The 103,944-nt window shown below is 39.5% G+C and carries 91 protein-coding genes, 1 pseudogene, 2 riboswitches and 1 other annotated feature (1 of these 95 only partly in view); of the genes and pseudogenes, 55 read left to right on the forward strand and 37 right to left on the reverse strand.

Annotation, left to right across the window (positions count from 1 at the left end):
* The 4 genes from BW724_RS03780 to thiC all read right to left on the reverse strand — a co-directional run.
* On the reverse strand, positions 1-482 hold the 5' portion of the coding sequence (locus BW724_RS03780) for a response regulator transcription factor (RefSeq protein WP_088073748.1). Its footprint begins 211 nt before the window's first position; the window shows 482 of its 693 coding nt (coding positions 1-482); it begins with the start codon at positions 480-482; its stop codon lies off the left edge, out of view.
* 263 nt (positions 483-745) lie between these two features.
* Positions 746-913, reverse strand: coding sequence for a hypothetical protein (locus BW724_RS23465; RefSeq protein WP_176371282.1), 168 nt, complete (start codon positions 911-913; stop codon positions 746-748).
* Positions 914-1,149: 236 nt separating this feature from the next.
* Positions 1,150-1,341 (reverse strand): hypothetical protein, encoded by a 192-nt coding sequence (locus BW724_RS03785; protein WP_088073749.1) that lies wholly within the window; start codon positions 1,339-1,341, stop codon positions 1,150-1,152.
* On the reverse strand, positions 1,319-3,091 hold the full coding sequence (thiC, locus tag BW724_RS03790) for a phosphomethylpyrimidine synthase ThiC (protein WP_088073750.1): 1,773 nt from the start codon (positions 3,089-3,091) through the stop codon (positions 1,319-1,321). The genes BW724_RS03785 and thiC overlap by 23 nt, the downstream gene beginning before the upstream one ends.
* A 322-nt stretch (positions 3,092-3,413) precedes the next feature.
* A riboswitch (TPP riboswitch) is annotated at positions 3,414-3,530 on the reverse strand.
* A gap of 180 nt (positions 3,531-3,710) precedes the next feature.
* Between thiC and BW724_RS03795 the strand changes: the two genes are divergently transcribed.
* On the forward strand, positions 3,711-4,901 hold the full coding sequence (locus BW724_RS03795; RefSeq protein WP_088073752.1) for a M50 family metallopeptidase: 1,191 nt from the start codon (positions 3,711-3,713) through the stop codon (positions 4,899-4,901).
* A gap of 179 nt (positions 4,902-5,080) precedes the next feature.
* A complete protein-coding gene (locus tag BW724_RS03800; RefSeq protein ID WP_088073754.1) occupies positions 5,081-6,754 on the forward strand; it encodes a transposase in 1,674 nt (557 codons plus the stop codon).
* A 1,269-nt stretch (positions 6,755-8,023) separates the two neighbouring features.
* Here BW724_RS03800 and BW724_RS03805 read toward each other — a convergent pair.
* Together BW724_RS03805 and BW724_RS23470 are read right to left on the reverse strand one after the other, a co-directional pair.
* Entirely contained in the window at positions 8,024-8,218 is a 195-nt protein-coding gene (locus BW724_RS03805) for a hypothetical protein (RefSeq protein WP_088073756.1), read from the reverse strand.
* 64 nt (positions 8,219-8,282) lie between these two features.
* Complete coding sequence (locus tag BW724_RS23470; protein ID WP_088073757.1) at positions 8,283-9,137, reverse strand: hypothetical protein; 855 nt, start codon at positions 9,135-9,137, stop codon at positions 8,283-8,285.
* A 170-nt stretch (positions 9,138-9,307) separates the two neighbouring features.
* Between BW724_RS23470 and hemH the strand changes: the two genes are divergently transcribed.
* The 6 genes from hemH to BW724_RS03840 all read left to right on the forward strand — a co-directional run bounded on the left by hemH (position 9,308) and on the right by BW724_RS03840 (position 15,994).
* Positions 9,308-10,270 (forward strand): ferrochelatase, encoded by a 963-nt coding sequence (gene hemH / locus BW724_RS03815; protein WP_088073758.1) that lies wholly within the window; start codon positions 9,308-9,310, stop codon positions 10,268-10,270.
* 194 nt (positions 10,271-10,464) lie between these two features.
* Entirely contained in the window at positions 10,465-11,256 is a 792-nt protein-coding gene (locus BW724_RS03820; RefSeq protein WP_088073760.1) for a hypothetical protein, read from the forward strand.
* Positions 11,257-11,405: 149 nt separating this feature from the next.
* Positions 11,406-11,936: an RNA polymerase sigma factor gene (locus tag BW724_RS03825; protein WP_235848886.1), complete on the forward strand. Its 531-nt coding sequence runs from the start codon at positions 11,406-11,408 to the stop codon at positions 11,934-11,936.
* Positions 11,923-12,696, forward strand: coding sequence for a hypothetical protein (locus tag BW724_RS03830; protein ID WP_088073761.1), 774 nt, complete (start codon positions 11,923-11,925; stop codon positions 12,694-12,696). Before BW724_RS03825 ends, BW724_RS03830 begins: the two co-directional genes overlap by 14 nt.
* Before the next feature lie 339 nt (positions 12,697-13,035).
* A complete protein-coding gene (gene glnA / locus BW724_RS03835; RefSeq protein ID WP_088073763.1) occupies positions 13,036-14,406 on the forward strand; it encodes a type I glutamate--ammonia ligase in 1,371 nt (456 codons plus the stop codon).
* 382 nt (positions 14,407-14,788) lie between these two features.
* On the forward strand, positions 14,789-15,994 hold the full coding sequence (locus BW724_RS03840; RefSeq protein ID WP_088073764.1) for a DUF5050 domain-containing protein: 1,206 nt from the start codon (positions 14,789-14,791) through the stop codon (positions 15,992-15,994).
* Positions 15,995-16,281: 287 nt separating this feature from the next.
* Here the strand turns inward: BW724_RS03840 and BW724_RS03845 are convergent, their stop codons facing one another.
* Positions 16,282-16,845: a hypothetical protein gene (locus tag BW724_RS03845; RefSeq protein ID WP_088073765.1), complete on the reverse strand. Its 564-nt coding sequence runs from the start codon at positions 16,843-16,845 to the stop codon at positions 16,282-16,284.
* 308 nt (positions 16,846-17,153) lie between these two features.
* Here BW724_RS03845 and BW724_RS03850 point away from each other — a divergent pair, with 308 nt between their 5' ends.
* A complete protein-coding gene (locus BW724_RS03850; RefSeq protein ID WP_088073766.1) occupies positions 17,154-17,786 on the forward strand; it encodes a hypothetical protein in 633 nt (210 codons plus the stop codon).
* A 191-nt stretch (positions 17,787-17,977) separates the two neighbouring features.
* Positions 17,978-18,673, forward strand: coding sequence for an AIM24 family protein (locus tag BW724_RS03855; protein ID WP_088073768.1), 696 nt, complete (start codon positions 17,978-17,980; stop codon positions 18,671-18,673).
* Between the two features lie 229 nt (positions 18,674-18,902).
* Here the strand turns inward: BW724_RS03855 and BW724_RS03860 are convergent, their stop codons facing one another.
* From BW724_RS03860 to BW724_RS03885, 5 genes are all read right to left on the reverse strand, one after another.
* Positions 18,903-19,709: a YihY/virulence factor BrkB family protein gene (locus BW724_RS03860; protein ID WP_088073770.1), complete on the reverse strand. Its 807-nt coding sequence runs from the start codon at positions 19,707-19,709 to the stop codon at positions 18,903-18,905.
* A 249-nt stretch (positions 19,710-19,958) separates the two neighbouring features.
* Entirely contained in the window at positions 19,959-20,726 is a 768-nt protein-coding gene (locus BW724_RS03865) for a coiled-coil domain-containing protein (RefSeq protein WP_088073771.1), read from the reverse strand.
* A gap of 128 nt (positions 20,727-20,854) precedes the next feature.
* Positions 20,855-20,962, reverse strand: a complete 108-nt coding sequence (locus BW724_RS03870; protein ID WP_088073773.1) for a sporulation protein YjcZ — start codon at positions 20,960-20,962, stop codon at positions 20,855-20,857.
* A gap of 455 nt (positions 20,963-21,417) precedes the next feature.
* Complete coding sequence (locus BW724_RS03880) at positions 21,418-23,322, reverse strand: ABC transporter ATP-binding protein (protein WP_417891418.1); 1,905 nt, start codon at positions 23,320-23,322, stop codon at positions 21,418-21,420.
* Complete coding sequence (locus BW724_RS03885; protein WP_088073774.1) at positions 23,319-25,046, reverse strand: ABC transporter ATP-binding protein; 1,728 nt, start codon at positions 25,044-25,046, stop codon at positions 23,319-23,321. The genes BW724_RS03880 and BW724_RS03885 overlap by 4 nt, the downstream gene beginning before the upstream one ends.
* A 466-nt stretch (positions 25,047-25,512) precedes the next feature.
* Here BW724_RS03885 and BW724_RS03890 point away from each other — a divergent pair, with 466 nt between their 5' ends.
* The 5 genes from BW724_RS03890 (at position 25,513) to BW724_RS03915 (ending at position 30,660) form a co-directional block, all read left to right on the forward strand.
* On the forward strand, positions 25,513-25,710 hold the full coding sequence (locus tag BW724_RS03890) for a hypothetical protein (protein ID WP_088073776.1): 198 nt from the start codon (positions 25,513-25,515) through the stop codon (positions 25,708-25,710).
* A 392-nt stretch (positions 25,711-26,102) separates the two neighbouring features.
* Positions 26,103-27,206: a D-alanine--D-alanine ligase gene (locus BW724_RS03895; protein WP_088073777.1), complete on the forward strand. Its 1,104-nt coding sequence runs from the start codon at positions 26,103-26,105 to the stop codon at positions 27,204-27,206.
* Positions 27,207-27,427: 221 nt separating this feature from the next.
* The gene (locus BW724_RS03900; protein WP_088073779.1) at positions 27,428-28,801 is read left to right on the forward strand and encodes a UDP-N-acetylmuramoyl-tripeptide--D-alanyl-D-alanine ligase; all 1,374 of its coding nucleotides are present in this window, start codon (positions 27,428-27,430) and stop codon (positions 28,799-28,801) included.
* 675 nt (positions 28,802-29,476) lie between these two features.
* Positions 29,477-29,773 (forward strand): transposase, encoded by a 297-nt coding sequence (locus tag BW724_RS03910; protein WP_235848887.1) that lies wholly within the window; start codon positions 29,477-29,479, stop codon positions 29,771-29,773.
* A gap of 11 nt (positions 29,774-29,784) precedes the next feature.
* Positions 29,785-30,660: an IS3 family transposase gene (locus tag BW724_RS03915; protein WP_235849063.1), complete on the forward strand. Its 876-nt coding sequence runs from the start codon at positions 29,785-29,787 to the stop codon at positions 30,658-30,660.
* 1,660 nt (positions 30,661-32,320) lie between these two features.
* On the opposite strand, the gene BW724_RS03920 is transcribed toward BW724_RS03915, so the two are convergent.
* The 6 genes from BW724_RS03920 to BW724_RS03945 all read right to left on the reverse strand — a co-directional run bounded on the left by BW724_RS03920 (position 32,321) and on the right by BW724_RS03945 (position 37,460).
* A complete protein-coding gene (locus BW724_RS03920; protein WP_088073786.1) occupies positions 32,321-33,109 on the reverse strand; it encodes an ICP22 family protein in 789 nt (262 codons plus the stop codon).
* 175 nt (positions 33,110-33,284) lie between these two features.
* On the reverse strand, positions 33,285-34,064 hold the full coding sequence (locus BW724_RS03925) for a hypothetical protein (RefSeq protein WP_088073788.1): 780 nt from the start codon (positions 34,062-34,064) through the stop codon (positions 33,285-33,287).
* A gap of 18 nt (positions 34,065-34,082) precedes the next feature.
* Positions 34,083-34,685 (reverse strand): response regulator transcription factor, encoded by a 603-nt coding sequence (locus BW724_RS03930; protein ID WP_088073790.1) that lies wholly within the window; start codon positions 34,683-34,685, stop codon positions 34,083-34,085.
* A complete protein-coding gene (locus BW724_RS03935) occupies positions 34,682-35,821 on the reverse strand; it encodes a sensor histidine kinase (RefSeq protein WP_088073791.1) in 1,140 nt (379 codons plus the stop codon). Before BW724_RS03935 ends, BW724_RS03930 begins: the two co-directional genes overlap by 4 nt.
* Positions 35,822-35,825: 4 nt before the next feature.
* Positions 35,826-36,566, reverse strand: a complete 741-nt coding sequence (locus tag BW724_RS03940) for an ABC transporter permease (protein ID WP_088073793.1) — start codon at positions 36,564-36,566, stop codon at positions 35,826-35,828.
* Entirely contained in the window at positions 36,567-37,460 is an 894-nt protein-coding gene (locus BW724_RS03945; protein WP_088077667.1) for an ABC transporter ATP-binding protein, read from the reverse strand. It abuts the gene before it with no gap.
* 1,540 nt (positions 37,461-39,000) lie between these two features.
* On the opposite strand from BW724_RS03945, the gene BW724_RS24240 reads away from it, so the two are divergent.
* Positions 39,001-39,135 carry a hypothetical protein gene (locus BW724_RS24240; protein ID WP_268876140.1) on the forward strand — a complete coding sequence of 45 codons (135 nt, stop codon included), beginning with the start codon at positions 39,001-39,003 and terminating at the stop codon, positions 39,133-39,135.
* Between the two features lie 34 nt (positions 39,136-39,169).
* Here the strand turns inward: BW724_RS24240 and BW724_RS03950 are convergent, their stop codons facing one another.
* A complete protein-coding gene (locus tag BW724_RS03950; RefSeq protein ID WP_088073794.1) occupies positions 39,170-40,519 on the reverse strand; it encodes a uracil-xanthine permease family protein in 1,350 nt (449 codons plus the stop codon).
* A gap of 256 nt (positions 40,520-40,775) precedes the next feature.
* On the opposite strand from BW724_RS03950, the gene BW724_RS03955 reads away from it, so the two are divergent.
* From BW724_RS03955 to BW724_RS04000, 11 genes are all read left to right on the forward strand, one after another.
* On the forward strand, positions 40,776-41,753 hold the full coding sequence (locus tag BW724_RS03955; protein ID WP_088073796.1) for an aromatic ring-hydroxylating oxygenase subunit alpha: 978 nt from the start codon (positions 40,776-40,778) through the stop codon (positions 41,751-41,753).
* Between the two features lie 67 nt (positions 41,754-41,820).
* A complete protein-coding gene (locus tag BW724_RS03960; protein WP_088073798.1) occupies positions 41,821-43,149 on the forward strand; it encodes an amidohydrolase in 1,329 nt (442 codons plus the stop codon).
* Positions 43,150-43,705: 556 nt separating this feature from the next.
* Positions 43,706-45,061, forward strand: a complete 1,356-nt coding sequence (locus BW724_RS03965; protein ID WP_088073799.1) for a hypothetical protein — start codon at positions 43,706-43,708, stop codon at positions 45,059-45,061.
* Positions 45,062-45,307: 246 nt separating this feature from the next.
* Positions 45,308-45,634: an ArsR/SmtB family transcription factor gene (locus tag BW724_RS03970; RefSeq protein WP_235849064.1), complete on the forward strand. Its 327-nt coding sequence runs from the start codon at positions 45,308-45,310 to the stop codon at positions 45,632-45,634.
* Positions 45,621-46,319 (forward strand): SRPBCC domain-containing protein, encoded by a 699-nt coding sequence (locus BW724_RS03975; protein ID WP_088073801.1) that lies wholly within the window; start codon positions 45,621-45,623, stop codon positions 46,317-46,319. The genes BW724_RS03970 and BW724_RS03975 overlap by 14 nt, the downstream gene beginning before the upstream one ends.
* A 315-nt stretch (positions 46,320-46,634) precedes the next feature.
* Positions 46,635-47,153, forward strand: coding sequence for an RNA polymerase sigma factor (locus tag BW724_RS03980; protein ID WP_088073802.1), 519 nt, complete (start codon positions 46,635-46,637; stop codon positions 47,151-47,153).
* Positions 47,143-48,348 carry a hypothetical protein gene (locus BW724_RS03985; RefSeq protein WP_088073803.1) on the forward strand — a complete coding sequence of 402 codons (1,206 nt, stop codon included), beginning with the start codon at positions 47,143-47,145 and terminating at the stop codon, positions 48,346-48,348. Before BW724_RS03980 ends, BW724_RS03985 begins: the two co-directional genes overlap by 11 nt.
* Positions 48,329-48,568 carry a hypothetical protein gene (locus BW724_RS23155; protein WP_140354902.1) on the forward strand — a complete coding sequence of 80 codons (240 nt, stop codon included), beginning with the start codon at positions 48,329-48,331 and terminating at the stop codon, positions 48,566-48,568. The genes BW724_RS03985 and BW724_RS23155 overlap by 20 nt, the downstream gene beginning before the upstream one ends.
* Before the next feature lie 715 nt (positions 48,569-49,283).
* Complete coding sequence (locus BW724_RS03990; protein WP_088073805.1) at positions 49,284-49,712, forward strand: hypothetical protein; 429 nt, start codon at positions 49,284-49,286, stop codon at positions 49,710-49,712.
* A 237-nt stretch (positions 49,713-49,949) separates the two neighbouring features.
* Positions 49,950-53,060 (forward strand): PD-(D/E)XK nuclease family protein, encoded by a 3,111-nt coding sequence (locus tag BW724_RS03995; protein ID WP_088073807.1) that lies wholly within the window; start codon positions 49,950-49,952, stop codon positions 53,058-53,060.
* Complete coding sequence (locus tag BW724_RS04000; RefSeq protein WP_088073809.1) at positions 53,053-56,775, forward strand: UvrD-helicase domain-containing protein; 3,723 nt, start codon at positions 53,053-53,055, stop codon at positions 56,773-56,775. Before BW724_RS03995 ends, BW724_RS04000 begins: the two co-directional genes overlap by 8 nt.
* Before the next feature lie 80 nt (positions 56,776-56,855).
* On the opposite strand, the gene BW724_RS04005 is transcribed toward BW724_RS04000, so the two are convergent.
* Entirely contained in the window at positions 56,856-57,317 is a 462-nt protein-coding gene (locus BW724_RS04005; RefSeq protein WP_088073811.1) for a hypothetical protein, read from the reverse strand.
* Between the two features lie 281 nt (positions 57,318-57,598).
* Between BW724_RS04005 and BW724_RS04010 the strand changes: the two genes are divergently transcribed.
* The 3 genes from BW724_RS04010 (at position 57,599) to tyrS (ending at position 60,862) form a co-directional block, all read left to right on the forward strand.
* Complete coding sequence (locus BW724_RS04010) at positions 57,599-58,555, forward strand: helix-turn-helix transcriptional regulator (protein ID WP_088073812.1); 957 nt, start codon at positions 57,599-57,601, stop codon at positions 58,553-58,555.
* Positions 58,556-58,817: 262 nt separating this feature from the next.
* Complete coding sequence (locus BW724_RS04015) at positions 58,818-59,261, forward strand: MarR family transcriptional regulator (RefSeq protein ID WP_088077669.1); 444 nt, start codon at positions 58,818-58,820, stop codon at positions 59,259-59,261.
* 21 nt (positions 59,262-59,282) lie between these two features.
* Positions 59,283-59,575, forward strand: a binding site (T-box leader).
* A gap of 42 nt (positions 59,576-59,617) precedes the next feature.
* A complete protein-coding gene (gene tyrS / locus BW724_RS04020; protein ID WP_088073814.1) occupies positions 59,618-60,862 on the forward strand; it encodes a tyrosine--tRNA ligase in 1,245 nt (414 codons plus the stop codon).
* Positions 60,863-60,918: 56 nt separating this feature from the next.
* On the opposite strand, the gene BW724_RS23475 is transcribed toward tyrS, so the two are convergent.
* Positions 60,919-61,089, reverse strand: coding sequence for a hypothetical protein (locus BW724_RS23475; protein ID WP_176371284.1), 171 nt, complete (start codon positions 61,087-61,089; stop codon positions 60,919-60,921).
* Positions 61,090-61,295: 206 nt separating this feature from the next.
* A riboswitch (cyclic di-AMP (ydaO/yuaA leader) is annotated at positions 61,296-61,445 on the forward strand.
* A 55-nt stretch (positions 61,446-61,500) separates the two neighbouring features.
* Here BW724_RS23475 and BW724_RS04025 point away from each other — a divergent pair.
* The 3 genes from BW724_RS04025 (at position 61,501) to BW724_RS04035 (ending at position 64,205) form a co-directional block, all read left to right on the forward strand.
* On the forward strand, positions 61,501-62,172 hold the full coding sequence (locus tag BW724_RS04025) for a potassium channel family protein (RefSeq protein WP_088077671.1): 672 nt from the start codon (positions 61,501-61,503) through the stop codon (positions 62,170-62,172).
* The gene (locus tag BW724_RS04030) at positions 62,173-63,504 is read left to right on the forward strand and encodes a TrkH family potassium uptake protein (protein ID WP_088073816.1); all 1,332 of its coding nucleotides are present in this window, start codon (positions 62,173-62,175) and stop codon (positions 63,502-63,504) included. It abuts the gene before it with no gap.
* A 419-nt stretch (positions 63,505-63,923) separates the two neighbouring features.
* Positions 63,924-64,205, forward strand: coding sequence for a hypothetical protein (locus BW724_RS04035; protein ID WP_140354903.1), 282 nt, complete (start codon positions 63,924-63,926; stop codon positions 64,203-64,205).
* A gap of 43 nt (positions 64,206-64,248) precedes the next feature.
* Here BW724_RS04035 and BW724_RS04040 read toward each other — a convergent pair whose 3' ends face one another.
* From BW724_RS04040 to BW724_RS04050, 3 genes are all read right to left on the reverse strand, one after another.
* Positions 64,249-64,938, reverse strand: coding sequence for a hypothetical protein (locus BW724_RS04040; protein ID WP_088073819.1), 690 nt, complete (start codon positions 64,936-64,938; stop codon positions 64,249-64,251).
* Positions 64,939-65,345: 407 nt separating this feature from the next.
* Positions 65,346-66,269 (reverse strand): aldo/keto reductase, encoded by a 924-nt coding sequence (locus tag BW724_RS04045; RefSeq protein WP_088073820.1) that lies wholly within the window; start codon positions 66,267-66,269, stop codon positions 65,346-65,348.
* A gap of 214 nt (positions 66,270-66,483) precedes the next feature.
* Complete coding sequence (locus tag BW724_RS04050; RefSeq protein ID WP_088073822.1) at positions 66,484-68,010, reverse strand: DUF5667 domain-containing protein; 1,527 nt, start codon at positions 68,008-68,010, stop codon at positions 66,484-66,486.
* A gap of 580 nt (positions 68,011-68,590) precedes the next feature.
* On the opposite strand from BW724_RS04050, the gene BW724_RS04055 reads away from it, so the two are divergent.
* The 4 genes from BW724_RS04055 to BW724_RS04070 all read left to right on the forward strand — a co-directional run bounded on the left by BW724_RS04055 (position 68,591) and on the right by BW724_RS04070 (position 71,540).
* Positions 68,591-69,496: an AraC family transcriptional regulator gene (locus BW724_RS04055; RefSeq protein ID WP_176371285.1), complete on the forward strand. Its 906-nt coding sequence runs from the start codon at positions 68,591-68,593 to the stop codon at positions 69,494-69,496.
* A 75-nt stretch (positions 69,497-69,571) separates the two neighbouring features.
* The gene (locus BW724_RS04060; protein ID WP_176371286.1) at positions 69,572-70,627 is read left to right on the forward strand and encodes a linear amide C-N hydrolase; all 1,056 of its coding nucleotides are present in this window, start codon (positions 69,572-69,574) and stop codon (positions 70,625-70,627) included.
* A gap of 215 nt (positions 70,628-70,842) precedes the next feature.
* On the forward strand, positions 70,843-71,166 hold the full coding sequence (locus BW724_RS04065; protein ID WP_088073828.1) for a nucleotidyltransferase family protein: 324 nt from the start codon (positions 70,843-70,845) through the stop codon (positions 71,164-71,166).
* Entirely contained in the window at positions 71,142-71,540 is a 399-nt protein-coding gene (locus BW724_RS04070) for an HI0074 family nucleotidyltransferase substrate-binding subunit (protein ID WP_088073830.1), read from the forward strand. Before BW724_RS04065 ends, BW724_RS04070 begins: the two co-directional genes overlap by 25 nt.
* 100 nt (positions 71,541-71,640) lie before the next feature.
* On the opposite strand, the gene BW724_RS04075 is transcribed toward BW724_RS04070, so the two are convergent.
* The 5 genes from BW724_RS04075 to BW724_RS04095 form a co-directional block, all read right to left on the reverse strand.
* On the reverse strand, positions 71,641-72,516 hold the full coding sequence (locus BW724_RS04075; protein WP_088073831.1) for an ABC transporter ATP-binding protein: 876 nt from the start codon (positions 72,514-72,516) through the stop codon (positions 71,641-71,643).
* A 2-nt stretch (positions 72,517-72,518) separates the two neighbouring features.
* The gene (locus tag BW724_RS04080; RefSeq protein WP_088073833.1) at positions 72,519-72,920 is read right to left on the reverse strand and encodes a GntR family transcriptional regulator; all 402 of its coding nucleotides are present in this window, start codon (positions 72,918-72,920) and stop codon (positions 72,519-72,521) included.
* Positions 72,921-72,934: 14 nt separating this feature from the next.
* Positions 72,935-73,675, reverse strand: coding sequence for a hypothetical protein (locus BW724_RS04085; RefSeq protein ID WP_088073834.1), 741 nt, complete (start codon positions 73,673-73,675; stop codon positions 72,935-72,937).
* Between the two features lie 24 nt (positions 73,676-73,699).
* Entirely contained in the window at positions 73,700-74,197 is a 498-nt protein-coding gene (locus tag BW724_RS04090) for a small multi-drug export protein (RefSeq protein WP_088073835.1), read from the reverse strand.
* A gap of 241 nt (positions 74,198-74,438) precedes the next feature.
* Complete coding sequence (locus BW724_RS04095; RefSeq protein WP_088077672.1) at positions 74,439-75,368, reverse strand: YitT family protein; 930 nt, start codon at positions 75,366-75,368, stop codon at positions 74,439-74,441.
* Positions 75,369-75,770: 402 nt separating this feature from the next.
* Here BW724_RS04095 and BW724_RS04100 point away from each other — a divergent pair, with 402 nt between their 5' ends.
* The 6 genes from BW724_RS04100 to BW724_RS04125 all read left to right on the forward strand — a co-directional run bounded on the left by BW724_RS04100 (position 75,771) and on the right by BW724_RS04125 (position 79,408).
* On the forward strand, positions 75,771-76,091 hold the full coding sequence (locus tag BW724_RS04100; protein ID WP_088073837.1) for a hypothetical protein: 321 nt from the start codon (positions 75,771-75,773) through the stop codon (positions 76,089-76,091).
* A 29-nt stretch (positions 76,092-76,120) separates the two neighbouring features.
* The gene (locus BW724_RS04105) at positions 76,121-77,329 is read left to right on the forward strand and encodes a DUF2804 domain-containing protein (RefSeq protein ID WP_235848888.1); all 1,209 of its coding nucleotides are present in this window, start codon (positions 76,121-76,123) and stop codon (positions 77,327-77,329) included.
* Positions 77,330-77,333: 4 nt separating this feature from the next.
* A complete protein-coding gene (locus BW724_RS04110) occupies positions 77,334-78,071 on the forward strand; it encodes an NAD-dependent deacylase (protein WP_235848889.1) in 738 nt (245 codons plus the stop codon).
* 144 nt (positions 78,072-78,215) lie between these two features.
* Entirely contained in the window at positions 78,216-78,467 is a 252-nt protein-coding gene (locus BW724_RS04115) for a hypothetical protein (RefSeq protein ID WP_088073838.1), read from the forward strand.
* The gene (locus tag BW724_RS04120; RefSeq protein ID WP_088073840.1) at positions 78,467-78,739 is read left to right on the forward strand and encodes a type II toxin-antitoxin system RelE/ParE family toxin; all 273 of its coding nucleotides are present in this window, start codon (positions 78,467-78,469) and stop codon (positions 78,737-78,739) included. Before BW724_RS04115 ends, BW724_RS04120 begins: the two co-directional genes overlap by 1 nt.
* Before the next feature lie 219 nt (positions 78,740-78,958).
* Positions 78,959-79,408, forward strand: coding sequence for a DoxX family protein (locus BW724_RS04125; RefSeq protein ID WP_088073842.1), 450 nt, complete (start codon positions 78,959-78,961; stop codon positions 79,406-79,408).
* A gap of 85 nt (positions 79,409-79,493) precedes the next feature.
* Here BW724_RS04125 and BW724_RS04130 read toward each other — a convergent pair whose 3' ends face one another.
* The 4 genes from BW724_RS04130 to BW724_RS04145 all read right to left on the reverse strand — a co-directional run bounded on the left by BW724_RS04130 (position 79,494) and on the right by BW724_RS04145 (position 83,731).
* Entirely contained in the window at positions 79,494-80,162 is a 669-nt protein-coding gene (locus tag BW724_RS04130) for a YesL family protein (protein WP_088073844.1), read from the reverse strand.
* A gap of 247 nt (positions 80,163-80,409) precedes the next feature.
* On the reverse strand, positions 80,410-81,246 hold the full coding sequence (locus BW724_RS04135) for a carbohydrate ABC transporter permease (protein ID WP_088073846.1): 837 nt from the start codon (positions 81,244-81,246) through the stop codon (positions 80,410-80,412).
* A complete protein-coding gene (locus BW724_RS04140) occupies positions 81,246-82,172 on the reverse strand; it encodes a carbohydrate ABC transporter permease (RefSeq protein WP_088073847.1) in 927 nt (308 codons plus the stop codon). The genes BW724_RS04135 and BW724_RS04140 overlap by 1 nt, the downstream gene beginning before the upstream one ends.
* Positions 82,173-82,396: 224 nt before the next feature.
* Positions 82,397-83,731, reverse strand: a complete 1,335-nt coding sequence (locus BW724_RS04145) for an ABC transporter substrate-binding protein (RefSeq protein WP_088073848.1) — start codon at positions 83,729-83,731, stop codon at positions 82,397-82,399.
* A gap of 578 nt (positions 83,732-84,309) precedes the next feature.
* Here BW724_RS04145 and BW724_RS04150 point away from each other — a divergent pair.
* The 5 genes from BW724_RS04150 (at position 84,310) to BW724_RS04170 (ending at position 91,078) form a co-directional block, all read left to right on the forward strand.
* Complete coding sequence (locus tag BW724_RS04150; protein WP_088073849.1) at positions 84,310-85,029, forward strand: hypothetical protein; 720 nt, start codon at positions 84,310-84,312, stop codon at positions 85,027-85,029.
* Positions 85,030-85,252: 223 nt separating this feature from the next.
* A complete protein-coding gene (locus BW724_RS04155; protein WP_088073851.1) occupies positions 85,253-87,529 on the forward strand; it encodes an McrB family protein in 2,277 nt (758 codons plus the stop codon).
* On the forward strand, positions 87,504-88,982 hold the full coding sequence (locus BW724_RS04160) for a DUF2357 domain-containing protein (protein WP_088073853.1): 1,479 nt from the start codon (positions 87,504-87,506) through the stop codon (positions 88,980-88,982). The genes BW724_RS04155 and BW724_RS04160 overlap by 26 nt, the downstream gene beginning before the upstream one ends.
* Positions 88,983-89,168: 186 nt before the next feature.
* Positions 89,169-90,359 (forward strand): hypothetical protein, encoded by a 1,191-nt coding sequence (locus tag BW724_RS23935; protein ID WP_205160358.1) that lies wholly within the window; start codon positions 89,169-89,171, stop codon positions 90,357-90,359.
* Between the two features lie 47 nt (positions 90,360-90,406).
* The gene (locus BW724_RS04170; RefSeq protein ID WP_088073854.1) at positions 90,407-91,078 is read left to right on the forward strand and encodes a DUF6946 family protein; all 672 of its coding nucleotides are present in this window, start codon (positions 90,407-90,409) and stop codon (positions 91,076-91,078) included.
* Positions 91,079-91,255: 177 nt separating this feature from the next.
* Here BW724_RS04170 and BW724_RS04175 read toward each other — a convergent pair whose 3' ends face one another.
* A complete protein-coding gene (locus BW724_RS04175) occupies positions 91,256-91,477 on the reverse strand; it encodes a hypothetical protein (protein ID WP_088073856.1) in 222 nt (73 codons plus the stop codon).
* A 300-nt stretch (positions 91,478-91,777) separates the two neighbouring features.
* Between BW724_RS04175 and BW724_RS04180 the strand changes: the two genes are divergently transcribed.
* The 7 genes from BW724_RS04180 to BW724_RS04210 all read left to right on the forward strand — a co-directional run bounded on the left by BW724_RS04180 (position 91,778) and on the right by BW724_RS04210 (position 100,057).
* Positions 91,778-94,108 (forward strand): hypothetical protein, encoded by a 2,331-nt coding sequence (locus BW724_RS04180; RefSeq protein WP_088073857.1) that lies wholly within the window; start codon positions 91,778-91,780, stop codon positions 94,106-94,108.
* A 222-nt stretch (positions 94,109-94,330) separates the two neighbouring features.
* Positions 94,331-95,125 (forward strand): nuclease-related domain-containing protein, encoded by a 795-nt coding sequence (locus BW724_RS04185; protein ID WP_235848890.1) that lies wholly within the window; start codon positions 94,331-94,333, stop codon positions 95,123-95,125.
* A gap of 49 nt (positions 95,126-95,174) precedes the next feature.
* On the forward strand, positions 95,175-95,849 hold the full coding sequence (locus tag BW724_RS04190) for a restriction endonuclease (RefSeq protein ID WP_088073861.1): 675 nt from the start codon (positions 95,175-95,177) through the stop codon (positions 95,847-95,849).
* Positions 95,850-95,945: 96 nt separating this feature from the next.
* Positions 95,946-96,770: a hypothetical protein gene (locus BW724_RS04195; RefSeq protein ID WP_088073862.1), complete on the forward strand. Its 825-nt coding sequence runs from the start codon at positions 95,946-95,948 to the stop codon at positions 96,768-96,770.
* Between the two features lie 32 nt (positions 96,771-96,802).
* Positions 96,803-97,171 (forward strand): HIT family protein, encoded by a 369-nt coding sequence (locus BW724_RS04200; RefSeq protein ID WP_088073863.1) that lies wholly within the window; start codon positions 96,803-96,805, stop codon positions 97,169-97,171.
* 123 nt (positions 97,172-97,294) lie between these two features.
* The gene (locus BW724_RS04205; RefSeq protein WP_088073864.1) at positions 97,295-99,721 is read left to right on the forward strand and encodes a DEAD/DEAH box helicase family protein; all 2,427 of its coding nucleotides are present in this window, start codon (positions 97,295-97,297) and stop codon (positions 99,719-99,721) included.
* 27 nt (positions 99,722-99,748) lie between these two features.
* On the forward strand, positions 99,749-100,057 hold the full coding sequence (locus BW724_RS04210; RefSeq protein WP_088073866.1) for a hypothetical protein: 309 nt from the start codon (positions 99,749-99,751) through the stop codon (positions 100,055-100,057).
* Positions 100,058-100,089: 32 nt separating this feature from the next.
* On the opposite strand, the gene BW724_RS04215 is transcribed toward BW724_RS04210, so the two are convergent.
* The 3 genes and pseudogenes from BW724_RS04215 to BW724_RS04225 all read right to left on the reverse strand — a co-directional run.
* The gene (locus BW724_RS04215) at positions 100,090-101,271 is read right to left on the reverse strand and encodes an MspI family type II restriction endonuclease (protein WP_176371287.1); all 1,182 of its coding nucleotides are present in this window, start codon (positions 101,269-101,271) and stop codon (positions 100,090-100,092) included.
* A 109-nt stretch (positions 101,272-101,380) separates the two neighbouring features.
* Positions 101,381-102,748, reverse strand: a complete 1,368-nt coding sequence (locus tag BW724_RS04220; RefSeq protein WP_235848891.1) for a DNA cytosine methyltransferase — start codon at positions 102,746-102,748, stop codon at positions 101,381-101,383.
* Between the two features lie 437 nt (positions 102,749-103,185).
* Positions 103,186-103,944, reverse strand: a pseudogene (locus BW724_RS04225) (transposase); the annotation flags it as partial.

Raw genomic sequence — 103,944 nt, forward strand, 5'->3', positions numbered from 1 at the left:
TATTCTAAGGCTGTAACGATGATTTCTTGATTGTTCTTATAGACCTTTCCCTCCAATGTATTAACAAGAATGTTTTCTGGTAGAGTTATGGTGGCGGAGGCGTTCGTCTTTGATTCTTTATTGTAGCGCCTCAACACTGACTTGATCCGTGATAAGAGTTCTCGGATTCTAAATGGCTTTGTGATGTAGTCATCAGCTCCCATATCAAGACCCATAACGACGTTAACTTCTTCATCCATGACTGTTAAAAATATGACGGGAATATCCTTTTCCTGTTTCACAAGCTTACAAAGCTCGTACCCTGTTCCATCAGGTAAAGACAAATCAAATAAGCATAGGTCTATGCTAGATTTTTCTCTTGCCCAAGTCGCTTTTGCTGATGCAATATCATGACAAAGAATCGTGTTATATTGTTCCTGCTCGAGTGAGTATTCTAATCCTGAAGCAATTGTTTTATCATCTTCCACAAGGAGTATGTTCATGTTTATCCCCCAAACTGATCATTTAATTACGAACTAGCAAAGCTTAATGTTGAACTAGTTAAATTTATAATCTTATCATATTGGATAATGGACCAATTCTCTAGCCTTGCGGGAAAATAGTTTTGTATTTGGAGTTAACAGGATTGCTATAGGGGTGGGGGACGGGGAAATCTAGACGGATTGGTATGCAATATTCATTGTATAAGCACTTCGCGGATATATATCTTTATGAATTATCATCGTAAATAGATAGGGGGGAATTATTATTTTAGTTTTCTCTCCATATCTTCTACTTTTGTTTTTAATTCAGTCAATTGTTTAGCAATTTCTTCGAGCCTTTTCTCTTGATACCTTTGAGAGCGCTCAAGAGACATCAGTCCTAAAAAGATAATTATAATAACAAATATAATAACACCTATAATAACGTTCACGTATAACAACCTTTCCTTATTTATTTCTTCTTCAATAATGTATTCTCAAAACCTTAGAATATCTGTAACTAAACTTGCATTTTTATATATGAAGGGAGGGCGGTGACGACATCGATAATTTGAAATGGACGATATATCGCCACCGACTTTGTCTCCCAGCATAAAGAAAATCTACGAATCTGAATCTGTAACAATATAAGCAGGGGTATACTTATTTAACAGTAACCAATATTAAGTCAATAGTACATACTCTCTGCATAACCACATTTGTAACACTCCCTTATTACATTGGTTTCACGAAAAGAGTGCTCACACCCCTTTTGGATCTCAGACAATTCTTCCTTCCGTTGATCCAGTTGCTCCTGAAGCTCCGAAATTTCCGTTTTTAATCTAGCAACCTTCTTATTATTTATAGATTTTTGATCCATGATCAACAAATTCCTTTGCTTTTTCTTTCATTCCCTCTTCAATAACTACTTCCTCACTGACACCCTTTTCTGCAGCCATGTTTTTAATGTCATGAGAAATTCTCATAGAACAGAATTTCGGACCACACATGGAACAGAAATGAGCAGTTTTTGCTCCTTCTGCTGGCAGAGTCTCATCATGGAATTCACGTGCTTTTTCCGGATCCAACGATAGGTTGAACTGATCGTTCCAGCGGAATTCAAAACGAGCCTTAGATAGTGCATTATCCCTGATCTGTGCACCGGGATGTCCTTTTGCTAAATCCGCTGCATGCGCGGCAATTTTATAAGTAATGACCCCTTCACGAACATCTTCACGATTAGGCAAACCTAGATGTTCCTTTGGAGTTACATAGCATAACATGGCAGTACCGTACCAACCGATCTGAGCAGCACCAATAGCAGAAGTGATATGGTCATATCCGGGAGCAATATCCGTCGTTAATGGCCCAAGAGTATAGAAAGGTGCTTCCTTACAAATCTCAAGCTGCTTTTCCATGTTTTCTTTGATCAAATGCATTGGAACGTGACCAGGACCTTCAATCATGACTTGAACATCATGCTTCCAAGCAATATCCGTTAACTCTCCGAGAACCTCTAACTCAGCAAACTGGGCTTCATCATTTGCGTCAGCGATGGATCCAGGACGTAGACCGTCACCTAATGAGACAGAAATATCATAGGCTTTTAAAATCTCACAAATCTCTTCAAAATGAGTGTATAAGAAGCTCTCCTGGTGGTGGGCTAAACACCATTGTGCCATGATGGATCCGCCCCGTGAGACAATTCCAGTCATACGATTTGCTGTTAATGGAACATGATGCAACAAGACCCCAGCATGAATTGTAAAATAATCCACTCCTTGCTCCGCCTGCTCAATTAATGTGTCACGGTAGACCTCCCAAGTTAGATCCTCGGCGATACCATTTACCTTCTCAAGCGCCTGATAAATAGGAACCGTACCAACAGGAACAGGAGAGTTACGAATGATCCACTCACGCGTCGTGTGAATATTTTTTCCTGTAGAAAGGTCCATGATTGTGTCCGCACCCCAACGAGTTGCCCAAGTCATCTTTTCCACTTCCTGCTCAATAGAAGAAGTGACTGCAGAGTTCCCGATATTTGCATTAATTTTCACATGAAAATTCCGTCCAATAATCATTGGCTCACACTCAGGATGATTGATGTTCGAAGGAATAATCGCACGACCACGAGCCACCTCGTCACGAACAAACTCAGGGTCAAGGTGCTCCCGAATCGCAATAAACTCCATTTCAGGCGTGATAATCCCTTGACGCGCATAGTGCATCTGCGTGACATTTTTACCCTTTTTAGCCCTTAAAGGCTTTGGGTTAACATGGGGATATGTTTCTAAATTGGCTCGAGGATCCCCTTGGTGGAAGCCGTTGTCCTCAGGCTTTATTTCCCTACCATCATAGGCTTCCACGTCCTTTCGTTCCAAGATCCAGTTTTCCCTAAGAGGAGGTAGCCCCTTTCTCACATCAACTACATAATCAGGATCCGTGTATGGCCCACTCGTGTCATAAACTCGCACTGGCGCATTCTCTTCTTCACCGAAAGTTCCTTGTGTTGGTTCTAAAGCAATTTCTCTCATTGGAACCTTAATGTCTGGACGTGACCCTTCCACATACACTTTGCTGCTGGCTGGAAATTGTGACTTCAACTCGATGTTCATTTCTGTTTTCGTCATTTTCTTTTCCTCCTTAGTCTTATTTTGTTTGCACTGTTGGAACTTAGTATTTTTTACTACCGGCACTCGCTTTCCGTGGAGAAGCCGGCAAGCCGCTTCGAGCATTCGCTCTGCAGGGTCTTGCCCTGCCTTCCTGTTCCACAGGAGTCTCGCACCTCTCGTAAAAAATTCACCTAAACATAATTCCATTAGAGCTTTTTGCATAAGAACTAAGTTACACCAATAAAAAAATCGGGTTCTGATTATCAGAACCCGATGGGATGTATACAAGTAAAAGGCTTGGAAATGTGCGTCATTCTTGGCTGTTAGGCCCGCACCCTTCGTGAAATGTATACTACTTCCCTACGCTGGTATAACCCAGATCAGGTTCGAAGGGTCAAAGAATTTCTTGCATTCCTTTCTCAGTCCAAGCAGAATTTGGACTCCCCCAGTAGAACTCACAACAATTATATTAAATTGTTACATAGAAAATACCAATTAAATCAATACCTGTCAATATTTATTTATTAGAAAATTAAAATTAGTGGTTTTATAGTGAAAAATCAATTAATGTGAAGCCTTTCACGTCCCTGTGAAGTATAATTAACAAATATATGTATTGGGAGGAGTTGTGTAGTAAGTGAAGAAAAAGAAATCAGAAATCATCACTTTAGTCATATTTTTGGTTGTGGGAGGTATTGTTGGATTTTTTGGAGCTGGATTTTTATTAGAACTAGATTTTCCGGAAGAGCTGACAGCACTGCCTGTTTACGTGAATTATTTAGTAATCATCTTTACATACTTGTTGGCATTAACAGTTCATGAATTAGGGCACGCAATTAGTTTTGCCCGAAACGGATTAAGTGTTAGGGCTGTAGCCATTACATTCTTCTTTTTTATCAAGCGAAATGGGAGATGGAAAATTGAATTTAACCCGAACAACGTTACTTTTATGGGAGGAATTGCTGTTCCTGACCTTAAATCGGTTAAAGGTGAAGAAGAGTTAATAAAGCATCAGAAGGGATATGCGCGAGCATTAATTGCAGGTCCGTTGGCATCACTTTATTTATGGGTAGTTGGGTCAGGGATTGCAGTACTAATTATTACAATTTCATCTAATGTGTATCTTCAATCAACCATGTTTACTTTTGGACTATCCTTATTATTTATTACATTGTTCTTTTTAGGAAGTAGCTTTATTAAATCGGAAAGTGCTATCGGAGACTTCCCAGCCTATAATTTAGCTAAGAAAAATCGTTTTTTTACAGGAATGCAATTATATCAATATGCAGCATTTTCAACAGACTATGAAAAAACAAGGCGTAGTAACACTTACTTGAAGAGGTACCTTATTAATGAGTTATCTCAAAAATTAAAGGAAGAAGACACCCATATATACACATTAGCCCTTTTAGAAACCTTTATCATGGAGTTTCTAGTGGGTAAAGAGAAGGAAATACCGAAAGTGGTGCTAGACTATGTGGAGTTCATAATAGCAGGTGAAAAGAGGTATTCTAAGTTGGGTCAAACGGAAATGGGACTTGCGATTATTTTTAGAATCATTCAGCTATTATATTCCATTGGTGATGAGGAAAAAGCAGAGAAAATGTACGAAGAATTAAAGGTTACCCATAAGCAAAAGACGGCAATGCGCAATTACTTTTATAAGCAAATTGCTCACATGTTTGGAATAGAAGATAATACGGAGTTTTTAAATGAGAAGAAAAATATAAACATTTCTCCTGCACATGGAATTTGGAAGGTTTTTGAAGGTTATTATGAAGATGAAATGCTATTTAATGAGAAAATTAGTTTGAAGAGAAGTAGCTGATTATGTCAGCCAGTTAACACGAGGAGAAGTGCTCACTCAATTGAATGAATAACCGTAGAAATGAGACTGTCGATTAACTCATAATAATCTCCTATTTCACATACTTTTTTCATTAACTCATCACTTTCCTCCATATCTAAGGTAAAATTAAGACAAATCTTATATATGGAGTGATCGTGATGGCTCATATTCAATATAAAACATTTGGTCAGTTGTCTTTCGCAGATTATGAAGTTTTCTCTTCAGTCCCTTCCCATCCTTTCTGGAGCCGAGTAGAACAAGTGATTGACTTTTCCTTTGCAGATGAACTCTGTGCATCCTTGTATTCCTCTAAAGGACAACGTCCTTATGCTCCTTCTCTTAAATTAAAGATTCATTTTGCTCAACGCTATCACAATTACTCTGATCGTGAAATGGAAGTGGCCATTCTTTATCATCTACATATAAAACGTTTTTTGGGAGTGCCCGTTGCTTTTAACGGTTTCGACCATAGTACCTTAGGGCTCGATCGAGATCGCATGGGTTCTGCCCTATTTGATGCGTGTCACCACCACATTCTTTCCCAAGCTTTAGACAAAGGGCTGTGGGGGAAAGAAGATGATCGTTGGCTTATTGATTCCTTTCATACGTATGCTAACATTGCCAAAGTAGGGTCGTATCGCTTAATCCAACAAGGAATCCTTCAAATTATTCATCACATCGAACGTACATATCCAAAGCTGTATACCTATCTTCAAAAGGATTGTGCACTCAAAAGCTTTATGAAGCCACTCTCGGATCAAATACCTGAAAAGCGACGATTGGTATTATTTAGTCGCCTGGTGGTGGAAGCCTATAGCCTGTTACATTGGCTAGAAAATGAAAAAGTAAAACCTATATTCTGGACATGGAAGAAATCAAAACAACAACTTCGTTGTTTGGAACTTCAAGCCATTCTCTATCAAATTTTACAGGAAAACACTAAATCAATTGATCAGGATAAGCACGAAGGGGCCGAACAGGGACAACCCCAGTACCAAGAATTATCAAAAAAAGAAAAACCAAAAGATCGAATTCGAAGTGCCTATGATCCAGAAATTCGGAGTGGATATAAATCGAAATCCTTGAAGTTTACCGGAGATAAAATCCAAGTCTTAGAGTCGAGGGAGAACGGATTAGTCTTGAATATTGAACCCATTCCAGGCAATGAGTGGGACGGAGAGCGTCTTGGTCCAATGGTGAAAGAAATGATAGGTAGTTACGGAATTGCACCGAAACAGCTCATAGGTGATACGGCCTATGGCACAGGTGAAAATCGTCAGAAAATACAAGGAATGAAAATTTTAATGACAGCTCCTATACAAAAATATAAAAATCCAACGGGGTTATTAGAAAGCGATTGGTTTGTTTATGATGCCAATTTGGATGAGGTCATCTGTCCTCAAGGGTATTCGACTTCTAAGAAAGTGCGAAATAACGTAAATCAAGGGAATCAATTCAAATTCGAAGCGAAAACTTGTCAAGTTTGTCCACTATTTGAACAATGTACAACCAATGAAAAAGGTCGTACCGTTTTTATCAGTGATTACTATGAAATAATGGAACAAGGAAAATCCTATAATTTAACTGAAGTTGGAAAAGATGCATTAAGGGATCGGTACGATGTGGAAAGAACGAATAATGAAGCAGCCAACCATCATGGACTCAGGAAACCAAGAACAAGAGGGAGAGAATCATTAAGGATAACATCTAAATTGACGGCAATGGTTATCAACTTGAAAATAATGGTGAAGAAATTAGCTGAACCTATAAAGCCTTTTTACCGTTATAAAAAATGCGAAAATCGGATAAAGGCCCCCGTCTGCCCAAATTAGGTAAATTAGGACAATATCGAAGGCCTTAAAAAGGGCAGAAAGCATTAAAATAGTGAAACTTTGTGAAAAAACTCAATAAAAGCCAAGAAGTTTGTGAAATAAGGGATAGAAGTGAAATAAACTACAATAAATCGACAGTCTCGAAATTCCTCTTATTCAATAAATAGCACAAAAAATAGTCATAATAGACGGAGAAATTCCGCTTATTGATTCAAATCAATTTAAAAAGGGGGAATTTCCTTTGTGTAGGCGGAAAAACTCCCCTTATTTTCCACAAAAGTAGGTGAATGTTGAATTTAAGCGGAAATTCTCCGCTTATTATTTTTCACAGGTAAGGATTAGAATACATGTACATGGCGATAATCCATGTTTATGTTATGAATTTCCAAGAGACCACAAATGGCACGAGGATTGTGATCCTTCATGCCATTGTAATAGGAGAGTTATACTGTGAATCGAGCTTAAGTGCTTACTTGCTACGGGGCACTTCCGCTTTTCTATGTCTAGCTCCAGCGCCTACTCGCTGCGGGGCACTTCGTAATGACAACTGAAGTCAAAAAAGCGCGACTTCTAGTTGTCATTCCTCCACTGCCCTACGCTCGTGATCATAGGCGCTTCCGCTTTTCTATGTCTAGCTCCAGCGCCTACTCGCTGCGGGGCACTTCGAAATGACAACTGAAGTCAAAAAAGCGCGACTTCTAGTTGTCATTCCTCCACTGCCCTACGCTCGTGATCATAGGCGCTTCCGCTTTTCTATGTCTAGCTCCAGCGCCTACTCGCTGCGGGGCACTTCGAAATGACAACTGAAGTCAAAAAAGCGCGACTTCTAGTTGTCATTCCTCCACTGCCCTACGCTCGTGATCATAGGCGCTTCCGCTTTTCTATGTCTAGCTCCAGCGCCTACTCGCTGCGGGGCACTTCGAAATGACAACTGAAGTCAAAAAAGCGCGACTTCTAGTTGTCATTCCTCCACTGCCCTACGCTCGTGATCATAGGCGCTTCCGCTTTTCTATGTCTAGCTCCAGCGCCTACTCGCTGCGGGGCACTTCGAAATGACAACTGAAGTCAAAAAAGCGCGACTTCTAGTTGTCATTCCTCCACTGCCCTACGCTCGTGATCATAGGCGCTTCCGCTTTTCTATGTCTAGCTCCAGCGCCTACTCGCTGCGGGGCACTTCGAAATGACAACTGAAGTCAAAAAAGCGCGACTTCTAGTTGTCATTCCTCCACTGCCCTACGCTCGTGATCATAGGCACTTCCGCTTTTCTTATTACCCGCCCATTTTTCTTCTAGTAGTCTGGGTTTTTCTTGCTTGTTGACTTTGCATCTTATTGTTGTTCTGCAAAGGGTTAGAGTTCGTTTTATTGTTCATTTGGTTCTTTTTCTTATTTGCAAGCTGCTGTTTAATTGCTTCCTGTAAACTAATTTTTTTCTTAGGTGCTTGTTCCTGTTGTTGCTCGTCCATTTTCATTCCTCCTGAAGGTTTATTTTAATAGTATAATCTATTTTTTCATTTATTTGTGAGTTTTTTAAGAGTTCGCTTCAGGCTTTTGCTCTTGATGCAATAACCCATGTACATATTTCCCAATCCATAAGCTAAAAAATTTTGTCAGGAATGTAGAGGGATAAAAAAGCATGCTAGTTATTTTTATTACTTTCAACTTATTGAAAAAAAATTCTATACTAAAAAAGGAGAAGGCGGTTAGTGCAGTGAGTCTCCAACTTTTCAAGTATATATTAATTGTGAATAGTATTGCGTTTAATACACTATAGATGGTTGATAGAAAAACATGACTTCGGTAACGATCAGAGAAGATTTTCACATTAAACATACAGGTTTTTAATAGGGATACATGGTAAAAATTTAGTGTAACCGAACAGACAAAAATAGCGAAAAATGTAGTTAATATTTCTATAACCTTTAGTTCTTTCTCAATAAGTAATTTCCTCCAATATGTTGCAATATTGAAAAAGGTCAGTAAGCCGATAAAGGTGAATGTCGTTTTCCACCAATAGTGCTTGAATATCTTGTTTTTAACAAAGATTCTCTCAACGGTGGAGAGGAAGAGAGCAACTAGTAGCTTCCACCAAATTGACTTGTTAAAAACGGAAATAAACAAGCTAGTCGTTGGGACGACAAAAAGCTGTGATACTGTTGATCCAAAAACATTATCGAAGTATCTATTTTTATACAATTTTGGCCTGTATGCATACGCTTTTGTTACTACTAATACGAAAAATTCAAACACGTAGTTAATGCCAGTAAAAGCTAGGAACAATGGAAGAAGGAAGCGCCTATTCTTTTGTGAAGTTTTAATAAATGTATAGAGAAGGAAAAGGACGCTTATAAAATTTAAGCTTAGATAGAGAACTCTATTCTTCATTTTGTGAATGCCACCTATAATCTAAATTTGTAGAGCTCTATTATAGCTTAACCAACCATTGAGAAAAGATGAGCAAATTTGAGGATTCCATGACCATTTAATAAGGGAAGATGACGAAGTTCGTCGAATATAATAAACTAGTAACATAACATGGGACTAGGAGATTGAATATGGAAAAAACTGCAGTATTGTTAGTGAATTTAGGAACTCCAAATGCGCCAGACACAAAATCAGTTAGAAAGTATTTAAAGGAATTTTTGAGTGATCAACGAGTGATAGATCTACCTCGTTGGAAATGGTTGCCAATATTACATGGTATCGTACTTCGTTTTCGACCAAAAAAGTCAGCCGAGCTCTATCAATCGATTTGGACGGAGGAAGGTTCGCCACTTTTGGTATATAGCGAGCTTCAAATGGACAAGCTTCAGCAACGTTTTATAGATGAAGGGGACATCAGAGTGAGGCTTGCCATGACTTATGGACAACCTTCGATTAGAGATGAAGTCGAAAAATTGCATCAGTGGGGTGTACGTAGATTAGTAGTTGTTCCCTTATATCCTCAATATTCTTCTACTACGACTGCTTCGGTTTGGGACGGTGTGCAGAAAGAGGTTTCTAAGTGGCGTGATATTCCGGAAGTATCCTTCATTAGAGATTATCCTGATCACCCGAAATATATTGAAGTTTTAAAGAAACGTGTAGAAAATGGTATTGCAGAAAATGGAAAACCAGATGCGCTTGTTGTGTCTTATCATGGGATTCCTACAAGATATGTGGAAACGGGCGATGACTATGTGGAGAGGTGCACGGTGACGACTGAAGCTTTACGTTCCCTTTTTCCAGATATAGAAATCATTCAAAGCTACCAGTCGAAATTTGGGAAAGAGCCTTGGATTGAGCCATCAACCACAGATACGCTTGTTCGTTTGGCGGAAAAAGGTAAGAGGCATGTTCATATTATGGCACCAGGTTTTGCAGCAGATTGCTTAGAAACACTAGAAGAGCTGGTGGAGGAAAACAAGGAAGCGTTTATGGAAGCTGGAGGATTGGAATACAGTTATTTACCTGCTCCAAATGATGACTCCTTGTTTATAGATTGTCTGGAGGATCTAGTTAGAAAAAGGTTAGTTTGAGTTTTGGCAGAAGAGCAATGGCCTGATGTAGGACATTGCTCTTTTTCAGGTTATGGTATTTCATTAACTATCACATTTGTTTAGAAAGAAGGTTTTTTTCGAAAAAGTGTAACCTTTATTGAACTCGCACGTCATTAGGGAAAATAAAAATCGAGAGATAGTCCACTGGTTTAAGGAAGGAGGGACACATAGCGATGTTTAAGAGCGAGGAAGAAGTCGAGCATAGTCTAAGGCGCTACAATAGCTTACAGTTACCGTTAACAGAAAAAGAAGAAGGGTTGGGAAAACTTATGTCTAGTATCGAAAAATCAGAGACTGCTATAAAACGGAGGACAGTCTTTAACAAGTTTAACCCTGTTTTATCTGGCGTACTGCTTGTTCTCATTTTCGTAGGGGCTTACTTGTTAATTTCCCAAGGCGGACTTTTTGATGGAGGACCAGGTGGTAGAGCTGCTGTACCAGACGGAATGATAGAGTACCGTGATGAACACTCAGGTATTATTACAATCAAAGGTGAAGATTGGCTTGTAATTGACAGTTCAAATGAGGAAGAAACAGTTCAATTTATGTTTATAGAAGGTAGCAATTCTGTAGGTGGAATCAGCATTAGACAGACTTATAATAGTTATAGTCCCGTTCAAAAAGATTATACAAATACACTGCAAGAAGCATATGACTTAAGTGACTCTTATTCTGAATTCATCGATTTATTTTTAGACTATCAAGAATATACAGCGTTGGATGATTTAAAGGAAATCGAAATCGACAATGTAAATGGGATACCAATTTTTTTATATGAAAGATACGAAGGTGACTGGTTTTTCATTGCAGTGATTGAATCGGAAAATACCCCTTTCTATACTACATTAAACTTATCTTCTGGAGATGGCGAAGACCCAACATTGGAAGAGGTAATGGAGAGGGAGTACTATGGCCAGTTCCTTGCACTGATACAAAATACAAAACCAATGAGTAATGGAGAATAGAATGGACTGAAAATAGACGAGATCATGCCGGGTGTTTTTTTGAGGAGGCTCGACGGTTTGTCCGCGGAAAGCGAGTAAATTGTTGTTTTAATTGCGCTATGAGAACTTATTTTAGGCTAGCTATGATGAAGATGGAAGGGGGAGAGGTTTTGGATAGAAATTATGAAATGGATAAAATACAGAAATGGTACCAGGAATACAGCGACGATATCTACCGATTTATTTTACTGATGATCGGGGATCACGAGCAGGCGAAGGACTTAACACACGATACATTTTTAAAAGCGTATGGGACAATGAGTCAATATCAGGGGATAACTAGTGAGAAAAATTGGCTTTATCATATTGCTAGGAACACAACAATTGACTATATGCGCAAGGGGAAACCAATTCAATACTTCCTTGAGACAGTTGGATCAATACCTGCCACCAACACCTCATGTCCAGAAACTATCGCAGAAATGGGCGAGCGGGAAGAACAACTTTATTTTTGCTTAAAAAAACTGAAGCGATCCTATCAGGAAGTGATTATCTTAAGGAAAGTAAAGGAGTTATCCACCAAGGAGGCGGCTGAAATTCTTGGCTGGTCAGAAGGGAAAGTAAAAACGACATTACATCGGGCCTTGGAGGCGTTAAAGAAGCAATTGGTCAAGGGGGGATATACCCATGAGATCATATAATGACCAACAGGATATAAATGAATCATTGAAAAAGTACAATAAGATAGAGTTTTCCCAGATAGATAAACAGGAGGGACTGCAAAAACTTATGAGAAACATGGAAAAGATGGAGAACAAAGAAAAACGACCATTCAGTTCTGTTCGGAAAATGTTCAATCCTGTATTATCTGCAGCAATGATTTTAGTGATAGTCATTGGAGGTTATTTATTGATATCTCAAGGTGTTCTAGATGGTGGTTCAAGCGAGGACGTCACTCCACCAGAGGGGATGGAAGTGTATCGTAATGAAGAAGCTGGGATAATTACAATTAAGGGAGATGAATGGGAGTTTATGGAAGATATTATTGATGATTATCATTCCATTTACTTTTTTGACGGTGGTGATCCACAGTTAGGATTTAGTGTTCACCAGTCGGCTATCATCATGACACACCTTCCACAGGAAGAAACGGATGTACTTCAAGAGTCCTACGAGGAAAGCAGTTCCTATCGTGAGTTTGTAGAAATGTTTTTTGATAGGAATGTGGCATATATGGGCATGGAATTAGACCAAGTAGATACTGTTAACAACATTCTGATTTTTTCACACACAGGATTTACAGGGGATAAAAGGGAGTTCTTAGCTTTGATTGAAGTAGATAATACGCCATTATTTTTCCGAATGTGGAAACCAAATGATGAAAGCTTGGAAGAGGCGATGGAAACAGACGCATATGAACAGTTCAAAGCTATGATTCAAAATACAAGGCCTTTGGATTAGTTTGGAAGTAAGTAGGTGGCTAATTCCATGTTTCCATGAGGTTGAGTAATGAAATTTGACTTTTGAAATTTAAATAATAGTGATTGGTGAAGTCTAATAATCATTGTTTTTAGCTCTAATAAACTTTGCTCTTTATTTCAATACAGGACTCTCCTTTGCCATGGGTATTGCTTCACTTAATACAGAAAACCCCGTCACAATAGGCTTTCAACCCCCTTCTTAAATTTCTCTGTCAGATTATCTAACGAAAATCATTTTTTGTATTCGAAACTGTCTTAATATTATAAACATAACAAACGGTGTTAACAAAGTTTACACAAAACGAAGGGGATGTTTAATATGACAACAGTAACAAGCACATTTGCAGGATTAGGGACGAAGGGCTTACCAGCGATCAAGGAGGAAATGGTAGCGAAGAGTGTTGAATTACTTCACTTACAATTTGTGGACCTAGAAGGGATTTTAAAGCATGTCACTGTAACTGCGGAACAATTAGATGATGTGGTTGATGGAAAAATCATGTTTGACGGGTCTTCCATTAAAGGATTTTCCCCAATCAATAAATCGGACTTATATTTAAAGCCAGACTTAAATAGTTTTACAGTTCTTCCTTGGACGGAGGAAGAAGGGTATTCAGAGGCAAGATTCATTTGTAGCGTGAAAAATCCAGATGGTACGGACTTTGAAGGAGACCCTCGTAATGTTTTAAAAAGAACGGTAGAACGGGCTGAAGAAAAGGGTTATGCAATCAATGTAGGGCCAGAGCTTGAGTTCTTCTTATTCGAAACAGACGAAACGGGTCGTCCAACGGAACAAACACAAGACTTCGCAGGCTACTTTGAGCCATCACCACATGATAATGGGGAAAAAGTTCGTCTAGAAATTTATAAAACGTTGAAAAAAATGGGCTTTACTATTGAAGCCTCTCACCATGAGGTAGCCCGTGGTCAGCACGAGATTAACTTTAAATATGCTGATGTTTTAACAACTGCAGACAATGCAATCACTTACAAATGGGTTGTAAAGACTGTTGCGAAAAAGTTCGGACTTCACGCAACGTTCATGCCAAAACCGATTGCTGGGGAAAACGGAAATGGAATGCATACGAATATTTCCCTATTCGATATCAAAAAAGGAGAGAATGCCTTCTTTGATGAAAAAGATGAAAATGAATTGTCTGAAACTGCATACCAATTTATCGCTGGACTTTTAACAAACGTAAAAAGCTTTGCAGCAGTAACGAATCCGTTAGTAAACTCATATAAGCGTTTAGTTCCAGGTTATGAGGCGCCTTGTTATATCGCTTGGTCTTCCTCCAACCGCTCGGCGCTCATCAGAATCCCAGCGATGCGCGGACCAGGAACTCGTGTAGAAATCCGTTGTCCAGATCCATCAGCCAACCCATATTTAGCATTTGCTATTGTTGCATCTGCAGGTCTTGATGGGGTGGAAAAAGAATTGAAAGCTCCTGACGCATTTGATGAGGATATCTTCAGCATGACAGCAGAAGAACTGTTTTTAAAGGAGATTGATAATCTTCCAACTAGCTTAGAGTTTGCAGTCATGGAATTTGAAAAAGGTGAAATTGGTAGAAAAACATTTGGCGAGCACGTATTCAGTGAATATGTGGGTGCCAAAAAAGAAGAATTAGATAGCTTCCGTACTACCGTTCACGGTTGGGAAATGGAAGAGTATCACACAAAGTTTTAAGTAGAGTTATTGGTGCATGGGGCTGCCCCTCTCGTTCAACCCCATGCTTCCTATACATTTATTTGGTTGCCAAAACGAAATATCTCCTTCCTTCACGCAAAAGAGGTCCTTTCTTTGAAAAGGGACCTCTTTTGTATTGCAAAGTTTCAGAGTTGTTTTCCCATACAAAACGATAGGAATCTTAATATTCTTGTTCAATATACTGAATAGTGTAACAAAACAGTTGTTGTTCTCTATAAAGTTATGTTATATTCTATATAAAGAACAGAACAGTGTGGGACGAAGTGTTTGCTACATGTGCGGACATAGAGGACAAGAAGTAGATGATTTCTTTGTAAGGGTAGAGACCTGATTTTTTCAAAGGGGAAGGAATGAAACAGGGATGAATTATTATGATATCCTGGGCGTAGACAACCATGCTTCTAGTGATGAAATAAAAAAGGCATACCGTCAGATGGCGAAAATCCACCACCCAGATGTTGGCGGTGATCCTGCATTTTTCCGAAAAGGGCAGACAGCATATAAGGTATTAATCGATTCTAAGTTAAGGAAGCAATACGATGCTTATTTTACTCCAGATAAAAAATCGGATCATGGTAAGAAAAGCCCGCGAACATATATGTGGAAAGATTTTAACCAAGCCAAAGCAAACCCAAAACAAAATACATCTCAAACTCAAGGCACTCGTGAGAAGGCTGATAATAGTGAAGGTTCCGTTATAAAGCAAGCTAGTGTGGGGGCTAACCTCCTTCAAGGCGGTTTTGCAGCAACGAATGGGAAATGGGTCTTTTATTCTGGGCGAAATGGTATTTATAAGATGCGAGAGAATGGAGACTCCCTGGGGAAAGTAATGGTCGGAGAAATTAGCTGCATTCAGTGTCATGGAGACGACGTGTTTTTTGTAAATCAAGCAAGTGGGAGAGCCGGTGTATATAAATATAATCTTACAAGTGGAGAAATCGTGAAAATCATAGATCGAGAGGTTAGCAATCTTGTTATTCATGGGAAAAGACTGTTTTTTATGCTACCGAAACAGTGGGGCGTAATTAGCACTGACTTAAATGGGAAGCAGTCTACGTTTATTCATTATGATGAGGTCCAGGCGATGGCACTTCATGAGCATTGGATTTATTATGTTCGTAATAGCTTTGGCATCGGAGGGCAACATCTGTACAAGATGCGTAAGGACGGAACTGATCAACATATTTTGGTAAAAAATGAAGTCGGGTCATTTCAAATTGTGGGGGAGTACATTTACTTTTCAAATCGTGGTACATTGGCTGGACATCTCGGGAATCTTTCTAAGGTACATATAAATGGAGGAGAAGTTGAGACGATTCTTCCTTTTTCCCCCCATCGCTTTCATGTTCTAGATGATAAGTTAATTTACTTTGACATGGGTGGAAAAGAGAGGGTAGCTGGCCTTTATCAATGCAGTTTAGATGGGGAAAATCGAGTGAAAATAGCCCGTCCTTACAGAGGAGACTTTAAGGGAATCAATGTCGTAGGGGATTGGATTTACTATCACGACGTGCACGGCTTATATAGAATTCATAAAGACAGTTTTACAAAGGAAAAAGTAGACTAGAGTTCTTCGAAGTTGAAGGAAGCGGAACAAACTACTTTGGTTTGATTGGTTTTTGTTGGTAGATGCAGTTTAAATGTGGTGCTGCGTTCACGGTTCAAGATCTAAACGCTTAATACGTTCATGGATTGACAGCTATATTCATAATATGTTCATGGTTCACCATCTATATTGATAATCCTTGTGAGGTTCAACATCTCATGTTCCAGGTGTTGAGCCTTGTTTCGTTGTTCGCCGTGGAGTTTGTTTAAAAGGACAAACACAAGTAGCGTATCGAAAATTAACGTCAATTATTGCTGTTGGTTGGCTAATCGTTCAATTTCAGTTTCCACTTTGAAAACTCTTTTGTTTAAAGCTTGTACCTCATGATCACGATTATCCAGTTTCTCGTTGATCACTCTTAGCATCGTGTTAGTATCTTCAACTTGGTTGCGCTCAATGCGATCAAGTTTTCCTTCGATGCTAGATAATCTGCTCTCAGTATTGTTCTTGAACTCAATCATTTCGCTCTTGAAATCTTTCATTTCGTTCTTGAACCCAGTCATTTCGTTTTTGAACCCAGTCATTTCGTTCTTGAACTCAGTCATTTCATTCTTGAACTCAGTCATTTCGTTCTTGAACCCAGTCATTTCATTTTTGAACCCAGTCATTTCGTTCTTGAACTCAGTCATTTCGTTCTTGAACTCAGTCATTTCGTTTTTGAACTCAGTCATTTCGTTTTTGAACCCAGTCATTTCGTTCTTGAACTCAGTCATTTCGTTCTTGAACTCAGTCATTTCGTTTTTGAACTCAGTCATTTCGTTTTTAAAATCCATAAATATATCAATCAGCTTGTCCAATTTTTCCTCACTCATGTTCTTCACCTCCTCTTTATTTTTTGGTAAATCCATTTTAGCACTCAAACAGCATTTTAAAAAGGTAAGAAAGTAGTGTTTGTCCTGTACTACTCAAAATAATAAAAGTATAGAATTATATGTGAGACTACTATTAACGTAAGCATCAACATAAACACCCCATTTATATTATTATATCATAGAACTAATGTTCGCAAAAGGTCAGTGATTAAAAATTCTAAAAATATTCACAAATAGATGTTACAATGGTTTTAATACAAAAATTTACAGTAACACCGATTGTGCTGTAAACGAGTAGGAGTGGTAATGTGGTCATTTTAGTAATCACGGTTTTGATTATAATTGTTGGTCTCTTCTTTATCGGCAAAGATTATATGAGAGCGAGGAACATGATCGAAAACGCAGAAGGAGCAATGTTCCCCTCAAATTACGATACGGAAAAAAATATTATGACGTACAGGGGAGAAGCACAGGCACCGAGTTTTCGTTCGAAGAATTGGAAATGGAAGCATTGGTTTGTAGTGGTGACCACTCTGTTTATTTTAGTTATCATGGGTGTTGTCATTAGCCAAGGCCCTCTTTTTGAATGGCACAATGTGGTTTTTTTGCCTGTTTTCTTTTTATTAACCCTATTTAATAATCAGATTCCTAGCTTCCTGGTCATGCCATCGGGAATTTATGTTGATGAGCGATTTTATCGGTGGAATACTCTTAGGAGTTTTGAAACAAGGCCACTCAAATTGGGAAGCAATGCATACGGTCTTTTTGAAAACTCTTCAAGCTATACAGAAATAGAAATAAAGAATGAGAAGGAAAAATCTCTGTTTGTTTATATTCTTAACGAACAAGATGTGGAAGAACTCCGCGAAATTTTGAGGCAGAAAGGTCTACGGGATGATACAGAGGGTCTTTCTGAGGAAAAAGTAAGTTTGGATAACTAAGTAGATGAAATAACAGTAAAATATGGAGTGACGTATCACAGTGGATTAACTGTGCAATGTGGATGAACTCTTCTATGATATAAGGAAACTAAGGAATAAATGACCAGGTGAAGTAGCTGTACAATGTAGAGTAACAGCATACAATTTTTTACAAAATAAATGTAGTGTCCGTAAAGAAGGGAGAAAGCAGAATGAGTAAGTATACAATTGATGAGTTTGTTGAAAAAACTGCGAAACGTGAGCGGGGAAACGACTTCTTCGAGCTAGAAACGCCGCGCATTCTAGAAGTGAATTTGAGCGATATGGTCTGGGCAAAACTAGGGTCAATGGTTTCCTATAACGGAAATATTAAGTTTGAGCGGGAGCGTGTCTTAGAGCATGGTGTTGGGCGCATGTTCAAAAAGGCCTTCACTGGTGAGGGAACTTCTCTTATGAAAGCGAAAGGACGTGGGCAGCTATATCTAGCTGATCAAGGGAAGATGATCACCATCCTTGAACTTAATAACGACGAAATCACCGTGAATGGTAATGATTTGCTGGCGTTTGAGCCAGGAATTGAATGGGATATTAAGCTGATGAAAAAAATAGCTGGCATGATGTCAGGTGGCTTGTTTAACGTCACGTTGAAAGGGCGTGGCTTGGTAGCTATTACCTCTCATTTCGAGCCGCTCACCTTGAAGGTTCGTCCTGGCATTCCAGTTATGACAGACCCTCAAACAACAGTTGCATGGTCTGGTCATCTGCAACCGGAAATCCGAACGGACATTAGCTTCAGGACTTTCTTGGGGAGGGGCAGTGGTGAGTCCTTCCAAATGGAATTCTCCGGCGACGGCTTCGTTATAGTTCAATCTGTGGAAGAACGGGGCGCAACGACGACTAGCGAGTAAGTATAAAGTCTCGTCGAGTAACTGGTGGTTCAGGTTTATGGAAGGGCTGTCGCTCATACCCTGGGGATATCAGGCTAATCTCCCCCAAAGCAAATAGGCAAGCACACTAGGAAACTGCCATAGATCAATGGATAGTATGGATATTATCTATGTTACAGCTATCCTAAGTGAGCTTGCTTTTTTTATATTTTGTGTGTTCGTTATATCAGTCGGTTACCTGGTAACGGGGTTAGCGCCACTCAACCTTATCAAACTTATCCTCCTTAAGAGCAGCATTGATCTCCCCACCAAATAGAATAATAACGGACGAGAGGTGGAACCAAACCATTAAGGCGATTACTGCCCCAATTGTCCCGTATGTAGCTGTATAGTTTGCAAAGTTATTCAAGTAATATGAGAAAAAGAATGATGTAACTTGCCAACCAACCGTAGCAAAAATTGCCCCATAATAAATCTCACTAAATCTTAAACGGATATTCGGGCCTAACCAGTACAGCAATGTAAAGACAATAAATAGAAGCAAGGAACTTAGTACCCATCGAATGGCGTTGAATTCAAAAAGAATTAAATCAAATACAAACATATCCATAAAAGCAGCACCAACAACTTGGAGCCCGAGTGCTACAAGTACAACAGCAAACATTCCAATGGTTAATGTGATGGAAAGGAGCCTTGCCTTAATCATCTTCCTATCTTCCGTTACATCGTAGGCCCGATTTAACAAGCGGAGCATCGTATTTAAAGACTGGGAAGCTGTCCAAAGGGTGAAGATGATACCAAAAGACAATAGACTCGTGCTTTGTTGTGCAGTAATGTGCGACCACTGATTTTCAATCATCCCAGCGATATCCCCTGGTACGATGTCTTGAATGAGTGCAATATCGAATTCTAATGAGATGGGAAAAAATGAAATCAGGGTAATGATAAAAATTAAAAATGGAAATAGTGAGAGCAGTAAATAATAGGAGCACTGTGCAGCAAGCTCAATTAAACGGTGCTCTTTAAAACGTGCAATTAATGACATGATAAGTGGCATTTCGTTCCCCCCGATGATTGCTAAACTCGTACTTTTAACTTAAACGTAAATCGAGTCTTAATCAACTGATTAATCTGTTTTTTATTTCAAATAAACGTCTACATTTACGTCATTTAATATTCCTTAAGCACGTCCTTATTAAACATGACATATTTGATGGCTATGTTTAGAACAAGAAAAAGAAGCATGAGAATAGAAGTACTCACGCTTCTTTTGCTTCGTTCGTTATAATAGTTGGTTACCAGCTAACTAGATGGTCCAGCGGTCAACAGCCAATCCAACCAAATACCAATCCCCGTCAAATTCCTCAAAAGCTAGGATTAGATTTGCCCAATCAAGCTCGTCCTCTCCAGGTGTAACGTAATAACTCACAAAATCAGCATCGGGATAAACTTCTTCTACGTTAATGAGCAAGTTACCATGCGCTTCAATCTCGTTAATATTGATTACAGAAGCTTCTCTACTGAAATCTCGAATATAAATGTATTGTTCATAATACTCCGATGGGGTGAGGTTAATTTCGTGTCCTGACCCATCTTGGACGCCCCAGGTATATTTTTCCTCATCATTACCAAATTCCATTACCTCTTCAGCCTCAAAAGTAAGGTGCTGCTCTGTATCTATGTGAGCATACGGAGAGAAGCGCACACCTTTTTCAGGGTGAACAACATTAGCGAGACTTTCAAAATTTTTGTACTCTAAGGCGATAACTACATCATCTGCACGTTCTCGGAGGTGTTCTTCATCTAAAACAGTTTCCTCACCTCTCGTTTCTTCCTCATCGCTATTAGCGTTTGCTTGTAGTTGTTCGTTAAGGACTGCTATCTCCTCGTCCTTCTCCGACACCTGGCTCCTCAATTGTTCAATTTCCTCGTTCAGGTTCTCAATTTGAGTCTCCCAAGTGGCAACATCACCATCATTGTCTGTGCCATTTTCCTCAGCTGTGGTACACGCTGGCAATACAAATAGGACTGTAACTATTGTGAGAATGCTTATTATCATCTTTTTCCGTAACAACACTACTCCCTCCAATGCAACATCGTTCTATATATGTAGGATTCCCGCAAATGTAACTAGTAAACACATATGTGAGAACAAAACAAAAGGAGGGGCGCTAACGCAGCGCCCCTCCCATTAACATTATATTAGTAACCGTAGCCATGGCCTTGCGGCGTGACAACAACGGCACCTATAATCACTAACAATACGAATACTACTAGAATGAATGAGAATCCACCGAAGTTTGTGTGCATCTCAAATGCCTCCTTTAGAAGCAGATTGTAAGAACAGATTTAAATTGTTCTCACTTAATAACTACCATATTCACCTTTGCCCTGAGGTGATTGGACTCTTGCGGAAAAATACGATATTACTGTTGTTCAACTCAGACGCGTTTTAGGGTGTGTTCGTTATAATAGTTCCTTACCAGGTAACAACGGCTCCAATGATCACCAATAGAATGAAAATCACTAGAATAAACGAGAAACCGCCGAGAGTTGTGTGAGTAATTAGGAAATCCTCCTTTTGACTGTTTTGTAAGGGTGCGGTGTCTCTTAATCCTTGCCCTTACTCACTAACCATACTATTACCTAAGCCCTCAGTTGATTAGACTTCTGCGGAAAAATAACTAAATTAGTCGTTTGAGCATGCTTCATTTTTGGTGGTTCGTTAAAACGGTCGATTACCAGCTAACGAGGGGGGTAACGGTTTAGGCACCAAACTGGCTGTAATACAAATCAGCATAGAAACCGTCTTGCTCCAGTAACTCATGGTGGGATCCTTTTTCAATGATATCCCCTTTATTCATGACTAGTATTAAGTCAGCATCTTTAATTGTTGATAGGCGGTGGGCGATAACAAAGCTTGTGCGTCCCTTCATTAGCTCATTCATCGCCTTCTGTACATTCATCTCCGTCCGCGTATCCACGCTACTTGTTGCTTCATCTAGGATTAAGATTTTTGGATCAGAGATTAACGCACGAGCAATCGTAATTAGCTGGCGTTGTCCCTGAGAAATATTTGTTGCGTCCTCACTTAACACGGTATCATAGCCATCAGGCAAAGTTCGGATAAAATCATCTGCATAGGCGCTACGAGCGGCAGCAACGATTTCCTCATTTGTTACCCCTTCACGACCATAACCAATATTGTCGCGGATCGTACCGTTAAACAGCCACGTATCTTGCAATACCATGGCAAACATACTACGGACTTGCTCCCGTGACAGGTTCGTGAGTTTTACCCCATCAATGGAGATACTGCCTTTATTGACCTCATAAAACCTCATGAGCAAGTTGATAATCGTTGTTTTTCCAGCACCAGTAGGCCCTACAATAGCAATGGTTTGACCGTCCTTTGCTTCAACTTTCAAGTTATGAATGATTGGGGAACCTTCCTCATATCCAAACTGCACATGGTCGAAGGAAACGTCACCACGCAATGCGTCCAGATTTATATCTGCAGGTGTTTCTCGCGGCTCTTCCTTTTCATCTAAAAGATTGAAAATACGTTCAGCTGAAGCAAGGGCTGTTTGAATCATATTCGCGACACTTGCAACTTGAACCATTGGCTGGGAAAGCTGTTGAGAGTATTGAATAAAGGCTTGAACATCACCAATTCGAATACTTCCGTTGAGTACAAGTAAACCACCAGCAATACTTACAAATATATAGCCAAGGTGACCAATAAAGGTCATCATCGGCATCATTATCCCTGATATGAATTGCGCTTTCCAACCAGCTTTATAAAGCCGCTCGTTAATTTCATCAAATTCCTCGATGGCCTCATCTTCATGACCGAAGGCTTTGACGACTTGATGCCCTGTATACATTTCCTCGATGTGTCCGTTAATCATTCCCAATTCTTCTTGCTGACTTTTAAAGTACTTTTGGGAAAAAGTAGCGATTGTACGAACCACGATAACACTTAGGGGAATCGTTATAGCTACAACGAGCGTTAACAATGGGCTGATGAATAGCATCATAATGATTATTCCGATGACAGTGATAACAGATGTAATCACCTGTGTTAGTGCCTGCTGTAAGGAGTTATTGATGTTATCAATGTCGTTGACGGCACGGCTTAAAATGTCTCCATGGGAATGTTTATCAAAATAACTAATTGGCATTCGTGTTAGTTTTTCATTCACTTCTTGTCGCATCTCGGCAATTGTTCTCTGGGCAACCCCAGCCATGATATACTGCTGTAAAAATGCAAATAGTGATGAAAAAGCATAAAGGAATATAAGGATCAACAATAGATTGCCAAGATAAGAGAAATCTACCCCAACTCCTTGTGTAAAGCTTTCAAAGAGAGAAGAGGTGGCGTCCCCTAAAACCTTCGGACTGATGACGTTGAAAAAGGTGGCAAAAATGGCCGCTACGGTAACGAAAATTAGGGCAACCTTTCTCGGCTTTAAATAAGATACTAATCGCTTGAAAGTCTTTTTGAATTCCTTAGGCTTTTGACCTGGCATCATCATATGCCCGCCACTACCTGGGGGAGGTCCGCCTTGGGGCTGCTTGCGACCGAAGCCACGTCGACGCTTTTTGCTCGAACTGTCGGCATTTGCTTGATTCTCATGCTTGTCTTGATCATGATTATTAGCCGTCATGCGCTCTCCCCCTCCGTTCTTTGAGATTCTACAATTTCTTGATAAATGGTATTATCCTTTAGTAATTCTTCATGGGTACCAATACCTGCGAGCTTACCTTCGTTTAAGACAATAATTCTGTCAGCGTCCATGACAGTATTCACACGCTGTGCTACAAGAATAATGGTTGAGTTACCAGTTTCCTCTTTTAATGCACTGCGTAGCTTCGCGTCCGTCTTGTAGTCTAATGCGGAGAAGCTATCGTCAAAAATATAGATTTCAGGCTTGCGAACAAGGGCGCGGGCGATCGCAAGACGTTGTTTCTGTCCACCACTTAAATTAGAGCCAGCTTGTTCGATGTACGTATTAATACCATCTTCTTTTTCGTTCACAAAATCTATTGCTTGGGCCGTTTGAAGGGCGTCCATGACCTCTTGATCAGTTGCGTCCTTAGCCCCAAAACGCACGTTTTCAGCAATGGTACCACTGAAAAGGGAAGCCTTCTGCGGGACGTAGCCGATTTTTTCCCGAAGTGTATGTTGTTTCATTTCACGTATATCGATGCCGTTCACTAAAATACTTCCAGATTCGATATCATAAAACCTCGGGATTAATTGCACCAATGAGGTTTTTCCCGCACCTGTACTACCAATAATAGCAGTCGTTTCTCCAGGTTTGGCCAGGAAAGAGATGTCTTCTACCGCAGCCTTTTCTGCACCAGCATATCGGAAGGTGACATTCTTAAATTCCACTTCGGCATGGGCACCTGTTTCAGCCTTCGCTTGCTCAGGATCCTTAATGTCTGGATCAATCAGCAACACTTCGTTTACCCGTTTTGCGGAAGCTTGGGCACGTGGAATCATGATAAATGCAAAGCTGAGCATGATTAGGGACATCAATATCATCATGGAATATTGCAGGAATGCCATCAGATTACCAACTTGCATCGCACCTGCATCAATTCGTATGGCGCCAAACCAAACAATGGCGATGTTGGTGAAATTCATAATGATCATCATGGATGGGAACAGGAACGAAATAATTTTATTTACTCGTATTCCAGTGTCGCGAAATTCTTCGTTTGCTTGGTTAAAACGTTTCTTCTCAAACTCCACTCGGTTAAATGCGCGAACGACGCGTGTTCCTATTAAGGATTCCCGGAGCAAAAGATTGAGGCGATCCGTCTTTTTTTGCAACTCACCAAAAAGGGGAATTGCTTTTCTACTGATTAGATAAATGGTTAGTGCAAGTACAGGGAGTGCAACGATAAAAATGAGAGATAACGTTTGATCCCTTGATACGGCTAAAATAATACCACCAAGTAGCATTAATGGAGCCCTTGTCATCATTCGAAGCATCATGTTTAAGACGTCTTGGATCTGCTTCACATCATTAGTAGAGCGTGTGATAAGGGAGGCAGGTCCAATTTTTTCAAACTCTTGAAGTGAAAAATTCTCCACATTCACAAATAGTTTGCGTCGCACGTCCTTCCCAAATCCCATGGCCACTCGGGAGGCAAAGAAGTTAACAAGGACAGTTAGACCAATTGCAAAAATGGCACAAACGAGCATCCAAAGTCCAGTTCGTAGTATGTAAGGAATGTCGTTATTTACAATCCCGATATCAACCACATCTGCCATCAAGGTAGGTAAGTAAAGCTCCAATAGGGTTCCAATTAAGGTCAAGACAATAATTAAAGATACTTGTAGTTTGTATGGCTTTAAATACTTGAGAATACTCAGCATATACGAATCACACACCTAATCTAATTTTCTTCGTTAGTTTGATGAAACACTATATTTAATATTACTGGTATTTCGACATTTTTACTAGTATTTGGGTGTGTCGGTAGAGCTTGAATGAAGAACTTTTTTATTTATGTAATATAGTTTCTTATATAATACAAATATAAGGGAATATCAATTGTTATAATACAGTTCGTGACTGATGATGTCGAAAGGAGTATAATAAATATGAAATGGTTATCGTGACTAACTAACTTGTGGTACATGCACACTACTTGTTTTTATCCTACTTCATCCTCAAGGATATACGAACTTACAAACTATGTATAAACCTACTGAATAAACCCACATCTAGTTTTCTAAAAGCGCATCCATATTTTTAATTCTATAGAACTTGTCTCTAATATTCCTGTTCAGCAAGTTTCGGCACAAACAAATTCACCATGGAAGAAAGAAGGAGAGTGTCGTGGAAAAAGGGAAGGGTACGGAGATGGTATTTGTTGTGGACGACAATGAATTGTGTATTAGGAGAGTACGGAAACAGTCTCTTGAAGCGGCGAGGAAGGGGAATTTCATTATTTATGATCTTCACAATGTGAAAGGAACGAAAAGAAAGGTGGAGGTTTTTCAAATTTTAAATAGTGTCGGGGAGGACAATTGGTAGTTTTGATGCGGCTTTGTCATGTACTTGCTCTAGCGCTTGTTGTCTAGCGTTTGAAGTGCCAATGATAAGGCCGTTTTGTGTTGGGCAAATCCTTCTAAATAGGGGATTTGTCCTTTTCTTTACATTTTCAAGTGGCAAAGGGCACCCAACGGTTGACATCTAGAAGCCTACCAATAGGCTTTGGAAAAAATTTATCCTAAACATGCCCAAATAAAAGAGCTCCTACATACAGTAATGAAGTATAGGCAATTGCTCTTGCTCCTTACTCCTTGCTCCTTGCACAAGCGAGGCAAGCGGTGAGTTCTGGCGGCAAGAAAGCTGAGAAAAAATATTATTTAAATTATGGGTGATAGTGTTACAATAATAAGGGAAAATGGATGTGGAGGTTGAATATGAAAATTAAACTTGGATTATTATATGGTGGGAAATCTGCCGAACATAAAGTGTCATTACAAACAGCGAAGGCAGTTATAAAAGCATTAGACTTATCGAAATATGAAATTCATCCAATATATATTACGGAAAACGGCGAGTGGGTGCGTGGCGCCCAGCTTCAAGGACCAGTTGAAGATGTCAAACAGCTTCAATTAAAAGAAGACGGAGCAACGATCTCTCCTGTTGCATTGAATACTGAGATTTTTCCAGTACCAAGTGGTAGTGTTGAGAAAAGTCAGCAATCTCAAGAAAAAATGGACGTGGTTTTCCCATTGCTCCACGGACCGAATGGGGAAGATGGTACCGTTCAAGGTTTATTAGAACTAATGAACATTCCGTATGTGGGGAACGGCGTGCTTGCGTCTGCTGCAGGAATGGATAAAGTGATGATGAAAAACATTTATGCCCAGGCTGGTATCAAGCAGGCAAAGTACGTATGGTACATTCGCAGTGAATGGGAAAAAGATGCGGAATCGGCTTATAAAAATGTCGAAGAAAAGCTTGGCTACCCTTGTTTTGTAAAGCCAGCGAACTTAGGCTCAAGTGTCGGAATCAGTAAAGCGAAAGACCGCGAAAGCTTGGTAAAAGCATTTGAGGAAGCATTTGAATATGATCGTAAAATTATCATTGAAGAAGGAATTGACGGGCGTGAAGTGGAAATCGCAGTACTAGGTAATGAAGATCCGCAATGCTCTGTTGTTGGGGAAATTGTGCCGAAGACAGATTTCTATGATTATAAGGCGAAATATGAGGACGGGGATACTGGCCTTGTTATTCCAGCTGATATCACAGATGCTGAGTACGAAGAAATTAAGCGCGTAGCAATCCAATCCTTTAAGGCCCTTGATTGCTCTGGTCTCGTTCGCGCCGACTTCTTTTTGACAAAAGACAGTGAAGTTCTCATGAATGAAGTGAATACCATGCCAGGCTTTACCCCATTTAGCATGTTCCCAATGCTATGGGAAGAGTCAGGAGTGCCTTATTCTCAGCTAATTGAAAAGCTAGTGGCGTTAGGTGTCGAGCGTCATGAGGAAAAACAGAAGATTAAATATACATTTTAAGCATAACAATAGTAATGAGGTTGACTCTGACATGTAGATGAAGGGTCAGCCTCCTTTTAGGTAGGTTAGTTACATAGATAGGTGAGAAATCAGTACGTGGAAAATCCGTTAACAGGGTCTAGAATGGTGAAGGATCAAACCACAACCATGGGAGTTTTTGACTTGAATATGTTTTTTCCACATAAACTGTTATTACTGGGTATTTTAAAGGAGCGATATAGATGATAAAACGCAAGTTAACAGATATAGCTGCGTGGGTAAATGGAGAGGTTGTTGGTCCAGTCGTTGCAGATGCGGAAGTTGTAGGTGTTTCCACCGATACGCGAACGATCAAGCCAGGAAATCTCTACATTCCAATTGTAGGGGAGAATTTCAATGGACATGATTTCGTGGAGAGTGCTATCTCATCTGGAGCTACAGGAGCTCTTTGGGGAAAAAATCAGCCGAATCCACCTGATAATGTGCCATTGATTCTTGTTGAGGATACATTGTTGGCACTACAAGAGTTGTCAAAAAAGTATCTTGCCAGTATTCCAGCAAAAGTGGTTGGAATCACAGGCAGTAACGGGAAAACAACGACGAAGGACATGGTGACCTCCGTGTTAGGAACGGCCTTTAAGGTGCAAAAAACGGAAGGTAATTACAACAACCACATTGGGCTCCCGTTAACTATCTTGAGCCTTGAGGAAGATACGGAAGTGGCTGTGTTAGAAATGGGCATGAGTGGAAGAGGCGAAATTGAGCTTTTATCCAACATTGCAAAGCCAGATGCGGCCATCATCACGAATATCGGTGAGTCGCACCTCCAGGATTTAGGGTCGCGCGAGGGGATTTCTGAAGCGAAGTTTGAAATCACAACTGGCCTCAAGGAAGGCGGTGCATTTGTGATCCATGGGAATGAGCCTTTACTTACGGAAAAAGTTGTGGACAGTCCTTTTAATGTGATCACGTTCGGGAGCTCCGATACTAATGATTATTATCCTAAGGAGATCGTTCAGAAAAGCGATGGTACTTATTTTAAAATTAATGAAGCAAACGGTACGGAGTTTTTCATTCCAGTACTCGGCAAGCACAATATTAATAATGCTTTATCCGCGATTGCAGTAGCACAGCAATTCACCGTGTCGGTGGAAAACATTAAGAAAGGTCTTGAATCCATTAAGATTACGGGAATGCGAACGGAGCTTCTTCAAGGGAAAAACGGGGTAGCGGTTATTAATGATGCGTATAACGCGAGCCCAACTTCCATGCGTGCGGCAATTGAATTGCTTCAAGACCTTAAGGATTATGGGAAAAAAATAGTCGTGCTTGGTGACATGCTGGAGCTTGGTGAAAATGAGGACATCTTCCATTTTGAAGTAGGAAAAGGGATTGATCCTGAAAAAATCAGCTATGTATTTACTTACGGGGAACTTGGTCTGAAAATTGCAGAAGGTGCTAGGGAGATTTTTTCTGAAGAGCATGTTCTAGCATATACGGACAAACAGGAATTGATTGATAAGTTGAAATCTGTTGTGGCTGAAGGGGACATTGTGCTAGTCAAAGGCTCTCGAGGCATGAAGCTAGAAGAGGTTGTCAATGCGTTGATGATCTAATGAGGGCAGGTTTTTTCTGGGAATTCTAGGGGGGAGCTTGTGAATAGCTGGTGAATTGCGAGTTGAGGGTTGGATTTGGAATTGTGGGATGTGGATTGAGGATTGAGGATTGAAGTATGTAGAATGTGAAACATGGTTTGTGTATAGATATAAGATAAAGAGCTTAATTAGTTTGCTGAGGCTGCCCAAATGTCACTTTTGGGCAGCCTCAGTTTTATTAGAAGATACTTTGCTTGAAATAGAACCCGAAGCGCTCGGGAGGGAGTCGCTCCGGGCACTATCCCCGTCATTAGTTCCCGAAACCATAATGGGATGAGCGCTCCGGGCACTATCCCCACTCATTAGTGCCCGAAACCATAATGGGACTTGCGCTCCGGGCACTATCCCCGCACCTTAGTGCCCGAAACCATAATGGGACTTGCGCTCCGGGCACTATCCCCGCTCAATAGTGACCGAAACCTTAATGGGAGTTGCGCTTCGGGCACTATCCCCGCACCTTAGTGCCCGAAACCATAATGGGACTTGCGCTCCGGGCACTATCCCCGCACCTTAGTGCCCGAAACCTTATTAGGAGTTGCGCTTCGGGCACTATCTTGAGTTAGTCTAAAAAGTAGAGACTTAGTAATGGGACACAGTCTATAATTAAATTAACTAATAGGAGAGGGATGTGGCCCAGTGTCTCAGAAACGTTATTCACAAGAATATAAAGAATATGTAGTCAAGTTAGTGTTAGAGGAAGGACGAAAAACAACAGAATTGGCTTATGAACTTGAGATCTCGCCAAAGTCTGTATCGCGGTGGGTAAGGGAGGCTCGTGAAGAGTTAAGAAGCAAATCAGAAGGAGAAGAGTATGTTACACCGAAGGAACTTAAAAAGATAAAAGCTGAGTATGAAAAGCAGCTTCGTGAGAAAGAAGAGGAGAACGAAATCTTAAAAAAGGCAATGCACATCTTCACGCGAAACCAAGAATAAAGTATCAATTCATAGATACGCATCGTGATGAACATACGGTTGTGAAGATGTGCAAGGTATTAAAGGTTTCAGTTAGTGGTTATTACAAGTGGGTGGGGCGTCAACGACAGGGTCCCACTGAGAAAGAGATTTATAGGCAAGAGCTATGTCAAAAGATCAATAAATCGTTTCATGAGAGCTTTGGAACATACGGTAGTCCACGTATCCACGCTGACCTCATTGAATGGGGATATACGGTTTCTCAGAAGACAGTTGCACGCTTGATGAAAGAAATGGGATTAAAAGCAACCCAGGAACAAGCGTATGTCGTGACAACAGACTCTAATCACGAATTGCCGTTATATACAGACTTAGTCAAACGAAATTTTACTGTCGATGAACCAGACAGGTTATGGGTTACTGATATAACTTACATCCGCACAGTACAAGGCTGGGTTTATTTAGCGACGGTCATGGACCTCTTCTCACGTAAAATTGTGGGTTGGTATATGGCTGACCACATGCGTGTAGAATTGTGTAGTACTGCTTTAAAGATGGCTCTGGTTAACAGGTCGCCGTCAGAAAAGCTAATTCATCATTCAGATAGGGGGTCTCAATATTGTTCGAAGGAATATATAGATCTCCTAAAGGAAGAAGGCTGCCAGATTAGTATGAGTCGCAAAGGAAACCCTTACGATAATGCTTGTATTGAATCTTTTCATGCCACAATCAAGAAAGAATTGATTTACAGAAGACGCTTCAACACAAAAGCAGAGGCGATGAAGGCTGTTAATTATTACATAAGTGCACGTTACAACAAGCGCCGTAGGCATTCAACTTTAGGGTATGTAAGCCCAGATCAATACGAATTTAATTTTCTCGCAGGCCAGCAATTAAAAGCGTCATAAGTCGGACAGTAAGATGACAAACTATGAATAACCAAATTTTACAAGGACTTAAAAGTTGAAATACACTAGCATTAGACAAGGATTACTGACTGTTTTCCAGAGAAAAAGGGACTCTACTTTCTTGACATAAGTCCATATCCCCGCTCATTAGTGCCCGAAACCTTAATGGGACTTGCGCTCCGGGCACTATCCCAGTACATTAGTGCCCGAAACCTTATTGGGATGAGTGCTCCGGGCACTATCACCGCTCAATAGTGCCCGAAACCTTAATGGGACTTGCGCTTCGGGCACTATCCCCGCTCATTAGTGCCCGAACCCTTATTGGGATGAGTGCTCCGGTCACTATCTCTACTCATTAGTGCCCGAAACCTTAATGGGACGAGCGCTTCGGTCACTATCCCCGCACCTTAGTGCCCGAAACCTTATTGGGATGAGCGCTCCGGGCACTATCCCCGCACCTTAGTGCCCGAATCCTTATTAGGAGTTGCGCTTCGGGCACTATCCCCGCTCATTAGTGCCCGAAACCTTATAGGGACGAGTGCTTCGGGCACTATTAATAAGAAATAGTAGCTGAAGCGCTAGATTCCCAGTTCCTTCGGGAAGTTATCACGGTACTAATTGCCCGAAGCCGGTGATCGGACCAGGTAAAGGTAAAATAAATTGGTTTTAATTGCCCGAAGCAGATGAGTGGACCTTGTAAAGGTAAAATAAATCGAGTTTAATTGCCCGAAGCAGATGAGTGAACCTTGTAAAGGTAAAATAAAATGGTTTTAATAGCCCGAAGCCGGTGATCGGACCAGGTAAAGGTAAAATAAATGGGCTTTAATTACCCGAAGCAGATGAGTGGACCTTGTAAAGGTAAAATAAAATGGTTTTAATTGCCCGAAGCTGGTGATCGGTCCTAGTAAAGGTAAAATAAATCGAGTTTAATTGCCCGAAGCAGATGAGTGAACCTTGTAAAGGTAAAATAAAATGGTTTTAATAGCCCGAAGCCGGTGATCGGACCAGGTAAAGGTAAAATAAATGGGCTTTAATTACCCGAAGCAGATGAGTGAACCTTGTAAAGGTAAAATAAAATGGTTTTAATTGCCCGAAGCCGGTGATCGGACCAGGTAAAGGTAAAATAAAATGGTTTTAATTGCCCGAAGCCGGTGATCGGTCCTAGTAAAGGTAAAATAAATCGAGTTTAATTGCCCGAATAAATCGAGTTTAATTGCCCGAAGTCGGTGATCGGACCAGGTAAAGGTAAAATAAATGGGTCTTAATTGCCCGAAGCCGATGAGCGAACGTGATAAAGGTAAAACAAACTAGACTTAACTCCTCATAGTCATAGTGAGGCACAGAAAAAAGGCAATTAAACAGTTTTAATTGCCCGAACCCATTTATTAAGCAATCTAAAAAGGTAACTTAAAAGCCTCAAATCGATTGAAACACCAAAAACCAAATTAGTTAAGTACAAATCAAATGGACCAAGTTATCCGCCTTGTAGGAACCAAAACCAAATATATACCATTACCCTTATTTTAAGAGGAACCCCACTTTACCGAATATATACCATTACCCTTATTTTAAGAGGAACCCCACTTTACCGAATATATTCCATTCACCTTATTTTAAGAGGGTCAAATACAATACCGATACTTACAGCCCCACCTTATTTTTAGTAGGAAACGATCCCGAATATTTGCCATTCTCCATCGTCAGTCAGTGAAATGATGACGTCGTCCACGACACCGGAAGTTTCGTTATCCATCTTAGTTCTTATATCGACAATCACAATATATGTTTCGCTTGTTGTGATAAGTGGTTCGACTGCTTCAGGAACTTGGACTTCAAGACTGACTTTATCAATAGAACGAATGGAATATTCCTCAATTGACCAGTCATAGAGGGTTTTGTGATCCATGTACATGTTAATGTAATCACGTTCCGTAATCCCTATATAGGTTAAGTAATCAGGATACATGAAGGAAATGGACTCTGCAAACTCGTCCTCCTGCAAGTGAGTATAATAGCTATCCACAACCTCGAGAACAGCAGCTTCTTTCTCTGTACTATCTACACCTTCATTACCTGCATCATCTTCGCCATTGGCTTGATCGTTCCCATCCTCTGTTTTCGATGAGTCAGTGTCTTCAGAACTAGTGTCTTCCTCTGTGCCAGTATCTTCAATTACATCATCTTCTTCTTCGATAACTTCTTCGTCTAAAACCTCGTCCTCTTTAGATTCCTCTGACTCTATATCACCATTGATTTCCGACTCTTGGTCATTTTCTTCTGAGTGATTTTCTTCAACACTAGTTTCATCAGTTCCATCGTTAGTGGATTCCTCCACTTCGTTTTCCGAACCATCTCCTTGACTACTCTCACTGTCGTCTGAGGAACACCCAATTAGCATTGCAGCAACTAAGCCAACCATCAACATGAACGCAATTATGCCCTTTTTCATTTGTTTCCTCCTTTAATAATCATGCTAACTACTATATGTAATTAGGAGGAAGTGCGTGACTGCGTTTTTTGTAAAAATGCTATGCTGTTGTTTTGAATAGAAGATTGACTTCACGGAGTGTGAATTAAAACAGTTGGAACTTCACAACGCAGAAACGTAACCGAAACCTCTCGTGTTATTTAATTAATCCTGCCTCTTTAAAGTTGTTGGCTTTACAATTGACGCAGGTTTTGTGAGCATTTTCCTTCGTTTTTGCATAAACGGTTTCGATGAATGTACCACATTTGTAACAGGTAATGTCCACTCGTGTTAAATTCGCGGACTTTGGTTGACGGTCTAGCTCTCTTTGTTTTCTCATCTTATCTAAGGCATTCAAGGCTCGTCTTCCGCGCTCTGTTAACGAGAGGTTGTTTGCGTTGTCTGTTTCAATGATTGCTAGTTTCGACATCATCGAGAGAAAGTCTCTGTCACTAAGAATAATAGTCGATTCTTTGAGGACAGACGGGATGAATGTAGTTTCTTCTCTGTATTGAAAAAACTCAGGAATGTCCCACCCACGCTCAAAAGCGTATTGTTTTCTGATTTCCCACTCTTGTTTTCGCAAAGATGTTAAATGGTTGTACCACCCAAATACACTGATCGGTTCGAGGGAGGAGATCATTTGTAATAACTGATATAGTTTCCCGTCGTTCTCTATTTTTTCATCGATAATTCCATTTATGAGATGGTATAGCTGTCTCAATAACAATTGATCTAAATAGTACTTTAAAAAAGCATCGGTTGTAGGGAAAGTATGGTTTTTTCCGTTTATCGTCAGTCTGTTGTTTAATAAGTTATACGTTGGACCAACTTTTCTTGTATCTATTCCATCGATGGTGATCTTGCCTAATTTCCATTTGATATCGATGATCATGTTATAAGAAGATGCATCCTGTCTATACATGCTGTCAAACATAAAATATCCCCCTAATCACTATATCCAACCATTTTTTTCAGCAACGGAAATGGCTTCAATACGGTTCTTGGCTTCCAGCTTATTAATAATTTCTGACATGTAATTTCGAATAGTTCCTGCGGATAAGTATAACTCTTTTGAGATTTCCTTCGAGGTTTTTCCAGTAGCAGCAAGTCGTAGTACTTCTTGCTCCCGTTCTGAGAGTGGATTGTCCCCTTTGATACTTCCAAAAATGAGTTCGTGGGCAAATTCCCGTTTTCCCTTCATCACATTGCGGATAGATTCTGCTAGGTCGTCACTGGATCCGTCCTTTAGTAAATATCCATGGACGTTGGCTTTAAGTGCCTGCTCGAAATAACCTGGGCGGGCGAAGGTGGTTAAAATGATAATCTTGCAATCTGAATTCTGGCGATTTAATTCTTGTGCCACCTCAAGTCCAGACATGTATGGCATTTCGATATCGATGAGGCAGACGTCAGGCTTTAAGGAGAGAATGGCAGCTAAGGCTTCCTTCCCGTTTTCAGCCTGACCCACTACATCAATATCGTCTTCTAATTCTAAAAGAGAGCCAAGGGCACCGCGAAGCATTCGCTGATCTTCAGCTATGAAAATACGAATCATGACAATGCACCTTCCTTTCGTTCTTGTACGATGATTGGTACAGATAAGATGAGTTGTGTTCCTTTTTCACCTAGTAGTGTCATTTTACCATCTATTAATTCGAGACGTTCCTTCATTCCAGATAAGCCATTGCCGAAGTCTTCCGATTGTTCAAATCCAACGCCATTGTCATCTACCATAATTGTTACTTCCCCTTCTGTTTTTTCAAGGGAGACGGTACAGTGGTCTGCACCACTATGCCTTACCACATTTGTGATAGCTTCCTTTAAGCATAGGCTGAGAATATTTTCTGTCACGCTTGGAAGGCTTTCCAGGTTCGTATCCCCATGAATATCAAAAGAAATTCCTGCAGCCTTAAGGATCGATTCAGATTCCACGAGGGACTCTGCCACAGAGGTGGAACGCATATCGGAAACAAGCTCTCGAACTTGGGCGAGGGCAGTTCTGCACGTCCGTTCCATTTCCGCTGCTTCTGTTTTTGCACGAGCGGCGTCCTTTGTTGTTAATTTAGAAACTAGCTGGGCCTTTAGGGTAAGGAGGGAAAGGGTGTGGCCCAACGTGTCATGTAAATCGCGGGCGATCCGCATTCTTTCCTCCCGCTTTACCAACTCTTCAATTCTTTCATTTGCTTCTTCTAGCCGTTGTTCCAACTCCATACGGCTGTTCATGGAACGAATGCCAAAGGGAGAAAGGAGCATGATGAAGCAAAAGATAAGGAAAAAGAAAAGTCCTGCTCCATCAAAAGATTGGATATGAATCGAAATTGGAATAAGCAAGGCGACTGCAAACAAAACAAGAGCTCTGTAGAACGCGGTTTTGTTAGGGAACCAGCCGATAAAGTTCGCTGGGAAGAAGCCTAGAAAAATATTGTTTATGTTATAGAAGGTTGCTAGAATCATAATGATCGCAACCTGAAGACCGAGCCAGTACACAAAGGCCTTCGTTTCGAAGGAAAAATAAAGCTGCCTGTAAGTGACAAGGAACATGGCGATTAGCAGACCGCCAACAACGAGCTTCCAACCTGATTCATCACGCAAATTATATATGGGCATGGTTACGTATATAAGGAAAACGTATGGGAAGAAACCATATCTTCTAGGAAAAATCTCGAACCTCTTTTTTTGATCACGTGCCATAAAGTTACACCGCCACTTCTTGTTTACTCCTGATATACTTCGATAATACAACAAATACGACAAGATATCCTGCTAAAACAATTAAGTTCATCCATTCCGGGTTTGCGCCACGGATAATTTGCCATGCGCCATTTCCAAAATTATAGGAAGGGAGCCAGACCCCGATATTCTGAATGAACTGTGGCATCGTATCTAGTGGCATCCACATTCCACCGGATATAGCCAGTACCATGTAAAGAAGATTACTTACCCCAGAGGCAGTATCCACTTTTTTCATTGCCCCAATCAACGTCCCTAAGGCGAGAAATGTGAAAGATCCAGCGAGTATCCAAAGATAGCTGAAGAGCCATGCTTGAACGGATAGGGAAACGCCATTAATGATCGCCCCTGCAGCGAAGATCACAATAATGGAGAACGTATGAATAACCGTTTGACCCATCATTTTTGCAAAAAAGTAAGCACCGTCTGATAACGGGGTGATTCGCATAAATGTGGCCCACCCTTGTGACCGTTCCTCAACAAGTCGGATTCCTAGTGTCATAATCGCAGTTCCCATCACACTAAACGTGGTCATGGACATTAAATAGTGGGCCTGCCATTCCTGGGCATTGTCAATTCCTGTGTTAAAAATTCTAGTGAAAAGCACGTAAAATAAAATTGGCATCATGAGTGACCAAAACACATAATATGGGTTTCTTAATATTCTTAAGGCTTCTGCTTTACATTGCATCCAAACGGCATTCATTTAAATAACCTCCTCTTTGACAGTGAGACGCTCAAAGGCATCTTCAAGACGTCCTTGTTCAATATCGATTTCTTTAACTGGCAGCTGGCGCTCAAATAGGATTCGTAGGAGCGCGTCCGTATCACTCGTCTCCACAATGAATCTATCTCCGTTTGCGATAACTTTGGACACGATTGGTAGCTTTTTAAGGGCGAAGACAGCTTCCTTTTGGCCAAAGTGCTTGAATGTCACTGCTTTTTTGGTGAGTCTACTTTTAATTTCAGCAGGAGTGCCGTCTTCAATGACTGCTCCGTTGTGAAAAAGTATGATCCGTTCTGCCACGTCGTCAGCTTCCTGCAAGTAGTGTGTTGTAAAAATAATTGTTTTCCCCCGTGCTTTCAAATCATCGATTGTTTTCCAAAACAAGCTCCTAGATGTGACGTCCATTCCTACTGTGGGTTCATCGAAAAAAAGAAGGTCTGGGTCACCTGCCAAAGCAAGTGCAAAGGCAAGTCGACGTTTTTGTCCAGCAGATAACTTTTCTGCCCGCTTTTTTAATTCTTCTTTGGTAAATCCGGTAATCGTCACAAGCTCCTCATAGGGTAGTGGCTTCGGATAATAGCTTCGAAATAACTGGAGAATTTCCTTCACTGTTAACGCATCGATAACGCTCACTTCCTGCAGCATTGCTCCGATTCGTTCCAATACCTTTTTTTCTTTTGGCTTCTGATTGAATACCCTGACTGACCCTGTGCTAGGCTCTAGTAAACCAAGTAGCATCTTGATCGTCGTGGATTTCCCCGCCCCGTTAGGTCCGAGGATTGCTGTGATTTCCCCTTTTCTGATCGAGAAATTCAAATCATCAACTGCTTTTTTTCCTTTGAAAACTTTAGTAACGCCCTTTAACTCTGCCATTACTAGCTCTTGGTTTGGTTCTTTCGTTTTGATTGCTTCGGTTGTTTGCGTTTTGTTCATCGCTTCGATCGTTTTCATTGCTTCTGTTGTTGTTGTTGTTGTTGTTTTTGGTTTGTTCATCGTTGCTTCCTTCGTTCTTTTCTTCGCTTCCATTGTCAACCACCTCCGTTTGTCTCTATATTTAGTGTAAATGGGAGGTGGATTGTGGGTTAGTGGATTTAGTCATGAAAAAAAATGACTTTAGTCATGAAAAGGGGAGTGGGGGAGTCAAAATTAGTCCGGGTATTTTGTTATATTGCAGAATGCGGCCAGGAAACTAGGAATCTTACATCAAAGCTGCCGGTAATCCCAGCCCTTATCGACAGATTTACGTTTTTGAGGATCAAAACTGCCGGTAATCCCAGCTCTTAATCGACAGAATTGCGTTTTCAAACATCAAATCTGTCGGTAAACCTTGCTCTTATCGACAGATTAGCGTTTTTGAGGATCAAAACTGCCGTTAATCCTTGCTCTTATCGACAGTTTTGCGTTTTCAAATATCAAAACTGTCGGTAATCCCAGCTCTTATCGACAGCTTTGCGTTTTCAACCATCAAAACAGTCGATAATCCATGCTCTAATCGACAGCTTTGCGTTTTCAAATATCAAAACTGTCGGTAATCCCAGCTCTTATCGACAGCTTTGCGTTTTCAACCATCAAAACAGTCGATAATCCATGCTCTAATCGACAGCTTTGCGTTTTCAAACATCAAAACTGTCGGTAATCCTTGCTCTAATCGACAGCTTTGCGTTTTCAACCATCAAAACAGTCGATAATCCATGCTCTAATCGACAGATTTGTATTTTCTAACATCAAATCTGTCGTTAATCCATGCTCTAATCGACAGCTTTGCGTTTTCAACCATCAAAACAGTCGATAATCCATGCTCTAATCGACAGATTTGTATTTTCTAACATCAAATCTGTCGTTAATCCATGCTCTTATCGACAGATTAGCGTTTTCAAACATCAAAACTGCCGTTAATCCATGCTCTAATCGACAGATTAGCGTTTTCAAATATCAAATCTGTCGTTAATCCATGCTCTAATCGACAGATTTACGTTTTCAACCATCAAATCTGTCGGTAATCCCAGCTCTAATCGACAGATTTACATTTTCAAATATCAAAACTGTCGGTAATCCCAGCTCTAATCGACAGATTTGCGTTTTCGAGGATCAAATCTGTCTGTTATCCCAGCTCTAATCGACAGATTTACGTTTTCGAGGATCAAATCTGTCGGTAATCCCAGCCCTTATCGACAGATTTACGTTTTTGAGGATCAAAACTGCCGTTAATCCATGCTCTAATCGACAGCTTTGCGTTTTCAAACAACAAAACAGTCGGTAATCTTTGCTCTTATCGACAGATTAGCGTTTTCAAACATCAAAACTGTTGGTAAATAGAATCCATGCTCTTATCGACAGCTTTGCGTTTTTACTCGCGGAATCTAGTCCGCGATATTGCAGATTGCGGCCTAGGTTTGGAGGGACGGCGGAATCTATGCCGCATTTTGAGGAAATGCGGCATAGGTTTGGAGGGGGCGTGGAATCTAGTCCGCATTCACCCAAAATGCGGCGAGGAAACCAAGAGAAAACAAAATCTAGTCCGCATTCAACGACAGAGAATGTGGACTAGATTGACAGCGAGCCTAAGCTCAACACTTCAGTTTTTACGCAGACAAATGACTTTCATCTCCTGAATCAGGCTTCTTCTCTTTACTGTTTGGTATGATGATATTCAACACCAATACTGCTATGGCGCCGACTGCCGTACCAGAAGATAGGATATAGTTAGCAAAGTCAGGAACAGCATATAAGATTTCTGGTGGAAGAATGATTGCACCGATTGTCAGTAAGATTGGAATACCGATGACGATCATATTTCGGTCATCAATGACGATATGTTGGATTACTTTTAACCCGTTCATAACAATGGCCACACACACAACTCCGAAAATACCGTTAATAACTGGTGAAGGAATGCTTGTGATCAGTGCAGATAATTTAGGAATGAGTCCTAATGCTACTAGAATAATACCGGCAGCGATAATTGCCATTCTACTTGCGACACCAGTGATGGCGATGATTCCAGCGTTTGAGGAATAACCAGTTACAGGTGTACCACCAAATAAGGAACCTACGAAACAACCCATACCTTCCCCAACAGAAGCACGATTTAGTTTTTTGTCATCTAATTCTTTTCCAGTAACTTCAGACACCACGAACCAAGTACCAGTCGTTTCAATCAAGATAATCATATAGATGAAGACCATGATTAAGATTGCTTGTAAATCAAATACTGGTGCACCGAATGGGAAGAAGCCAGGTAAAGCGAACCATTTTGCCTCTCCAACTGCTGAGAAATCCAGTGTACCGAAAAATGAAGCCGTAACTGTTCCAACAAAAATTGCTAGAATAACGGATACTAAACGGAAGAAGGTACCATATCCTTCTTGTTTTCGCCCAAGAAGAATACAAATAACTAAAACAGCCGCAGACACAAAGGCAATGAGAATGTTGTGTCCGACGTTTCCAGATGCACTATAAATGTTATTGAAGGCAGCTGGCATTAAAGAGATACCAACGATGACGATCACTGTTCCCCCTACGAGTGGAGGAATGATTTTCCTTACTACTTTTGCGAAAACTTTTAGGGGATATCCTAAAATTGCGATCAATAGGGCCCCAGGAATAAGACTTCCGAATACGGCTCCTAAACCGAGGTTTCCACCAATGGCACCTAAAGCACCAATCGGTACATACGAAGGCCCCTGAACTACAGGTAATCGAATTCCGAAGATGGTTTGAATAAGGGTTGCAATTCCTGCTGCTAAGAAACACATTTGTACAAAAAATGATGTACCTAATGCATCCATTGCTAATAATCCTGCAATAATGATTGGGGCAATGTATAAGTCCATCGCAAGTACGTGCTGCATACCAAGGACGGTTGCTTTCCCCCAGCTTATCTTTTCGTCAACGCCAACAAAATTGTTCGGTTTTTGCTGATTCTGTTCCACGTGCAATTCTCCTCTGCAAGTAATTTTTAATAAGAATAATAGATGAAAGCTTATGTAATGAGCTAATCATTCCGAATCGATCTCTGGAAAAATTAAAACATCATGTTTTGCATTATATACAAGATGTTAACGTGTGTAAATACAAAAGGCGTACATTTATTAATTTTATTTCGTAGAACGTTCGGTTTTTGGGTTGACTTTCTATATATTACTTCATAGAATAGAGTTAAATTAGGTTTTTGAAAGGGAGAGAGATATGTTAGTTGAAGATCAAGTGTTACGAAATGATTGGATCGTAGCTAGTAAGATAGATGATGTGAAGGAAGCACCATTACAAGTGACAATCTTGGGGGAAAGGGTTGTGCTCTTCCGTAATGAAGAAGGAATTCATGCATTTAAAGATTTATGTATTCACCGAGGGGCTGCTCTCTCATTAGGGTGTGTAAAGGATGGGAACCTTGTATGCGCCTATCATGGTTGGGAATATGATTCAGATGGGGCATGTAAGAAGATTCCACAGCTCCCAGAAGGAAGACAGATTCCTTTGAAAGCAAAGGCAATCAAGTTTTCCACAAAGGAGGCGTATGGTTTCGTTTGGGTGAACTTAAATAATAATGAACCAGAGTTGTTCCATTATCCTGAGTTTTCAGATGACAGCTATCGCCATGTGTTATGGGGACCACAAGAAGTGAACGCAAATCCACCGAGAATCGTGGAGAACTTCCTTGATGTAGGTCATCTTGCTTTTATCCATGAAGGATTTTTAGGAGTGCAGGAGCATCCAGTTATTAATGATTACGATATTCATTGGGAGGACGACAGGGTTTATTCCGATGAGATCGCGATTTTTCAACCGGATCCAGACGGCTCTGGGGAGTCGAAGGACGTTTACTATACATATGAGGTGAACCGTCCGTTGAGTGTTCGTTTTACGAAAAGAGATCCTGATACGAATAACAAGTTCACGATTCTTTTGACGATCCTTCCTGTTGCAGAGCGTAAGTCGATTGCTTATGGCGTTATGTCATTTAACTATGAGAATGAATTGAGTGACGAGAAAATAGTTGAGTTTCAAGATATGATTTTTGCCCAAGATAAGCCGATTGTGGAAAACCAAAAGCCTGAGGATCTGCCTCTTGATTTGCAAGTAGAGCTTTCCTTGAAGTGCGACATGATGAGCATTGCGTACCGTAAGTATTTGAAAAAATTAGGTGTTACTTTAGGGACGGAGTAGATAATAGGTTGGTTAGCAGTTCAGTTCCACACGAGTTTTTGCAAAACAGAAAGGGTGTCTTCCTAACATGAAACTAATTAAAAATGGCTATGTCTTAACAATGAATGCAGATAAGGAAATCTTTGAGCACGGAGATGTTCTCGTAGATGGATCCGTTCTCAAGGAAATAGGGCAGATCAATGAGGCGGATTATCCTGGAGCGGAAGTGATAGACGCGGAAGGTAAAATCGTCATGCCGGGGCTTGTAAACACGCACGTCCACCTTAACCAACAGCTAGGAAGAGGGATCGCTGACGACGTGGATTTATTGACGTGGCTTCGGGAGCGGATCTGGCCATATGAGAGCAATATGACGGAGGAAGATGTGTATGTCTCTGCATTAGCTTGCTGTGCCGAGTTAATTCGTTCTGGGGTGACGACGTTTGCGGAAGCTGGAGGGCACGGGATTGATGCCATGGCTAAAGCTATAACGGAATCGGGTTTACGTGGGATTTTATCCAGATCTACGATGGATTCTGGGGAAGGATTGCCAGCTTCATGGGTAGAGCCGACAGATGTCTGCCTGCAAAAACAAGTTGACCATTATCATAAGTGGAATAATACAGTGGATGGCCGAATTCGTTATTGGTTTAATATCCGCACGATTTTTAACGCAACAGACGAACTGCTCGTGGAAACGAAAAAGCTAGCAGATCAGTTCAATGCTGGTATACATATGCATATTGCAGAAATCGAGGACGAGGTCCAACTAGTGAAGGATACGCGTGGTGCGACGACTGCAGAGCATCTTGGAAACCTAGGGGTCTTGGGAAAAAATTTATTGTCGGTCCATACGGTGTATATGTCTGAACTTGAATTAAATTTATACCAAGAGCACGGAGTGAAGGTTTCCCATAATCCTGGTGCAGCAATGAAAGTACTTGGTTTTCCAAAGATTCCTGAAATGCTGGAAAAGGGGATTTGCGTGGCAATTGGAACGGACGGTGCACCAGCCAACAATAGAATGGACATGTTTCAGGAAATGCACCTCACCTCTTTGATCCACAAAGGGCGGTTAGCTGATCCTCAAGTGGTTCCAGCTTATCAAGTGCTAGAAATGGCGACGAGAAACGGTGCCCAGGCGCTTCTTTGGGAGGACGAAATAGGGTCGTTAGAGGTTGGTAAAAAAGCTGATTTAATCATTGTTAATCCTGACGACTTCGGAAGTCTTCCACTTCATAATCCTGTAGGAAATCTCGTATATAGTATGAGTTCAAGCCGAGTGGAATCGTCCATGTGTAACGGGCAATGGGTGATGAAGGGTCGCAAGCTTGTTCACATCGATGAAAACGTGCTGATCGAGCAAATGAAAAAGCATGGTAGAGAGATTATTGAAAGAGCGGGGATTGTGTTGTAGAAGGAGAGTCCTACTGGTTTGAGGTTAATGGATAGAACGGAAGATTCTTTTAGTGTGAATCTCATATTAAAAAGGTAAGGTATCTGAATCTAAAATTGTAAGATAGCAAAACCGTAATATATAACCCATTTTATAGAGTAAAACAAATAAGCCCTCTGAAGCTAAAAGCTACTTCAAAGGGCTTTTATTTGTTTTTGTTGGTAGATACCAATAGTTTATTTGCATGAATGATAACGATGTACTAGAAAATAATTAAAGTGACGGCTTTTTGTGAGTCGAATATACTAGGTGTTTCATCATATTTTTCAGTGGCTAAAATGACGTGTTTGTTGATATTTATAGACATTCTTTTCGCAAAACTAGGCTATAAGTATCACAAAAGATGTGCGAGTAATCAATTTCAATTTTTAACTGGACAAAACACCCATATAGTACTATTCCTTTTTCTAGAATTATAATCTCATAATATTATAGATTTGGATTATTTATCCAAAGGTTGTAAATATATTCTTCTACAGCTGATAAAAATACTAGATTGAGTTATGAGGTGAAGGAATTGAGATTATTTAAAAGTGGAATCATCGCAGGAACTATATTAATAATGTTGATGGCGTGTTCAGGGGAAGGTGAAACAGGAGGAAGTGGTGAAGATGGAGAGACTGCTGATGCAAGTGGTGACCGTTTTTCCTTGGAGAGTTTACCAGAAATTCAGCCAGGTGAAGACGGAGAACTACGAACATTAAACCTAGACTTTGATTATGAAAATGCGTTGACCATGGAAGAATTTAATGACCAGTTTAGTGAGTTTGGGAAATTATTTTTTATAGAAACTGATGGTGCTTCTAAAAACGGTGCAGTATATGATGATGGAGTAATATATCTCTTTGGTGATGACTTTGTTCGAGCCGTTGAAGAGGATACGAATGAAGAACTATGGCAAGTAGATTTAGGGTTTAGGTATACAGCTATGCACCAACCTCTTTATTCATATGGTGAAGACGCCTTTTTGTTCATTGAATATGATGGTAATCCAACAAACGAATATAAGGTTGTTAATAAAGATGGGACGATTCGATATGAAGGGACACTTGATGAGGTATCCTCTATAAGTCAAGTATATTTATTTCCTGAAGACGACACGATTTATTTTTTCGACCGAGCCGTTGAGCTTTTTGAAGCAGCTTTTGATTCGGACCTAGAACATGAGTCGTATTATTTTAAATATAATTTTGAAAATGAAGAATTAACTAGGTTAGAGGTTCCGCCTGTACATAGTGATTCAGGTCATTCAGGTAACTACACGTTTGTGAATAAAGAATTAATTCGAATTATTGATAGTAATTTGGAAAAATATAATGGAGAAACATTTGAACTAGATTGGAGTTTAGAAGGAGAAAGAAATTGGTATTCAGTGATGACACAAAATCATGATGGTAGTGAAGAAGTATATATATTAAATCGCTATGAAGAGGTAACACGAGTACATGATTTAAGCACGGGAGAAGTTTTACGTGAATATCCAATGGACGGTGATTATCGCTATTCCAATCAAATTGGAAGTGGTTTTCGCTTTGGTAACATGGTTTACGTGGAAGATCAAACAAGACGTGGTATGGGCTATGGTTTCTTTAATTTAGAAGAGGGAACGCAAACTTTAAATTTTAGAGAAGATATTAACAGGGCAGTCCAATGGAATGACGGAAGGTTCCATTATAGTTTTGGTAGAATTAGAGATGCAGAAACTGAGGAAATGCAAATGGTATTTCTTGCTTATGATATCCATACGGAGGAGCATATTGCTTCTGTTATCATGCCGGAGTATTTTAGTGAAATTGATAACACGCGTCATTATCTGAATAATGATATATTTTTGGCTAAGGAAGACATTGCTATTGGATTTGTAAGAAATTAAAAGAGGTAATTGCCTATATTCATAAAATTGTGCGAAAATTGTGCGGGACCTGGTCCCGCACAATTAGGTGGAACTTCGACTTACGATGTATTGCTGAACGATATAAAAAAGACCTGTACTAGATTATTAATCTTGGTACAGGTTTTTTGTGAGTTTTCAGAAAATTGTTGACACTCGTGATTTATAAGGTTACACTACATATAACTAAAAGGTTATATGTTTTTTTCTGGAGGCGAGGGGTTGGGCATGACTGATATATATCGAGCACTAGGCGATCCAACGAGACGAAAGATTTTAAGTATGCTCAAACAAGGTAATAGAACCCAAAAGGAAATAGTTGAAGCATTTCAAATTTCTCAACCGGCAATCAAAAAGCATTTAAAAATTCTTTTGGATGAAAAAATCATATCAGAGAGTATGAGTGGGAAGTATCGTATTTACTCACTAAATCGTCATACACTCAAAAGTTCCTACAATGAAATGTTGGAATACATCGGAGAACTACTTGATGATCAACTCATAAGGCTAAAAGATTATGTAGAAAAAGGAGAGGAAAGAGATGAAGAACATTAAGGAATCTGTGAAGAGAGACATCGTTGTTAATGCACCTTTGAAGGTTGTGTGGGAAGCGCTAACTAAAGCTGAGCACTTAAACCGATGGTATACGAAAAATGCTGAAATAGAATTTCATGTTGGTGGTAGAGGTTATATGGACCACGGCTGGGGAGCTAAATCTGAAGGTGTATATACAGAAATAGATCCACTTAAACGATTTGTGCTTCAAAGTCTTGATGGGGATTATACTACTATTACAACCTTAGAAGAAGTTGAAAATGGCATTAAGGTTAGTATTGAGTATCAGGCTTCTTACCTTGATGAGATGAACCAAGCCTCAAAGGAAAACATGCTTTTTGGCACACTCCAGTTTTTAGAAAACTTGAAAAGTGTTTATGAATCCGGTACTGATAATCGATTAAAGTTTTGGAAAACGTGGATTGGTATTGTTCATGCAACAAATGAGAGTGGATTAGGAGTAAGGGTTATAGGGGTGAAGGAAGGCTCGGTGGCTGCTGATGCTGGAATAAGGTCAGGGGATATCATTGTTGCAGTGGACGATGAAAAAGTAAACGGGTATGAGCAATTTGAAAGAACACTTAATTGTAAACATGTGGATTCGCGCGTGCTATTGACGGTGGAGAGAGAAAATGAAGAGTTACAGGTGGAATGCGTTGTAGCATCTTATCCTGTACCTTATTAATAGATAAGAGTTCGTGTGAAATTTAAGAAGGTTTGGGCGTACATATTCAGGGGAAATGTACGTCCTTTTACTTGTATAATTATATGGTCATGTTTTTTGAATGGAGTTTTATATTAGACTCCAACGGCCCGTGGTAAAGAAGACACTGCGAGGAATGAGCAAATGTCCAACTTGTACCTAGCGTGAAAGGGAGCCCCTGTAACAGAAAATTAACTCAATTTTTAACATAGCAAAATAAATTTAAATCTAAAATGAAATACATACTTCTGGAATTCGTCTAAGTTAATAGATGCATCTAATAATGGGGGAGAGGTTATGTCCGACAAGAAGGTAATTTCAGCATGGTTTCATCAATACAGTGATGATATTTATCATTACTTGATATATCGGATTGGGTATCAGGAGGCGGAAGATCTGCTGCAGGAGGTCTTCATCCGAGCATGGAATAATCTTGACTCCTATCAGGGAGACGCGAATCCGAAGACTTGGCTACTGAGTATTGCAAGAAATATTGCAATTGATCAATTTAGAAATAGAAAACGTAGCTTTTGGAAAAAGATGATTCCGTTTGAGGGGAAGCATGAAATGTCGGGGAAGGATACGCCCGAAAGCGCCTTACAAATGAATGAAGAAAAACGAGAAATTTACCATGCGCTCCGAAATATTAAAGTAAATTATCGGGAGGTTCTCATATTAAAAGGAATTCAGGAGCTATCTGTTCGAGAGACAGCTGAAGCGCTAAATTGGAGTGAAAATAAAGTACGATTAACGTATTTTCGTGCAAAGGATGCGTTGAAAAAAGAACTGGGAGGAGGAATGGATCGTGAAGCATGAAAAGCATGATTTTTTAGATGAACAACTAAAGTCAATGCCAAAACCACCTCTGAGTGATGATAAAAAGCATATGCTTCATGACATCGTGATGAAGCAAGAAATCCCGGAGAAAGAGACAGGAAATAATTTTTTCAAAACAAATATCATCCAAGGGCTTGGAGGGTTTGTAGCTATTGCAGCGTTGCTCTTATTCGTCTATGGGGCAACCACCTTACTCGAGACACCTGGACAGCAAGGTGGAGCAAATCAGGAGGAAAGCTGGCTGCCAGATGATGTTGATGGTGAGACAACAATAAAAGAGTATCTGTTTGTGGGGGAAAGTGAGAATTGGGTTGGTGAGTTCTATTATTATGGCGAAGAGGTTTGGTGGGAAAACGGCGGTGTAACAAAGCGAGATGGCAATAACTCTGAAGAGGTAGTCGTTACTTATAGAGGGGAATTAGAAGAGTTGGCATCATTGCAAGAATTTGTGATTACCTATTCCTTGGGGAGCAACAGAGGTAGTAATAGTAGCTCAATGCGAACGACTTTTGATCACCCGCCACATAAAAAGGAATTCAGTACTTCTGGAAGTGGTGGTGATGGAAGGCTTTCAGAAGAGGATAGCATACATGTTTCAGTGATTTGGGATGACCAGGAAGAAACGATGGAGTTAAAGATTTCTGATGAACTCAAATCATGGGATGGCGCTACGGGTCCAACGATTCACCATGTGAAGTGGCGTGCGGAAAACTATCTTTCTCATGTGATGGGTCCGGAGGTGGACATTTATCTGGAATGGGAGTTGGTCATTGGTGATACATGGGACGTAGACGAGGAATTGGAAAGGAACTTGATCGTATTAACTACTGAACCGGTAGCAGGGGATTATCAGGAAGAAGTAAGGGACATCGTTGGCAGGGATTCACATGTTGAATTTATTATTATGGAGTATACAACGGATCAACTATTTGAAAAACATCGCTACATTTACGATAGTATTTTCGGGAGTGGTGAATTCCAAACGGAAAACTTTGAAATTAAAGATGTGTGGGTAAATATTCTTCAAAATCGAGTGGAAATTGGTATTGATCCATTGAACGAGGAAAATACCCAGGAAATTTATGAGTACTTTGGGGAAGACATGATTAACGTTGTTGAAGAAAAGGGCTATGGAATGAGTGAGATAGGAAGTGATGAGGAGACAACGGATTGATTCTAATGAGGAAGAGGATGAGGAAGTTTCGGTCCCTTATGTAGACAGATGTAGAAGACATGTTTGGTTAACTAATATATTGGAGTATTTGAGGGAGGAAGCCTGTATCAGATTAGTTGGTAATCTAGGTACAGGCTTTGTTTTGTTGGGATTTAGTATTTTAGTGGTGTGCATTGGTATGCAGTTGGCGAACACTGCCCTATGTTTGTTTACCCTATGATGCGCTGTCCTCAACTAGTTAATGCTAAATAAGCTGGACAAAGCAGCTGTTATTATTGATGTACGGGGTTGGCTAGCTTGGCCCTGTCTTCATTGAACCAACAAAAAAAAGCAAACTAATCTTCTCTACCCTCTATTTTCCTGCTCTTGAAATGGTCGTTCTTTCCTTACCGTTACTAGGCTGTGCTGCATCTTTACTCTTAATCATGTTTCGTTTTGATTTTGATTTTTTACTCAATGCATCGTCATTCCTTTCCAATTAGTTTATCAAGCTTATTTTGATCATAAAGAGTGGGAATTATGTGTGGGTAGGGGGAGGTGTGTGTGGAGGGGGGGCGGTTGACAGGATTGTTTAATATTGGAAAAAATAGTACGGTAGCCTTCATGGAGTGTTTACTTATTTATTTTGTTGTAAAAAGATGAGATGGAAGTGGAACTATCAGGTAGTGATGTCAAAGGACTTGGTTAATCTTTAGTGAATGGAGGTTATGACGCCAGAAATTGAAGGGAAGTCAAAATCTAGTCCGCAATTTTGAGAAATGCGGCCAAGAATTGAAGGGAAGTCAATATCTAGTCCGCATTCCTAAAAAGAACCCCTGTGAACGCAAGAACCGTCCCTGCGTTCACAACATTAAAACATATGTTTGCTGACAGGAATGTGTCAAATTGCCTTGTTATACTAAGGCTCATAAGAATGATTTAATGGGGGGATTTTCATGTTATCTCAACCGTATTTTTTAGCTGTATGTAGTGAAAGACCAGATGAGAGGTTTAGTTTTTGGTACACTGTCTATTTTGTTAATAACACTGGAAAGGATATTGAAAAGCTGTCATTTCAAACTGGGTCACTTGTTACAACAAACAAAGAAATCATTCCATCACCTAGGCTCAAACATGTGGTTGGGAAAGTTCCACAGTATAGTTCCATTGAAATTGACCTAGAAGAGGAGGATTCCTTTGATAGTGTTTTTCATCTTCACTTCGAACTAGAGTTTCAGGACAGCATAGAGGAAAAAAGCTTTATGATCGGCAGAAACTTAAGTGGGGGAAGGAAGCCATTCCATGAGTTACCTGTCCTCAACAAAATTGGTTATGCCTTCAGCAGCGGAAGCATGGCCCCAGAATCTCAACAATATGTGCAGTAGACATAAGGGAGTGGATTTTTCCAACCATGGGACTAACGGCAAAATACACAAAAGCTAAACCGGTTACAACCATTTCGTAAACAGGTAATAAGCTTCCAGATGTAGAATGTATAACTTACATTTCTTTTTCGTAGAAAAAAGTTTTATGTAAAAAAAAGTTTCCTGAAGAACTAGTATTTCTTGTTTCCTATAGAAAAAGTTAGATAAAGAATCTAGAGAGGAAGAGGAGGGATTCCGTTGAAAAGCAGTATTTCCATGATTCATAAAATGTGCCAAGAACATCCCATATCAGAAAAAGTACTGATTGCCCCAACCTACTCTGCAGGGCGGCAGCTACTTCAGTTTTACACGCTGAAAGGTTATTCAGCAGTAAATCTAAGGATTGAAACCATTACCAGTATTGCTGAAAAATTGGTGAAGCCTTATTTACTACAACATACCCTAAAGGCCATTCCCCCTGTTTTAGCTAGGCATTATATATTATCTTGCTTTGAGTCTGCCAAAGATCGTGGGGAGTTGAAATACTTCTATGAGCTTGAGGTTACGCCAGGGGTGATTCGCTCCATTCACCAAGCTATCTTAGAATTGAAACTCTCAGGGTTAAGGCCTAATGATTTATTGCCAGAGGCTTTTATTAGTAAAAACAAGGCAGAGGATTTGCAACACATTTTTTCTGCCTATGAAGAAATGATTACGAAAAATCGTTACGTTGATTACAGCGATATGCTTCGAATTGCCATTGAAAAAGGGAAGTCAAATCGATCGAAGGTGGTTTATATTGCAATCCAACATGAAAAGTTTCACCCACTAGAGGAGGAATTGCTACAGACGCTAGTGAACGTTGATGAACGGTGCTTAAATTTACGAGAAACACAAATCGACAAGGCGGATATTAATAAGCAGTTGGGCATTTCCATGTTTCAGGCGAATGGGGAGAATAACGAAGTGAGGGAAGTGCTTCGTCAAATCAAAAAGGAGAAGCTTCCATTTGATCAAGTCACCATTCTTTACACTTCAAAGGAGCCATACACGCAGCTTTTCTATGATCTCGCTAATCGCCATCAAATTCCTGTGACATTCGGTCAAGGGGTTAACATTAGAAATACTGCTCCAGCCCAGTTATTCCTTGGCTTGTTACAGTGGATTAGGAATGATTTTCAGCTAACAGATTTTGTTCGGTTACTTCAGCAAGGTCATCTTCGAATCAAAGAAGAGGGGCCTTCTTCGACGAGAATGATATCTCGATTGAGGGACGCGGAGATTAGTTGGGGATTGGACAACTACACGTCACTCCTCCAGGCAAAACTCACACGTTTAGATGAGCAACTCGAGAAAATGACTCAGCCTGAGGAAAGTTATCAGTTTAAGCTGCGAGAGGAATTTGCATGGTTAAAAAATTGGTTCGAAATCTTTATTGGCGAGTTCCCACGAGATGTCGCCCATGCAAGGACACAGGAACCCATTTCCTACGGAGAATTAGCGCAGACCCTTAAGTCTATTTTGGAAAAATATAGTCCAGACAAAGATCCATTGGATAAAGCCGCGAAGGAGAAAATCGTTCACGAGCTTGAAGTGCTTACTGAGTTAGGAGATGCAAAAAGCTTCGAAGAGTGCCGACTTCTTTTTTCAGAAATGATGGAAGGGTTGAGTGTTGGTGCCTCTCAACCAAGCCCAGGACACATTCATGTCACGTCTTATAAAAATGGGGTGTGGACGCAGCGACCTTATACTTTCTTAGTTGGGTTGGACGCACAGCGTTTTCCAGGGCAAATAAAGGAAGATCCTATTCTCCTAGATGGGGAACGGCAGAAATTGAGTCATGGGCTTCACCTAAGGAAGGACAATCCGAAAGAAGCAAAGGGTATGATGGACCAGCTCCTTTCTGAGATGGAGGGGCAGCTGACATTGAGCTATCCTGCCTTTGATCCGATTGAAAATAGGGAGGCACATCCATCTTCCTACCTTCTTGAAGTATATCGGAAAAAAGTAGGGAATTCCTTTGCCCAATTTCAGGAGTTACGCGAGTCCCTTGGGGAGACGAAGGGCTACATTCCCGAAAACTTGGAAGCACCCGTTGATGAAGGGGAATGGTGGCTTCACAAGCTGTTTAACAACGAATATGACCAAGTAAGGGAAGCAATTTTTCTTGCTCATCCCCATTTAGAAAAGGGTCTACTGGCGCGGGCTGGCAAGGAAAGTAATGTGTTTACTCCGTTTGATGGAAGAATCACGGGAGATCTTTCCAGTCTTGATCCGCGAAAAAATAAGGAACTGATACTCTCCAGTTCGAGGCTTGAGCTATTAGGGAAGTGCCCTTATGCGTACTTTTTAAAATATGTTTTAAAAATAGAAGAGCCAAACGAGCAAGAGTATGATTTGGGCAAATGGTTGAACCCTGCCCAAAGGGGAAGCTTGCTTCATAAAATCTACGAGATTTTTAGCCGAGAATTGGCTGCGAGGGGAGAAAAGCCAAAGGTATCTGAGCATGAGTCCCTCTTGATGCAGGTGGTGGAAGATTGCTTGGCTGAACAGCGGGAGCTCCTTCCCCCGCCAAGTGAGCTCGTTTATACGTATGAGAAGGAGGAGCTTCTCCAGTCGTGTAGAGTATTTTTGAGTGTGGAGGAGGAGTATTCTGAGGAAGGGGTGCCAGAGCATTTCGAGCTGGCATTCGGAACGAAGAAAAGAAGTGAAGTGGCAGATGGGGCGGAGGAGGACGCGGAGAACATGAAGGACGGAACTGAGGACGCGAAGGACGCAGAGGCCAAGACGGGTGAGGCTGAAGAGGCGGAAGTGGAGACGAAGGCGGACGTTGAACTCGAGGCTGCAACGGAGGCTGTGCCTATCACTCTACCATCTGGTGAAACCTTCTATTTGCGAGGGTTTATCGACAGGGTGGATAAGCTTCATGACGGGAGCTACCTCATACTTGATTATAAAACGGGAAGCACGTACAGCTATGATGAAAATGGGTATTTGAAAGGTGGACGCCAGCTTCAGCATACCCTTTATGCCTTGGCGCTCGAATATATTTTTCAACAAAAAGGTGTTGAAGAAGCACCGAAAGTCCATCAAAGTGGCTATTATTTCCCTACTGTTAAGGGGGAGGGGCAGCGCGTGATGCGACCTCAGAATCAGCGGGAGAGTTTTCTTGAGGCCCTCGAAGATCTCCTTGATATTATTAGTCACGGGCATTTCACAGTGACAGACGATACGAAAAATGATTGTAAGTTTTGCGAATATCGTACGGTTTGTGATCCGCATATCTATAAAGATTCCTTCTCTATCAAGGCAGAGGACCAGACGGCTCATGGAATCGATAAGCTAAGGAGGGTTCGGGACTATGACTAAATTCATTCCGAGGGATCAGCCCCACCGCGACCAAATCGGTGGGAATCTGGAAGATAATATATTAGTAGAAGCTGGGGCAGGATCAGGAAAGACGACCAGCCTTGTTGAACGGATGGTGAATACGGTTCTTGCAGGGAAAGTGAGGGCGAATCAAATCGCTGCCATTACATTTACAAGGAAAGCTGCAAATGAGTTGAAGGAGCGGTTTCAAATCGCCTTGGAAGAAAAGTATGTAAACAGTGTCAATAGTCGGGAGCAAGAGCTTATCAACGACGCTCTTACCGATTTGGATCAGACCTTCCTCGGAACGATTCATTCCTTCTGTGCGAAGTTGTTGAAGGAGCGTCCGATTGAAGGGAATGTGGATCCGGACTTTCAGGAGCTTGATGATTTAGAGGACAAGCTTGTGCAGAATGCAGCCTGGGAGGAATATTTAAATGATTTGCAGCTGACGCAAAAACAAGTGTTAGATGATCTCCATCGGATTGGCATTACGGCCCTTGATTTAAAGGCCAGCTATGGAACGTTGATTCATTATCCAGACGTGGACTGGGTGACGGTGCAAACCGAGCGTCCAGATTTCCGACCTGCTTTTTCCAAGCTGAAAGTAATCTTGTCAGAGGCCATTCGGGCAGTTCCAAATGAAGAACCACCAAATGGCTATGATCCTTTGCAAAAAATCATTCGGCAGGCCAATCGAAGGTTAAGGTTTATAGATTCAAATGACGATCTTCAAATAAAGGACGTCCTAAAGCCCTTTGAAAGCCCAAAGAAAGCAACGCAATACAAGTGGAATACAAAGGAAGATGGTAAGCACTTTACAGAGGTTTTTCAAGACTTTGCAGAAGGAATGGTGCAGCCCTTGTTACAGCAATGGCGGGAGCATTGTCACTACTACATCATTCAGTTTTTGAAGGGCGCTGCAGCTGCCTATGAAAAAAGAAAGCTCCAGCAATCCATGCTGAACTTTCAAGACCTCTTGATGAAAACATCGGACATGCTGCGGAAATACCCGGAGGTGCGATCGTACTTTCAAGAAAAATACCGTGTCTTAATGGTGGATGAGTTTCAAGACACGGACCCAATCCAGGCTGAAATCGTTTTTTATTTAACGGGCGAGAATGTGGAGGAAAAAAATTGGCGCAAGCTCATACCAAGACAAGGATCCCTGTTTGTTGTAGGTGATCCAAAGCAGTCAATTTATCGATTCCGTCGGGCAGATATCGATACGTACAATCTCGTAAAGGAGCTAATTGAGGAGCATGATGGCAAGGTGCTGGAGCTTACGGCGAATTTCCGGTCGTTACACTCCATCAAGGATACGGTGAACCCTGTTTTTCAGCCACTCATGCCGGAGGAAAGGAACTCCTATCAAGCACAGTTTCGTCCTTTGGACACAGTAAGGGAGGACGAGGCTCCGCATACTTCAGGTTTGAAGATCCTCGAGATACCAGAGGAATTTAAAAAGAAGGATGAAGTGGTAAAAGAGGAGGCGGAGCGGATTGCAAAGTATATTGCTTGGGCTGTGAACGGGAATGTCACCCTTGCTAGGACTCCAAAAGAACTGAAGCAAGGCGTGTCTCCGAAAGCGGAAGCGAAGGACTTTATGATCTTAATCCGCTATAAGGATTCTATGGATGTTTATGCGAGAATGCTAGAGGATTATGGGATTCCTGTGGAAATGTCAGGGAGCACCTCCCTTCAGGATTCTAGGGAGATCCAGGAATTGTTCAAGCTCATCAAACTCCTTGCTCAACCAGATCATCAAGTCTATTTAACGGCTGTGCTAAAGGGACTGTTTTTCGGCTTGAGCGATAACGATCTTTTCCAATACAAACAGGCTGGCGGCGTATTCCAGTTGTTTGCGACCGTCCCTGAGAGTTTGAGTTTGGTGCAGGAAGAGGGCGGGGGTGCTGCTAGTTTTCGCACTGGGGGTGCTGGTTTTGGCACGGAGGATACTGGTTTTCCCGCGGAAACTGAGGAAGAGGGTGGAGCTGCTGGTTTTCGCGTGGAAACAGAGGAAGAGACTGCTGGTTTTCGCACGGAGACTTCGGAAGAGGAAGCTGGTTTTCATGGGGAAAGTGGTGTTAGTACCACTAGTTTTCATACTGAAATCTCGAGTGCCCTTTCTCGACTGCAAAAATATTATTACTGGACGAGGAAATACACACCAGTCGTTGCCTTGGAAAAAATCATCGAAGATTTAGGCTTAGTTGCCTTTGCTGCATCAAGTGAGATGCCAAAGAGTGAAACGGGATACGTTTATCAAATGCTTGAAATGATTCGGAAAAAAGAAAGTAGCGGTGCATCTGACTTTGCAACCATTGTCGACCAGTATGAAACCATTTTGGAAGCGGATGTGGACGAGGAACTGAGCATTCGAGAAGAAAAGAATGCAGTTCGAATTATGAATTTACACAAAGCAAAGGGATTGGAAGCCCCCGTAGTTTTCCTAGCCCACTCAATGAAAAAAGTGGACGCAGGTAAAAAGGTAGCGAGGCATATTAAGCGGGAAGAGGACAGCTCCCAAGGCTTCTTTACATTTATAAAACCGGTGAACGAGTTTACGAACGAGATCATCGCCCAGCCAGTTAATTGGGGGGAATATGCTACTGAAGAAGCTGCATATTTAGATGCGGAGGAAGTTCGCCTCGTGTATGTGGCAGCGACAAGGGCGAAAAATATGTTGGTCGTCTCCAGTAGTGGTAAGAACAATAAGAACCCTTGGAATATATTGGTGCAGCATGGTCAGGCTGCTAAAGCAGGGGTTGATGGCGGTGCAAGTCCCCTTCACCTTGAAATTCCTGATGTAGAGGAGGCGGAGCAGGGTCGGAAGGGGGAACGGAATCAGGGGGATGCGTTGTTGGAAGGTCCTTCCCAGGCGGAAATGCAGGCGCAGTTGGAGGTCGAGCGGAAGTTGAACGTGGAAGAGCTTATTGCGTTACGGGAAAACGAAGGTGAATGGACTCTGGGGTTGAAGAAGAAGAGCTATCATCAGCTGACGCCAACAGAGCAAGTGGATAAAGGAAAGCTTTCCTCCATTGTGCGTAAAGAAGGGGGCGGCCTGCAGTGGGGGTCCATGCTTCATGAACTCATAGAAGCCCTCGTTAAGGAAGAGGTTGATAGGAAAACTTGTGTGGAGTTACTTCTACAAGATTATCCTGAATTTGAGAAACGACGAGGTGAAATCGATCGTGTACTTGATCGTTTTGAACGGTCGGAACTATGGGGGAGAATCTGTCAAGCTGAAGAGAAATACCCAGAAGTTCCCTTTAGTGTAAAAATCGAGCCGGGCCACACCCTTTATCCTGCGGAAAGGGAAGAGAGTGGACGGGTTGGTGATCGGAAGATTGCTAGCGATGGAGGAAGTATTGGAGGCGAAACTACTGACTGGGCTAGTGGTATTGCCAGTGCTGTTAGTAGTAATAATGCTAGTAGTAGTGCTGCTAATGTCGATGGCTCTGTTGCTACTGCAGGTGTCCCTATTCTCTACTCTGGAGTTATTGATTTAGTAATGAAAGAAAAAGATGGCTGGACCATTGTCGATTACAAGAGTGATAGGGTAAAGGAGAAGGGCGATCTTAGGCTACTAGCTGAGACCTATGGAGAGCAAATTAAGAGCTACGTCCATATTTGGAACGAACTCACTGGTGAACCAGTCCATAAAGCAGAGATTTATTTCATTGAAGAAGATAAGTGTTTTGAAGTGAAGTAAAATATAAAGTTCAGGGACCTGGTCCCCGACAGTTTTGTGAACGTTCACAGAATTGTGCGGGACCAGGTCCCTGAACTTTTTCAGCGTATTAAGGTTGGATCAGCACCAAACCAAGTTTCCTGCTCATTATAATCTGTAAATGGACGAATCCAGCAAACTCCAAATTGAAAGATTTTGTTTACAGTATTTAAGTTAGTCTCATACTCAATCCCATTACTTAAATATGATCCACTATAGTCTAGACTATCTTCGGACTCTAGCCCGAATGATGCCTCTATTCCGATCGTTAATTTAGTAGAATCGTCGTAGAAAGAAATGGCTTCAAGCCTTTCGCCACTTTCAATAATTGTGTGGTGATTCTCTACCGAAGGCAAGCAGCACCTTATTTTTTGAATCCCATCATCTTTTGTATATTCGTATTGGATTAAATACCTTCCACTCACATTGCGACAAGTTCTATCTAATGCAACTTGTACAACTGTATATTCTATTTCCTCATCATTCACAAACAATCTCACTTGCCCCAGTGGAGTTACTAACATCGAACCACCCTCTTTATGTTTTCTATCTAACTATCTAAATAGTTTACTATTTAACTATTTCTCAGTTAACTTACCTAAAGACCTAAAGGTATTCCCCTTAAATCATATCACAAGTTTTACCATTAAAAGTTCAGGGACCTGGTCCCCAAAAATTTTGTGAACGTTCACAGAATTGTGCGGGACCAGGTCCCTGAACTTAGTGAATGGAGGGATTTTGAGGATATTTGTAGAATCTGTTATATAATTCCAACCTGTTTCGTATGAAAGGAGCAATCTTACAAATGTCTGAACGACTAATCCGCCTCATTCGGATCATTATACTTATCCAGTCAAACCCAGGAATTACTGCCAAACAGCTTGCTGAGAAATGTGAGACAACCTCGAGGACAATATATAGAGACCTCGAAGTCCTGAGCGCTGCGCATATACCGATCATGAACGAAGGCTATGGCAAAGGGTATGAATATATCGGCGACTTTTCCATGTATCCACTTGATTGGACAGAGGACGAAGCCCTCGCCTTTACCATGCTGCCGAAAATACAAGAACAAATTAGCCATCTTATCCCATCCGATTTTTACACGGCGTATGAAAAAGTGATGGCGACGCACCAGAAGGAGAAGAAGGACCTTCAGAGCATGCTGCAAAAAATGGTGTCCATTATTCAAATGGGGACGCCGGCGTATCAGACCGAAAACAATAACTTCCTGTCCGAGGTAATTCAGGCGATCATGAACGAGCGGACGATTGAAGTCACCTATCACACCCAGAGCAGGAACGTGACGACAAAGAGAGCGCTGGATCCATATTACCTCATCCCGCGCGATCACAGGTTTTACTTGATTGCCTTTTGTCATGAAAAACAGAGGTTTTTAACCTTCAGACTTAGTCGGTTTTTGGAGCTGGAACTAACCGAGCAGACGTTTTCAAAGCAAGAATTTAATCTGAAGGAGTATTTCCAGCACACATGGTCGATTATCCAAGGCACAGAGAAAATCAAATTCAAAGTCTTGTTTAGCAAAAGCATTGCAAGGTATATCAAGGAAGAAGAATTGTTTGTCAAACCTGTGCTTACGGAGAAGAAAGACGGCAGCCTGTTATTTGAGGTCACCTTAAACCACGACCGAGAATTTCTACAATGGGTCATGCAATACGGTGCAGAAGCAGAAATTCTAGAGCCAGTGGAGTACCGCCAAAAAATGAAACAAAACCTCCAAACCTGGCTAGCAAAATACTAAAAAAGTTCAGGGACCTGGTCCCCGACAATTCTGTGAACGTTCACAAAATTGTGCGGGACCAGGTCCCTGAATAATTTAAGCCTTGCATTCCATCTCCTTCTCATGTATTATCGTTTCATAGCTAACAGTTTTGAAAATTCAATTTAAAACAACTCATGAATTCCAATATAAATAGTCAAAGGTGGTGGTTCGTGTTTATACCTTTAACGATGAGGGAGAATTACTCCAAGAAGAGAAAGACACAATAAATCAACTGGCTAAAATGCCAATGGATATGCTGAATTACAATGCTATTTCCGTTGTTACGAACATTTATCGAGTGGCACAAGGATTGAAAAACAAGATGGAACGAGAGGTTCTTTCGAAACAAGGCCTATCTTGGACTTCTTTTTCAATACTATATGATTTATGGATTTGGAATTCAGTAGAGACAAAGAAGTTAGCTGAATTAACTGCAGTGTCAAAAGCCACCATCAGTAACATCACAAAGACGTTAGAAAAGAAAGAACTTGTCTATAGAAAAACAGATACGCGTGATAGAAGAATAACTTATGTAATCATTACCAATAAAGGGAAAGAGGTAATGGAAGACCTCTATCCTAAGTTCCATCAAGGTGAAATAGAGATTGCCTCTATGTTAACCGAAAAGGAACAAAAAAATATATCTAAGTTATTAAGACGAATGATCAGACAAAATGATTTTTAAAATAAAACAAATGAATATGAACCAAAAGTGATGATAGGAAATCCAGTAGGACATACCTCCCTGTTCCAGAGAGTCGATGGTAGCTGCGAATCGATACAAAGGTATTCTGAATTACATTCCTTGAGCTTCCTTTGAAAAAATTTGATGCCATCTTTGAAAGACTCCTAGATGCTTAGGGAGAACTTTAAGAATCCGCAGTAGCCAGACAATTTTTTTCAAAGGACGGACGAGCCGTTATTCGATGAGTGGAAGAACAGAACAAAGACCGTTAATCTTCAAAAAGGGTGGAACCGCGTGTGTATCACGTCCCTTTATGAAGATAACGGTCTTCTATTTTATTTTAGGAGGAATATGAGATGAAAACGATAGTGGAACAGCTAAATCAAGAACAATTATCTGAAGTGAGAAGGCAAATGGAGATTTACACGCAAGGAGTTCAAGAAATCATTCCATCAGAGGAACTCGAGGTCAAGGTGGCAAAATCCATAATGAAAAATCGCCCACTAAAAATCAAATTAGGGTTAGATCCTTCTGCACCCGATGTCCATTTAGGTCACACTGTCGTTTTAAATAAACTAAGGCTGTTTCAAGATAATGGGCACGTGATTCAACTCTTGATTGGAGATTTCACTGGCAAAATTGGTGACCCTACAGGAAAATCTGTCGCACGAAAACAACTGACCGATGATGAAGTGAAGCACAATGCAAAGACGTACTTTGAGCAATTTGGGAAAGTGATGGATATGGAAAAAGTCGAGCTTCACTTTAACTCCAAATGGTTGTCTAAATTGAACTTTGAAGATGTAATTAATCTTGCTGGAAAAATTACAGTGGCTAGGTTGATGGAAAGGGACGACTTTGAAGAAAGGATTGCCCTTGGGAAGCCAATATCTCTACACGAGTTTTTCTACCCATTAATGCAAGGGTACGATTCAGTCGAACTTGAGTGTGACATAGAGCTTGGTGGAACAGACCAGCATTTCAATATATTGATGGGGCGCCATTTCCAAGAAAAGTTTGGCAGGGAAAAACAAGTTGCGATGCTTATGCCATTGTTGGAGGGGCTAGACGGTGTAGAAAAAATGTCTAAATCAAAGAAAAACTACATTGGTATTGATGAACAGCCTCAAGATATCTACGGAAAAGCAATGTCAATTCCTGATGAATTAATGGTCAAATACTTTGAACTCATCACTGATTTTTCGCCAGATGACCTCGCAAAAATAAAGACTGATCTTGAATCTGGTGAGTTACATCCCCGTGATGCAAAAATGTTACTAGGGAAGACCATTGTGCGAATCTACCATGGTGAGGAAGCGGCAGATAAAGCAGAAAAAGGATTTATTTCTGTCTTCCAGCAAGGGGCGATGCCTGATGAAATCCCAACTATTGTGTGGGACGGAAAAAAAGAGGTGGCTGTCGTAGATTTATTGGTGGAGTTGGACATGTTGAATTCAAAGAGTGAAGCACGACGAATGATTCAAAACAAAGGTGTTAAAGTAAACGGTGAAAAGGTTGAAGACACTCATACAGTAATCTCAATAACAAATGACTTGGTCATACAGGTAGGGAAGCGGAAGTTTGTGAAAATTCATATTTAATCAAGGCTGAGGTTGGTTGATAAATGGTTGTGGTTGATTAGATCGGGCCACTCATATCAACCGCCTCTTTTTTTCTCTTCCAGAACGGATATGATTTCTATCCCTTTTCCGTATTCGTTTCGAATAGTTTTTCTAGCATCAACAGGCGTTCTAGCAGTGACGGATTTCCGCTGTTTTTCACCTTCAATCTCCAGTTCAACAATGAAGCATTTCGATCCACATCTCATGATTAGACCTCCTTTTGTAGAAAAAACTATATTGGGTTATTACCAGGAATACAATAGCACCAAACGAGTTTTCTAACTAAGATTATAAAGTGAAGAAAATCATTTGCATATACACAAGAACGAATTGATTCAAATTTATAATGAAAATATGGTATTGACAAGATTAAAAGACAGGAGTAAAGTACGGTTATAAAAAATGAATAAAAGCCTTTTTATCGCTTAATTTGTGTAAACAAAGCGGAGGACCCAACTTTGGCAAGTATATTATTTGTCTTGGGGTGAATCTTGTATAAAGAGGGGGTACTCTCAACCCCTAACCCGACAGCTAACTTCGTAAGCGTAGCAGGAGAGAAAGGTCTGTCTTCACGGACCCTTCTTTAAGAATGGTCTTTTTTCATGTGCAAAAAGGAGATGGAAGTTTTGGCAACAAGGAAACAGTTTGTTGTTATTGGATTAGGGCGTTTCGGTGGGAGTGTATGTAAGGAGCTTGTAAAACTAGGTAATGAAGTCCTTGCCATCGATAGGGATGATAAGAAAGTGAACGATTATGCAAAATATACAACTCATGCTGTCGTTGGGGATTCTACTGATGAAAATTTACTTCGCTCGTTAGGAATTCGGAACTTCGAAAATGTTGTCGTCGCTATTGGTGATAATATCCAAGCTAGTATTCTAACAACTTTATTACTAAAGGAGTCGGGAGTTAAGAACGTTTGTGTAAAAGCCAAGAACGATTATCATCATAAAGTTCTAGAGAAAATTGGCGCAGACAAGATAGTTCACCCAGAAAATGATATGGGTAGAAGAATTGCTCAGCAAATGTCAGATGAGAATGTGATAGATTTCATCGAGTTATCAGACAAGTATAGTATTGTGGAGTTACTTGCCTCCATGAAACTCGAAGGGAAAACTTTAGTAGAGTTAAATATTCGTGCAAGTTTTGGAATAACAATTCTTGCAATCAAACAAGGGGAAACTATCGATATATCACCTTCGCCACAATATAAAATTTCTAATAAAGATCTTCTGATCGTGATCGGCCAGAATGATGATATTAAACGTTTTGAAGATCAGGTGATGTAAATGAAAATCACTAATTTGCTTGGTAACTGGAAATTTTCCCCTCCGCAAATTTTGGCACTAGGTTTTCTTATCGTCATAATTTTTGGAACAATACTGTTAAAAACGCCCTGGAGTACCGTTGGAGGAATATCTTGGATAAATGCACTATTTACTGCAACCTCAGCTACAACGGTTACTGGTCTAGTTGTTGTTGATACTGGACACGACTTTACTGTTTTTGGTCAGGTCATCATCATGATTCTCATCAAAATAGGTGGATTAGGATTGATGACATTTGCCATTATGACTGTCTTACTCCTAGGGAAAAGGATTGGGATTAGAGAACGGCTACTGATTCAAGAATCATTAAACCAACATTCTATTGGTGGCGTCGTGCGTTTGGTAAAAATACTATTTATTTTTTCCATCGCAATGGAATTGATCGCAGCTGTATTTCTGTCAGTTCGTTGGATACCAGAACATGGTTGGGGATTTGGAATCTATACAAGTATCTTTCATGCCATATCGACATTTAACAATGCTGGCTTTAGTTTATGGTCAGATAGCTTATCTGGTTATGTTGGAGATCCAATCATCAACATTATTATCACTATTCTTTTTATCATCGGTGGAATTGGATTTACCGTTGTTTACGATGTGATGACCACAAGGAAGTTTCGATTATTAGCTTTACATACAAAAATTATGTTAGTGGGAACACTCTTTCTTAATATTCTTGCCATGTTTGTTATATTTACATTAGAATACTCTAATCCAATGACACTTGGGGGACTTACAACTGGAGAGCAGCTATTTGCAGCCTACTTTCAGGCAGTCACTCCTAGAACAGCCGGCTTCAACACGATTGAAATTGGTGATATGACTCCTGGATCCATTGTTTTCACACTACTCCTTATGTTTATAGGAGCAGGAAGTGCATCGACGGGTAGTGGTATCAAACTAACAACCTTTTTAGTCATCATATTTGCTGTGATTTCCTATTTGCGAGGGAACCAAGAAACCATTATTTTTAGGCGAAAAATTAATGATGACATCATTCACAGAGCGTTAGCGATTTCCTTTATAAGTTTAACGATTGTTTTTGCTTCAGTATTAAGTTTAAGTATCACGGAAAAGGCGCCATTTATCCACATTGTGTTTGAAGCATTCTCAGCTTTTGGTACGGTTGGTTTGTCAATGGGGCTAACAGATGATTTGTCATTTATAGGTAAGCAGATCATTATAACCTTGATGTTCATCGGCCGAATTGGACCATTAACCTTAGCCTTTGCCTTAGCCAAATCTTCGAAACCGTCAGTATCATATCCAAAAGGTGATGTCTTTACAGGTTAACGAATAGTTTTGGAAAAATGAAGGTGGATAGGGCGCTTAGGGAAGATTCTACTAGTTAGGTAACTAGTAAAAACTCCAAGGAAGTGCCTGCATGCTTGAATCGTGATCATGCCTAGGAAAATACATTGAATGCTTGGAACGTGGTCATGACGAGGAAAATACACTGTATGATTGGAGCTTGTCATGACGAGGAAGTTCCTTCTTGCCTTTACATTTTAACTTTTAATGCCAAGGAAATTACATTGAATGCTTGGAGCTTGGTCATGACGAGGAAAATACACTGTATGATTGGAGCTTGGTCATGACGAGGAAGTTCCTTCTTGCCTTTACATTTTAACTTTTAATGCCAAGGAAATTACATTGAATGCTTGGGCGCTTGCCATGACGAGGAAAATACACTGAATGCTTGGAGCGTGGTCATGACGAGGAAAATACACTGTATGATTGGAGCTTGTCATGACGAGGAAGTTCCTTCTTGCCTTTACATTTTAACTTTTAATGCCAAGGAAATTACATTGAATGCTTGGAGTTTGGTCATGACGAGGAAAATACACTGTATGATTGGAGCTTGGTCATGCCAAGGAAAATACACTACTTACCCAGCCCTTGTTTATTCCAAAGAGGTTCCTGCTTACCTGGTAACTGTTCATTATACTGTACCAGGAGCAGGAACTCTTTTTAAAAATGTTTGTTCGTTATAACAGTCGGTTACCAGCTAACTAAAAGCTAACTAAAAGGGAAAACTTAATAAAACAGCTCATCAGAAGGATCTTGCCCCTGCATTTGATCTTGTGCAGATGTCATTCCTTGTCCTTGCTGAGCTTGGCTTTGTTGACCTTGGTTTGACATTTGTCCTTGTTGCTGACTTTGCTGACTCTGTTGTTGCAATTGATTTTGGGATTGACTTATTTGATCACTAATCTGATTTAACACGCTAAATGATTGGAGTGATTGTCCTACATTATTTAGCATCTGTGTTGCTTGCTGAATATTTTGCTGCAATTGCTGGAACGTTTTTTGTTGCTGCTGTTGTGCCTGAGAGCTAAATTGTTGCATTTGCTGCACTAAATCACCAGTTTGTGCCTGTTGTTGTGATTGCCCTTGACCAGCACTAGAGGATCCCTGCTGTTGTGCAGACTCTAAATGGCTAAGGGAAGATTGAATGGACTCCAACTGATTTTTTAGTGGAGCAAGTTCTTCCCCTATCTCTTCATCAACAGCTCTTTCAATTTCAGCTTGTCTTTCAGCTCTTTCGATCATTTCATGAGTATCTCGTTCCAATGCGAATTCCTCCCTGAATGTATTATCATATCGTGGTGATGCTTTTACTGTTTCTTTTTCTGCATAAATGGGGGCAGGTGTTTTCCGCCTCATAAAAATAATCCCAATTACAGCAATTAATAACAAGATTGAGAATAGTGAAGCTATCTCCATTTGCTGCCACCTCCACAATAAGCTTTATAAACTCATCGATTATAAAGCCAAGGTTATTTTTAGGCTGAAACGAAAATTATATTAGGTAAATTGGTCTCCAAAATAAGCCATCCTTTGTACATAAGGAAACCAAATAATGAGAATTTTGTTATGCGTTCTTTTAGGGGATAATGGCTGTGTTTAAGGGGGAAAGGAAGCATCGAAATCTAAAGCATTATCAAAGGCTTATGTACCTAATTTCGATAAGTTCGTTAAATGAGTCGGTTAGCTGGTAACTGTAGGTTTGTGGTGCCAGAATTAAATAAAAAGGTACCAAAACCTTATATTTAATCGAAGGTTTTGGCATCTTTTTTTTATTTTACGTTTTTTTTTCTTGTTCGTTAAATGAGTTGGTTAGCTGGTAACGCTTAAGGGAGTTTATTCCCTGCTGCTCGATAAAGGTTATACCATTCTTCACGAGAGAGATGGACTTCGCTTGCCTTGATACAATCAATTAGTCGACTTTCATTCATCGTACCAATGACTGGTTGCATGTTCGCAGGGTGGCGTAACAGCCAAGCAATGGCAATTGTAGTATTAGATACACCATATTTTTCCGCAACCTCATCAATCATCTTGTTTAATTCAGGAAACTTATCGTTTCCAAGAAAGACGCCCTCAAAGAAACCATATTGGAATGGTGACCAAGGCTGAATTGTAATATCATTTAGTCTAGAGTAATCAAGCACACTTCCATCACGATTGACGGCAGCGTCATTTTCCATATTTACATTAATGCCGCTTGAAATCATGGTTGTGTTTGTAATACTTAATTGAAGCTGATTGGCCACAATTGGTTGCTTCATGTATTTGTTCAATAGCTCCATTTGCATTGGATTGTGGTTAGAAACCCCGAAATGCTTTACTTTTCCTGCGCTATGGAGAGTATCGAAAGCTTCGGCCACTTCCTCAGGTTCCATTAGTGCGTCAGGACGATGGAGTAGGAACACATCTAGATAGTCTGTTTTTAAGCGTTTTAGGATTTTATCTACGGAAGATATAATGTGCTCTTTTGAGTGATCATACGTTCCTACATCAGGACGAATACCGCACTTAGACTGGAGAATTAACTTTTCTCGAACATCGTCATTCATATGAACCGCATCTGCAAATATCTCTTCACATTCACCTCTGCCATAGAGATCAGCGTGATCAAAGAAATTAGCACCATTTTCAAGTGCTGTCTGGACAAAACTCTCTGCTTCTTTCTTGCCGAGGGAATTAATTCGCATACACCCAACGGCTACAACTGGTACATCTAACTTACTGCTTCCAAGTTTAATTGTTCTCATTATTTTGGGCTCCTTTAGTAATCTATTTTGATTTTATGTAAGAAAAGTGATTGAGACTAAGTCAATTATAACAAAAAAGTTCAGGGACCTGGTCCCGCACAATTTCGTGAACGTTCACAGAATTGTCGGGGACCAGGTCCCGGTTTATTTTAGATTTATTTTTGTTCAATATATCAGTGGGTTACCAGTTAACTTAGAGGGTAACTAATTGTTATTAGTTTCTCCCATTACCATTCCCATTACCATTCCCATTGCCGTTTCCATTGCCTTTACCTTTTGAATCTTCTTTAGATGTAGGACCATTATCTTTCTTATTATTGGAGTTATTAGATGAATCATTATTAGTCTTTACATCGTTATTTTTTTGAGACTTATTATTTTGATTGTCCTTTTTGGTTGATGCAGCATTGCTGTTTTCATTTGATTTACTAATAGATTCTGCACGCTTTTCGGATGCATTTGAATTAGCCTCATTACGTTTATCAGAGGAGTTTGATTTTGCTGCCTCACGGTTTTCGTTAGATTTATTTGATGCATCATTTTTATTCTGATTTGATTTATTTGTTTCTTGTTTAGCTTCAGTTTGAGCAGAAGAAGATTGAACTACTTGTACTTGTTCTTCTTCAACTTCCGCGTCCACTTCGTCTGTACCTTCCGCACCCTCTATGTCTACAGCTTCCTCAACTACTTCAACCTCTTCAACCTCTTCTACCTCTTCTACCATCTCTTCTTTGCTTCTATTTTTTCCAATAGCTTTGCCTTGTGCGTGACTTACATTAAATGCTTTTGCAGTTTCACCAATTCCACCAGTTTCTGCAAATACAACGAGTACTTCATCGATGGATACACCAGCACGGTCAGCGATTCGTTGTAAGTGGCCAATTTGCCCGTATCCAAAGCCTTCTTGTCGTAATTGAAGTACTGTTTCTTCTGGTACATTTGCTACAGCCTTTACATTTTTTATATTTTCAATAATTTGGTCAGAAGTCTCTTCGAGTTCTTCCTTAATGCTGTCTTCCTCTTCAAATCTGAAAGATATATTTTTAACTTGGGCTGCAGCTTCTTCAATTTTTTCACTAATTTCCGTAACATCTGCACCTTCTTCTGCTAGTTTTGCAGTAATTTCACTCGCTTTTGCAATAGATTCTTTATAAGCATCTAGTAAAGATTCCATATGTTTTTCCTTTGCGTCTTCATCTAGTGAATCTAGTTCAGCTAAACGTTTTTCAGCCATTTCACTTAAAATAATAGCTTTTTGTTCTTCATCAAAAGTAAATGCCAGTTTGATTGTTTCCACCCAACGATCTATGAAATAGAAGAAGTCTTCAGGCGTTAAACCTACATTATTATTTGATTCTTCAACCGTATCTTCTTGCTCCTCTTCAAACTCTACTTCCGGTTCCACGTCCGAAACGTCACTGTCACCAACATTGTCAGAAGTTTCCTCGACTACTATTTCGTTTTCATCGACATCTTCACCAAAAGTATCTTCTCCATTTTCCTCGACTTCAGGATTGGTTACATTTTCTACCTCATATGAGCTGTCATCTTCAATAATAATTTCAAGATTGCTTTCAGTTTCCAAGTCCTCTCCAGGTTCATTCCCCAATACTGCTGGAGCGGATAAGCCGACTAATAGTGCAGCAATTGCTGTTGTTGATAAAACTTTGAATGGTATTTTCATAATTAGTGCCTCTCTTTCTAGTCTCTCATAATTTGTTGCATTCATTCTTTCGCCCAAACTCGTCTTCCTATGGGGGGATTATTTTGGTCCTTTTGTATTATTTATCGAAAAACCGAGAATTTTCTTATAACTAAATAGTATAGAAAATTGAGATTATCTAACATGGGACAATCATATCTAGTTCTTTACAGTTATTCCTAGTTTCTAAGGATAAAAGTTCAGGGACCAGGTCCCGCACAATTCCGTGAACGTTCACAAAAATGTCGGGGACCAGGTCCCTGAACTTCCTCCTGAACTTCCTCTATAAAGGATTTCCCGGAGAATTGGCGAAAACCTTATAAAAAGATAATTTCCTAAAGGGTGAACACAAACCTATGTATAAAATATATCGACAATGGTGACAATTGCGGTTCTTTCAGTAGTAGCAACAACAGACATTGCAACAGGGTATACCCTATACAGCAATAGAGAAGCTGACGCAGTTGTTTATACCGTTTTTTACTATATAACAAAGGGGGGATACTCGAGGATAGTGAAGTGATTAAAGTTCAGGGACCAGGTCCCGCACAATTCCGTGAACGTTCACAGAATTGTCGGGGACCAGGTCCCTGAACTTCCTATGGAGGTGACCTTTAGATTGGACTATTTGGAGAAGATTCAAGAATTCAGTGATTATGTAGAAGCACATGTAGAGGATGAAATGAACATCGACGACATCATTAACCAACTTTATTTTTCTAAATTTCACTTCTATCGGGTATTTAAGGCTGTTGTTGGATTGTCAGTTCATGAATATGTAAAGAGGAGAAAATTAGCAAGGGCAGCGGATTGTCTTCTACATACAAAGGATAGTATTCTCACCATTGCCTTGCAGTTTGGTTTTCAATCACAAGAGGTGTTTATCCGAAACTTCAAGAAAATCTATGGTGTAACTCCTGGCAAATATCGAAAAGTCCAAATACCAATAAGAAGTAACAATAGAATAAATGTGGAATCTATTCGGCTAAATATGAAATTGGCTAAAGGGAAGGCTAGAGTAGATGAGCACCTTGAAACGATTAATGATTTAATGTTGGTCGGAGTCATTCACCGTGTGAGTGATTCAAATCCATTGTCAATTATCGAGAGGATGACAAATTTTTTCGCCAAGGCTCATCTTGTTCCAAACCAATTGAACGGAAGCGTCTATCGTGTCTGCTTTGATATTGATAATACAAAGGAGATGGCTTCTTTCCAAGAGCTTATTGCTATTGAAGTCAGTAACTTGAGTCAAATTCCTGATGGTATGGTTGGAAAAGTGATCGACAATGTCCATGTAGTTACATATAGCCACCATGGAAAGCTGTTTAAAGAAGAGGAAGGGAAGATAATAGATACTTATCATTTCATTTATCAATATCGAATTCCTCTACTGAAAGCAACATTAACGAGTGACTATATCATTGAAAAGTATGGAAAGGACTTTAAAGGCCCGTATGAGGATGATGCACATATGAACATATCCTTGTCTATCATTCCAGAAGGTAGCAACCAGAATCAATAAATTTTATGCGATGCCAAGTATAGTTAATGTAAGAAGTGGCTCTAGCTTAGAAAACTTGGTGGAGGGATGCAGAGAATGTGTACAACATTTACATTTCAAACGGATAAGTCATTTGTTTTAGGGCAAAATTATGATTTCTACTACGGGCACGGTCTTATTGTGGTAAGTCCGAGGGGGCTGAAGAAACAATCTATAACGAAGGAGGGTGCTCCAAAGATCACCTGGGTTTCAAACTACGGTACTGTGACATTCACACAATTTGGCAGAGAGCTTCCAATGAGTGGTATGAACGAAAAGGGATTAACGATTGCCATGATGCATCAGGAAGATGGCGAGTTTCCAGCTGAGGATGATCGTCCTGGATTGAACGAACTACAATGGATTCAATATCAACTTGATCAGTTCGATTCAGTTGAGGAAGTGTTAGAGCATTTAGAGGATTTTAGGTTGGAAAAATCGGTTTATGAACTTCATTACACGATTGCTGACTCCACAGGGAGGACCGTACTGATCGACTTTATTGATGGTGCATGTCATGTGACAGAGCATGCTGAATACTACACGATGACAAATACAAGTTATGAAAAATCAATTGCGTATGCAAAAAAGTTTGAGAAATCTCCGTTAGAGAAATTTTCAAATAAAACTACTTCTCTCGACCGTTTTTGTTTAGTGAATCGGTTAGTAAAAGATGTTCAAAGTCAATCTTCTCTTGATAATCCAATTCAAAAATCATTTGACCTACTTGAGGAAGTAGCAGCAAAACCATCGGCTCAAAACCAGTGGGAGTGGGTAGGGGACGGGTTGCCACCAACCTTTACGTATTGGAGTATTGTATTCGATATCTACAATCAAACCATTTTTTATAGGGATCTACAAAATCATGAAATTCGTTCTATCCATCTTGACGACTTTCATTTTCATAGTAGTAACGAGGTGATGGCATTGGCAATAGATAATAAAGCTTCTGGGAGGATTTCTAGTCATTTTCAACCATACCAAACAAAAGATAATGAGCGGATTATCTTGTTAAGTTATGAGCCAATTAGTGATATTTTTCCTCCGAATGAACAGAGGGAGCTTATAAACTATCCTGATTCAATCAAGAAAGTTTTTATAGAGAAGAGTTAAGAAAATCGTCAGGGACCTGGTCCCGCACAATTTCGTGAACGTTCACAAAATTGTCGGGGACCAGGTCCCTGAACAGTTATTGTGTTAGACTGCTAGCGATATGGAGACACTCTATCATATAATGTATGTATAGTAAGACAAAGGATACGTTGGTGGATACGTAGTTTGAATGAGGTGTAGGGTTATAATCTAAATTTAGGGAAGGAGGGGAAGGAGTGACTATTCCTACTGATTTGCGGGAACAAATTATAAACGAATTAAAAGCAATTGTGAGCGAGACGTTATCAGATCAAAGTGTAAAAGTTTATTTATTTGGGTCATGGGCCAGGGCAGAGGAAAAACAAAGTTCTGATATAGATCTAGCCATTGAAGCTACAGATCCCCTTCCTCAAATAAAATGGGTAGAATTAATTGATCGGATAGAGGAATCTACAATTCCCTATCAAGTTGACATAGTGGATCTAGATACGGCAAGTCCAGCTCTTGTTAATAATATTAAAGAGGAGGGGATTTTATGGGAAGATTGCAGGAGAGGTTGAACGCAGCTGAAAGGGCATTGATGGCCTTTCAAGAACTTGTACAAATAGAAAAACCGAATGATGTGGAACGTGATGCCTCCATTCAGCGCTTCGAATTTACATATGAAGCCTGTTGGAAATCAGCTAAACAATATCTCTATGATATAGAAGGTATTGATGTTGCCTCACCTAAAGGAGTGATTCGAAAAAGTCGAGAAGTATCGTTGTTTGATGAACACGAGACAATCTTAGCGTTACAGATGGTGAATGATAGAAACTTAACTGTTCATACCTATAACGAAGAAGTTGCTGTTAAAATTCATTCAAGTTTAAATCAGTATTACTCCTTATTAGATAAATGGGTGGAAAGAATGAGAGAAACGGTGAATGAATAAGATAGAAGAGTGTTCTAAAATATTTCAGGGACCTGGTCCCCGACAATTTCGTGAACGTTCACAAAATTGTCGGGGACCAGGTCCCTGAAAGTTTCTTTCGTCACTGTTGATCTTCAATAAGGAATTCTAGCACTTCTTCCACCGTCAGTCGTTGAGTGTGGGTGATGGTGACCTGCTCCTGTTCTAGTAATGCACCTAAAGCATTCATGTTATTTGTAACAATTTGACAAGGTTCAACATCATATTGCACGACATAAGCTTGTTGCTTTACCGAATCTGGAATATAGGATACCCACATACGTGCCCAGTGTTCATAAACGTCATCCTTATTAAAGGATTCCACGACCTTCCCGGCATCAAGGACCGTGACATAATCACAAAGCTTATTGACCTCCTCCACAACATGGGTGGCCAACAAAACGGATTTTTCCCCATTCTCCATAAACGTCATGATATCTTCCCTCATCTTTCGCTGTGAGATAATATCGACTCCAGAGGTTGGTTCATCAAGAAGAAGCAATGTTGGATGATGGCATAGTGCGAAAACAAAATCAATTTTTTTCTTCGTTCCTTTGGAAGCCTTAGCAAACGTTTCTTCAGGATCGATTTGGTAGCGTTGAATGAGGTGCTTATAGCGTTCATTGTCCCATCTAGGATACCAATAGGAAATAAGGCTGGCCAGTTCTGACACATGGAGGTGACCAAAAGGCTCCAATAATTCCCCAGCATAACCAATCTTTTGTTTAATTTCCACTTCGTTTTCCTGGAGGCTTTGGTTAAAAATATCGATTTGCCCTTCGTCTGCTTTGATGATTTGCATTAACAAGCGTAAGAACGTACTTTTTCCCGAACCATTTCCACCAACTAAGCCAACAATGGTCCCCATTTCAACTTCAAAATCAATTGGACCAAGTATGAATTTTTTATATTGCTTCCGTAAATTTTTTACTTTAATAAGCGAGGTAGTGGTTGTCATAATTAACCTCCATTTTTTTCATCGTCATCATGCTTTAGGACTTCTTCGAAGATGTGCTGCATTTCCTCAGCAGTACAGCCAACCTGTTTACCTTGTTCCATTGCTTTTTGAAAGGCATCATAGACAACTTTTCTCTTCGTTTCTTTTTGTCTCCCAGCTTCGATTTGAATCACAAACGTTCCTTTTCCTTGGATGGTTTTGATAAAGCCTTGAGCCTCTAAATTTTGATAGGCACGTCGTGTTGTAATGACACTGCAGGACAAATGACTGGCTAACATACGAATCGAAGGGAGAGGGGACCCAGCTGGGAGGTGCCCGCCAACAATTAATGCTTTGATTTGTGTTTCGATTTGATGATATATTGGTTCCCGGCTTTCTTGAGAGACGTGGATGGGTAACTTCATGCTCCCACTCCCTTCTACAAATAATCTCTTTTTAATAAACGTTTTGTCAGCAACTTATTCCAAATATAGCTGCCTAGGATTCCTAAGAGAATCGCAATAACTGCAACTATCCAGCCTAGTTTGTCAATGGCTAAAAAGACGGTCTCAACGATTCCAAGATCAAAGATTTGATAAATCACGATAATCGTAATTATAATCGGGATTAACACGATGCTTGGAATTATAAAAAGGGCTTTGCCACTGGTACCATATTCCACAAAGGGGTTAAACCCAGCCAGCATAAGTGCAAATCCAAACCAGATCAAAATAAAAATTATATATTTTTCAGGAGACAATATTGTAAAAAAGCTTGTTTGAACTGTTATGGTAATAGTTGTGTAAAACACTATCGACAAAGTAACGAGTGTCGTCAGCATGATGATGGTTCTGCTCAAGGCCAGTGTCTTGACAGGGATTGGTAAAGCGCGGAAAAAAGCCATTCGCTTACCGTAGGGATCTTCTTTAATCGTCCTAAATGTTAAATAAGGTTTTGCAAAGAAAATGGCCCCAAACGTAGGTGTTAGGCCGATAAATAAAAAATCCAGTACAAAACGACTGTAGGTTGTTGTGTCGGAAACGAAAATTGTGTGGACAGCATCTTCGAGATGAAGTGCGGCAATGATCCCAACAAATACAACAAACAGTGCTGTAGAAATCATTGCTGTCACATGATATTTCAACTCTTTCTTTGCAAACCAAAAAGCTTGCTTTACCATCGTTTTTCCTCCTGTATTATAAACTTAATTCCCGTTGATGTTGTCAAATAGGTTGCGATTCTCGATTCCAAGAAAATCTATACCGTAGTAGACAAGAATAGTGAAGGTGATACTCCAAATGATCATACTAGCTGTCATCCAATAGGCTACTTTTCTTTTTGTGCCACCTAACGAGATACTCATAAAAGCAGTTAAATGACTTCCGACAAATAATGGACCAATTAGAGCTAATCCAGGCAAACCGTATTTTTTCCAAATTGTTTGCGCACGTAAGGCCCGTTTGCTCGTTGGTTTTTCCTCATCAGTGTTACTTCGTTTCCTTCTCCATTCTTTAATCTTGTTGATAAATAGAATAACAAGCAACACGGTAAGAACATTACCAGTTATTCCTAGTATGAACACAGGGACTATAGGAAGTCCAACGAAAATCCCAAGGGGTATCACAGTAAATGCTTCAAAAAAGGGTGTCGCAGCGAAAATAAAGACCAAAATGTATGGCCAAAACACATGTAATATTTCCATTATATATGCCTCCTAAAATCATTTTCAACGAAACAGACAGTTGCAAATTAGTAATGCAATAGTGTTTCACTGTTATGGTGTTTATATCTATATACACACTTTAACACCTGGATTTGAAATGTCAAGAGGTCATTAAGAATTAATTTAAATTGGGTTTTAAATAAAAAAAGTTCAGGGACCTGGTCCCGCACAATTTCGTGAACGTTCACAAAATTGTCGGGGACCAGGTCCCTGAACTTCTTTAGGAGGGCTTCAGCGGGCGGCGCTTATTATCAAACGTAAACCCTTCTCCAGACACTTCTTTCACATCGTTGATGGAGAAGAACGCATATGGATCCACTTCATGAATGAGGTTTTTCAATTGAATAAGCTCACTTCGGTTGACTACACAGTATAAAATTTCCCGTTCGTCCGCCGTAAAGCTCCCTCTTCCTGTTAACACCGTTGACCCACGACTCATTCTCTCAATAATTGCCTTAGATAACTCTTCCGTTTTTGACGAAATAATCATGGTGGACTTTGCCGCACTCGCTCCTTCAATAATAAAATCGATCACGCGACTAGCGATAAACACGGTGATGAGTGTGTACATGGCGTTGGTGAGCGTTATGTGAATGAGAGAAATAGTGATGACAAAGGCATCAAATCCAAACATAAACTTTCCGAGGCTCATTCCAACATATTTTTCAGCCAAACGAGCAAGAATATCAACTCCCCCAGTCGTTCCACCGGCGCGAAGAATCATTCCGAGTCCAGTCCCAGCGAACACGCCAGCAAAAACAGAGACGAGAATCATATCATCTTGTAACGGTAAGTGCGTGACAGGGTAAAGTTCGAACAGTCGCAAGGAAACGGACAGGGAAAAGGTTCCTATCAAACTATAAATCAACATTAATCTTCCAAATAATTTATAACCTATTAAAAATAATGGAATGTTTAATAATAGGTTTGAAAGGGACGGCTCGATCGTAAATAAATAATAAAGTAATAGGGTAATTCCAGTAAATCCACCGTGAGCCAGACCATTTTCTAAATTAAAATGTATGATTCCAAATGCGAAAACTAGCGTTCCAATTAGTATGATAATAATGGACTTTAAACGAACCCCTTCAAATAGCTTTGACACTGTGATACCTCCTTTTTTAAAAGTTAATTGTATGTTTTCAATCATTGCTGAACTTCGTCTAATTTCATGGTCAATGCGAGGCCAAAATTCTAGCCTATTTTTATCAATCAGACGAAAGTATAACATAGCTTCAACCCCCTACCCAATAGGCTTGAGCGCTTTTAATAAAAGATTATATATTCAGACATTAGCAAGCGTTTTCAGGCGGAAGGTTGGAGTCCAGTTTTTGAAAATGAAGTAGATTTTGGATAATGAGCTGGAGGGAGTGTTAATAGAGGTAATCTATTGGGAGGAATGAAATCTGGTAAAAATAAAGGGTTTCGCCAAAGAGGGAAAGAATTAAGATTCATTAATAAATGATATGGAAAAAATAAAATCTGGTTTGGATTAAGAAGATCTCTAGAAAAAGAGTTATATATAAAATGATGCTATGAGGTGAAAAGAACAATGTTGTTATCATTTGAAAAAATAAGTGAGCTTCTTAGCTCCTATGGCTTAAATTCCCGCACAGATTCCTATGACAGAATAGAGTTTTTCTTTCGTGATAGGCAGACAGATACTGGGAAAAGAAATGTGGTTACGCAGGTAAAGTCTTTACAGAATGGTGAGGTAAACGGATATGTTTTTGTGAAAATGCTTAGGGAGTACGACGGTAAAACGACGAAAATGGGCCATGTCTCCTTGAAAACAATGACGGAATCAGAGCTACGGGCACTTTTAGAAAAGGTACTCCCACACTATCGTTTTCCAACCAAAAAACTAAGCTAGGTTTCAAGTTTGAAAGAGGAGGCGGTTTCATGACAAAGGACAAGACAGACGGAATTCTGAATGCAAAAGGTAACGCAAACTCAGACGAAATGGGGAATGCTAAGGCAAACGCAGATCGTAACGCAAACGCGGACGAAATGGGGAGTGCAAACACAAACGCAAATAGTAATTCAAGCGCATACGCGAATGCTAAGGCAAACTCAAACGATAACGCAAACGCAAAGGCAAACGAAATCACCGTCCCAACGAATTTGTGTGATGAGGCCGGAAACCTCAATCAAAACAGCATCGGCTGGGCGAAGACTCCACTTATTGGCAGTAACCTGTCAGGCAGTTATCTTCGGAAGAAGCGCTGGAATTACTGGGCCGTGACAACTCCAGATGTCCTGTTTTCAGCTACCATCTCCCATCTCGATTATGCCGCTGTGATGTTCGTGTACATTCTGGACCTCAAGACCCTCCGTTTTTTTGAAAAAACAGAGTTGGTCCCGTTTGGAAAAGGGGTTCATATGCCAGAAAAAGTGAATGCATCGCTTCAATACGCTGGTAAAAATCTGATGATTGGCATGGAAGAAAAGGGGGCTGCAACAGAAATTAAAGTGGAGTGCCCTAATTTCAGTGGGAAAGGAGTTTCCTTATCGGCAAATTTGATGGTTCATCGACCAGATGGGCATGAAAGCTTAAACGTGGTTGTGCCTTGGAGCGACAAGCATTTTCAATATACTTCAAAGCAGCCAACGCTCCCGACAGAGGGGGAAGTGCGTTGGGGAGAGGACCACTATCATTTTTCAAAAAAAGAGGCTTTCGCTTGTCTTGACTTTGGTCGTGGAAAATGGCCTTACAGCTCCACATGGAATTGGGCATCTGCCTCTGGGGAGACGGGCGGCCATGTCGTTGGGCTGAATTTCGGAGGTCAGTGGACGGACGGTACTGGGCAGAATGAAAATGGGATCGTCGTGGACGGCAAGCTGACAAAGATTCACGAGGACATCGTGTGGAAGTATGATAAGACTGATTTTATGAAACCATGGACATTAAGGTCGGAAAAAACAGATGCCGTGTCTCTCACTTTTGAACCCTTATTCGAGCGGACGGCCGCAACAAAAGCGGTTGTGATCCAATCGGAGGTTCATCAAATGATCGGGATATTTAAAGGACATGTGAAGACAGTGGACGGAAAAACGATAGCTATCGATTCCCTTCTAGGATGGGCGGAGGATCATATGGCGAGGTGGTGAAAACATGGGAGTTGATGACATGAATGTAAATTGGGAAACAGAGTTTGTAAAACTGTTAAAGGGTTCTTCCCACACTGTTATTCTTACTGGAGCAGGAATGTCAACGGAAAGTGGTGTTCCTGATTTTCGTTCAAAGGCAGGCTGGTGGAAAAACATCGATCCTCTTACGGTCGCGACTGTGGAGGCATTAGAAGATAATTATGAATTATTTCATGAGTTTTATAGCACTCGAATTTCTGGCTTGTCTCAACTAAAACCAAATAAAGGTCACTTCATTATAGCGGATTGGCAAAAGGAAGGTTTAGTCCAGCTCGTCGCTACACAGAACGTAGACAACTTCCATCAGACAGCTGGAGCTGAGCATGTCCAAACATTGCATGGTTCCATTAAATCTTATCGATGTAACGATTGTAGAGCGGAGGTTAGTGAAACTGCTTTCCTTAAAAAGGTTCCATGTCCTACCTGTGGGGGAAGAACGCGTCCAAATGTTGTCCTATTTGGTGAAATGCTGCCACAGGAATCGTGGCAAACCACCCTAGCGAATATAGAGATAGCTGATTTGGTCATTGTAATTGGAACAAGTTTAGAGGTTTATCCAGTAAATCAACTGCCAGCGATGACGAATGGGAAGACAGTGTTTATTAATTTGGACGAGGTGAGAGGGGCGAATGCCTTTGACCTGACGATTAAAGGAAAAGCTGGCGAAGTGCTGGAGCGAGTGGACGAGCTGTTGCGGAAATAGGGAAAAGTTCAGGGACCTGGTCCCCGAATATTATGTGAACGTTCACGAAATTGTGCGGGACCAGGTCCCTGAATTATAATCCAAGATCTGTTGGTAAGAATAAGAACTGACATAGTATAATGAAGTAAAAGAGGAGGGATCTAAATGGCAAAGAAATTATATGGATTAGAAGCTGAATTGTTTAAGGGGCTTATTAAAGAATCCACAAAAAGCATTGTTGATGTAGAAGGTAATCGTTATTTAATACAACAAATCGAAGCAAATGAAGTTGAAAAAGAGATTGAATCTGACCCCGAGTTAAGGGAGATGATTAAACGTGCTGATGAAGATATTAAAAGAGGAAGGTTATATACAACAGAAGAAATACTCGATGCAATTGACCGCGGTGAGGTTTGATGAAAATATTGTGGACAGAAGAAGCAAGGAGTAATTTTAGAAAGATAAAAAGTAGATATTTTAGCAATGAGGAAACAAGGCAATATAAAAAAGAACTAGCTTTTAAAATTCAGGACAAGATTATATCAATTATGGAGGCAATGCCAGCTAATGAACCTGAATGGAAAGGGAGTTATCGTGTTCTTATAGATAATTATATAGTTATCTATTCTTTTTCAGAGGATCGTAAAATTTGTTATATCAAAGCTTTTAAACATCAAAAACAAAGCTAATGCATATTTTCAATCAAACTCCAATACTAACTTCTATTATTTCTCCCCCTAAGTTAGGAAGTTCAGGACAGTTCAGGGACCTGGTCCCCGAATATTATGTGAACGTTCACGAAATTGTGCGGGACCAGGTCCCTGAATTTTCTTAGAATAAATTCCCTTCTATATCTATAAAATCTACTATAGTACAAGTTGTTTTTAAGGTATAGAAGGGAGGAAAGTATGAATAAGACGACTGAATTAGGGTTGATGATTGTACGGTTTTCTGTAGGATTGATTTTTGCTGCCCACGGATTAGACAAGTTTACTGGCGGAATAAATAATACGGCACAATACTTTGAGAGTATGGGGATACCTGGGGTGATGGCCTATGTTGTTGGATCTGTAGAACTAATTGGAGGAATTGCATTAATGTTGGGGCTTGCTACTAGGGTGGCAGCATCATTAATGGTGCCAATTATGTTAGGAGCAATTTATTTCATTCATTTTTCAGAGGGATTACTGAGGAGTGAAGCTGGAGCAGGGTATGAGTTAAACCTTATTCTAATGGCAGCCTGTATTCTTCTAGGCATAACAGGAAGTAATTATTTATCTGTAGATAGGCTTATAGAAGGTGCAAATACCTCTACTTCCACTAATGTCGTTTCTTGGTTGAAAGAGAATCGTGAATAAAAAAGTTGATTGGTGCCACCATGGGAGTGGCATCAATCAACTTTTTTGTTTGTTCACATAAAGTTCAGGGACCTGGTCCCCGAATTTATTGTGACTGTTCACGAAATTGTGCGGGACCAGGTCCCTGAACTTCTGAACTTTCCCTTTCATCTAACTTCTTCAACACGGTCATTGTAATCCATGTCCAGCACACCCCAATCATACTAAACATGAAAAATGGAATAATGCCTGGCAGTTCTAACGAAATATATACAATGAAGAATAATAACACCCAGATGGACAGTGTGTAATGCAACTTCCCAATTCCAATGATGAGGGCGTTTTTTAGGTGTTGCTTCAGCCCACCTTCATAATGAGAATATAAAGGGAACACCCAAACAGCCATCACTGAAAATAGAAACACAATGAGATAAAAGGAAAATGGAACGAGGAAAAAGACCTCATCACCCAAACTAACGAGAACAGTGTAGTTTAAATATAGGAGTGCTCCCACACTGGCAACGATCCACCCAGCAACATTTGAAACTAAGAAACTTCCAGAATAAAATCCCTTGAAAGTTTTCAAAACAGAAAAGTCCCTGTCTCCTAACATCCACTTCCTAGCTACACTTATCGTAGCCATGGTAGCTGGGAACAATCCAGCTACCACAAGTCCCATCAAAGTGAACAAGATCCAAAGCACATTCAAATAGACAATTCGAGTGATCCATGTGAAGAACACTTCAACTATATTTACAACTTTACTGCCATTCATTTTTTCCACCCACCTACTCTTACTAACTGCTAACTGCATACTAGAAGAATTTCGTTTTTGAAAATGTCATGCTTGTTTATGTCTAACGCCAATCCCGAGTCCAAGGATCCAAGCCCGAGTGCCCATGCACCAGACTCCGAGGAACCAGCCATGGCCGAGGAGGGCCCAGACTCCAATTTTCACCAAAGCCCAAGCCCCAAGCCCCAAGCCCCAAGCCCCAAACACTTCTCATCTAAACCTCCAAACCTTACCCTTTCACGCCACCTGTCGTTAAGCCGGCAACGAAATATCGTTGGAAAAAGATAAACAGAATAACGATCGGAATGACGGTCATGACTGATCCTGCGATCAAGATATCATAGTTGTTTCCATAAGGCGTCAAGAGGGAAGCTAAACCGATAGGTAAGGTGAACATATCGTTTGACCGAACTACTAAAAGCGGCCATAAGAAGTTATTCCAGCTCGTTAACCCTTGCAGGATAGCCATTGCCGCAAAGGAAGGGAGCATTAAAGGCATCATGATTCTGAAGAATATACCGTATTCAGTACAACCATCAATTCTTGCAGCGTCCATTAATTCTTTAGGTAAGCCCAATGCGTATTGTCTGAAGAAAAATACAGCAATAGGTGCAACAATTAATGGGAGCATGATACTCGTGTACGTGTTGATCAGCTGTAAATCAACCATTAACTGATAGAGTGGTAGCATTAAGATTTCAAATGGAACCATGATAATGAACAGTACAAATAAGAATATTAAGTTTCTTCCTTTAAAATTGTAGACTGCCAATGCATAGCCGACAATCGAAGAGAAGAATAATGATAAAACGATGGTTAATCCTGAAATAATTAAACTGTTCATATACCATTGCCAATATTCAGGAGCTTGGACAAAAATATAGTTGTAGTTTGAAAGTGAAAACTCACTAATATTTACATTAAAAGTGATACCCCTTCTAATCAATTCTGAAGACGGTCGAAAAGAGGAGATAATTAAACTAATTAATGGAAATAATGCAATGAGACATACAATGGTAAGAGATAGATTTATGATCCATTTATAAACTTTTAGGTTTTTATACATTACATATCACTCCTCTTAAACGCGCCTGTCAGCAGCAACTGGATCAAACTTACGACAAATATGATGATCAAGATCACGACGCCGATCGCAGCCCCGAATCCCATATCATTTTGTTGAATCCCTTGCTGATATAAATACCCGACGAGCGTTAAACCTATATTACCTGGCGAGCTCGTTTCCCAGAAAACATAGCTTTCTTCAAACATTCTGAAGCCGGCAATGATACTAATGGTAGAAACAAAGATAATGATTGGTTTTAAAAAAGGTAGTGTTATATTCTTAAATTTTTGAAAAACATTTGCCCCATCAATTTCAGCAGATTCATATAGCTCTTTAGGAATATTTTGCAGTCCAGCTAAAAAATATAATACGTTAACACCCATCCAGCGCCATGATGCTAACGTGACCATTAAGAACATGGCAGACCAGCTGTTATATCTCCAATTGACGGCATCGACGCCAAAGAAACCTAATACTTGGTTTGCTACTGCTGTGTCGGATTCAGCAAATACTAGTCTGAAGATTACCCCGGCAACAATGACGGACGTCAGTGAAGGAATGAATAGTGCCGAGCGAAAAATAGTTTTAAACTTCGTTAACTTGGAATCTAAGAAAATTGCTAACAGGATTGGAACGGTTACTAAAATGAAAACCGTTAAAATCATATAAACAGTTGTATTTTGTAATGCTTTATAAAAAGTAGGATTAAATATTCGATCGTAGTTTGACATTCCAACGAAGGTGACTTGGCCAGGTAGAATTCTCTGAAAGCTCATGATAAATGCTTGAATAGTTGGATATAATGTCAAAACTAAAAATGACAAGATAAACGGAGAGACAAACACATAAGGAACGACTTTCTTTGAATTCAGGAATTTCATTAATTTATTTTGTTTGTTCTTACTCGTTGCGGAAGTCGCAGACATATCATCACACCTCATGCGATTTATTTAAAACTTGGGGCTGTGTTTCCTTTAGTGCCCACGGCTCTGTCGCGTTTTTATGGACGATAACGAAGGCACTTCCGTTTTTCTATGAAGGAAGGACAAGTATTAACATACCTGTCCTTAGCCCTTTTTTTCTTCTGAAAAATGAAATGTATAAGTTTTTCCACGCAGGGATAATTCTAACTCCAGCTTTTTTTCAAAAATTAGTCCATTACAGATCTAACTCTGTCAGCTGCTTCTCGAAGTGCTTCTTCTGGAGTTTGAGACTGTTCTCGGATTGCGTTGTGCATGATGTTCGTATCAATCTCGTCGAGTACATCTGGTGTGTGCTCTGTAATGTTGACACTTGCCACATCATCGCGAATGTCTAGCAATATATCAAAAATGTCATCGTGGAAGAATTGGTAGTAAATATTATCTTCCCTTACTTCAGGTGCATCCCATACGTCCCAACGTGGTGGATCGAAACCAAGCTCCGTCCACAGGTGGATATTCCCTTCCTCGGACAGTTTCGCAAAGTATAGGAAGTCTTTTGCAAGATCAACGTTTTCAGATTGGTTTGTAACAGCTGTACCAGTACCACCCATACCTACTGTTCTAGCATCAGATTCATCCCAAATTGGCATTGGTCGAATCTCAATTTTTCCTTCTAAATCTTCCATGTAAGTTGTAAAGTCTTTCATGTAAAACATCGGTATCACTAGTGAAGCCTGACCTCCGTCATTCATAAAGCCATAAAATTCTTCTGAATGATAGTTTCCACCTGGTGACATTTCAGCAATACCATCTTCATTTACCATTTGATTAATGAACTCTAATGTCTCTATATTAATATCATTATCTAAAGTTAATTCACCATTTTCATCAAAGAAGTCAGAGTGTCTTTGCGTGATGTAAGGCCAAATTCCATACCAACCATCAGCAATTGTTGTCATCGGAATGCCTGTCGTTTCAACCACTTGCTTCCCTGCTTCAATATAGTCATCCCATGTCACAATGGAATCAATATCTACACCAGCTTCATCCATAATTTCTGTGTTGTAATAGACAACCGTAGCCCCAAGGTGAGTAGGTGCCCCGTAATAGTTGCCGTCTTTACCGTAAATATCAAGTCTTTCTGTGATGAAATTGTCTAGTTCACCTTCGATTAAGTCATTCAAAGGCTCTAACTGAACATCTCCTTGTAAAAAGTTAGGGAACCTTGCTATCTCAATATCAACTAAATCTGGTGCACCTGAGCCAGACTGTAATGCTAGCAACAGGTTGTTATGCATTTGATCAAAAGGGTATGTTTCAGCAGTAAAGGCTATTGCCCGGTCTGGATACTCTTCGTTCCAACGCTCTGCTGCGCTTGCAAAAAAATCAGCGTGTGTTCCTGCAAATGTCCAGAATGTTAAATCCGTTGCATCTTCTAAATCTGTACCAACAGTTTCTACTTCGTCTGCGTCACCACCTGCAGTGTCATCACCATCGCCCCCACATGCTGCTAAAACGACAATAAGGAAAGCTACTAAACTAAGAAACAATAATTTCTTCATTTCTTCTCCTCCTTGTAACCTTTTGGGTATGTGAATAGATTAGCTAAATCTTGTTGCTGATGATCCTTTTTCGAAAAAATAAAATTCTCGCTCCTTGAATGGTGTATTTATTGTAGCGGTTACATTTTTCATTCCCAGCTATAACACCCCCAATTAGTGATCGGAACTGAAGAGATAGTCTTATACGAATGTACATGTCTCTTGTTGGATTGAAGTGGTTGTTTATACGTATGAATTCTTAAGTGATTTATGTTGAATTAAGCCACTCGAGATATGAGATTAGTGAAATGTATTCATTGATATAACTCAAGTCACGGGTATTATTACCCATAAAGGTTGGTGTTGTACTTGTTTGTAAAAGTGTATTAAACAACTTGTATGGTTAGAACTCATACGAACAAATTAATGAAAGCAAGTTCAGGGACCTGGTCCTCGACTTTTATGTGAACGTTCACGAAATTGTGCGGGACCAGGTCCCTGAACTTTTTTCTTTTAAGAAACATGTGTTTGCTGACAGGTTGGTGTCAAATTGCCTTGTTATCCTTAACGTGTAAATAACATTCATGGGGGGATAACAAGTGAAAAAATTACTCTTAAATTCAATCCTTGTTGCTGCTGCATTAGTACTAATTGCAGGTTGTGGGGAGGAAGCATCTATTGAATCTGTAGATACAGATGCTGATAGTCAAGAAAATACGGCTACAGAAACCGGCACAGAAGCAGAAGATGATGCAGGCACTGAAGATCAAGATGCAACAGAGGAAAGTAGTGCTGATAACGATGCATCTGAGGAAGAGGAAGCATCAGAGGAAGAAAACAGTGATGAAGAAGAAAACACAGACATTGGCACAAGGTCTAACCCGTTAACAATCGGAGAACGAGTTTCCATTGAGTACTTTGACATTTTTCATGGAAATGTAAGCATGGAAATTGAAATGCTTGAAGTGATCAGTGGGGACGAAGCTTGGGATATGGTTCGTGAAGGGAATCAATTTAATGAAGAACCTGGTGAAGGGCAAGAATATATCCTGGCTAAGTTCCATGTTGCTATTAATGAAGTGGAGGAAGAACCATTCGATCTGTATCATGCCCAATTCGATGCAGTGAGTACTTCTGGAAATACGTATGATGACTTTATCTCCGTATCAGGTCTCGAGCCAGACTTGAGTAATGAACTCTATGAAGGGGCGGATCGCGAAGGATATACGTACTTCTTGGTGGATAAGCATGATGAGGCACCACTCATTGCGTACCAGCGCAGAGGCGATGCAGAAGTGTGGTTTGAATTGCGGCCGTAAGATGTTTGTTTTGTATCCTACCCCTTCTTTATCAAAGGGGTGGGATACTTGTTTTTTTGTTTTGAATCTACGAGATTTTTAACTCACTTCTTCAGAATGATATAATTAAGAATACTTAGACATAAAAATTTCAGGGACCTGGTCCCGCACAATTCTGTGAACGTTCACATAAAATTCGGGGACCAGGTCCCTGAAATTTACCTGAACTTTAGGAGGGTACATAATGATAGATTCCAGTAGATGGACAGAGATTAATAGCATGGAAGATGCTGGTGAACGAAGCCAGACAATCTTGAATGAGATTCAACCAAAGCTTAGGGAAATCTTAGATCAATTTATTCATACATACCAGACCAATGCGCCTGAATTAGGGCATTATTTTCGCCATGGTTATGAGAGTACCCTGAAAACAACAGTATCAGATGCGAAGAATCCTAAATATGCAGAGAAAAAGAAGAATTATGGTCGTAAAGGATTCGTAGAACTACAAGAGCATCGCTTTTTTAGGGAGCCGTATAGTGAATCTATATTTACCGCGTTAAAGCTAAATTTCAATTTGGAGCATCAGCAAATAAGGATTGAAATGAATGCTAGTTTTTATCCAATCCTAGTAGGTGGCCCTGAAATCAACAAGCAAAAGTTTGCCCAAATGATAGAAGTCCTTTCAGAGGATATAGAGATTTGGGTCATTGACGATGGGTTGCAGCGGATTGCCCAACACAACCTACATGATCAGTTGAAGAGTTATTTTGATAAGAGAAGAACGCCTACCATTCATTTTGGGAAAATAGTGTCAATTGACGGAACGATGAGGGAAGAGGATTTACTAGAATTGATGTGGGACACATACGAGAAGCTTGCGCCAGTTCGTCAGTTTGTAAGTGATGAGCTAGAAACCCATTCTTCTGCCCTTACTGTGCTAGATAAATTAAAGGAGCATAATGACACTCTACCAATCCGTATCCACAACCACGATTATAAGATAGTTCTTGATGATGTGGTAAAAATGAAGACACATGTGACAAAACAAGCTTATTCCGTTTATGAAAAGGAGCAATTGATTGTTCAAGGTGACATGCTTTTTATCCATCGAGGTCAGCTGGGGAAAGAGTTTCTCGGTGTTAGGGTGAAAAATGCAGGAATGATGTACCCACAGATTCGACCATTCTTGGATGAAAAAATCTATGAGTGGACGTTTCGAAAGTCGTTTTACCAAAGAGGTCGGCATAATGAAGACAACCAAAACCAACTTTTACAAGAGCAAGCACATCATGATTTAAGGAAAAATGGCTTCACATTTGTGGACGAGCAATCTTTCTTGATTGGACACTATGATAATAGCACGCAAGAATTTCAGGAGGATATTGGTGACATTAAGTCAAAGTTGATTACAGCTTCGTTAATTTTTGCCGATGTGAAGGGTCATATAAGCTTGCCAAAAGGGGAGTCTGGCCTGCATAGTCAAGAAAAGCTAGACGAAGATGACGAGGATTTAGTGGAGGGTACGGAATCTATCTCCTTTGATTTAGTGAATATTTTCGATGCGATTGAAGGGAGCGAATTCACTTTTTCCAAAGAAATCATTCGTGATTTTCACCTTAACATGACGAGTCTAGAAGATAAGCACTTTGTTATCTTGAATGGGATTTCAGGTACTGGGAAAACGCAGCTGAGCAAGATTTATGCCAATGCTGTTTATGGCTTGAATGTGGACGATGATAATCCGTATTTGAAGATCATTCCAGTGAGGCCAGATTGGATGGATTCGACGGCTTTGTTTGGCTATTACAGTTCCTTTGAGAAAAAATATATTCGAACCGAGTTTCTCGATGTGCTCCTCCGTGCCAATGAAGAAAAAGACCGGCCGTTTTTTGTCGTATTAGATGAGATGAATTTAGCGAAGGTGGAGTACTACTTAAGTGATTACTTAAGTGCAGTGGAGTCCAAAATGCCAATTCAGCTTCATGTGAATGATGAGGTGGAGGACATTCCGAAAACGGTCGAGATTCCAAACAACATATATCTAATTGGGACGATTAATGTGGATGAGACAACGCATAGCCTTTCAGATAAGGTGCTGGATAGGGCCTTTGTGATGACTTTATCAGATGTGGATCTGGAGACTTTCTGGGATCGACTGGATAACAAGTTTAAGGATAGTCTGCAATTGGAATGGGGACTGTTGACGGAATTGCATAGCCTCCTCATTCCGTATGATCTCCATTTTGGCTATCGTACGGTGAAGGAAATGCTGCGAAAGCTTCATAAGAATGCCACGTTGCCTGCAGAAATTCGAATGGAGAGAATACACGCCGTTGATAGGGTGATATCAGAAAAGGTTTTGCCGAAGCTTCGTGGTGATGAGCAGCTGCTTCCGTTGTTTGATGCGTGGACGGATTGGTGTAAAACTCGGTTAGAAGAAGGAAGCGAAACGATGCGACATTTAGACAGGATGAGAAAGGAATTAGACCGATATGGTGCTACCCAGTTCTGGCGTTAATTTGGAAATCTGGGATAGTTCCGATCAAACGTGGACGTCCCTAGAGGAAGCGGTTCTTCAAGAAGCAACGTCCTATAAGTGGCGTTGTAAAACTCAGGATCCCTTTCAGCTTCACATGCAAGGGATCCCCCTGCCAATGGTTAAGGTAGGTGACGATTGGACTGGTACGATAGAAACACCCTTTCAATGTGGCACAGTGAGGTTCACACTTATCAGTAACGAAACGAAGGAAATCTCCCAATTTATTTATCCTGATAATAGGAAGATGCTGCTTCAGGATTATGAGCAGATGCTTGCAGATATATTAGAAGAGGGCATGATTTGTTTTCAAGCGGAGGGGCTAGAGCGGGATGTTACGGCGAGTGGTCGAACGAATAAACCGTCCTACCTTCAATGGCAATATATAAAGAACAATATGCTGAGGCTTCGAAAGATCTTTAAACTAATTGAAAACAACCCCATTCGAGTTTTAAAAAGGGAAGATAGGTTGTTGAAAAAAGAGCAAGTGAAGACAGTGACGCAGCGTACTGCCAGCTGGATTGAACGATATGGTCAGCGCTATGGGTGGACGCAAAATAGTATGCCTAATCATATCCAGACGAATAAGGCTGAAGAGACCTACCAAACGTATGAAAACCAGGTTGTCCTTACACAGCTTCTACAGTTAAGGCAGCTATTGCTTCAATACCGTGGATCTGACCTTGAAGAAATGGAATCGGAGGCGCAGGAATATCTCGATTGGATATCCTTCTGGTTAACGAGATCGTTCTTGAAAAACGTTAGTCCTTTTAATGGAACGATCAGGACGTCCCAAGCCTTTCGAAAGCACCCATATTATAAAGAGTGGTTCAAGTGGTTTCAGTCACTTTATGAGTTCCAAAACGTTTCATTCGACATGGATCAATCCTTAGGACTTAAGGATACGTATGATATTTATGAGATCTGGGCGTATCTTCAAGTGGTGAAGGTGTTGAGGGAGCTGGATTTAATCGAAAACTATCAGGGGTTATTTGTAAAGGAAGAAGAGCGTTTCTTCTTGTCTTTAGGAAAAAATAAGGAGAGTAGAATGAAGTTGAAGGGGGAGGGCTATCTTACTTTCCAACGTCTCATTCAAAACAACTCGAAGCCTTTCTATACTTATACGCAACGAATGATTCCTGATATTACGATTGAGTACAAGGACGAGATGGTGATATTTGATCCGAAGTATCGTGTAGATTCCAATATTCCGAATGCACTCGCGGAGATGCATAAGTATCGTGATGGCATTATTCAAAGGGAAACTGGTGAGCGGGTCGTAACAGGTGTGTATATTTTAACGCCGAGGCAAGCTACTTATAGTGAGGAAAAAGACTTCTATTCGAAGGAGTATCAAGAGAAGTATGGAATGGGGGCGTTTCTGTTTAAACCAGGAAGCACTATGGATGAGTTCAGGAGCTGGATGGAGCGATAAATTCAGGGACCTGGTCCCCGAATTTAAATTTAGGGACCAGGTCCCCGAAAATTATGTGAACGTTCACGAAATTGTGCGGGACCAGGTCCCTGAACTTTTTACGGTGCTTACATTGTTATATTCGCGATGTTGTCATTTTTCTAAGATCGATTGCTATGTAAACCAATTTCGACTGGAGGACGCGACATGTTTCCAACACTTACCATTACTAAGATTGATAGATTAGAAGAGTTCATCAATGAGTGGGCGCAATTCTATCAATATAATACGAAGCACGAGTATGATACTGCATTTTACGAAGCGGCCATTCAAAAGGTTAAGTATGACGAGGGTGACATCACGAAGCTATTCCTTTGGAAAAACGGCACCCCTTTTAGTGAAGCAAAGAAAGCCTATGTTAGTAGTATTGAAGACAAATTCAAAACTATCAATGCGTATAAAGTACGAGGCTTCACGATGGAAGAACTAAATACCACATTCCCAGACCTCAGTGATGGAATCTGGAAGATATTTTTACTTCACATCATAGATCCTCTCAAGTACCCCATCTTTGACCAGCATGTGTATCGCGCATACATGTACATCAAGCACCAACAACAGAAAGAACTCCCATATTCACGCAATCAGATAATGAACATCTACTTAGAAGAATATGTACCTTATATTAATGATTTGTTCAAAACAGAAACTTCAACGTTAAAAACTCATCAAAAATTACGCAAATTAGATAGGGCGCTATTCGCATTCGGTAGATTCTTGAAGAGTAGTTATGGATCAATTTTTTACAATCAATTACCAGGGACACCACCAGACAATGAATCAGGTGATATAGATAAATTAGATATGGTTGGTGAAACAGATATAGAAGATGAAATTGATGAAGATACTGTAGTTTTTCAGTTGCCGGAAAAAATAAGGGGTAGAAGTATTCATTCGAACGTCATTCCTACCGTTTGTAATATAAAAAATATGTTAGATAAATTAGTAGAAGTAAATGGTGACGTCACTCAATTAAAACAATGGGAAAAACGAAGTTACTATGCGTACAAGATTGACAAGATAAAAGACCAACTCCTTCAATCAAATTCTAGGGAGCGAGTTCAAATCATTAGAAATCATATTCTTCAAGAACAACCAGGTAACTTAGGTGCGAGTTGCATTGACATTTATCTTGTAGCATACGTAAGTCAGAGTTATGGACCGGGAAAGAGTACTTTCTTTAACTACATAAAAACAAGTGGGATATCAGATAAAGAAAACACAGCACAAGCGATTTGGCAGGTAGGTAAAGGAGATGGTGTTTACTTAAACATCCTACACAACGATGGAACAGTGAGAGACTGGGGATTCACGAAAAAATGGGTAGAAGGTAGCTAAGAAACATTTAATAAAAGGCTAGTAAAAAAATGATGGAGGGATCTGTAATGGGGAAATACTTTGTTCCAACGGAGGGTACGGAATCTTGGAGATGTTTACTGGCAGACAGGGAAAAACAGTGGAAAACTGGGTATTCAGCAAAGGAACTAGCTGAAACATGGGAGGGAGCAGATGGCTTCCCTAAAAGTGTTAAGGCACTATTCAAAGGCAGTCAACCTCAGATTTTCAACCAGTTGGAATTTTTATATGGTTTCCCAGAATACAAGGTTTCCCTCAAAGGTCGAGGGGCTTCGTCTCAAAATGACCTCTATGTATTAGCCAAAAGTAATGAAGAACTCGTCACAATCATGGTTGAAGGGAAGGCGTCAGAGCCCTTTGGTGAACCTGTGAATAAATGGCTTGGGACAGAGCCTAGTGATGGTCAAAAAATAAGATTAGATTATTTATTAGACGTCCTCGAATTAGATAAAGCTTCTGTGATGGATAAACGTTACCAATTGCTACATCGTACAGCTTCGGCAATTATTGAGGCTGAAAAGGTAGGGGCGGACCATGCACTTATGCTCGTCCATTCTTTCAGTAAGACGAGTCAATGGTATTATGACTACGCTGCGTTCGTAAATCTATTTAATTTATCGCTAGAAAAAAATAGAATAGTTGGTCCGGTTCAAATAAATAGGAAAAATCTTTATTTCGCTTGGATAACAGAAAACGAATAGAATGAATTTCATCGATTACATGACAATTTTTCTAAAAAAAAACGATTGCCTTTCTAACTAGGCAATCTTTTTTCATACTATTCCATTTCATTAATAATATAACCTAAATTATTCCTATTTCATATACGCGTAGTATGCAGCAAGCCGAACTCCCACATTCTCACGTCCAGCTCCAAACTACATCTTCTTCTCTCTTTGCAGTTCATTGGTCAGTTCATCAACTTTTGTTGTCAATTGATCAATTTTCTTACTTAATTCAATTACATCAATATTTGTGTCATTCTTCAATTCCAGAACCTTACGCTTATGCTGTAGGGCGACCATGGTTATAATTATTGCAGTCGCAAATGGTGCGATAATTGGTGCAATAATAACCATTAAATCCATAGCATTATCCATCTCTCAACCCCCATTCCTAGCAAATTACGACATACATATCATATATATCTACAATATTCTCCAACTGCATTCTAACTCCTTTAAAAATATAGTGAATACTTTGTTAATGATAGATAAGTTCAGGGACCTGGTCCCCGACTTTTATGTGAACATTCACGAGATTGTGCGGGACATGGTCCCCGAACTCCCATGCATATAGGTCCTTTTATTTTGAAAAGCTAGTCCCTTTTCCTAGTACCACAAATTAGTAATTGGACAACAGCCTCTCTCATATTTTGATAGGGGGGAGGTTACATAAATATGGATAATGAAAGCGTCAAGAGATTTGCTATTAAATTAGCGAAGGCAGAGAGTGAGTCAGAGGTTTTAACAATATTGAAGGACTATGGGTACCTTCATGACAAAAGCTGTTGGCAACCGTTTGGGGGGAATGAGAACAATTTTTCCGTGATTGGGGCACAACAAAGTTCTGCTGATGCTGCCTTAGTGGAGAAACTTATTAACAGCGTAGATGCTGTACTTATAAGAAAAAGCTATGAAAAAAATATTAATCCAGAGAGCCCAAAAGCGCCAAAAAGTATGCGTGAGGCTATGGATATGTTTTTCTCAGTCCCACAAGGAAAGCTACTAAACATATCAAAGACCGATAGAACCAGCCTATCTCAAAATATACAACTCTATGCTTCCGGAAAAAAGAAAAAGCCAAACTATTTCATCGTAGATAGTGGGGAAGGTCAAACCCCTAATCGATTGCCTGATACGATTCTTTCTATTAGCAAAAATAATAAATTGCGTATTCCATTCGTTCAAGGGAAATTCAATATGGGAGGAACTGGAGTACTTCAGTTTTGCGGAGATCAGAACTTTCAAGTCATCATTTCAAAGCGCTGTCCTTCGATTCCAGAAAAATATAATCGGATAAATGGGGAACAGGATGATTCTTCTTCCTATTGGGGCGTAACAATTGTAAGAAGAGGCGCACCAGAAGTGGGAGCAAAAAGTTCATCTTATCAATATTTAGCTCCAAATAATAAAATACTAAGTTTCGAAGCAGACAATTTACCAATCTTGCCGAATAATCGTCCATTTGAATGGGGTACATTTATTAAATTGTATGAATACAAACTCAGTGGGTTACGTACAATTGCAACTTTTGACCTTTATTATAGATTATCTGTATTACTTCCAAGTGTGGCATTACCAATTCGTATAATTGAAACACGTGATTATAAAGGGCATACATTAGAGACAACATTAACTGGGTTAAATGTACGGTTAGAAGAGGACAGGAATAATAATTTAGAAGAGGGTTTTCCGTATCAGAGTCATATTGTGGTCCAAAATAAGAAAATAAACTATTCCTTGTATGTATTTAAAGAAGGGAAAGGTTCCAACTATCGTATAAATGAAGGAGTAATTTTTGTTATAAATGGCCAAACCCATGGAAGTATTTCTAAGTCTATTTATAAACGAAAAGCAGTTGGTTTGGGATATATCTCAGACTCAGTTTTAGCAGTGCTAGATTGTTCTGACCTTGATCTTCGTTCTCGTGAGGATTTATTTATGAACAATAGGGATTCATTAAGGAATGTGGAATTAAAGAAGCAAATTGAGAAGACACTGGAAGAAGATTTCAAAAACAATAAACTATTAAAAGAGTTAAATGAAAAACGGCGAGAAGATGCCATTAAAAATAAAATTGGTAATTCAAAGCCGATGTCCGATGTTTTAAATAAGCTTATCCATCAATCTGATTCATTAAAGCGGTTATTACTGTCAGGTACCTCGATTGAATCTGATGAAGATATTCGAAAAAGAAACAAAGGACCTCATCGGAATAAAAGTAACTATAGGGGGAAGCAGTTCCCAACCTTCTTTGATTTAAAGAATGGGGTAACTGGGAAAGGTCAGTATATAAAAGAAGTACCGAAAAATAGGAGAGCGAGAATCTTATTTAAAACGGATGTGGAGAATAATTACTTTGGACGGGAATTAAATCCTGGAAGAATTAAACTAACACTTAATGGCGTGAAAGTTCCTAACTATTCAATAACACTATTAGATGGCATTGCAGCATTATATATCACTTTACCGTCAAATTGTAGAGTGGGGCAAACGTATAATTATCAGGTTGAAGTAACTGATATTGTGCAGAAAAATCCTTTTGTTGAGCAGTTCCAAGTATTAGTTAGTCAGCCAGTCAAAATGAGGACTCCTACTAAGAAGAAGAAATCGGTGCTAGAGCCACCGAATGTTTATGACGTGGAAGAGGGAGAGTGGGAACGACATGGTATGAATGAAAACTCTGTCTTACGCATTATGGAAGCGAGTGAAGGGAAATACGATTTCTATGTCAATGTGAAAAACAAATCTCTCCTTTCTGAAATAGAAAATAGCGAAAAAGACAAATCAGAATTAGTAAAGGCTCAATTTAAATTTGGCATGTCCCTAATTGGTCTATCCATTATCCAAGCGCATTATAAAGAAGAAAGAGAAGATGATGAGGAAGGGAAAGAACCTGTTGACATCACTAAACAAGTGGATGATACTACAAAACAAATTGCACCTGTGTTTATACCAATGCTGAAAAGCCTATCCACACTACAACTTGAGGAAGAGAATATTGTGTAACAAACTAACCTCCTATTTATAGGGGGTTTTTGAACTGTGAGAGAAAAACTGTAGATGAATGGCTTTCAAATGTATGATGATTCTTGTTGCTTACTAGGATTCTATATAATAAAAATGGGACTTTCATCCATTAGTTTTAATGGTACTATTATACTAGATATGGTAATAGAAAATAAAGGCAGGAGTTGAAGTACAATTTTTAACAAAATAAAGCAGCTATTTGTGAAAGTAGAGCAGAAGAACACAAAGAAAACAACAACAAAGAAGACTCAGAAATCATCAACGACACAGAAAAATAATGCCAAATCTATTCGTAAGGGTGAGCTAGGGGAATATAAAATAGATATTCAACTGGACCAGCTTCCGAAGGATTGTTTATATTTGAGTGACCTTCTTATCGAGAACCCCAAATCAAAAACAGGATACTCTCAAGTAGATCATGTTGTTATTAGCCCTTATGCTATTTTTGTAATTGAAACGAAGAATTATCAAGGGGATATCAAGGGGACTAAAGATAGTCGCCATTGGTATGTGAACAATAGATATAAAATGTATAATCCTTTATATCAAAATTATGGTCATCAAAAAGCGTTGGAACAATTATTAGAGGATACGCCTAAGACACCATACATATCTATGATCTCTTTTACTATGCGTTGTCGTTTTAACATAGATCCAGATTTAAGAAAAATAGGGTCTAATCAATTGGTAGTTTATGATACGGAGTTATCAGAGTTTATTGATCGAAAGATACTACGTTTAAAAGCCGAACAGCAACAACCAATTGATGATGAGGCTGTTAAGCTAATCTATGAAACATATAAGAGTGCGAACATTACAGACCCTAAAATACGAACTCTTCACACAGAAAAAATCAACAGTAAACCACCTGCTGAATCAACAGCAAAGTGTGGTAAGTGCGGTAAGGTCGTTTCTGAAAAAGTGAAAGAGTTCTGTGTGGCAAATGATAAAAAGTTTGGTGGAAATGTTTATTGTTTTGAGCATCAAAAGAAGTAGAGGTATACATAATTTACACCATAGAAAAAATGGAAGCGAGGATAAGTGAATGAACAAAAAAGATAGGAGTAATGTTGCTTCTGTAGTCGCAGGATTATTTTTAATTGGAAGTTTATATTTATTTTTGATGGTTTTTAACAGTTCGAATTATATGGTGCTACTCGGGATACTTGTAGTTACATTTATCATAAGAATTTTAGTACAGGCTATATTACCAAAGAAGAAAAAGAAAACTGTTGGTCGAAAGAAAAGGACAAAGCCTCGTTCTTCTGGCAAGGCTAGTGTAGCACAAGATAGCCCTAACCGTTTGAGAGAAGATAAAGAGATCATTAAAGACACATTAGAAAACTTATCATGGCGTGAATTCGAAAGACTATGTTTTTTATATTTTAAAGCGAGAGGATATAAGCCAAAGGAAACATCAGAAGGCGCTGACGGTGGTGTAGATTTAATTATCTATAATCCTAAAGATAAAGCCTATGAAGCTGTTCAAATCAAACATTATATCCATTCAGGAAATCAAATTACTGTTAAGGAAATTAGGGAACTAAACTCAGCGAAGAGAAATCATAAATGTGCATTAAGTAAGTTTATAACCACTACTAGATATACAAATGAAGCACTAAAACAAGCCGATGTATTCAATGTTGATTGCCATAATATAGATTGGGTGAGAAATAATATAGTAAAGTGGCAGGAAGTGCAAAAGAAGAAAATTAGTTAAAAGAGGAGATCAAGCTTATCTTTAATATAGTATAGGACAATCTCACCACCTCATATCCTTCATAATAACATCAGGAATATGAGGTGGTGAGAGGAAATGGCTAATAATAGTGTTCGATTATCGTTAGTAAGACTGAAAGATATTATTCCTATATATACAGAGAGTGTCTCTAAGAAGTCACTTTCTGTTATGATTAACACTTTAAAACAAGGTGATGATTTTGAGTGCAAGATGGTTACTGAGAAAGATAAGGAGGGGAAGCATTGGCTAAAATATGGGTATAGTCAATACCTAGCTTATATGGAAGTATTATCTCTAGAAGATGAAGTTACTTGTCTTGAAAAGCCATACTCTAACCAGACGAAACAAAGAATTGATATATTGAGAAATATGTTTGGAAATAACAAAAGCGCATGGGTTGATAAACATAAAATAATTTGTGATTTGGTTGAGAAAAATAAAAGTTTAATATTTATTGCAAATGAAGTTGGTGTCTCAAAAAAAGATATTGAACAGTACTTAGTTCACCCTGATATCCCATCTTGGGTAATAGATGCAGCAGTAAAAAATAATGCTAGTTTTATAACAATAGAAAATGTAAGAAAACTAGAGCTACCTGTTAGCATAAAACATTGGTTATATAAAAAAGCTGTTAGAAAGAGGAATGACGGCCGCTTAACTCATGATAAACTAGAAAAGGTTAAATGGTTGTTAATTCTTGAGAAGTTTTCGAAGTTAAACAATTTACAGAAAAAAAACATGGTTGAAGAAGCATTTTATTTCAGAGAAAAACTGGAGAATGTTTGGTTGGAAGCAATTGAGGGACTTGAATATAAATATGATTTTTCAAATCTCTCTTATTCTTTTTCACCAAGAAGTAAAACAAAAGAAAAGAAATTGATTGTTCTCCACAAAAAGTAAATAAAAGAGGAAATAGGGAAAGGACAAAAACCATGACTAACTGCATTTTTTGCACTAAAAATCTTGAAATAGTCCTCCAAAACAACCTAGCCTTCGCCATCTACGACAAATACGCTGTCAATAAAGGGCATCTGCTAATTATTCCGAAACGTCATGTCAGCGACTTTTTTGAGACGACCTTTGAGGAAAGGGAGGCCATTAATAGTCTACTTGAAGACGGGAATAGGCTGCTAGACGAGAAATTCCAACCAGACGGTTATAATATTGGAATTAACGTTGGTGAGACAGCTGGACAGACTATTTTCCATGTACATGTTCATTTAATCCCAAGATATACTGGTGACATGAAAGATCCTAGAGGTGGCGTTCGTGGCGTCATTCCAGAAAAGCAAAAATATTAACCTAGCCCTTTTGAAGAATCTTCAAAAGGGATTTTTCATGTCAAAATACTGGTAGATCCTTCCTAGTACATACGCTCTATGATAAACTGTTAAATATATACATATTATTTGAGGGTGTTGAGAATGAGCAAAGTCCATTTAATAACGGAAGCATTAATTGAAGAGATAACAAAGGCAATCGATAAAGCTGATTCGATCTATATATTAACTTCATTTGTAATGAAATCCGGGGTGGATATTCTTAAGAAGCCCTTGCAAAGAGCTGTGGAGCGAGATGCTGAAATAAAAGTATGTACGGGTGACTACTTATTTGTTACACAGCCTGAGGCACTTCAAAATCTAACGAACATTAGTGAAAAAATCGAGGTTCGTTTATATAAAAGTAACGGAAAATCTTTTCACCCAAAAGCTTATCTTTTTCAGTACGGAGATGATGATGGCTCGTTAATTATTGGCTCATCAAACATGTCAAGATCTGCTTATACCCATGGTGTTGAGTGGAACTTAATGATGAATTCAGAAACATCTATTGATACATACGAAAAAGCAGTAAGGGAGTTCATGAAGCTATTCCTACATGAACAGACTGTGCCAATCAATGATGAGACAATAGGTGAATATAAAAAACTATACGACCAATACCATCGTGAAAATCCAAATCTAATAAGGACATGGACAAAAGCAGAAGAAACGGAATTAATGATTCCAAAAACACAAGATACCAAAACTGTGGAAATAGTTAAAGAAACACAAGAAAACTATGGCCCAATTTCACCAAGGCATGCTCAGATCGAAGCGTTGGAAGCACTTGAAATTGTAAAAGAAGAAGGTTATGAAAAGGCAATGTGCGTAATGGCTACTGGTCTAGGAAAAACCTATTTAGCGGGCTTTTTTGCACAAGACTATAATCGTATATTATTCATTGCTCACACGGAGGAAATTTTAAAACAAGCTAAACGATCCTTTCAACATATTATGCCGGAACGTATTTATGGAATCTATAATGGCACAACAAAAGAACACAGAGCGGATACCGTCTTTGCTTCGATATTTACATTAGCTAACGAAAGACATTTGAATAAGTTTAAAGAAAATAGTTTTGATTTAATCATAATAGATGAATTTCACCATGCTGCAGCAAAGTCATATCAGCGGGTTTTAGATTATTTTCAGCCAGATTTTTTACTAGGTATTACAGCAACACCAGACCGTATGGATGGCAAGGACGTTTATGGGATTTGTGATGGTAATGTAGCTTATCAACTGCATTTTATTGAAGCGATTCAACGACAATGGTTAGCTCCATTCCATTATATTGGTGTCTATGATGAAACAGATTACTCTCAGATTACATGGCTAGGTAGTCGTTATGACGAAGAAGAATTATTAAGGGCTCAACTAAGAGAGGACATGGCACAGAAGATCTTTGAGAGTTGGGAAAAACATAAGCAAACTCGTACTCTTGGTTTTTGTTCTTCCATCAAGCAAGCGAACTTCCTGGCTAATTATTTCAAATCTAAAGGTGTTCGAGCAACGAGTCTACACTCTCAAGGAAGTGAAATCCCTCGTGCAGAAGCTATCAAAATGATTGAAAACGACCAACTAGAGATTATTTTTACAGTGGATCTATTCAACGAAGGTACAGACATTCCTTCCCTAGATACCCTTTTATTTGTTCGTCCGACAGAATCATTAACAATTTTTACGCAACAGATTGGGAGGGGACTGCGGTTAGCTGATGGTAAAAAACATTGTACTATTATTGATCTCATTGGAAATTATCGGAATGCTGATAACAAATTAAGCCTTCTTGATACGAGAACTGCTGATGAAAGGAAGAAGAGTGCTGATGCAATTCCACAAGTACCTGAAAACTGTTTTGCAGATTTTGATTTAGATGTTATTAACCTTATCAATGAGCTTAGGAAAAAACGACAACCAAGAAAAGAACAGTTACGCCATGCGTACTTAGACTTGAAGATGGAGTTGGGGAGAAGGCCCTCCTATCTTGAGCTACATTTATATGGAGATTCCAACGCAGTTGAATACTATCAAGAATTTAAGTCTTACATTGGATTCTTATACTGGGCTGAAGAATTGGACAAGCATGAGGAAGAAGTATTCAAAGCGAATGAAGCATGGTTGAAGGAAGTAGAAAGAACTGGAATGTCCAAGAGTTATAAAATGATAGTCCTATCTTATATGCTCAGCCGTGGCTTAGATGGTTGGTTATCCCCAGTGACACCAGAAGAGACAGCATCTTATTTTCATAAATACTTAACGGCTAAAGAGTATCGAAAAAGAATCGACTTTTCTGATAAACAAGGAAAACGTTTATGGGATTATGATAAAAACAAAGTGGCTAAGCTGATAGCAGATATGCCTATGAGTAAATGGAGCGGTAGTTCAAAAGGTTTGTTAACATTTGAAGGTGGAGTTTTTAGACCCGCTTTTGATGTTGAACCGGGGCATAATGAAACATTGTATGAGTGGACAAAAGAGATTTGCGAGTATAGATTGCATCGGTATTTTGAGAGGAAGAGCAATTGATATAGCATTAATAAATGGGGGAAAAATATGAGCGAAAAAGATGATTTTATTAAATGGTTGGAAAATAATACTGATTTATCAGACAGTAGTATAGGTAAATACTCAGGGGCTATTAATACTATCTCGAGAGAACTAAAAAACAATAGTATAATTGAAGGAACTTTATATAATGGTTATAACTTAGTTGAAGTCGTTGAGTTAAAAGATATATATTTTTCTGTTAATCAATTTATTGAAAAAGATAAGAGAGGGAATAGAATGTATAGTAGGGCGTTTACATATTATATAGAATTTTTAAAGTATGAACGGGATAGAAACAATAGCAATAAAAAATAACCTTATTCAGTGATAAGGTTATTCTTTTGTAATTAAATTACTGGACCTTTAAGTTGGAGGCTTTTTCCTTTTTGTCCTGATGCATATGTCCATGTAAATGGAGTATTGAATTGTCCTGCTATATTTTTTGCTTGTTTAATATAATCATCAATAGTGTATATGCTGACTTCTTTTAACTCGTTATTATAACTCACAATGTAATATGCCCAATGTTCATTAGGGTTACCTTCTCCTCCAATTCCTCCATAAACCCATTTAGATAGTTGATTAATATAGTTTATTAAATTATTGTTTAGATAATCATAATCAGGTGGATAATTATTTTTTAAAGCTGTCGGTCCGCCTACTTTTTGAAGGGATCGCAAGCTTTCAATTAACCTTTTATCTTCTAAGCACAATGCTTTTATAAAACTATCTACACTATATTCATGAATGGTAACTTTGTTATTTCTTGTCCTTTTACAGCTAACTGTATAGGTCTGAGTAGGTTTATTTTCAAAATAGAACTTAATCAATACGTCTGTTTTAGGCAGCCCACCTGAAGGTAATTTACTAATTTTATCTGTGGCGGAAATTTTGTTTATTGAAATATCATTCTTCATTCCAAAAGCTTCTAAAATCATACTGAATATTGGGAATTGCAGGCCAACTTCTATACTGTTTTGGGAATTCCACTTTTTTAAGTTGCCTTTATTATTGAGAATAACAACGAGCCTCTTTTCAAATGAATTCCCTTCTAATGCTCTTTTTGAGTTTGGAGATTTTGACTGGAGTACCTTTTGTTCTATTTCATCAAAAAGATCACTAATAGATATAACATCTGTAATCTCAGAATAAATATTATTTTCCTGAATCTTCCTATTATATGACTTGGCATTTAGCTCTTCTTTTTCATTAATTCCATCAGGGTATGTTAGGATAGCTCTAGTAACATTTTTGTTCAATTGCTTAATATTATATGCTTCCCACTGATTGCCCTTTGTTCGATCACTTCTCACAGAGGTGGTAGAAGTGATGATCCATTGTTCATTATCTAAAAACTGAACGAGAAAGTGGGTTTTAAATTGATTATTATCATGAGAACCATAACCTACAGAATAATCTTTAACAATATCTTTCACAAATTGGTTCTCTTCAAACCCCTTTAATAAATTTTCTAGTTCTTCCTTTCCAGCCTTTCCATGTAGACTCTTTTTGGAATTATCATAATTCATTTTAGACATATATCCTTTCTACGTTAAGTAAGGTATTTTATATAATAATCAATTTGACATAAAACAAAAAAAACCTTTGTTTATTAAACAAAAGTTTTTTTGAAATTATTTATATAGTTTCCTTTAATAATAAATTGTTACGTATACTATAATTAGTGTAAATTTTCTGTAAAGAATTATAAATATTTATACCTAATTCATATGCAAGTAAAGGTGGTATTGCATCGCCGATTTGTTCATATTTATCTTGTTCAGGATCACTATGAAATTTCACATATGGACCTTGGAATGAGTACCAATCAGGAAATGATTGAAGTCGTGCAACTTCTCTTGGTGTTAATCCCCTGTTCTCAGTAGGGTGTACCATTTCATCAAGGCAATGTGACGTAACAGTGAAGCTAGGATGATCCATTTTTAATCTTCTATTTCTAGCAGAATATAACTTTTTGGGAAATATTTCATTTCTTAACTCGGTATTACCTTGTGCAATTATTCTATCAGCAGCGTGTTTCATGCCCTCGCCTTGACGAATATAAGACATTCTTTCGACCATTTTCTGTCTGTGATTTACAGCTTTATGATTATGTAAGACATTATAATCATATGAAAGGTGACTTGGTATGTTTAATGAGATACCTCTCATTTTTTTAATGAAATCTAGCCTATGTGGTTCAGAAATATTATTAATATTGAACTCATATTTTGAGGCTTCTTCACCAGATTTTATCTGAGGGAGATCTAGTATTGCATCACCTACGGTTACAAGTGGAAAATCACCATCAATCCCATGTTTCTTTATGGGATATTCAAACTGAACAGCATATTTAGTGTTAACACCTATCAAAAAAACTCTCTCTCTACTTTGCGGGATTCCATAGTGGCTGGAATTCAATAGAACTTTATCTTTAGATCTACTAGCTAATTTAAACGATACTCCGCTTTCAATATCAGGAGTTTCAATCTCATCACATATAAGTTCAAACATTTGTCCTGATATACCGTTAAGTTTCTTTGATAATAAGCCTTTTACATTTTCAAAAAGTATCATGTGAGAATCAACAAATTTAGCAATTCTAACTAGGTTTAAAAATAAATTGTTCCGTTCATCATCTTCTTTTCTCTTCCCTGCCATAGAAAAGCTTTCACATGGTGCCCCACCAGTTACTATATCTACACGTTCTAAATTAAACCTCTTGTTTAATATTTTTTTTATTAATTCATTAGTTACCTTGGTGATATCCCCATGAATTAACAGTGTTTTATCATTAGGTAAAAAATAATCCTCAACATTTGGTATTTCATTATTTAAATAAGCATCAAGATTTAAAACATCCGCATTGTGATTGATTCTGTATGTTTCTACAGTCCAATCGCTCATTTCGACAGCAATTAGAGGTTTAATATTTGCCCACTTGAATCCTGTGCAAATTCCACCAGGACCGGAAAATAAATCTATTGACGTAAATTGATAATTCATAATTCTTTCCTCCATATTACTAAAGTATTACTAGTAGGTGCCCCTCTTAAAATATTTTTTTCTAATATAATAAAAATTTGGTTTGGAATTGGATTTATTATTATTATAACATTACTGAAGTGAAGTTCCGATAGAAATCGATTCCTGACCTTCAATACGGTAGAATTTAACTAGATCTTGTGGTAGGAACTGTTTTAAAGGTAAAAAGATTATATTATTCAGTAACATTTTATCTTTCAATAATATAGTTGTTGAATATCATATTATGATCGGGGTCAATGGGGACGGTTCGGAACCAGTGATAAAGTAACTATATTTTTCACCAATTTAAGCTTTTTTCTCTTTTTTTAGAGCCAGAAAGAGAATTCCTCTTCAATTTACCATATATATGGTAGTGCAGAGGGTATCTGCACTAGTATTCCTCTCTTTTATTAGGGTACTAGTGCTGCTATTCGCTTTATATTAGCTGCTATTGCAGTTAATTTTGATTGTTTGGACACACTTAATCGCCCATATCCTCTAGCTCGGTATAGGCCATTGAATCTTTTTACTTCTCCAATCTTCCCTTCAATTGAAGCTCTCTCTTTATATTTCTCTATGAATTCTTCCGTCTTTTGATACTGAGAAATATCGTAAAACTCAGCTGTATTTTTACCGAGTTTCAGAATTTTTCTTGCAGCTTTCCCAGCACACTCATCATGTAAAGGACAAGTCTTGCATTGATTGATTTCAAAATAATATTTGTATCCTTCAAATGTCCCATTCTTATTGCTAGTCTTGAAATATTTCTTTTTTTCAGTTGCATTTCCATAAGAACATTGCCACTCATCTGCATCTTTATTATAGGTATACTTGCTTTCATCAATTCTGTAAATAAGAGGGCTGACAGGTATGTATGGTGTTATTTTTAGTTCTTCCAGTTCATCTAAGAGAGGTTTTCTAAAATAAGCTTTATCTGCGAATACTTCTTTTATGTTAATACCTGACTTCTTTGTTGCTTTTAGCATACTGCTTAAATGATTACCATCCATATAAGAACCACTTTCTGTTCGAACGGAAGTGATGATTCTTTCTTTAGTTGTCATTGTAAACTCTGTTTTATACCCATAAAAACTCTGTGTTCTACTTTTACGACCAACTCTCGCATCTTCATCAATTAGGGAACGAAGACCTTTTTGGTTTAAAAACTTTGGATC

The sequence above is a fragment of the Litchfieldia alkalitelluris genome (genome assembly GCF_002153425.1).
Taxonomy (GTDB): Bacteria; Bacillota; Bacilli; order Bacillales; family Salisediminibacteriaceae; genus Evansella; species Evansella alkalicola.

Excerpts from the sequence above, each read along its gene's own strand:
- BW724_RS03975 (WP_088073801.1), top strand. The coding sequence starts at position 45,621 with ATGAAGAACATTAAGGAATCTGTGAAGAGAGACATCGTTGTTAATGCA.
- thiC (WP_088073750.1), bottom strand. The coding sequence starts at position 3,091 with ATGACGAAAACAGAAATGAACATCGAGTTGAAGTCACAATTTCCAGCC.
- BW724_RS03945 (WP_088077667.1), bottom strand. The coding sequence starts at position 37,460 with ATGGCAGAGTTAAAGGGCGTTACTAAAGTTTTCAAAGGAAAAAAAGCA.
- BW724_RS24240 (WP_268876140.1), top strand. The coding sequence starts at position 39,001 with ATGCCGCATTTTGAGGAAATGCGGCATAGGTTTGGAGGGGGCGTGGAA.
- BW724_RS23475 (WP_176371284.1), bottom strand. The coding sequence starts at position 61,089 with ATGAGATGTGGATCGAAATGCTTCATTGTTGAACTGGAGATTGAAGGT.
- BW724_RS04010 (WP_088073812.1), top strand. The coding sequence starts at position 57,599 with ATGTCTGAACGACTAATCCGCCTCATTCGGATCATTATACTTATCCAG.
- BW724_RS04180 (WP_088073857.1), top strand. The coding sequence starts at position 91,778 with ATGGATAATGAAAGCGTCAAGAGATTTGCTATTAAATTAGCGAAGGCA.
- BW724_RS03990 (WP_088073805.1), top strand. The coding sequence starts at position 49,284 with ATGTTATCTCAACCGTATTTTTTAGCTGTATGTAGTGAAAGACCAGAT.
- BW724_RS04220 (WP_235848891.1), bottom strand. The coding sequence starts at position 102,748 with ATGAATTATCAATTTACGTCAATAGATTTATTTTCCGGTCCTGGTGGA.
- BW724_RS03845 (WP_088073765.1), bottom strand. The coding sequence starts at position 16,845 with ATGAGTGAGGAAAAATTGGACAAGCTGATTGATATATTTATGGATTTT.
- BW724_RS04210 (WP_088073866.1), top strand. The coding sequence starts at position 99,749 with ATGAGCGAAAAAGATGATTTTATTAAATGGTTGGAAAATAATACTGAT.
- BW724_RS04160 (WP_088073853.1), top strand. The coding sequence starts at position 87,504 with ATGGTGCTACCCAGTTCTGGCGTTAATTTGGAAATCTGGGATAGTTCC.
- BW724_RS03980 (WP_088073802.1), top strand. The coding sequence starts at position 46,635 with ATGTCCGACAAGAAGGTAATTTCAGCATGGTTTCATCAATACAGTGAT.
- BW724_RS04045 (WP_088073820.1), bottom strand. The coding sequence starts at position 66,269 with ATGAGAACAATTAAACTTGGAAGCAGTAAGTTAGATGTACCAGTTGTA.
- BW724_RS04115 (WP_088073838.1), top strand. The coding sequence starts at position 78,216 with ATGGCAAAGAAATTATATGGATTAGAAGCTGAATTGTTTAAGGGGCTT.
- BW724_RS04130 (WP_088073844.1), bottom strand. The coding sequence starts at position 80,162 with ATGAATGGCAGTAAAGTTGTAAATATAGTTGAAGTGTTCTTCACATGG.
- BW724_RS03895 (WP_088073777.1), top strand. The coding sequence starts at position 26,103 with ATGAAAATTAAACTTGGATTATTATATGGTGGGAAATCTGCCGAACAT.
- BW724_RS04120 (WP_088073840.1), top strand. The coding sequence starts at position 78,467 with ATGAAAATATTGTGGACAGAAGAAGCAAGGAGTAATTTTAGAAAGATA.
- BW724_RS04215 (WP_176371287.1), bottom strand. The coding sequence starts at position 101,271 with ATGAATTATGATAATTCCAAAAAGAGTCTACATGGAAAGGCTGGAAAG.
- BW724_RS04195 (WP_088073862.1), top strand. The coding sequence starts at position 95,946 with ATGGCTAATAATAGTGTTCGATTATCGTTAGTAAGACTGAAAGATATT.
- BW724_RS03960 (WP_088073798.1), top strand. The coding sequence starts at position 41,821 with ATGAAACTAATTAAAAATGGCTATGTCTTAACAATGAATGCAGATAAG.
- BW724_RS04145 (WP_088073848.1), bottom strand. The coding sequence starts at position 83,731 with ATGAAGAAATTATTGTTTCTTAGTTTAGTAGCTTTCCTTATTGTCGTT.
- BW724_RS03885 (WP_088073774.1), bottom strand. The coding sequence starts at position 25,046 with ATGCTGAGTATTCTCAAGTATTTAAAGCCATACAAACTACAAGTATCT.
- glnA (WP_088073763.1), top strand. The coding sequence starts at position 13,036 with ATGACAACAGTAACAAGCACATTTGCAGGATTAGGGACGAAGGGCTTA.
- BW724_RS03925 (WP_088073788.1), bottom strand. The coding sequence starts at position 34,064 with ATGTTTGACAGCATGTATAGACAGGATGCATCTTCTTATAACATGATC.
- BW724_RS23155 (WP_140354902.1), top strand. The coding sequence starts at position 48,329 with ATGAGGAGACAACGGATTGATTCTAATGAGGAAGAGGATGAGGAAGTT.
- BW724_RS03935 (WP_088073791.1), bottom strand. The coding sequence starts at position 35,821 with ATGGCACGTGATCAAAAAAAGAGGTTCGAGATTTTTCCTAGAAGATAT.
- BW724_RS04090 (WP_088073835.1), bottom strand. The coding sequence starts at position 74,197 with ATGGAAATATTACATGTGTTTTGGCCATACATTTTGGTCTTTATTTTC.
- BW724_RS03940 (WP_088073793.1), bottom strand. The coding sequence starts at position 36,566 with ATGAATGCCGTTTGGATGCAATGTAAAGCAGAAGCCTTAAGAATATTA.
- BW724_RS04015 (WP_088077669.1), top strand. The coding sequence starts at position 58,818 with ATGCCAATGGATATGCTGAATTACAATGCTATTTCCGTTGTTACGAAC.
- BW724_RS04170 (WP_088073854.1), top strand. The coding sequence starts at position 90,407 with ATGGGGAAATACTTTGTTCCAACGGAGGGTACGGAATCTTGGAGATGT.
- BW724_RS04110 (WP_235848889.1), top strand. The coding sequence starts at position 77,334 with ATGGGAGTTGATGACATGAATGTAAATTGGGAAACAGAGTTTGTAAAA.
- BW724_RS04060 (WP_176371286.1), top strand. The coding sequence starts at position 69,572 with ATGTGTACAACATTTACATTTCAAACGGATAAGTCATTTGTTTTAGGG.
- BW724_RS04175 (WP_088073856.1), bottom strand. The coding sequence starts at position 91,477 with ATGGATAATGCTATGGATTTAATGGTTATTATTGCACCAATTATCGCA.
- hemH (WP_088073758.1), top strand. The coding sequence starts at position 9,308 with ATGGAAAAAACTGCAGTATTGTTAGTGAATTTAGGAACTCCAAATGCG.
- BW724_RS03805 (WP_088073756.1), bottom strand. The coding sequence starts at position 8,218 with ATGGACGAGCAACAACAGGAACAAGCACCTAAGAAAAAAATTAGTTTA.
- BW724_RS04155 (WP_088073851.1), top strand. The coding sequence starts at position 85,253 with ATGATAGATTCCAGTAGATGGACAGAGATTAATAGCATGGAAGATGCT.
- BW724_RS04095 (WP_088077672.1), bottom strand. The coding sequence starts at position 75,368 with ATGATTGAAAACATACAATTAACTTTTAAAAAAGGAGGTATCACAGTG.
- BW724_RS04080 (WP_088073833.1), bottom strand. The coding sequence starts at position 72,920 with ATGAAGTTACCCATCCACGTCTCTCAAGAAAGCCGGGAACCAATATAT.
- BW724_RS04000 (WP_088073809.1), top strand. The coding sequence starts at position 53,053 with ATGACTAAATTCATTCCGAGGGATCAGCCCCACCGCGACCAAATCGGT.
- BW724_RS03930 (WP_088073790.1), bottom strand. The coding sequence starts at position 34,685 with ATGATTCGTATTTTCATAGCTGAAGATCAGCGAATGCTTCGCGGTGCC.
- BW724_RS03900 (WP_088073779.1), top strand. The coding sequence starts at position 27,428 with ATGATAAAACGCAAGTTAACAGATATAGCTGCGTGGGTAAATGGAGAG.
- BW724_RS03870 (WP_088073773.1), bottom strand. The coding sequence starts at position 20,962 with ATGCACACAAACTTCGGTGGATTCTCATTCATTCTAGTAGTATTCGTA.
- BW724_RS03970 (WP_235849064.1), top strand. The coding sequence starts at position 45,308 with ATGACTGATATATATCGAGCACTAGGCGATCCAACGAGACGAAAGATT.
- BW724_RS04140 (WP_088073847.1), bottom strand. The coding sequence starts at position 82,172 with ATGTCTGCGACTTCCGCAACGAGTAAGAACAAACAAAATAAATTAATG.
- BW724_RS04205 (WP_088073864.1), top strand. The coding sequence starts at position 97,295 with ATGAGCAAAGTCCATTTAATAACGGAAGCATTAATTGAAGAGATAACA.
- BW724_RS04125 (WP_088073842.1), top strand. The coding sequence starts at position 78,959 with ATGAATAAGACGACTGAATTAGGGTTGATGATTGTACGGTTTTCTGTA.
- BW724_RS04200 (WP_088073863.1), top strand. The coding sequence starts at position 96,803 with ATGACTAACTGCATTTTTTGCACTAAAAATCTTGAAATAGTCCTCCAA.
- BW724_RS04025 (WP_088077671.1), top strand. The coding sequence starts at position 61,501 with ATGGAAGTTTTGGCAACAAGGAAACAGTTTGTTGTTATTGGATTAGGG.
- BW724_RS04040 (WP_088073819.1), bottom strand. The coding sequence starts at position 64,938 with ATGGAGATAGCTTCACTATTCTCAATCTTGTTATTAATTGCTGTAATT.
- BW724_RS04085 (WP_088073834.1), bottom strand. The coding sequence starts at position 73,675 with ATGGTAAAGCAAGCTTTTTGGTTTGCAAAGAAAGAGTTGAAATATCAT.
- BW724_RS03880 (WP_417891418.1), bottom strand. The coding sequence starts at position 23,322 with ATGACGGCTAATAATCATGATCAAGACAAGCATGAGAATCAAGCAAAT.
- BW724_RS03920 (WP_088073786.1), bottom strand. The coding sequence starts at position 33,109 with ATGAAAAAGGGCATAATTGCGTTCATGTTGATGGTTGGCTTAGTTGCT.
- BW724_RS03830 (WP_088073761.1), top strand. The coding sequence starts at position 11,923 with ATGAGATCATATAATGACCAACAGGATATAAATGAATCATTGAAAAAG.
- BW724_RS04005 (WP_088073811.1), bottom strand. The coding sequence starts at position 57,317 with ATGTTAGTAACTCCACTGGGGCAAGTGAGATTGTTTGTGAATGATGAG.
- BW724_RS03840 (WP_088073764.1), top strand. The coding sequence starts at position 14,789 with ATGAATTATTATGATATCCTGGGCGTAGACAACCATGCTTCTAGTGAT.
- BW724_RS03855 (WP_088073768.1), top strand. The coding sequence starts at position 17,978 with ATGAGTAAGTATACAATTGATGAGTTTGTTGAAAAAACTGCGAAACGT.
- BW724_RS03785 (WP_088073749.1), bottom strand. The coding sequence starts at position 1,341 with ATGGATCAAAAATCTATAAATAATAAGAAGGTTGCTAGATTAAAAACG.
- BW724_RS04135 (WP_088073846.1), bottom strand. The coding sequence starts at position 81,246 with ATGTATAAAAACCTAAAAGTTTATAAATGGATCATAAATCTATCTCTT.
- BW724_RS04190 (WP_088073861.1), top strand. The coding sequence starts at position 95,175 with ATGAACAAAAAAGATAGGAGTAATGTTGCTTCTGTAGTCGCAGGATTA.
- tyrS (WP_088073814.1), top strand. The coding sequence starts at position 59,618 with ATGAAAACGATAGTGGAACAGCTAAATCAAGAACAATTATCTGAAGTG.
- BW724_RS23470 (WP_088073757.1), bottom strand. The coding sequence starts at position 9,137 with ATGAAGAATAGAGTTCTCTATCTAAGCTTAAATTTTATAAGCGTCCTT.
- BW724_RS04035 (WP_140354903.1), top strand. The coding sequence starts at position 63,924 with ATGACGAGGAAAATACACTGTATGATTGGAGCTTGTCATGACGAGGAA.
- BW724_RS04070 (WP_088073830.1), top strand. The coding sequence starts at position 71,142 with ATGGGAAGATTGCAGGAGAGGTTGAACGCAGCTGAAAGGGCATTGATG.
- BW724_RS04030 (WP_088073816.1), top strand. The coding sequence starts at position 62,173 with ATGAAAATCACTAATTTGCTTGGTAACTGGAAATTTTCCCCTCCGCAA.
- BW724_RS03860 (WP_088073770.1), bottom strand. The coding sequence starts at position 19,709 with ATGCCACTTATCATGTCATTAATTGCACGTTTTAAAGAGCACCGTTTA.
- BW724_RS03820 (WP_088073760.1), top strand. The coding sequence starts at position 10,465 with ATGTTTAAGAGCGAGGAAGAAGTCGAGCATAGTCTAAGGCGCTACAAT.
- BW724_RS04105 (WP_235848888.1), top strand. The coding sequence starts at position 76,121 with ATGACAAAGGACAAGACAGACGGAATTCTGAATGCAAAAGGTAACGCA.
- BW724_RS23935 (WP_205160358.1), top strand. The coding sequence starts at position 89,169 with ATGTTTCCAACACTTACCATTACTAAGATTGATAGATTAGAAGAGTTC.
- BW724_RS04075 (WP_088073831.1), bottom strand. The coding sequence starts at position 72,516 with ATGACAACCACTACCTCGCTTATTAAAGTAAAAAATTTACGGAAGCAA.
- BW724_RS03800 (WP_088073754.1), top strand. The coding sequence starts at position 5,081 with ATGGCTCATATTCAATATAAAACATTTGGTCAGTTGTCTTTCGCAGAT.
- BW724_RS04100 (WP_088073837.1), top strand. The coding sequence starts at position 75,771 with ATGTTGTTATCATTTGAAAAAATAAGTGAGCTTCTTAGCTCCTATGGC.
- BW724_RS03955 (WP_088073796.1), top strand. The coding sequence starts at position 40,776 with ATGTTAGTTGAAGATCAAGTGTTACGAAATGATTGGATCGTAGCTAGT.